The organism is Dokdonella immobilis, from assembly GCF_900115085.1.
In the GTDB taxonomy this organism is placed as follows: Bacteria; Pseudomonadota; Gammaproteobacteria; order Xanthomonadales; family Rhodanobacteraceae; genus Dokdonella; species Dokdonella immobilis.
On record NZ_FOVF01000002.1, the window covers coordinates 57,672 to 173,014 of the forward strand.

General features: G+C 65.4%; 98 protein-coding genes and 1 pseudogene (2 of these 99 cut by a window edge). 39 read left to right on the forward strand and 60 right to left on the reverse strand.

Translation table 11 applies throughout. The features are described 5' to 3' along the window. The 5 genes from BM125_RS01550 to BM125_RS01565 form a co-directional block, all read left to right on the forward strand. Window positions 1-154, forward strand: the 3' portion of a protein-coding gene (locus tag BM125_RS01550; RefSeq protein ID WP_092404205.1) for a non-ribosomal peptide synthetase. It extends 6,020 nt beyond the left edge of the window; the window shows 154 of its 6,174 coding nt (coding positions 6,021-6,174); its start codon lies off the left edge, out of view; its stop codon occupies window positions 152-154. Beyond that, window positions 151-918: a serine aminopeptidase domain-containing protein gene (locus tag BM125_RS01555; protein WP_175497838.1), complete on the forward strand. Its 768-nt coding sequence runs from the start codon at window positions 151-153 to the stop codon at window positions 916-918. Before BM125_RS01550 ends, BM125_RS01555 begins: the two co-directional genes overlap by 4 nt. Continuing rightward, window positions 915-1,706, forward strand: coding sequence for an alpha/beta hydrolase family protein (locus BM125_RS20085; RefSeq protein ID WP_175497840.1), 792 nt, complete (start codon window positions 915-917; stop codon window positions 1,704-1,706). Before BM125_RS01555 ends, BM125_RS20085 begins: the two co-directional genes overlap by 4 nt. A gap of 149 nt (window positions 1,707-1,855) precedes the next feature. Further along, a complete protein-coding gene (locus BM125_RS20090) occupies window positions 1,856-3,130 on the forward strand; it encodes a PQQ-dependent sugar dehydrogenase (protein WP_175497842.1) in 1,275 nt (424 codons plus the stop codon). A gap of 232 nt (window positions 3,131-3,362) precedes the next feature. Then, window positions 3,363-3,890: a hypothetical protein gene (locus tag BM125_RS01565; protein WP_139224812.1), complete on the forward strand. Its 528-nt coding sequence runs from the start codon at window positions 3,363-3,365 to the stop codon at window positions 3,888-3,890. On the opposite strand, the gene BM125_RS01570 is transcribed toward BM125_RS01565, so the two are convergent. The 4 genes from BM125_RS01570 to BM125_RS01585 all read right to left on the reverse strand — a co-directional run bounded on the left by BM125_RS01570 (window position 3,868) and on the right by BM125_RS01585 (window position 6,498). Beyond that, window positions 3,868-4,206: a YciI family protein gene (locus BM125_RS01570; protein WP_092404209.1), complete on the reverse strand. Its 339-nt coding sequence runs from the start codon at window positions 4,204-4,206 to the stop codon at window positions 3,868-3,870. The two genes, BM125_RS01565 and BM125_RS01570, sit on opposite strands and share 23 nt — an antisense overlap. Before the next feature lie 236 nt (window positions 4,207-4,442). Then, the gene (locus tag BM125_RS01575; protein WP_092404210.1) at window positions 4,443-4,931 is read right to left on the reverse strand and encodes an SRPBCC domain-containing protein; all 489 of its coding nucleotides are present in this window, start codon (window positions 4,929-4,931) and stop codon (window positions 4,443-4,445) included. Next, window positions 4,928-5,269 (reverse strand): ArsR/SmtB family transcription factor, encoded by a 342-nt coding sequence (locus BM125_RS01580; protein WP_092404211.1) that lies wholly within the window; start codon window positions 5,267-5,269, stop codon window positions 4,928-4,930. The genes BM125_RS01575 and BM125_RS01580 overlap by 4 nt, the downstream gene beginning before the upstream one ends. Window positions 5,270-5,577: 308 nt before the next feature. Continuing rightward, window positions 5,578-6,498, reverse strand: a complete 921-nt coding sequence (locus BM125_RS01585; protein ID WP_092404613.1) for a glycosyltransferase family 2 protein — start codon at window positions 6,496-6,498, stop codon at window positions 5,578-5,580. Between BM125_RS01585 and BM125_RS01590 the strand changes: the two genes are divergently transcribed. Next, entirely contained in the window at window positions 6,497-7,507 is a 1,011-nt protein-coding gene (locus BM125_RS01590) for a polysaccharide deacetylase family protein (protein ID WP_175497851.1), read from the forward strand. The genes BM125_RS01585 and BM125_RS01590 overlap by 2 nt on opposite strands. A gap of 206 nt (window positions 7,508-7,713) precedes the next feature. Here BM125_RS01590 and BM125_RS01595 read toward each other — a convergent pair whose 3' ends face one another. From BM125_RS01595 to BM125_RS01610, 4 genes are read right to left on the reverse strand one after another with little or no spacing between them, the layout of a single operon-like run. After that, window positions 7,714-8,760, reverse strand: coding sequence for a hypothetical protein (locus tag BM125_RS01595; RefSeq protein ID WP_092404220.1), 1,047 nt, complete (start codon window positions 8,758-8,760; stop codon window positions 7,714-7,716). Next, on the reverse strand, window positions 8,757-9,746 hold the full coding sequence (nadE, locus tag BM125_RS01600; RefSeq protein WP_092404222.1) for an NAD(+) synthase: 990 nt from the start codon (window positions 9,744-9,746) through the stop codon (window positions 8,757-8,759). The genes BM125_RS01595 and nadE overlap by 4 nt, the downstream gene beginning before the upstream one ends. Beyond that, complete coding sequence (locus BM125_RS01605; protein WP_092404224.1) at window positions 9,743-11,275, reverse strand: class I adenylate-forming enzyme family protein; 1,533 nt, start codon at window positions 11,273-11,275, stop codon at window positions 9,743-9,745. The genes nadE and BM125_RS01605 overlap by 4 nt, the downstream gene beginning before the upstream one ends. An 8-nt stretch (window positions 11,276-11,283) precedes the next feature. Further along, entirely contained in the window at window positions 11,284-11,532 is a 249-nt protein-coding gene (locus BM125_RS01610) for an acyl carrier protein (protein WP_092404615.1), read from the reverse strand. A gap of 308 nt (window positions 11,533-11,840) precedes the next feature. Here BM125_RS01610 and BM125_RS01615 point away from each other — a divergent pair, with 308 nt between their 5' ends. After that, window positions 11,841-13,019, forward strand: a complete 1,179-nt coding sequence (locus tag BM125_RS01615) for a PQQ-dependent sugar dehydrogenase (protein WP_175497853.1) — start codon at window positions 11,841-11,843, stop codon at window positions 13,017-13,019. A gap of 17 nt (window positions 13,020-13,036) precedes the next feature. On the opposite strand, the gene asnB is transcribed toward BM125_RS01615, so the two are convergent. Both asnB and BM125_RS01625 read right to left on the reverse strand, forming a co-directional pair. Then, a complete protein-coding gene (gene asnB / locus BM125_RS01620; RefSeq protein WP_245778758.1) occupies window positions 13,037-14,977 on the reverse strand; it encodes an asparagine synthase (glutamine-hydrolyzing) in 1,941 nt (646 codons plus the stop codon). Window positions 14,978-14,985: 8 nt separating this feature from the next. Next, the gene (locus tag BM125_RS01625; protein WP_092404226.1) at window positions 14,986-16,152 is read right to left on the reverse strand and encodes a glycosyltransferase; all 1,167 of its coding nucleotides are present in this window, start codon (window positions 16,150-16,152) and stop codon (window positions 14,986-14,988) included. 120 nt (window positions 16,153-16,272) lie between these two features. Here BM125_RS01625 and BM125_RS01630 point away from each other — a divergent pair, with 120 nt between their 5' ends. Beyond that, window positions 16,273-17,361 (forward strand): acyltransferase family protein, encoded by a 1,089-nt coding sequence (locus BM125_RS01630; RefSeq protein WP_175497854.1) that lies wholly within the window; start codon window positions 16,273-16,275, stop codon window positions 17,359-17,361. 5 nt (window positions 17,362-17,366) lie between these two features. On the opposite strand, the gene BM125_RS01635 is transcribed toward BM125_RS01630, so the two are convergent. Genes BM125_RS01635 through BM125_RS01650 form a run of 4 tightly spaced genes read right to left on the reverse strand, consistent with a single transcriptional unit; the run spans window position 17,367 to window position 21,947 of the window. Then, complete coding sequence (locus BM125_RS01635) at window positions 17,367-19,436, reverse strand: NAD-dependent epimerase/dehydratase family protein (RefSeq protein ID WP_092404230.1); 2,070 nt, start codon at window positions 19,434-19,436, stop codon at window positions 17,367-17,369. 21 nt (window positions 19,437-19,457) lie between these two features. After that, window positions 19,458-20,648 (reverse strand): glycosyltransferase, encoded by a 1,191-nt coding sequence (locus BM125_RS01640; protein ID WP_175497855.1) that lies wholly within the window; start codon window positions 20,646-20,648, stop codon window positions 19,458-19,460. After that, window positions 20,641-21,264 carry a class I SAM-dependent methyltransferase gene (locus tag BM125_RS01645; protein WP_175497856.1) on the reverse strand — a complete coding sequence of 208 codons (624 nt, stop codon included), beginning with the start codon at window positions 21,262-21,264 and terminating at the stop codon, window positions 20,641-20,643. Before BM125_RS01645 ends, BM125_RS01640 begins: the two co-directional genes overlap by 8 nt. Beyond that, window positions 21,261-21,947, reverse strand: a complete 687-nt coding sequence (locus BM125_RS01650; protein WP_092404236.1) for a J domain-containing protein — start codon at window positions 21,945-21,947, stop codon at window positions 21,261-21,263. Before BM125_RS01650 ends, BM125_RS01645 begins: the two co-directional genes overlap by 4 nt. A 297-nt stretch (window positions 21,948-22,244) precedes the next feature. Here BM125_RS01650 and BM125_RS01655 point away from each other — a divergent pair, with 297 nt between their 5' ends. The 10 genes from BM125_RS01655 to BM125_RS01700 all read left to right on the forward strand — a co-directional run bounded on the left by BM125_RS01655 (window position 22,245) and on the right by BM125_RS01700 (window position 35,140). Next, on the forward strand, window positions 22,245-23,330 hold the full coding sequence (locus BM125_RS01655; RefSeq protein ID WP_245778759.1) for a polysaccharide deacetylase family protein: 1,086 nt from the start codon (window positions 22,245-22,247) through the stop codon (window positions 23,328-23,330). Between the two features lie 15 nt (window positions 23,331-23,345). After that, window positions 23,346-24,617 carry an O-antigen ligase family protein gene (locus BM125_RS01660; protein ID WP_092404237.1) on the forward strand — a complete coding sequence of 424 codons (1,272 nt, stop codon included), beginning with the start codon at window positions 23,346-23,348 and terminating at the stop codon, window positions 24,615-24,617. Next, window positions 24,614-26,167 (forward strand): oligosaccharide flippase family protein, encoded by a 1,554-nt coding sequence (locus BM125_RS01665; RefSeq protein WP_092404239.1) that lies wholly within the window; start codon window positions 24,614-24,616, stop codon window positions 26,165-26,167. Before BM125_RS01660 ends, BM125_RS01665 begins: the two co-directional genes overlap by 4 nt. Then, on the forward strand, window positions 26,164-27,519 hold the full coding sequence (locus BM125_RS01670) for a phenylacetate--CoA ligase family protein (protein ID WP_092404244.1): 1,356 nt from the start codon (window positions 26,164-26,166) through the stop codon (window positions 27,517-27,519). The genes BM125_RS01665 and BM125_RS01670 overlap by 4 nt, the downstream gene beginning before the upstream one ends. 15 nt (window positions 27,520-27,534) lie before the next feature. After that, window positions 27,535-28,890: a phenylacetate--CoA ligase family protein gene (locus BM125_RS01675; RefSeq protein ID WP_245778760.1), complete on the forward strand. Its 1,356-nt coding sequence runs from the start codon at window positions 27,535-27,537 to the stop codon at window positions 28,888-28,890. Beyond that, on the forward strand, window positions 28,887-30,008 hold the full coding sequence (locus BM125_RS01680; RefSeq protein ID WP_092404246.1) for a glycosyltransferase: 1,122 nt from the start codon (window positions 28,887-28,889) through the stop codon (window positions 30,006-30,008). The genes BM125_RS01675 and BM125_RS01680 overlap by 4 nt, the downstream gene beginning before the upstream one ends. Window positions 30,009-30,215: 207 nt before the next feature. Continuing rightward, complete coding sequence (locus BM125_RS01685; RefSeq protein ID WP_245778761.1) at window positions 30,216-30,860, forward strand: polysaccharide deacetylase family protein; 645 nt, start codon at window positions 30,216-30,218, stop codon at window positions 30,858-30,860. A 30-nt stretch (window positions 30,861-30,890) separates the two neighbouring features. Further along, the gene (locus tag BM125_RS01690; RefSeq protein ID WP_245778762.1) at window positions 30,891-32,075 is read left to right on the forward strand and encodes a hypothetical protein; all 1,185 of its coding nucleotides are present in this window, start codon (window positions 30,891-30,893) and stop codon (window positions 32,073-32,075) included. Beyond that, a complete protein-coding gene (locus BM125_RS01695; protein WP_139224814.1) occupies window positions 32,072-32,848 on the forward strand; it encodes a glycosyltransferase family 2 protein in 777 nt (258 codons plus the stop codon). Before BM125_RS01690 ends, BM125_RS01695 begins: the two co-directional genes overlap by 4 nt. 561 nt (window positions 32,849-33,409) lie before the next feature. Beyond that, window positions 33,410-35,140 (forward strand): heparinase II/III family protein, encoded by a 1,731-nt coding sequence (locus BM125_RS01700; RefSeq protein ID WP_092404250.1) that lies wholly within the window; start codon window positions 33,410-33,412, stop codon window positions 35,138-35,140. A gap of 47 nt (window positions 35,141-35,187) precedes the next feature. Here BM125_RS01700 and BM125_RS01705 read toward each other — a convergent pair whose 3' ends face one another. The 10 genes from BM125_RS01705 to BM125_RS01750 all read right to left on the reverse strand — a co-directional run bounded on the left by BM125_RS01705 (window position 35,188) and on the right by BM125_RS01750 (window position 47,484). Next, on the reverse strand, window positions 35,188-36,849 hold the full coding sequence (locus tag BM125_RS01705) for a hypothetical protein (protein ID WP_092404251.1): 1,662 nt from the start codon (window positions 36,847-36,849) through the stop codon (window positions 35,188-35,190). Window positions 36,850-36,899: 50 nt separating this feature from the next. Next, entirely contained in the window at window positions 36,900-37,883 is a 984-nt protein-coding gene (locus BM125_RS01710) for a class I SAM-dependent methyltransferase (RefSeq protein ID WP_092404252.1), read from the reverse strand. Between the two features lie 114 nt (window positions 37,884-37,997). Continuing rightward, complete coding sequence (locus tag BM125_RS01715) at window positions 37,998-39,698, reverse strand: hypothetical protein (RefSeq protein ID WP_092404254.1); 1,701 nt, start codon at window positions 39,696-39,698, stop codon at window positions 37,998-38,000. Between the two features lie 61 nt (window positions 39,699-39,759). Further along, window positions 39,760-40,788, reverse strand: a complete 1,029-nt coding sequence (gene galE, locus BM125_RS01720; protein WP_092404256.1) for a UDP-glucose 4-epimerase GalE — start codon at window positions 40,786-40,788, stop codon at window positions 39,760-39,762. Between the two features lie 13 nt (window positions 40,789-40,801). Then, window positions 40,802-42,100 (reverse strand): porin family protein, encoded by a 1,299-nt coding sequence (locus tag BM125_RS01725; protein WP_092404258.1) that lies wholly within the window; start codon window positions 42,098-42,100, stop codon window positions 40,802-40,804. Window positions 42,101-42,128: 28 nt separating this feature from the next. Beyond that, window positions 42,129-42,914 carry a P-loop NTPase family protein gene (locus BM125_RS01730; RefSeq protein WP_092404260.1) on the reverse strand — a complete coding sequence of 262 codons (786 nt, stop codon included), beginning with the start codon at window positions 42,912-42,914 and terminating at the stop codon, window positions 42,129-42,131. Further along, window positions 42,911-44,452, reverse strand: a complete 1,542-nt coding sequence (locus BM125_RS01735; RefSeq protein ID WP_245778763.1) for an XrtA system polysaccharide chain length determinant — start codon at window positions 44,450-44,452, stop codon at window positions 42,911-42,913. Before BM125_RS01735 ends, BM125_RS01730 begins: the two co-directional genes overlap by 4 nt. Before the next feature lie 35 nt (window positions 44,453-44,487). Then, window positions 44,488-45,108 carry an XrtA/PEP-CTERM system exopolysaccharide export protein gene (locus BM125_RS01740; RefSeq protein WP_092404262.1) on the reverse strand — a complete coding sequence of 207 codons (621 nt, stop codon included), beginning with the start codon at window positions 45,106-45,108 and terminating at the stop codon, window positions 44,488-44,490. 59 nt (window positions 45,109-45,167) lie between these two features. Further along, window positions 45,168-46,175 (reverse strand): NAD-dependent epimerase, encoded by a 1,008-nt coding sequence (locus tag BM125_RS01745; RefSeq protein WP_092404264.1) that lies wholly within the window; start codon window positions 46,173-46,175, stop codon window positions 45,168-45,170. A 16-nt stretch (window positions 46,176-46,191) separates the two neighbouring features. Beyond that, the gene (locus BM125_RS01750) at window positions 46,192-47,484 is read right to left on the reverse strand and encodes a nucleotide sugar dehydrogenase (protein ID WP_281243916.1); all 1,293 of its coding nucleotides are present in this window, start codon (window positions 47,482-47,484) and stop codon (window positions 46,192-46,194) included. Between the two features lie 285 nt (window positions 47,485-47,769). Between BM125_RS01750 and BM125_RS01755 the strand changes: the two genes are divergently transcribed. Then, complete coding sequence (locus tag BM125_RS01755) at window positions 47,770-49,524, forward strand: hypothetical protein (protein ID WP_139224816.1); 1,755 nt, start codon at window positions 47,770-47,772, stop codon at window positions 49,522-49,524. Between the two features lie 38 nt (window positions 49,525-49,562). On the opposite strand, the gene glmU is transcribed toward BM125_RS01755, so the two are convergent. The 10 genes from glmU to BM125_RS01805 form a co-directional block, all read right to left on the reverse strand. Next, window positions 49,563-50,927, reverse strand: a complete 1,365-nt coding sequence (glmU, locus tag BM125_RS01760) for a bifunctional UDP-N-acetylglucosamine diphosphorylase/glucosamine-1-phosphate N-acetyltransferase GlmU (RefSeq protein WP_092404268.1) — start codon at window positions 50,925-50,927, stop codon at window positions 49,563-49,565. Window positions 50,928-51,090: 163 nt separating this feature from the next. Next, a complete protein-coding gene (locus BM125_RS01765; RefSeq protein ID WP_092404270.1) occupies window positions 51,091-51,513 on the reverse strand; it encodes a F0F1 ATP synthase subunit epsilon in 423 nt (140 codons plus the stop codon). Window positions 51,514-51,634: 121 nt separating this feature from the next. Further along, a complete protein-coding gene (gene atpD, locus BM125_RS01770) occupies window positions 51,635-53,068 on the reverse strand; it encodes a F0F1 ATP synthase subunit beta (protein WP_092404633.1) in 1,434 nt (477 codons plus the stop codon). 130 nt (window positions 53,069-53,198) lie between these two features. Continuing rightward, complete coding sequence (gene atpG / locus BM125_RS01775; protein ID WP_092404272.1) at window positions 53,199-54,062, reverse strand: F0F1 ATP synthase subunit gamma; 864 nt, start codon at window positions 54,060-54,062, stop codon at window positions 53,199-53,201. A 125-nt stretch (window positions 54,063-54,187) separates the two neighbouring features. Next, complete coding sequence (atpA, locus tag BM125_RS01780; protein ID WP_092404274.1) at window positions 54,188-55,735, reverse strand: F0F1 ATP synthase subunit alpha; 1,548 nt, start codon at window positions 55,733-55,735, stop codon at window positions 54,188-54,190. Window positions 55,736-55,810: 75 nt separating this feature from the next. Beyond that, a complete protein-coding gene (locus tag BM125_RS01785) occupies window positions 55,811-56,344 on the reverse strand; it encodes a F0F1 ATP synthase subunit delta (RefSeq protein WP_092404276.1) in 534 nt (177 codons plus the stop codon). Between the two features lie 4 nt (window positions 56,345-56,348). Next, entirely contained in the window at window positions 56,349-56,819 is a 471-nt protein-coding gene (locus BM125_RS01790) for a F0F1 ATP synthase subunit B (RefSeq protein ID WP_092404278.1), read from the reverse strand. A gap of 64 nt (window positions 56,820-56,883) precedes the next feature. Further along, window positions 56,884-57,171 carry a F0F1 ATP synthase subunit C gene (gene atpE, locus BM125_RS01795; RefSeq protein WP_092404280.1) on the reverse strand — a complete coding sequence of 96 codons (288 nt, stop codon included), beginning with the start codon at window positions 57,169-57,171 and terminating at the stop codon, window positions 56,884-56,886. Window positions 57,172-57,329: 158 nt separating this feature from the next. Next, entirely contained in the window at window positions 57,330-58,181 is an 852-nt protein-coding gene (gene atpB, locus BM125_RS01800) for a F0F1 ATP synthase subunit A (protein WP_092404282.1), read from the reverse strand. Between the two features lie 4 nt (window positions 58,182-58,185). Continuing rightward, window positions 58,186-58,554: an ATP synthase subunit I gene (locus BM125_RS01805; RefSeq protein WP_175497857.1), complete on the reverse strand. Its 369-nt coding sequence runs from the start codon at window positions 58,552-58,554 to the stop codon at window positions 58,186-58,188. Window positions 58,555-58,964: 410 nt separating this feature from the next. On the opposite strand from BM125_RS01805, the gene BM125_RS01810 reads away from it, so the two are divergent. From BM125_RS01810 to BM125_RS01820, 3 genes are read left to right on the forward strand one after another with little or no spacing between them, the layout of a single operon-like run. Continuing rightward, window positions 58,965-59,828: a cyclic nucleotide-binding domain-containing protein gene (locus tag BM125_RS01810; protein WP_092404286.1), complete on the forward strand. Its 864-nt coding sequence runs from the start codon at window positions 58,965-58,967 to the stop codon at window positions 59,826-59,828. A gap of 20 nt (window positions 59,829-59,848) precedes the next feature. Beyond that, entirely contained in the window at window positions 59,849-60,862 is a 1,014-nt protein-coding gene (locus tag BM125_RS01815) for an FHA domain-containing protein (RefSeq protein ID WP_092404288.1), read from the forward strand. Continuing rightward, window positions 60,863-61,363: an STAS domain-containing protein gene (locus BM125_RS01820; protein ID WP_092404290.1), complete on the forward strand. Its 501-nt coding sequence runs from the start codon at window positions 60,863-60,865 to the stop codon at window positions 61,361-61,363. Between the two features lie 10 nt (window positions 61,364-61,373). On the opposite strand, the gene BM125_RS01825 is transcribed toward BM125_RS01820, so the two are convergent. The 12 genes from BM125_RS01825 to BM125_RS01885 all read right to left on the reverse strand — a co-directional run bounded on the left by BM125_RS01825 (window position 61,374) and on the right by BM125_RS01885 (window position 72,478). After that, entirely contained in the window at window positions 61,374-62,960 is a 1,587-nt protein-coding gene (locus BM125_RS01825; RefSeq protein ID WP_139224817.1) for a SpoIIE family protein phosphatase, read from the reverse strand. Between the two features lie 120 nt (window positions 62,961-63,080). Continuing rightward, complete coding sequence (locus BM125_RS01830) at window positions 63,081-63,473, reverse strand: phasin family protein (RefSeq protein WP_175497858.1); 393 nt, start codon at window positions 63,471-63,473, stop codon at window positions 63,081-63,083. A 173-nt stretch (window positions 63,474-63,646) separates the two neighbouring features. Beyond that, window positions 63,647-64,009, reverse strand: coding sequence for a 6-carboxytetrahydropterin synthase QueD (queD, locus tag BM125_RS01835; protein ID WP_092404296.1), 363 nt, complete (start codon window positions 64,007-64,009; stop codon window positions 63,647-63,649). Window positions 64,010-64,814: 805 nt separating this feature from the next. Continuing rightward, window positions 64,815-65,813 (reverse strand): alpha/beta fold hydrolase, encoded by a 999-nt coding sequence (locus tag BM125_RS01845; RefSeq protein ID WP_425429586.1) that lies wholly within the window; start codon window positions 65,811-65,813, stop codon window positions 64,815-64,817. Between the two features lie 47 nt (window positions 65,814-65,860). Next, on the reverse strand, window positions 65,861-66,208 hold the full coding sequence (locus BM125_RS01850; RefSeq protein ID WP_092404300.1) for a tautomerase family protein: 348 nt from the start codon (window positions 66,206-66,208) through the stop codon (window positions 65,861-65,863). Between the two features lie 28 nt (window positions 66,209-66,236). Further along, window positions 66,237-67,232, reverse strand: coding sequence for a zinc-dependent alcohol dehydrogenase family protein (locus BM125_RS01855; RefSeq protein WP_245778764.1), 996 nt, complete (start codon window positions 67,230-67,232; stop codon window positions 66,237-66,239). Between the two features lie 158 nt (window positions 67,233-67,390). Then, on the reverse strand, window positions 67,391-70,237 hold the full coding sequence (locus BM125_RS01860; protein WP_175497859.1) for an ATP-binding protein: 2,847 nt from the start codon (window positions 70,235-70,237) through the stop codon (window positions 67,391-67,393). A gap of 602 nt (window positions 70,238-70,839) precedes the next feature. Then, on the reverse strand, window positions 70,840-71,193 hold the full coding sequence (locus tag BM125_RS01865) for a nuclear transport factor 2 family protein (protein WP_092404304.1): 354 nt from the start codon (window positions 71,191-71,193) through the stop codon (window positions 70,840-70,842). Then, a complete protein-coding gene (locus tag BM125_RS01870) occupies window positions 71,190-71,387 on the reverse strand; it encodes a hypothetical protein (RefSeq protein WP_139224818.1) in 198 nt (65 codons plus the stop codon). The genes BM125_RS01865 and BM125_RS01870 overlap by 4 nt, the downstream gene beginning before the upstream one ends. Before the next feature lie 19 nt (window positions 71,388-71,406). Then, window positions 71,407-71,610, reverse strand: coding sequence for an SDR family oxidoreductase (locus BM125_RS20550; RefSeq protein ID WP_245778765.1), 204 nt, complete (start codon window positions 71,608-71,610; stop codon window positions 71,407-71,409). 296 nt (window positions 71,611-71,906) lie between these two features. Continuing rightward, window positions 71,907-72,116, reverse strand: coding sequence for a twin transmembrane helix small protein (locus BM125_RS01880; RefSeq protein WP_092404308.1), 210 nt, complete (start codon window positions 72,114-72,116; stop codon window positions 71,907-71,909). Beyond that, complete coding sequence (locus BM125_RS01885; protein ID WP_092404310.1) at window positions 72,113-72,478, reverse strand: hypothetical protein; 366 nt, start codon at window positions 72,476-72,478, stop codon at window positions 72,113-72,115. The genes BM125_RS01880 and BM125_RS01885 overlap by 4 nt, the downstream gene beginning before the upstream one ends. A 110-nt stretch (window positions 72,479-72,588) precedes the next feature. On the opposite strand from BM125_RS01885, the gene BM125_RS01890 reads away from it, so the two are divergent. Further along, window positions 72,589-74,007: an aminotransferase-like domain-containing protein gene (locus BM125_RS01890; RefSeq protein WP_092404312.1), complete on the forward strand. Its 1,419-nt coding sequence runs from the start codon at window positions 72,589-72,591 to the stop codon at window positions 74,005-74,007. 941 nt (window positions 74,008-74,948) lie between these two features. Here BM125_RS01890 and rpoD read toward each other — a convergent pair. Both rpoD and dtd read right to left on the reverse strand, forming a co-directional pair. Further along, on the reverse strand, window positions 74,949-76,820 hold the full coding sequence (gene rpoD / locus BM125_RS01895) for an RNA polymerase sigma factor RpoD (protein WP_092404314.1): 1,872 nt from the start codon (window positions 76,818-76,820) through the stop codon (window positions 74,949-74,951). 112 nt (window positions 76,821-76,932) lie between these two features. Next, a complete protein-coding gene (gene dtd, locus BM125_RS01900; protein ID WP_092404316.1) occupies window positions 76,933-77,379 on the reverse strand; it encodes a D-aminoacyl-tRNA deacylase in 447 nt (148 codons plus the stop codon). 107 nt (window positions 77,380-77,486) lie between these two features. Here dtd and BM125_RS01905 point away from each other — a divergent pair, with 107 nt between their 5' ends. After that, on the forward strand, window positions 77,487-78,383 hold the full coding sequence (locus BM125_RS01905) for an LpxL/LpxP family acyltransferase (protein WP_092404318.1): 897 nt from the start codon (window positions 77,487-77,489) through the stop codon (window positions 78,381-78,383). A gap of 98 nt (window positions 78,384-78,481) precedes the next feature. Here BM125_RS01905 and rho read toward each other — a convergent pair whose 3' ends face one another. Both rho and trxA read right to left on the reverse strand, forming a co-directional pair. Then, the gene (rho, locus tag BM125_RS01910) at window positions 78,482-80,275 is read right to left on the reverse strand and encodes a transcription termination factor Rho (protein ID WP_139224819.1); all 1,794 of its coding nucleotides are present in this window, start codon (window positions 80,273-80,275) and stop codon (window positions 78,482-78,484) included. Window positions 80,276-80,601: 326 nt separating this feature from the next. Then, window positions 80,602-80,931 (reverse strand): thioredoxin TrxA, encoded by a 330-nt coding sequence (gene trxA, locus BM125_RS01915; RefSeq protein WP_092404320.1) that lies wholly within the window; start codon window positions 80,929-80,931, stop codon window positions 80,602-80,604. 385 nt (window positions 80,932-81,316) lie between these two features. Between trxA and rhlB the strand changes: the two genes are divergently transcribed. The 4 genes from rhlB to gspE all read left to right on the forward strand — a co-directional run bounded on the left by rhlB (window position 81,317) and on the right by gspE (window position 87,844). Further along, window positions 81,317-83,038, forward strand: a complete 1,722-nt coding sequence (gene rhlB, locus BM125_RS01920; protein WP_092404322.1) for an ATP-dependent RNA helicase RhlB — start codon at window positions 81,317-81,319, stop codon at window positions 83,036-83,038. A gap of 117 nt (window positions 83,039-83,155) precedes the next feature. After that, entirely contained in the window at window positions 83,156-84,079 is a 924-nt protein-coding gene (locus BM125_RS01925; protein ID WP_175497860.1) for a type II secretion system protein N, read from the forward strand. Window positions 84,080-84,299: 220 nt separating this feature from the next. After that, a complete protein-coding gene (gene gspD / locus BM125_RS01930; protein ID WP_092404326.1) occupies window positions 84,300-86,354 on the forward strand; it encodes a type II secretion system secretin GspD in 2,055 nt (684 codons plus the stop codon). Further along, window positions 86,351-87,844 carry a type II secretion system ATPase GspE gene (gspE, locus tag BM125_RS01935; protein WP_092404328.1) on the forward strand — a complete coding sequence of 498 codons (1,494 nt, stop codon included), beginning with the start codon at window positions 86,351-86,353 and terminating at the stop codon, window positions 87,842-87,844. Before gspD ends, gspE begins: the two co-directional genes overlap by 4 nt. A 146-nt stretch (window positions 87,845-87,990) precedes the next feature. Here gspE and BM125_RS01940 read toward each other — a convergent pair whose 3' ends face one another. Next, the gene (locus BM125_RS01940) at window positions 87,991-88,644 is read right to left on the reverse strand and encodes a DUF937 domain-containing protein (RefSeq protein WP_092404330.1); all 654 of its coding nucleotides are present in this window, start codon (window positions 88,642-88,644) and stop codon (window positions 87,991-87,993) included. A gap of 170 nt (window positions 88,645-88,814) precedes the next feature. Here BM125_RS01940 and BM125_RS01945 point away from each other — a divergent pair, with 170 nt between their 5' ends. The 3 genes from BM125_RS01945 (at window position 88,815) to BM125_RS01955 (ending at window position 92,240) form a co-directional block, all read left to right on the forward strand. Beyond that, window positions 88,815-89,189 (forward strand): Hpt domain-containing protein, encoded by a 375-nt coding sequence (locus BM125_RS01945; RefSeq protein ID WP_092404332.1) that lies wholly within the window; start codon window positions 88,815-88,817, stop codon window positions 89,187-89,189. Window positions 89,190-89,317: 128 nt separating this feature from the next. Further along, complete coding sequence (gene rocF, locus BM125_RS01950) at window positions 89,318-90,238, forward strand: arginase (RefSeq protein WP_092404639.1); 921 nt, start codon at window positions 89,318-89,320, stop codon at window positions 90,236-90,238. A 436-nt stretch (window positions 90,239-90,674) separates the two neighbouring features. Continuing rightward, entirely contained in the window at window positions 90,675-92,240 is a 1,566-nt protein-coding gene (locus tag BM125_RS01955) for a sensor domain-containing diguanylate cyclase (RefSeq protein ID WP_175497861.1), read from the forward strand. A 21-nt stretch (window positions 92,241-92,261) separates the two neighbouring features. Here the strand turns inward: BM125_RS01955 and BM125_RS01960 are convergent, their stop codons facing one another. Beyond that, the gene (locus tag BM125_RS01960) at window positions 92,262-93,497 is read right to left on the reverse strand and encodes a M12 family metallo-peptidase (RefSeq protein ID WP_175497862.1); all 1,236 of its coding nucleotides are present in this window, start codon (window positions 93,495-93,497) and stop codon (window positions 92,262-92,264) included. Window positions 93,498-94,574: 1,077 nt separating this feature from the next. Then, window positions 94,575-95,414 carry a hypothetical protein gene (locus tag BM125_RS01965; RefSeq protein WP_092404338.1) on the reverse strand — a complete coding sequence of 280 codons (840 nt, stop codon included), beginning with the start codon at window positions 95,412-95,414 and terminating at the stop codon, window positions 94,575-94,577. A gap of 185 nt (window positions 95,415-95,599) precedes the next feature. Between BM125_RS01965 and BM125_RS01970 the strand changes: the two genes are divergently transcribed. Further along, window positions 95,600-96,964: a tryptophan--tRNA ligase gene (locus BM125_RS01970; protein ID WP_092404340.1), complete on the forward strand. Its 1,365-nt coding sequence runs from the start codon at window positions 95,600-95,602 to the stop codon at window positions 96,962-96,964. Between the two features lie 249 nt (window positions 96,965-97,213). Further along, window positions 97,214-98,110, forward strand: coding sequence for an alpha/beta hydrolase family protein (locus tag BM125_RS01975; RefSeq protein ID WP_092404342.1), 897 nt, complete (start codon window positions 97,214-97,216; stop codon window positions 98,108-98,110). Window positions 98,111-98,141: 31 nt separating this feature from the next. On the opposite strand, the gene dusB is transcribed toward BM125_RS01975, so the two are convergent. Beyond that, window positions 98,142-99,128 carry a tRNA dihydrouridine synthase DusB gene (dusB, locus tag BM125_RS01980; RefSeq protein WP_092404344.1) on the reverse strand — a complete coding sequence of 329 codons (987 nt, stop codon included), beginning with the start codon at window positions 99,126-99,128 and terminating at the stop codon, window positions 98,142-98,144. Between the two features lie 164 nt (window positions 99,129-99,292). Between dusB and BM125_RS01985 the strand changes: the two genes are divergently transcribed. Further along, the gene (locus tag BM125_RS01985) at window positions 99,293-99,985 is read left to right on the forward strand and encodes a DedA family protein (RefSeq protein WP_342741284.1); all 693 of its coding nucleotides are present in this window, start codon (window positions 99,293-99,295) and stop codon (window positions 99,983-99,985) included. 18 nt (window positions 99,986-100,003) lie between these two features. Here the strand turns inward: BM125_RS01985 and BM125_RS01990 are convergent, their stop codons facing one another. Next, complete coding sequence (locus BM125_RS01990; RefSeq protein ID WP_092404348.1) at window positions 100,004-101,002, reverse strand: ribokinase; 999 nt, start codon at window positions 101,000-101,002, stop codon at window positions 100,004-100,006. Between the two features lie 120 nt (window positions 101,003-101,122). Then, window positions 101,123-101,557, reverse strand: a complete 435-nt coding sequence (locus tag BM125_RS01995) for a group I truncated hemoglobin (protein ID WP_092404350.1) — start codon at window positions 101,555-101,557, stop codon at window positions 101,123-101,125. Between the two features lie 157 nt (window positions 101,558-101,714). Between BM125_RS01995 and BM125_RS02000 the strand changes: the two genes are divergently transcribed. Further along, window positions 101,715-102,626, forward strand: a complete 912-nt coding sequence (locus BM125_RS02000) for an AEC family transporter (protein ID WP_092404352.1) — start codon at window positions 101,715-101,717, stop codon at window positions 102,624-102,626. Between the two features lie 266 nt (window positions 102,627-102,892). Next, a complete protein-coding gene (locus BM125_RS02005) occupies window positions 102,893-103,348 on the forward strand; it encodes a TspO/MBR family protein (protein ID WP_092404354.1) in 456 nt (151 codons plus the stop codon). Here the strand turns inward: BM125_RS02005 and BM125_RS02010 are convergent. Continuing rightward, window positions 103,335-104,036: a class I SAM-dependent methyltransferase gene (locus BM125_RS02010; protein WP_092404356.1), complete on the reverse strand. Its 702-nt coding sequence runs from the start codon at window positions 104,034-104,036 to the stop codon at window positions 103,335-103,337. The genes BM125_RS02005 and BM125_RS02010 overlap by 14 nt on opposite strands. A 70-nt stretch (window positions 104,037-104,106) precedes the next feature. Beyond that, on the reverse strand, window positions 104,107-106,830 hold the full coding sequence (gene aceE / locus BM125_RS02015; RefSeq protein ID WP_092404357.1) for a pyruvate dehydrogenase (acetyl-transferring), homodimeric type: 2,724 nt from the start codon (window positions 106,828-106,830) through the stop codon (window positions 104,107-104,109). Window positions 106,831-107,375: 545 nt separating this feature from the next. Here aceE and BM125_RS02020 point away from each other — a divergent pair. After that, window positions 107,376-107,609 (forward strand): hypothetical protein, encoded by a 234-nt coding sequence (locus BM125_RS02020; protein WP_092404359.1) that lies wholly within the window; start codon window positions 107,376-107,378, stop codon window positions 107,607-107,609. A gap of 45 nt (window positions 107,610-107,654) precedes the next feature. On the opposite strand, the gene BM125_RS20935 is transcribed toward BM125_RS02020, so the two are convergent. Together BM125_RS20935 and BM125_RS20940 are read right to left on the reverse strand one after the other, a co-directional pair. Then, window positions 107,655-107,816, reverse strand: coding sequence for a hypothetical protein (locus BM125_RS20935; RefSeq protein WP_425429587.1), 162 nt, complete (start codon window positions 107,814-107,816; stop codon window positions 107,655-107,657). A 28-nt stretch (window positions 107,817-107,844) separates the two neighbouring features. Beyond that, a pseudogene (locus tag BM125_RS20940) lies at window positions 107,845-108,086 on the reverse strand (L-serine ammonia-lyase, iron-sulfur-dependent, subunit alpha); the annotation flags it as partial. A gap of 234 nt (window positions 108,087-108,320) precedes the next feature. Here BM125_RS20940 and BM125_RS02030 point away from each other — a divergent pair. Together BM125_RS02030 and BM125_RS20400 are read left to right on the forward strand one after the other, a co-directional pair. Continuing rightward, the gene (locus BM125_RS02030) at window positions 108,321-108,755 is read left to right on the forward strand and encodes a helix-turn-helix domain-containing protein (protein WP_245778766.1); all 435 of its coding nucleotides are present in this window, start codon (window positions 108,321-108,323) and stop codon (window positions 108,753-108,755) included. Window positions 108,756-108,827: 72 nt separating this feature from the next. After that, a protein-coding gene (locus BM125_RS20400; RefSeq protein ID WP_217647787.1) for a SpvB/TcaC N-terminal domain-containing protein crosses the window boundary here: on the forward strand, window positions 108,828-115,343 show its 5' portion. It continues 2,556 nt past the right edge of the window; the window shows 6,516 of its 9,072 coding nt (coding positions 1-6,516); the start codon lies at window positions 108,828-108,830; the stop codon falls past the right edge of the window.

Consider the following 115,343-nt stretch of genomic DNA (forward strand, 5'->3'; position numbering starts at 1 on the left):
GCGCCTCGCCATCCTCAAGGTCGCCAACAGCAGCCTGCGCGCACTCGCCGCCGATCTCCCGCAGGAGGCGATCGAGGCTGCCGCACGACGCGCGCCGAGCCTCAAGGAGCGCGCCCTCAGGCTGTTCGGAATGAGGCGCGAAACGGAATCGTGAGAATTGAGCCGTTGTGGATACCCGCAAGTTCGCCGCGCCTGTTCGGCGTGCTGCACGTCGCCACCGCACCGGCACGCGCCGCCATCCTGCTGTGCGCACCGATCCTGCACGAGTACGTGCGCAGCCACCGCCTGTTCGCCCTGCTCGCGCATGAACTGTGCGAGCGCGGCTTCGACGTGCTGCGATTCGACTACCGCGGCTGCGGCGATTCCGAAGGCGACGCCGAGGAATTCCTGATGTCGCAGGCAGACGCCGAAGCCGCGTTCTGCGCGGATTTCCTGCGCCGCAGGAACCCCGCCGTGCCGCTGGTCGCGCTCGGCGTTCGCGCCGGCGCGCATGTCGCCGCCCGGCTCGTGCGCGAACGCATCGCCGACGCGCTCTGGCTGTGGCAGCCGGTCGTCGACGGCGCGTCCTACCTGGCCGGCCTGCGCCAGCGCGATGCCGACGAGCGCAGTTCGCCGATGCGCTATCCGATGGCGCGCACGATCCCGCCCGGCGCCACGGACTCCCTGATGGGCTATCCGTTCACGACCCGGTTGTTCGACGAGCTCGAACAACTGGCCTGGTCCGATGCCGGCATCGATGCGGCGCGCGTGACCCTGCTCGACGCCGGCGTCGGCGCGGCATCGCCGGCCCATGCGCGCTTCGTCGAACTGCCCGTGCCGCTGTCGGCCTGGGCCGAGGAGATTGACATGTCGCGCGTCGCCGTCGCGCCGATTCGCACGATCGCCGATGCGCTTGCCGCAGGAACCATCGCACGATGAGCAGCGAGGAGATCGTCATTCTCGAAGAAGGCCGCTTCGGGGTGCTGGCCGGGCCGCCGCCGGAGCAGGGCAGCGGCGTCTGCGTGCTGCTGCTCAATGCCGGCTTCATCCACCGCAGCGGGCCGTTCCGCCTGCACACGCGGCTGGCCCGGCGCCTCGCCGCGAGCGGCCATGCCTCGCTGCGTTTCGATGCGCCCGGCGTCGGCGATTCGATCGCGCGCAGCGACGTGCCGCTGGTACAGACGATCCGTGCGGCCATGGACGTGCTGCAGTTCCGCCACGGTTATTCGAGGTTCGTCGTCGGGGGCCTGTGCAGCGCGGCCGATCTCGGCTGGCAGGTGGCCCTGGCCGATGCGCGCGTCTGCGGCCTGCTCTCGATCGACGGCCTGGCGCGCAAGGGCTGGTGGTATCGTTTCGCCAGGCTGCGCCGCGGCCTGGCCAAGAACCCCGTGGCCTGGGTACGCGCGCTGCACCGGCGCGTGCGGCCACGCCCGGGACCGGGCATGACCGACGCCGACCTGCGCGACTGGCCGGCGGACGGTCTCGAGCGCGCGCAGTTCGCCCAATTGATCGAGCGCGGCGTGTCGATGTTCTTTCTGTTCACCGGCGGCGCGAGCTACTTCCTGCACCGTCGCCAATTCGGCGAGACCTACGGCGCCGCGAGCCGATCGGCCGCGGTCGCATTCGAACACTGGCCGCTGTGCGACCACACCTTCTTTGCCGCCGCCGATCGCCTGCGCCTGATCGATTCGATCGACGATTGGATGGGGCGCCACCTGCGGCGTTAAGATGCGTGCCTGCATCCGGTCATTCGCCGGATTTTCGATTCGCCGGATGCCGGCAGCCCATTCAGGACGATCGCGTGCCGAGTGTCCGTACAACGGCCTCCAGAGGCCGGCGGCCCGGACTCCGTGGCAGCAACGAGAAGGAAACCACCATGCATCCATTCGATCCGACCCGGGCCCTGCGCGGATTTCTCCTGGCCCTCGCCCTGGCCTTGCCCGGCCTCGCCGGCGCCACGATTCCGGGCGACCTGCACCTGACCTCGGTCGCCACCGGCCTCAACAACCCGGTCGCCATCCGCAGTCCGAACGATGGCAGCGGGCGCCTGTTCGTGGTCGAGCGCGGCGGCGCGATCCGCATCATCAACGCGGCCGGCACCCTGCTGACCACGCCGTACTACACGCGTTCGGTCGATACCTCGGATGTCGAGCGCGGCCTGCTTGGCCTCGCCTTCGATCCCGCCTTCGCCAGCAACGGCACGCTCTACATCGTCTACTCGGGCAGCGGCGCCAACGGCGAGATCCTGCGCCGGCTGGTGGCGAGCAACCCGGCCGCCAACACGTTCTCGGGCAGCGACACCGAGGTGATGCGCATCCCGCTGTTCTACAACCACAACGGCGGCGACATCCATTTCGGGCCGGACAACTACCTCTACTGGAGCACCGGTTCGGGCACCGGTTCGTTCGATCCCGAGGATCTCGCCCAGAACCTCTGGAAGAAGACCGTCAGCAACGTCACCTACTACCTGATGGGCAAGATCCTGCGCCTCGACGTGCGCAACCCGACGGCCTCGGCGGCGGCCAACCAATGCGGCGCCACGGCGGGCCAAGCGGCGCAGTATTCGATTCCGGCCGGCAATCCCTATGCCGGCACGGCCAATACCTGCGCCGAGATCTGGCTGTACGGATTCCGCAACCCCTGGCGCTTCAGCATCGATCGTCTCAATGGCGAGATCTGGATCGGCGATGTCGGCGAAGGCAACTGGGAAGAGATCGACCGCTACGCGAGCGGCAACCGCAACTTCGGTTACCCGCAATGCGAGGGCAACCACCCCGGCCGACCGGGCGGCACCGGATCCACCTGTCCGGCCACCTACGGCACGGTCGGGCCGGTCATGGAGTATTCGCACGCCAACAGCCGTTGCTCGGTCGCCGGCGGGGTGCGCTACCGCGGCCCGATCAGTCCGCTCAACGGGCACTTCATCTTCGGCGATTCGTGCACGAGCGAAGTCTTCATCGGCACCGAAGGCGGTGGCGGCAACTGGACGTTCTCGGTCTTCCCTTCGGGCATCGCCCCCGGCTACGGCACGGTCAGCGCCTTCGGCGAAGGCCCGAACGGTGACCTCTACCTGGTCGACCACCAGAACGGGCGCATCTGGCGCTTCGATTCGGCGGCGTCGGACCTGATCTTTGCGAACGGGTTCGAGTAGCTCTCGGGACTTGCCGGTCGAAATTGGACGCTTCTTTCGCCAACGCGAGAGGGAGAAAAAGCCGCACCAAGCATCGACTTTCCCTTTGGGGGGAGACAAAACGGCAGGATTGCCGTTTTGAGCAGCGAATGCTGCCCGGAGGTTGAGCCCCATGGATGGGGCGAATTCACCTGCCGACAGGCCGGTGAGGGTGGGCGCGCGAAGCGCTTGGCCACTGGCTCAAGTCAGGCTTGTGGACAAGACATTTTGGGGCTCTGTCTTATGCAGAAGACTTCGACCGCACCCACCTGGGTTCAAGGCTCGAGATCCGGCCCAGCAAACCGCGCCCGGCGATGATGGAGGTACCCGCGTGGGAATCGTCATCCGCGGCGGAGTCGACGACGTCGTGAACCGCGGCGGCGTGGACCCATTGCGATTCTCGGTCTGGGACGACGGCCAGGAACTGGACTTCAAGGTGCTGGACATACCCATCGGCCGCGGCGGCACCGTCACCGTGCGCCTCGGCTTCGATGGGCGCTACGCCATCGAAGCCGACGGCATAGGCATTGCCATCATGGCCGGTTCGGAAGCACACGGCGAACGCGTATTCGATCTGGATCCGCCTTTACGGATGCGTCGTCGTCGACATGAGTCAGCGCATGATCGGGACAAATGTGACCCGGGATTCGATCGGCCACGGCAATCGATCGAAGTGCGCGGCGGATCGCGACGTGCCGAGAAAAGCGATCAATCGGGACTCAGGACTCCGGGTCGAACATGATCTCGCGCACTTCCTGGGCGCAACGGCAGGCCGCGGCGAACTTGGCGGCCCACGTCAGGGCCTCATCCCGGGTCGGCACTTCGATGATCGAGAAGCCGCCAAGGACGGCCTTGGTTTCGGGGTAGGGGCCGGCGGTGACCGTTCCGTCAATGGCGACGATGCTGGCTTGCTGGGTCAGCAGGCCGCCGCCGAAGATCCAGGCGCCTGCGGCCTTGGCTTCGCGCACGACGGCGCGGGCGGCCGCATCCACGGCGGGGAGGTCGGCTTCGGCAATCCGCATGGTTCCGTCATCGAATGAGATCAGGAATCGCTTCATTTCTGTCTCCCGCTCCAGGGTCCGTTGTCGGGTACCGGGGAGCATACGGCGAATGGCATCTTTGCTAGAAGGTTGTCGCCGTCATCCTTCGACTTCGCTGCGCTACGCTCAGGACGAACGGAGTGATTCCTTCTTTGCAGCGGAGGCCAAGGGTCGATCTGCGGGTTGGTTGGCGCTTGCGGAGGCGGTGTCGGCGTGAAAGCCGTGAAGCGACGACCGACCCGGATGGTACCGGACTACTTCATCGCTATGACGTGCGCCACGAATTGGTCGATGGCGATTTCGGTGCCCTGGTAGAAGCCGGATTCCCTGTTGGTCTGGAAGTCGGTTTCGTTGCGGTGCAGGGCCGTGAACACGTAGCGCGTTCCGCTGCCGTCGGATGCCATCTGCATGATCGCGGTGATCGGGATGTCGTCGAAGACTGCCGGCCGGTATCCGGGGAACAGCATCGAAGTCCAGACCAGGCGTTGCAGCGGAACGACCTCGAGGACGCAGCCGAGGTTCGGTGAATCGGGGCCGTCGCCGACGGCGATGTCGATGCGGATGATGCCGCCTGGGCGCAGGTCCAGTTCGGCATGCGAGACGCGTCCCCAGGCCCTGGGCATGTACCAGGCCGCGAGGTGCTCGGGCTTCGTCAACGCTTCCCAGACCAGGCGCGTCGGTGCATCGATGAAGCGTTCGATGGCGAAGTCGGTTTTCGGATCGAACGGGAAGGGTGGGTTCATGTCTGCGGTTCCTTTTCCTTGAGTTCAGTGACGTACCGGTCGAAGCGGTCGAGGCGCGCCTCCCATGCCTGTCGGCGCGCGCTGAGCCAGTTCTCGGCGACCTTGAAGCGCTCGGGCGCGATCGCATACGTGCGCACGCGCCCGCGCTTGCTCGATTTCACGAGCCGGCTGCGTTCGAGCACCGACAGGTGCTGCACGAACGAGGGCAGTTGCATGTCGAACGGGGCGGCCAGTTCGCCGACCGTGGCCGGTGCGCGCGAAAGGCGCTCGAGGACCTTGCGCCGGGTCGGGTTGGACAGGGCGAGAAACACGGCGTCGGCGACGGCGGACTGGGCCACTTCGTTTTCCTTTGCCGGGATGGGCGAGGCTGTTGCGTTGCCCGAGTCTACGCTGCGCCAATGCTAAGGTAAATACCTAAGTATTGATCGCATGATCGAGCGACGGGCCAGGTTTGTCGCCGCCCGGATGGATCGGGCGCCTCGCCGGAAGGAGACGATGCGGCGGTGATGGGATCGAGGCATCGCTCGCGCCTCGATGCGCGCCGGATGCCGTTCCATCGAGATCGTATGCATGACGCCGCGGGTGTCCTTCGACGCCGCTTCGCTGTGTTCAGGACGAACGGAATTTCCGCAACGGGTTGGCCGGCTCAGGGGTGGCGCCGGAACAGGTTCAGGACCCGGCGCTTGAGGGCGAGGACGCGCATGGCGCGTGCCTCGCGGCGGATGTCCGGGTTGGCGGAGGTCTTCTGCGCAGTGCGGATCCAGCGCCGGGCATCGCCGAAGCGGTTTTCGAACACGGCGCCGCGTGCATTGCGCAGGTAGGCGGCGGCCAGTGCGCGCTGGCCGACGTCGGCCGGCACCTTGTCACCGGCGGCGGCCACCGCACGCTCGATCACCCGGGTGTAGTCGTCATAGGTACGCGACAGCGAAGACAGGCCGTCATGGCCGCGGATGGCGCGGGCGAGCACTTCGTCGATCACGCCGATCGGCCAGTGCGCGGCCACGCGCAGGTGGAAGTCGAGGTCCTCGGCCGTGGCCAGTGATTCGTCGAACCCGCCGACGTCGGCGAACACTTCGCGGCGGAACATGGCCGAGACCGGTGCCAGGGCCGGGTTCTGCAGGACGCTGCCGAGCACCCAGCCGTCCTCTTGGATCACCTCGCGGCGACGGAAGCGGTCGATCGGCTTGCGTTCGATATCGATGCGCTCGACATCGCAGAGGACCATGCCGAACCCGGGATGGGCCTCGAGCCAGGCGACCTGGCGTTCGGTTTTCTCCGGCAGCCATTCGTCGTCGCTGTCGAGCAGGGCGAGGTAGCGGCCGCGAGCCATGGCCATGCCGCGGTTGCGCGCCGCCGAGACGCCGGCATTGGCCTGACGCACCTGGATGATGCGGTCGCCGAATTCGGCGGCGAGGCGCTCGCCGGTGCCGTCGGTCGAGCCGTCGTCGATGATGATGATTTCCTCGACCGGACGGGTCTGGTCCAGGGCCGAGCGGATCGCGCGCACGACGAGCTCGCGCCGGTTGTATGTCGGTATGATGGCGGAAACCTCCGGAATCGCGGTCATGCTGTCCGATCTCGTCAAGAAGTTTCTCTATGGTAGCGGCCTGCTCGGCCTCTACCACCGTTTTCGCAACCGACGCTCCCTGACCGTGATCATGTTCCACCGCGTGCTCGATCCGGACGATCCGCGCTGGACGTCGTGCGATCCGGACTACACGCTCGACACACGCCTGTTCGAGCGCTGCCTCGCGTTCTTTCGCCGGCACTACACCATCGTCTCCGTGGATGACGTGCTCGCTGCGCGCAGGCAGGGCCGCGCGCTGCCGCCGCGCGCGCTGCTGATCACGTTCGACGACGGCTGGTCGGACAATGTCGATTTTGCCTTGCCGCGCCTGCGCGCCGCATCGCTGCCGGCCCTGCTGTTCGTGGTCGCCGACGTGGTCGGCCGGCGCCTGCCGTTCTTCCAGGAACGTATCGTCGGGGCCTGGCGCCTCGGCCGCGTCACTGCGCCGCAATTGCTGGCCGCGACGGGCGACGAGGACCGATCGGCCGGCAACGGGATCGGCGAGCTGCGCACGGCCATTGCCAGGCTCGAGGATCTCGACGATGAAGCGCGCCAGGCGGCGCTGGCCCCGTTCGAGGCCGCCCTCGATGACGGCCACCGGCACATGGTGGTCGCCGAGGAACTCGGCCAGCTCGAACGCGGCGGCGTCGCCATCGGCCTGCATGGCAAGACCCACACGCCGATGACGCGCGCGCAGGATCTCGATGCCGAACTCGGCGGCGCGCGTGCCCAGGTCGCCACGCAGCTGCCCTCGGCCGCGGCCCCGCTGACGATGTCGTTCCCGCACGGCCGCTACACGCCGGCGATCGCGGAGCGCGCCCGCGCGGCCGGGTATGAACTCGTGTTCACGAGCGATCCGACGATCAATCCGGTGGACGCGCAGCCGGACTGGTTGCTCGGTCGGGTCGGCTTCGAGCAGTCCGGCATCGTCGACAGCGCCGGCCGTTTTCGCGCGGACAAGCTCGCGTTGTTGCTGTTCCGCAAGCCGCAGCGGAGGCTTGCAGCTTGAGAGAGTGCTGGGTTGCGGGGATGTGCCGTAGTGGCTTCAGCCGTGATGTTCCTCGGAGAGCATGGCTGAGAGGAATCTAGCCTGGAGTCTCTTACTGCGAAGGGCTCGCGTCCTGCGGCGCGGGTTTCGATGGCGGGGCTCGCGTTGCCGCTTCGCTGTTGTCGCCGGGCCCCGGCCTGCGCCAGGGTGACGTTGAAGGCTGCGGACTATTCGTCTTCGTCGGCCGAGGTCAGGAACAGCGGCGGCATGGCGCCGTCGCGCGTCCATTTGCCGTATACCGGGCGGCGGCTGCGTGCGCTGAAGCCGGCGCCGAGCCAGCCATCGAGGTGCCCGGCCTCGGCCGCGATCTCGACCGAGACGGCGGCGTGGCCGGCCTTGCGGGCGGCGCGCAGCAGCGCATCGATGCAGGCGCGGTCGAGACCGCGGCTGGCGTCGACGGCCCAGAAGTCGCGTACGTGCAGCAGGTCGCCGCGCGGCTGGCAGGCGAACCAGGCGTGCAGGGTGCCGTCGGTTTCGTTTTCAAGCAGGAGGTAGCGCGTCTTCTCGAGCGGGCAGGCATCGAAGCGCCAGCGCGCGAACGCCGTATTGCGGATCGCAAGGGCGCCGTCGATCGGCAGCGAGGCGGCCCAGACCGTATCGAAGCGCGCATCCGCGGCATCGCTCCAGCGTGCGCTCCAGCGCCGGTCGGCGCGCGCGCGCCAGGCATCGCGCAGGCGTACGGCGAAATCGAGCGGCAGGCTGGCGAGGCGGGCGAGCGGACGTGGCAGGCGACGGGCCAGGTAGCCGGCATAGCGCAGCACACGCGCATAGCGGATCATCTCGCCGAGCTTCGAATAGCCGATGCGCTTGAACACCGGCGCCGCCTTCGGATTCGGGAAGCCGTACAGCAGGCCGAAGCGCTGGCCGGCGACTTCAGCCAGGGCGGTCTGCAGCATCATCGCCGGGCCGAGCGAGCGATGCGCCGCGGCGACGGCGAGATCGACCAGCACGCCGGCCTCGATCGCTCCCGCAGCGGCCATGAGGCGCCGCGGACCTGCCGCGGCGACGCCGATGGGCGCGGCTTGCGGTGCCGCACGCAGCAGGCACACGCTCGGTTCGCCGAACGGGCATTGCGCATAGAACCAGTCGAACTTCGCGCCCATGCGCGCGTCTTCGCCGAGGTTGCCGTGCCAGACCGCGAGAATCGCCTCGCGGTCGCGCCGGACCTGTCCCGGATCGACCTGGTAAGCGGCGGGCGTGCTGCCCTGGCTCAAGCGTGCGCGTCCAGTTCGTTCACTTCACCGACCAGGATCGGCGCGCGATGCAGGTAGCGCGTCGTACGCCGCTTGGTCCGGATGTCCTCGTAGACGGCCTCGGCCTGCGCGTCGGAAATGTCCAGCACGCGCGCCAGTTCGGACGCGGCCACCTCGTGGTTGAGCGCCCACAGGGCGAGATCCATCGAGCGATAGGGCAGGGCGAAATAGAATTCGTCCTGGCCCTGTTCGAGGCTGTAGGTGTCGGTGGTCGGCACCGCCGCGCAGACGCGTTCGGGCAGGCCGAGATGGCGCGCCATTCCGTACACCTGGGTCTTGTAGAGGTGCGCGATCGGCTTGACGTCGGCGGAGCCGTCGCCGTTCTTGACGAAGAAGCCCTGGTCGTATTCGAGCCGGTTCGGCGTGCCGACCACGGCATAGTTGAGGCGGTCGGCATGGAAGTATTCGAGGTTCTTGCGGATGCGCTGCTTGAAGTTGGTGGCGGCGACGATCTGCAGGTATTCGGCGAGGCCGAGCGGACGCTCGACCTGATCGCCATCGGGCGACACGGCGACCAGGCGGAAGCGGTTGATGCGACCCTCGATGCCGCCTTCGATGACGATCTTGAAGCGCCAGCCGTCGCCGTATTCGGGCAGCGCGCGGCGCACCGCTTCGTCGCGCGCCGCGTAGCAGCCGATGGCGGCCAGGGCCGGGGCGATGTCGACGGTCTCGACGCGGATGCCGAGGTGCCCGGCCAGCAGGTTCGCGCGCACGGCGCTGTCGTCGCTGGAGTCGCGTTCGGGCAGGATCAGGGCGAAAACGCGTTCGGGGCCGAGCGCGCGCACGGCCAGGGCGACGCTCGAGGAGCTGTCGATGCCGCCCGAGATCGCGACGACGAGGCCGCGCTTGTGCAGCTCGCGCGCGGTGACTTCGCGCAGGCGCCTGGCGATGCGATCGGCCTCCTGCTCGTAGTCGATGTCCAGTACGCTCCAATCCAGCTTTGTCACGAGACCTCCCGCGGTTCGGTGGTGGCGGTCAGTTGGGTCCGCCGGATCTTGCCCGAGGCAGTCTTCGGCAGCGCATCAACGAACTCGATGAATTTCGGAATCTTGTAGGCGGCCAGGCGTTCCCGGCAATGCGCCTTGATCGCGTTGGCGTTCGAGCGATGCTCGGCATCGGTGACGACGAAGGCCTTGATGACCTGGCCAAGGGTGTCGTCGTCGACGCCAACGACGGCGACCTCGGCGATCCACGGCAATTCCGCGATCGCCTCTTCGACATCCTTCGGATGCACGCGGTGGGCACCGGTCTTGATCATGTCGCTGCGGCGCCCGGCCAGGTAGAGAAAGCCGTCGGCGTCGAAGTGGCCCATGTCGCCGGTGCGCAGCCAGCCGTCCTGCAGCACGGCGGCGGTTGCCTCCGGATTGCGCCAATAGCCGAGCATCACGTTCGGGCCGCGTGCATGGACCTCGCCGACTTCCATCACGTCGGCCGGCTGTCCGTTCTCGCGGCGCACGACGAGTTCGACGCCGTCGATCGGCATGCCGACCGCGCCGGGCTTTTCGTCCAGGCGCTCGGGCGGCATCCAGGCCAGCCGCGCGGTCGCCTCGGTCTGGCCGTACATGATGTAGAGGCGTGCCTGGGGCAGGGCCTCGCGCAGGCGCTGCGCGGTCGCCGGGGCCATGGCCCCGCCGGCCTGGGTCAGGTAGCGCAGCGAGGACAGGTCGTAGTTGGCCAGTGGCACGCGGTTGAGCAGGAGCAGGAAGGTCGAGGGCACGCCGGAAAATCCGCTGACCCGCTCGCGCGCCATCGTTTCCACCATGAGGTGCGGAAACACCAGGTTGGCCTCGATGACGAGGAAGGCACCGACCGACAGGTGCGTGTGCAGTACCGAGGCGCCATAGGAGTAGTAGAACGGCAGCACCGAGACGATGCTGTCGTCCTTGCCGAGTTCGAGATAGCGGACGATCGAATCGACGTTGGCGGCGAGATTGGCGTGGCTGAGCATGACGCCCTTGGGCGCGCCGGTCGTTCCCGAGGTGTAGAGGATCATGGCCAGGTCGCTCGCCTGGTATTCCACCGGCGCCGAAGGTGCCGCGGCCGCCAGCGCGTCGGCCCAGGCGATGCTGGCGCCGTCGACGCCGGATGTGCCGGTGGCCACGCGCAGGATCGGTTCGGCGATCGCCTCGAGGGCCAGTTCGCTGTCGCGATGGCCGGCCTGGTAAACCACGCAGCGCGCTGCGCAGTGACGCAGCCACGGTGCGATGTCGCGTGCGCGTGCCTGCGCGTTGAGCGGAACGATCGCGGCTCCGGCCAGCCAGCAGCCGTGGCAGGCGACCACCGCTTCGATGCAATTTGGCAGGATCACGGCGACACGATCGCCGGCATCGATGCCGGATGCCCGCAGGAACGCGGCGAATGCGCGTGCCTGTGCCCACAGCGTGCCGTAGTCGATCCGTCGCTCGCCTTCGGCGATGGCCCGACGCCCCGGTTCGACGCGGGCGATCCGTTCGATGCGTGAACTGAGCGGGATCATGCGCCTCCCTAGGCGGGCGACTTTCTTGCGACGAAGGCGGCGATCGAATCGATCGAATCGAAGTTGGCGGGAATCATTTCGGCATTCTCGACCTTGATCGCGTAGGTCTCTTCGAGATGCCCGATCAGTTCGAGCATGCCGGTCGAGTCGACGATGCCGTCGCGGATCAGCGAGTCACCATCGGCCAGCGCGCTCTCATCGTCGGTGAATAGATAGTTCTCGAGCACGAATGCCTTGATCTGCTTCTTCTGGTCCATCGACTTGGTTTCACCCCTGTGGATTGATGCGGCCGCATGGACGGAGCACACCGCCGGCAGGCCCATGCATGGCGTGTTCGGCCTGCGCCCGGCGCCTTCGCGTGCGCGCCGGCCGATTCCCCCGCGCCACGCCTGCTGACGTGCATGCGCCCCGACCGCGAGCGCGAATTGTGCCCGAAAGCGGCGGCGCCTGCCTTGCAGGTCGCCGATGCCGCCGGCCACGCCCCCGTGACCCGACGGGATGCGCGACGGGGGCGAATTGGCTAAGGTTGCGGGCCGAGATCGCCGAACCCGGAGAGGATGCACGCATGCGCGCGATGGCACTCGTTGTGATGGTCCTGCTGGCGACGGCGGGTTGCCGTCTCGATGGCGGTGCGCCGGCGCGCCCGCAGCCGGTCGTCAGCGGCACCGGCCAGGCCGCGCTCGCGGCGAGCGAGCGCGGCGAGGTGCGCATCGTCGAACTGGCCAGCGGGTTCAACAATCCCTGGGGCCTGGCCTTCCTGCCCGACCGCCGCATGCTCGTCACGGAACGCCCGGGACGATTGCTGCTGCTCGATGCGGATGCCCGCCTGGTCGCCGAGATCGGCGGTTTGCCGTCGATCTTCGTCGACGGCCAGGCCGGCCTGCTCGATGTCGCCGTGGCCCCGGACTTCGAGCGCAGCCAGGCGATCTATCTGTCGTACGCCAAGTCCAACCTGCGCGGCAACCTGGCCGGCACCGCCGTCTACCGTGCCCGCCTGGTCGATCATGCGCTCGCCGATGGCGAGGTCATCTACGAGCAGGAACCGAAGCTCTCGAGTGGCACCCACGTCGGATCGCGCCTGGTGTTCGACGGCGACGGCCACTTGTTCGTGACACAGGGCGAAAACAACAAGCGGCCGACTGCGCAGGACCTCGACAAGCTGCAGGGCAAGCTGGTCAGGCTCAACCTCGATGGCAGCGTGCCGGCCGACAACCCCTTCGTCGGCCGCGCCGGCGTGCGCCCGGAGATCTGGTCCTATGGCCACCGCAACATGCAGGGTGCGGCGCTGAATCCATGGACGCGCCAGCTTTGGACCAGCGAGCACGGACCCTTCGGCGGCGACGAGATCAACATTCCGCTGCCGGGCAGGAACTACGGCTGGCCGATCATTACCTACGGCATCAACTACGACGGCAAGCCGATTCCCGAGGCGATCGGCACGGCAGCCGCAGGCATGGAGCAGCCGCACCACTACTGGAAGGTCTCGCCCGCGCTCAGCGGCATGGCCTTCTATGCATCCGACCGCATGCCCGGCTGGAACGGTAACCTGTTCCTCGGCGCGCTGGCCGGCAGCAGCCTGATCCGGCTCGAGCTCGATGGCGACCGCATCGTCCACGAGGAGCGCCTGCTCGGCGATCGCGGCGAACGCATCCGCGATGTCAGGCAGGGCCCCGACGGCCTGCTCTACCTGCTGACCGATGGGGTCAGCGCAAAGCTGCTGCGGCTCGAACTGGTCGGCGATTGAGCGCCCGGGCCGGCGGCTCAGGGCGCCGGGGTCCCGCGCAGGAAGGTCTCGTCGAGCAGCATCGTCGAAAGAATGCCGACGAAGGCCTGGTTGTCGGCGAATCCGGTCGCCTTGCCGGCGCGGCACTTGTCAAGCAGGCGGCCGACCCGGTCGGCGTCGAAATAGCCGGCCTTGCGGATGCGTTCGGCGGAGAGCAGGTCGGTGACGTAATCCAGGGCCCGGCCATCGACGAAAAAGCTGCGGCTGTCGGGCGCGCGGTAGGGTTGCTTGGTGCGCTGGACGATGTCGGCAGGCAACAGGTCGGCGAGGGCGCGCCGCAGCAGGTACTTCTCGGTCAGGCCACGAATCTTGAAGTTGGCCGGCAGGCGATTGCCGAATTCGATCACGCGATGATCGAGATAGGGCACGCGGCCCTCGACCGAATTCGCCGCGGCGACGCGGTCGCCTTGCGCGGCGAGCAGGTAGGCCGCCAGCAGCGATTTGGCCTCGACGTACTGGTCGCGCGCCAGCGGCGCCCAGGCATGGATCGCGGCCGGCAGGCGCTGCTCGTACCAGGCCAGGGCGTCGCGTTGGCCGATGCCCGCGCGCAGTTCCGGCGAGAGGAAGTTGAGCGCGCGTTGCGAGGTGATCCAGCGCGGCACGTGGGCGAAGATCGGCCGATCGATGTGCTCGAGGCCCTGGCCGAAGAACGACTGGGCGAACCCCGGGTTGCGCACCGGTGAATTCTCCAGGTAGCCGTAGAGGCGACCGAGCAGCTTCGGACGCAGGGTCGAGTCGGGCTGGCGGGCCCAGAAGCGGCGCACCTTGGCCTCCTTGAACAGGTCATAGCCGCCGAACACTTCGTCGGCGCCCTCGCCGGTCAGCACGACCTTGTAGCCTTCCTCGCGCACGCGCTGCGAGAGCAGCATCAGCGGCACCGGCGCGGTGCGCAGGACCGGTGTTTCGGCGTGCCGGATCAGGCGCGGGAAGGCCGCGCCGATCTGCGCGCTCGTGCAGGTGAGGGTGGTGTGCTCGGTGCCGAGATGGCGGACCATGGCCTGCTGGTGTTCGCTCTCGTCGAACTCGGCGTCCTCGAAGGCGACCGAGAACGTGCGCACCGGGGTCTGCGTGAAGCCGCGGACCATGGCGACGATGCCGGACGAATCGAGCCCGCCGCTCAGGTAGGCGCCGACCGGAACGTCGGCGCGCAGTTGCAGGCGCACCGCATCGACGAGCAGCTCGCGCAGTTCGGCGGTGGCCTGTTCGACCGATGCGAAGGCCGGCGCGGCATCGCGGTCGGGAAAGGTCCAGTCCCAGTATTGCGTCAGCGTCTCGCGACCGTCTTCCTCGATCGCGAGCAGATGGCCGGGCGGCAGGCTGCGCACGCCTTCGAACAGCGTATCCGGATCGGCCGGCGCCCAGTAGGTCAGCGCTTCGACGAGGCCATTGGCATCGAGGCGGGCGCGCTCGGGCACCGCCGCGAGCAGGGCCTTGATCTCGGAGGCGAACCAGACGCGCCCGCGCGCCCGCGTATGGAACAGCGGCCGGATGCCGGCGCGGTCGCGGGCCAGCACGAGTCGCCGGCGCCTGGCATCCCACAGCGCGATCGCGAACTGGCCATTGAGGTGATCGACGAAGCGGTCGCCATAGCGGTCGTACAGATGGACGATGACCTCGGTATCGGACTGCGTGTAAAAACGATGGCCGCGGGCGATCAGGTCGGCACGCAGTTCGAGGTAGTTGAAGATCTCTCCGTTGAAGACCGTCCAGACATCGCCACGCTCATTGTGGATCGGCTGGTCGCCGGTCACCAGGTCGATGATCGAAAGACGCGCGTGGGCAAGGCCGACACCCGCGCCGACGTAATAGCCGTAGCCGTCCGGGCCACGATGTTCGAGCGTATGGATCATCGCCTCGAGTTCGCCGCGCGCCTGCTCGGCCGGCACCGTTGCGCCACTGAATCCCGCTATTCCGCACACGTGCTCGTCTACTCCCGTTTTCCGGCCCGATGGGCGTCGCGCGCTTCGATGCAGGCGGCCAGGGTTTCCATGGCGACCTCGCCCCAGCGCCGCGAGAAGCGCCGCGACAGGGCCTGCTCGTCCCAGTCGCGCGCGAGCACCGCCGCCAGCGCACTGGCCAGTGCTTCGACCTCGCGCGGCGGTACCAGCACCGCGCACGAGGCGTCGACGACTTCGGGCACGCCGCCGACCGGACAGGAGACGACCGGCCGGCCGCAGGCCAGGGCCTCGACCAGCACGTTCGGGTGGCCCTCCGAATAGCTCGGCAGGGCGAGCAGGTTGGACGCGGCCATCCATTGCGCGACCTTGTCCGCGGGCTGCGCCCCGGCCAGGCGCAGGCGTTGGGCCGGATCGCGGGCGAGCTGGGCGAGCTCCTCGCGCAGCGGACCGTCGCCGACCAGCACCAGTTCGGCGCGCGGATGCGCGTCGCGCAGCGCGCGTGTCGCCGCGACGAGTTCGCGCAGGCCCTTTTCGGCGACCAGGCGGCCGACGTAGAGCACGAGCTGCGAATCGGGCTCCACGGCCAGCGCCGCGCGCGCCTCGGCGCGGTCGCGCAGCTTGAAGGTATCGGCATCGCAGCCGTTGGCGATGACGCGCACGCGCGCCGGGTCGGCGCCGTAGTCGCGGGTGGCCAGACGGCCGAGGTCGGCGCTGACCACGAGCAGTCGCCCGGCTTTCTGCACGACCGGCGCGGTCAGGCGCCGGCTGATGGCATCACGCACGCGGATATCCGATCCGCGGGCGCCGGCGACCAGCGCAACGCCGAGTTCGCCGGCCACCCGCAGTGCGCCTGCGGCATCGGGGTAGAGCCAGTACGAAAGGATGACATCGGGCCGGAATGCGCGTGCCTCGGCGCGCAGGGCGCGCCCGCAGAGCCAGCCATTGATCGGTCGCGACAGCATCGGCAGGGCCGGGTAGCTGACATGGACCACCTCGCACCCGGGGATCGCCGCGGCCGGTTCGGGCGCCTGGTACAAGTAGCTGCGCGGCCTTGCCCAGCGCGGATAACGGGCGACCGGGCTCAGCACGCGGACTTCGGCAAGGCGGGCCAGTTCGACGACCGTCTGCAGGATCGGCCGGCCGCGCGTCGGCTCGCCGGCGACGGGAAACTGCGAGGTCACGACGAGTAGGCGCATGCGGACCGGCTGTACGGGGAAGCCGGCATTGTATCGGCTGCCGACCCGCGCAGGGACCCGCCCCGGACGGCCGTTCGACCGCGCTCCTCTCGCGACCGGCGCCGCGGGCCGAGGTATATGATGCGCGCCAGCCGTCTTGCGCCGGGAACCGCATTGAGCCCGCTAGAGAACCCGCCCTCGACCGGTTTGCGCGTCGTCGAACTCGATGCCTTGCGAGGCCTGGCGGCGCTGGCCGTCGTGGCTTTCCATTACACGACCCACTATGGCAACGAGGTCGGGCATATCGGTCCTGCGCCGATGTCGTTCGCGTTCGGCAACTATGGCGTGCACCTGTTCTTCCTGATCAGCGGCTTCGTCATCTTCATGACCCTCGAGCGCACGCGCACAGCGATGGATTTCATCGTCTCGCGCTTCTCGCGGCTGTTTCCGGCCTACTGGGCAGCGATCCTGCTCAGCGCGGCGGTGGTCTATTCGATCGGCATGCCATCGCAGCGCCTGCCGTGGAGCGACGTCGCCCTCGATTTCACCATGATCCAGCAGATTCTTGGCGCCGAGCACCTGGACGGGTCCTACTGGACGCTGCAGGTCGAACTGTTCTTCTACGCGCAGATGCTGCTCTGGTTCGTGCTCGGCCAGTTGCAGCGGATCCGCTGGATCATCTTTGCCTGGCTCGTCGTCGCGGCACTCAGCGGACTTGCCGAGAAGAACGGGATCAGCGTGTCCTATACGGCACGCGAACTGCTGATCCTGCACCACATTCCGTACTTCGCGATCGGCATCCTGTTCTACCGGATGCGCACGCGACCGACCGAACGCGTCGTCGACGGCCTGCTGGTGGGGCTCTGCCTGGTCGCAATCGCGATCGCCTACACACCGATCTACCTCGAGGTCGCGGTGATCTGCACGGCGATCTTCGCGGCCTTTGCGCTGGGCTGGTTGCGCGGCCTGCGCTGGGCTCCGTTCGCGTTTCTCGGCACGATTTCCTATTCGCTCTACCTGCTGCACCAGGCGATCGGCTTCAGCCTGATCTGGCAGCTCGAGAACAACGGGCTGTCGGCCAGCCTGGCGGCCGTCTGCGCGGCCGTGGGGGTCACCGGCCTGGCCACGCTGCTGACCTTCCTCGTCGAGCGTCCGGCGATGCGCTGGATCCGGCGCGCCTGGAAGCGCCATCGCGAAGCCAAACCCACAGCCCGCCCTGAGGCGAGCTGAGCGGCTCAGTCGGCCGTGCCGAAGGTCCGTTCGAGGCCGCGCGCGCTGCCGACGCGCGGCGTCCAGCCGAGTTCCTCGCGCGCCGCCCGCGTGTCGAAATTCGCCAGTGGCCGCAGCGAGCGCACGCGGTAGCGCGTCAACGGCACGTCGCGGCGCAACACCTTGCCGAGCAGCTCGACGCCGAAACCGAGCGCCATGAACAGGCCGGTTGGCACGCGCACCACGCGCAGTTCATCGCCGAGCTTGCGCTGGGCGCGCTGCAGGTACTGCTGCTGGCTGACTACAGTGGTGTCGACGATGTTGAAGACCTTGCCCAGCGCTGCCGGCGCTTCCGCGGCCAGCAGCAGGGCGTCGACGACATCGTCGACGAAGACCAGCGGCAGGCTCATGGCGCCGTCGCCGACCGCGACCCAGCGTCCGGCCAGGCCGATCACCGCGTTCGGCGTGACTTTCTCTGCACCGGGGCCGAAGATCTGGCCCGGACGCAGGATCACGGCTGGCAGGGCGCGGTCGCGGATCGCCTCGAGGACGAGGCGCTCGGCGGTGAGCTTGGTCTGCGTGTAGGCGCCGCGCCATTCGGGATGGGGCTCATAGGCGGAGGTTTCGGTCATGGTCGCGGCCGGGTCGCGACCGGCGTGATCGAACACGCTCATCGAGCTGACGTAGACCAGCCGTCTGGTCGCGTGCCTGGTGCAGGCCTCGACGACGTTGCGCGTGCCCCAGACCGTGCCGGCCTCGAAATCGCGCGGACTGCCGCGCATCGCAGCGCCGACGTGATAGACCACGCCGCAGCCGGCGACCGCATGGTCGACGCTGCGCGGATCGCCGAGATTGCCGATCACGGTCTGCACGCCGGCATCGTTCGCATGGTCGGCGTTCGGCTTGCGCAGCAGCACGCGCACGGTCTGGCCGCGTGCGCGCAAGGCCTTGACCAGGGCACGACCGAGGAAACCGGCCGCGCCGGTGACCAGGACATCGGCCGGGGGCAGCGGTGCATAGCGCGATTCGATCGCGTCGCGGCGCAGGCGATCGGGTTCGGCGCAGGCTGGCTCGAGCAGGGCGATCACGCGCAACGCGGCGGCGCCGTCGAACGGCGGCTTCGAATTGTCGCGTGCGGCGATGGCGAAATCGGCCGCTCCCTTTTGGATGCCGGGCGAAGGCTTGAGCAGGCCGGTGGCGAAGCGCAGCACGTTCCACGGCACGCGGAAGCAGTCCGCCATCGCGCTGAGCACGGTATTGAGCACGATGCCGATGAACTTGGGTCCGGGCAGGACGCGATGGATGCGCACGATCTGCAGGAAGCGATCGACCTCGATGATGCCGGCGCTGCCGCGCACGACGAGGCGGCTCTCCATCGGCCGTGCATTCCAGGACAGCAGCATGCGGCCGTAGCCGCGTTCGCCGCTGACGCGCGCCTGCCATTCGTCGAACTGCAGATCGGGGTCGCGCCCGCTGGCCTGGAAATCGACACGCAGGTCCGAGAGCGGGCCGAGGAAGGCTTCCAGCGTGTACAGGCCATGCACGCCGAGATCGCGGAACGGGTAGGAGCCCTGGGCGACCTGGGCCGGCAGGCGGCCGCCGGCGTAGGCCGGATACTCGGAACTGCGCAGGATGTCGACCGAGATGACCTCGCCGATGCGCCCGGCGCGCACCGCCTCGAGTGCCCTCATGACCACTGGATCGAGCAGGTCGGAATGATTGACGCCGAGGATCAGGCCCCTCTCGCGGGCCTTTTCGATCATCGCCTCGCATTCGGCGACGCTGTCGGCCATCGGCTTTTCGACGAGCACGCCGCAGCCCATGTCGAGCGCCTGCATGGCCAGCGTGGCGTGCGAGGCCGGCGGGGTCAGCACATGCACGACCTGCGGACGCGCAGCGGCCAGGCCGGCGAGGTCGCTGGCGACCTGGCCGATGCCGAAGCGCCGGGCCAGCGCCTCGGCGGCTTCGAGGTTGGTGTCGCAGATGCCGACCAGTTCGACGAAGTCGAGTCGTTTCAGGGCGGCCAGGTGATGGCTGGCGACGTAGCCGGCGCCGACCACGGCGACACGCAGCTTCGCAGGATGTACTGCATTCATTCGGACGGGCCTCGGGAGACTTCAGGATTCTTGGCTGGAACGGCGCGCGAGTTCGCGCGCAACGCGCTCCACGACGTCGTCGACACGGCGGTCCCAGGACTGGTCGGCCACCGCCGCGATGCGGCTCGCGCAGGCTTGCGGCGATTGATCGAGCACGGCTGCGTCGAGTGCCGTCAGGAACGCGGCGCGATTGTCGGCGATCCGCACCCATTTCGCGAACTTCTCGATTTCCGCGTTGCGCACGCTGACCACCGGCTTGCCGGTCGCCAGGTATTCGCGCAGCTTGAGCGGATTGGCATTGGCGACCTGGCGATTGAGCCGGTACGGAATGATCGCGGCATCGAAGGCGCGTGCCCAGTCCGGCAGTTCGGGGTAGGGCTGGGCGCCGGGCAGATGCACGTTCGGCAGGGCGCGCAGGGCGCTGCAATCGACCGCCTCATGGCCGATCAGCAGGAACGAGAACTGCGGACGCTGGCGCGCCAGCCATTCGATCAGCTCAAGATCGATCCACTCGTGCAGCGAGCCGAAATAGCCGACGATCGGCCGGGGCAGGCCCGCGGCGCCGGCCGCGACCGGCGCGTTCGCATCGGCGGCACGCGCGAACAGCGCGAGGTCGACGCCGTGCGGTGAGAACTCGGTGTTGGCATTGAGCGCGCGCTTGGACTCGAGCAGCGCCGGTGGCGCCACGAACAGGAGGTCCGCACGGCGGCTCAGGGCCTCGTCGCGTGCGCCGATCAGGTCGGCATCGACGCCCGGATGGGCGGCGTAGTCGTCGATGCAGTAGTAGACGCAGAGATCCTCGCCGAGGCGCCCGGCCAGGAAGCCCGGATGCGGGACCACGAACCACGAGATGCATTGGCGGATCCCGGCCTTGCGTGCTGCCCGGCGCACCGCCCAGCGTCCGAACCAGCGGTTCAGGCGATCGACGCCGGGGATGCGGCGAAACGGCAGCTGCGGCACCGTGCAGTGCCAGAGATCGCCCTCGATGCGCGTCGGCGGGCGCAGCGTGGCGGCGAGCTTGCGCAGCATGCGGCGCAGGTCGCGGCCGCTCGCGCTCGGCGCACGCATGCCGGGCGAACTCACGTACAGCAGCGGGGCGCGTCGGGCAAGGCGGATCGCGACATGATGGCTGCTGGTGCGATTCTCCGCGTGCCAGTCGTTGCCGAAATAGACGATGCCGCGTCCCTGGAACGGGTCGCGTGCTTCACTCATTGCGCCACCAGCAGACCAGCCAGACCGTACCGCCATGCCAGATCCAGTCCTTCCGCAGGTTGGCGATGCGGTCGAGGTGCGGGCCGACCCGGCGCGCGGCCGGGGCGAAGATCGTGACCAGGCAGTTGCGCCCGAGCTCGGACATGCGCGCCAGCGTGCGCTCGACATCGCTCATGTAGTAGAGCACTTCGCAGGCGGTGACGAGGTCGAAGCGCGGTGTCGACTCGGGCCAGGTGTGGGTGAACAGGTCGGCGGCATCGAATTGCCCGTCCGGAACGCGCTGGCGCGCGCGCTCGACGGCCTTTTCGCTGACGTCGAGGCCGTGCACGCGGTTCGCCACGCGCGCGAGCCAGGCCGACTGGTGCCCTTCGCCGCAACCGATCTCAAGCAGCGAGTCGAGGCGACCGAACTCGCGCGCGATGATCCTGTTGGTGGCCTCGAACCGGGCGATCTCGCCGGGCGAGTCCATGTTCCAGGGATCCTCGATCGTGTAGGCCAGATCGAGGCGTTCGAAATTGTCGTTCGGGCCGACCCCGCGCAGCGCGTACTTCATCCACGTGCGGCGCTTGATCTTCTGCAGCAGGGCCCTGGCTTTGCTCGGCATCGGTTCGCTCATTCCCTGCAGTTTCTGGGCGGCGACCATTCGGTCGACGCGGACGGATGTTCACTGGCCACTTTCAGCGGGCGCAGCGGCGAACTGTACCAATCGACGACGACGCCACAGCGAAAGGCGATCCAGGATGGGCCGTATTCCCAGCGCTGTTCCCAGCCGGAGACCGGATCGCCGTGGATCTCGCGGACCTGCTGCGCGGTGGCGCCGAGCGCGATGATGCGGGTCGCGTGCAGGCTCGCGGGCTCGTTCGGGGAATGCGCAGCAGACGGTTCGGCGGCGACCATGGGCGACGGCGCGGCAGGCTCGCCCGGCGCGAACGTGGCGAACAGCCAGAGGCCGGCCAGGATCAGGCCGAGCAGGGCGATCGGCAATCCCTGCTTGGGGCGTGGCTCGACCTCGACGGCGGCACTCGGCCGGGACGATGGCGACGGGCCGGACGATGGCGGCACGGCGGGGGCTTGCGAGGCGCCGGGCAGGCGGCCGTGGCGGCGCTGGAACTCGATCGCCGCCGTGTACAGCGCATTCAGCCGTTGCAGTTCGCGGGTCGAGCGCGCCGACTCGCCCGGGCGGTCCGGATGGAGCAGGCCGACGCGCTTGCGATAGGCCTGCCGGAACGCTTCGGGCGAGCAGTCGGGGTCGAGCCCCAACGCCTGGTAGAGCGCTATGAAGTCGGTGTCGCCGGCCATGGATCCCCCAGATGCGAAGCCAATCTTACCGCGCGCGGCACACGGGCGCTGTCGCGCGAGCCGTCGTAACCGGGATCTTGCGCGGGCGCGACGGCAGCCATGGCGTCCGCATTCCTCTCGCCGCGCGGGCGCTGCGTGCGCGAGCCGATCGTCTATAGTGGCGGGCATGAGCCGGCCTTGGGTATCGGTTCGCCATGGCGGGAGGACCCGGGACCGTGCCCGGGCATGGCGTCGCGGCCGGGACGGTGGGGTCAGTGGGACGCCGGGCCGGGTCGCCGGGAGGGAGGAACGACAGGCATGCCTGCCCTGATGGATAGCAATACCGACAATGTCGCGAGGACCAGCCGCCGGCAGATCCTGGCTTCCCTGTTGTGCCGGACCGGCCTGATCGGTGCGGCATCCTGGCTGCGTTCGACCCTGATCCGCGATCTGCGCATCCTCGCCTACCACCGGGTGCTGGCGGTCGACGAAGAGCGCTTCGATTTCGATCTCGAACTGGTCAGTGCCGATCCCGGGCAGTTCCGTGAGCAGATGCGCCTGCTCAAGCGGCGCTTCAATCCGGTCCGCTTCGGCGACGTGGTCACGGCCATGGAGACCGGCAAGCGCCTGCCGCCGCGCCCGGTCGTGGTCAGCTTCGATGACGGCTACGACGACAATTACCGGATCGCCTTTCCGATCCTCAGGGAACTCGGCGTGCCGGCGATGTTCTTTGTCTCGACCGGGCACATCGAAAGCGGTCTGCCGTTCTCCTACGACTGGTTCGTGTACATGCTGTGTTGCACGCCAGCCACGCATCTGCGCATCGTCGAGCTCGAGATCGACCAGGACCTGCCCGCCACCCGCTCGCAGCGGCGCAGCCTGGCGGTCGACCTGCTCGACCGCATGAAAGGGCTCGACGCCCGCACCCAGGACGGCATCGTCACGAAGCTCGAGACGGAATGGTCGATGCCGCGCGCGGCCGGCCATGCCGACTGCCGCCCGATGAACTGGGCGCAGCTGCGCGAAATGCACGCGGCCGGCATGGAAATCGGCTCGCACGGGGTCTGGCACAATATGCTGGCCAAGCTCCCCGACGGGACCATGCGCGAAGAGGTCGAGGGCTCGAGGCGGACGCTCGAGCGCGAACTCGAGGCACCCGTCGATGTCATTTCCTATCCGGTCGGTGGCCGGGATGCCTTCGACGACCAGGTTGTCACGACGGCGAAAGCCGCCGGCTACAAACTCGGCTGCAGCTATGTGTCGGGAACCAGTCCGGTTCCGCGCCAGCCGCAGTTCGACCTGCACCGCCTGCCGGTGGAGCGCCACATGAACATCGACTGGTTTGCCTCGTTGATCGGACTGCCCGAGGCCTTCAGCTATCCGTCCCGACATCGACTTGGCTGAGCATCCCGACCGGCAATGTTCTTCTTCATGCTGCTCTACCTCGCATTCGTGCTGGTCCGCCCGCAGGACTATCCGGATTGGGAGAACCTCGGAATCCCGATCCTGCCGATCCTGCTGGTCGCCGCGTTCCTGTTCTGGCTGCCCTCGCGCAACAAGGACCTGAGCGCGCCGCAGTACCTGTTGCTGCCGGCCTTCCTGCTGGTCCTGATGGTTTCGCAGATTTTCAATGGCTGGATGGGCGGGGCGATCGCGCAACTGTCCTCGTTCGGCCCGGCCGTGCTCGCGTTTCTGGTACTCAGCCACGCGACCGTCGACAGGAAGCGCGTGGTCACGACCATGGCCATGATCGTCGCCTGCTCGGCCGTGCTCTCGGTGCACGGCATCGAGCAGGTGCGTGACGGCATCGGCTGGACCGGGATCGGCCTGTCGCAGGAAACGCGCATCCAGTATGTCGGCATCTTCAACGATCCGAACGACCTCGGCCTGCTCTTCATCATGGCCTTGCCGATGGCCATGTACCTGGCCTCCCGGGGCGGCCTGCTCGGCCTGCGCAGGCTGTTCTGGTGGACCGGCGGCGGGTTGCTGCTCTATGGCATCTACCTGACCAGCTCGCGCGGCGCCTTGCTCGCCCTGATCAGCGTGCTCGGGGTCTGGGTCTGGCGCCGCCGTGGCGTGATGATGGCGGCGATACTCGGTGCGGGCGCGCTCGGCGGGGTCATGATGCTGCCCTCGCGCATGGGCGAGATCGACGCCGGCGAGGCCTCGGCGGCCGGTCGCGTCGATGCCTGGTACAGCGGCATGGAAATGTTCGTTGCGCATCCGCTGTTCGGTATCGGCCCCGGCAATTTCGCCGACAACAACTTCAACCTGACCGCGCACAATTCCTTCGTGCTGGTCATCGCCGAAACCGGGTTCTTCGGCTACGTCTTCTGGCTCGCCTTCGTCTGCTACGGATTCATGATGATGCTCGCCGTCCTTCGCCACGAGCCGGAACTGACCGAGCCGGCGGCGATCGCCGAGTGGAAGACCGAGCGCTCCATCGCGATGACCTTGCTGCTCTCCCAGGTCGGCTTCTACACGGCGACGTTCTTTCTCAGCCGCAGCTATGTGATCCTGTTGTACCTGCTGGCCGCGCTCGTGCTCGGCTATTACGTCGGGGCGCGCCAACGCTATCCCGGCTTGCCCCGATTCGAACTTTCCCGCGACCTGGTGCGTTGGCCGCTTGCCGCCGTCGGCAGCATCATTGGACTCTATCTGCTCGTGAAAATCCTCCTGGTGACGTCATGACCGTTCGCGCGCAGGCCCTGCGCAATACGATGTTCTCGTCGGTCGGCATCTATACCGAATACTTCCTCGGCATGCTGACCTCGATATTCATCGCGCGCCACCTCGGTCCGACCGACTACGGCGGTTACAGCGCGGTGATCTGGCTGGTGGCGATGGGCGTGGCCATCACGAATGCCGGCACGGCCAGCGCCGTGATCAAGTTCGTCGCCGAATTGCGCGGCTCCGGGCGCGAGGCGCTGATCGCGCCGACGATCGCCTATCTGCGCCGCGCACAGCGCTGGTTCCTGTTCGTCGTGCTGGCTGCGGTGGCCCTGCTGCTGCTGCTCTCGGGCCAGCACGTTGCGCCCGGATTCGACCATCGCGCGATCTTCGGCTTTCTCGCCGTCGGCATCGCACTGCGTTCCCAATACATGTTCAACGTCGGCATCGCCAAGGGTTTCGAGAATTTCCGGGCGACCGCCATCGTCGCCAGCGTGGCCACGCCGCTCAATCTGCTCATGGTCGTGGCCGCCTGGCTGCTCGACGCCGAGGTCTGGGCCCTGCTCGGCGTGTTCCTGGTCTCGAGCGCGATCTTCTACGGCATGTCGCAGCGGCAGACCGCGCCCCTGATTCCGCCGACGCCGCCCGGTACGCAGTTGCCGGACGACCTCATGCGACGCGTGCGCCGCCACATGCGCCTGGTCGCGGTGACCGTGACGATCGGCTTTTTCGCGGCCAGCGAAGTCGAGGTGTTCTTCCTCAACATGTTCGGTACCGCCGATTCGGCGGGCCATTTCAAGGTTGCCTACCTGCTCGCCTCGGGCGCCGCCATGCTCGTGCCCGGAGTGATCGGCGCCATGCTGCTGCCGATGATGGCCAATGCCCTGAGCCAGGGGCGCGACGTGGCCGGACGCCGCTTCGTCGCGTCGACCACCTATCTGGTCCTGCTCGCGGCGCCGCTGGTCGCCTTCGGTGCAGTCTTCTGCCATCCGATCATTGCCTTCATGTATGGCGCGCAGTACGCGCCGGCGGCACCGGTCTTCGCGGTCTGCCTGTTCGCCTGCGCGCTATCCACGGTCTCGCAGAGCGGGTCGAGCCTGCTGATCAGCGCCGATCGGCAGATCACGATCCTGATCCTCGTGGTCGCCATTGGCGTGATCAAGATCGTGCTGGATGTCTGGCTGATCCGCGCCTATGGCCTCGGCGGCGCCACCATCGCCTACGTCTCGGCCGCGCTGTTCGGCGCCATGGCCAATCTGCTCCTTGCCTTGCGCATGATCGGGATGCAGCCGAACTGGGTGCGCCTGCTGCGCATCATCCTCGCCGCGGCCATCACCGCGGTGGCGATCTCGCCGCTGCGTGGTCATTGGCCGGCGCTGCCGACCTTGCTCGCGGCCGGCCTGCTGACGGTTCCGCTGTACGCCGGACTGACCCTGCTGCTGCGCTGCTGGAGCAGTGAGGACATCGAGCACCTGAAGCAGTTGCACCAGCGCTTCACCGGCGGGCGGCCGCGCGCGTTCGGCCGTCTGCTCGACTGGTCGGGCCGTTCGGTGACCCGGGAGCTGCCATGACGGTCGGCTACGAGTCGCTGTTTCGACGTGTGCTCTTTCCGCTCTACGAGAGCGGCTTGCGCGGTCGCCGCACGCTCGCCTATCTGAAGGAGTACGAGGCCAGCCAGTGGCTCGACCCCGAACAGGTCGCGGCCCTGCAATGGCGCAAGCTCAAGCGCCTGCTCGAGCACTGCGGGCGCGAGGTTCCCTACTACCGGGACCAATGGAAGGCGCTCGGCGTCACGCCGCAGGACATCCGCTCGCCGGCCGACTATGCGCGCCTGCCGGTCCTGACCAAGGCGGAGATCCGCGCCCATTTCGAGGACCTGCATGCGCCTTCGCTGCGCGGCGAGCTGCTCTACAAGACCACCGGCGGATCGACCGGCGAACCGCTCAGGTTCGGTTACACGCGGGAGAGCTACGAGCGCCGGATTGCGGCCATGTGGCGCGGCTATGCCTGGGCCGGTGCGCGCATGGGCCGGCGCACGCTGTATCTGTGGGGCATGTCGCTGGCCGGCCCGCTGAAGCCGCAGCAGGTCAAGGATCGCCTCTATCACGCCGCCTTCAACCGGCACATGCTGAATGCGTTCCTGATGAGCGAGCAGCGCATGCCGGACTACGCGGCCGAAATCGATGCGTACCGGCCGCAGGTGATCGTCGGCTATGCCGGGCCGCTGCTGCGCATGGCCGAATGGATCCTCGCCAACGGCCACCCGATCCATCGGCCGCAGACGGTCCTGAGCGCCGCGGAAGCCCTGCACGACGTGCAGCGCAAGGTCATCGAGAAGGCGTTCGGCTGCCCGGTCTACAACACCTACGGGTGCCGCGAATTCATGCTGATCGCCTGCGAATGCGAGCAGCGCAGCGGGCTGCACCTCAGCGCCGACCATCTCTGCGTGGAGCTCGAGTCGCCGCAGTCGACGCCGGGCGGCGAGACGATCGGCGAAATCGTCGTGACCGACCTGCACAACTACGGCATGCCCCTGTTGCGCTACGCGAACGGTGACCTGGCCAGTGCGGGCGAAGGCGCCTGCGCCTGCGGTCGCGGCCTGCCCATGCTCAAGCGCGTTGAAGGACGCAAGCTCGATACCCTGCTCACCGCCGAGGGCCATCTGCTGCCGGGCGAGTACATCGTGTACGCCTTCCTCGGCGTGCCTTCGATGAAGCGCTACCAGGTCGTGCAACGCGAACTCGGCGTGCTCGACATCACGATCGTGCCGGACGAGGGCTTCGGCGAGGCGATCATGGAGCAGATCCGCTGCGCGATCGCCAAGGCGGTCGGTCCGAGCATGGCGATCCGCTTCCACACCGCCGATGACATCGCGCCGAGCAAGAGCGGCAAGTTCCGTGTCGCCATCCGTGAAATCGCCTGACCGGTCGGCCGCGCCTTGAACCTGCACGAGATCCTGTTCCGGCACGTCATGTATCCGCTCTACGAGAGCGTGCTGCGCCGTCGCGCGACCTTGAGGCATCTGGCCGAATACGAGCGCAGCCAGTGGCTCTCCGCGGACGAGATCGAAGCCCTGCAGTGGGCCAGACTCAAGCGCCTGATCGATCATTGCTGGCGCGAGGTGCCCTACTACCAGCGCCAGTGGAAGGCGCTCGGCATCGCACCCTCCGACATCGCTTGCGCGACCGACTATGCGCGCCTGCCGACCCTCGACAAGTCCGCGATCCGGGAGAATTTCGACGACCTGCACGCGCGGTCCCTGCGCGGTCGGCTGCTGTACAAGGCGACCGGCGGATCGACCGGAGAGCCGCTGCGTTTCGGTTATACGCGCGAGAGTTACGAGCGCAGGCTGGCGGTCATGTTTCGCGGCTATGCCTGGGCCGGCGCGCGGATCGGGCGCAGGTCCGTGTTCCTCTGGGGCGGGGCCGTGGGCCGACCGACCTGGAAGGAATCGCTCAAGGAGAGGCTCTATCATTGGGCCTTCAACCGCCGCATGCTCGATGTCTTCAAGCTCAGCGAAGCCGCGTTGCCGGAGTTCGTCGAGGCGATCCGCCGCTTCAGGCCCGAGATCGTGGTCGGCTATGCCGGGCCGCTGCACCGGATCGCCGCGTGGATGCAGCAGACCGGCCAGCAGGTCGCGCCGCCGCAGGCCGTTCTCAGCGCGGCTGAAGCGCTCGAGGATTTCCAGCGCGAGACGATCGCCGGCGCATTCGGCTGCCCCGTCTTCAATACCTACGGTTGCCGCGAATTCATGCTGATCGCGTCGGAGTGCGGCCAATGCGAAGGTCTGCATGTCAATGTCGATCACCTCGTCGTCGAGCTTGACCCCGCCTCGATCGATGCAGGCGGCGCGCAGACCGGCGAGGTCGTCATCACCGACCTGCACAATTGGGGCATGCCCCTGCTTCGCTACCGCAATGGCGACGTCGCCACGCGCGCGCCGGCACCGCAACCCCGGTGCGGGCGCGGCCTGCCGCTGCTGCAACGCATCGACGGTCGCAAGCTCGACATGCTGCGCACCGCCGACGGTCGCCTGCTGCCGGGCGAATTCTTTCCGCACATGCTCAAGGACATTGCCGGTGTGCGCCAGTTCCAGGTCGTGCAGGAACACCTCGAGTCGCTGAGCCTGAACATCGTGGCCGATGCGGCGTTCGGCAGCGATCAGGAGGCCGAGATCCGCCGCGAATTCGGCAAGGTGGTCGGCGACTCGACCCGGCTGGAAATCCATCGCGTCGGGGACATTCCGCTGACGGCAAGCGGCAAGCGGCGCGTGACGATCTCGCGGTTGCCATGAACATTTCGCATTTCGTCGAGAACCTCAATCGCGGTGGCCTCGAGCGGGCCGTCATCGATCTGGTCCGTGCCCAGGTCGCGCTCGGCCATCGCTGCCAGGTGATCTGCCTGTTCGAGCGCGGCAGCCTGGCCGACGAACTGGCCGAACTCGATGTCCCGGTGCACGCCTGCGGCAAGCGCCGCGGCTTCGATCTGTCCGCGCTGAAACGGGCACGCCGGCGGCTGCGCGAGCACGCCACCGGGATCCTGCACACGCACAACGCCACCGCCCATTACCACGCCGTTCTGGCCGCCCTCGGCCTGCCGATCCAGCGCACGATCAACACGCGCCACGGCATGGGCGCGCTCGAGATCGGCAGCCGGCGCGAATGGCTCTATCGCCGTTCGCTGGCGCGCACGGATGCCGTCGTCACGGTCTGCGAAACCGCCCGGCGCGAGCTGCTGCGTCTGGGCGCTGTTCCCGAATCGAAGCTGGTCGCCATACCCAATGGCATCCGGATCGAGCGCTATGCGGCCGCCGATGCAAGCATGCGAGGCCGCCTTCGCGACAGCCTCGGGCTTCCGGCGCAAACCCGGGTGATCGGCACGGTGGGTCGCCTGGCGCCGGCCAAGGATCACCTCGGCCTGATCACGGCATTCGCCGAATTGAGCGGCCGGGTGCCGGATTGCGCCCTCGTCATCGTCGGAGACGGCGAACTGCGCGGCGAACTCGAGGCGCGGATTCGCGCCGCTGCGCTGCAGGATCGGGTCTTCCTGCTCGGCGACCGCAACGATGTCGGCGACCTGCTGCGCGGATTCGACCTGTTCGCGATGTCCTCGCGCACTGAAGGCTATTCGATCGCCTTGCTCGAGGCGTCTGCAGCCGCCTTGCCGATCGTGGCCACGGACGTCGGCGGCAATGCCGAAATCGTGCGCGACGGCGTCAACGGCCGGCTCGTGCCGGCGGGCGACAGCCTGCGGATGATGACGGCCCTGCAGGAGCTGGTCGAGGATCCGGCGCTGCGCGCTGTACTCGGCCAGGCCGGTCGCGAATGGGCCCTGCGCGAAGGCTCCTTCACGACCATGGCGAAGCGCTACGACGCCCTGTATGCCGCGCGCGGCGTCGGTGACTCCGACTAGCTCCGCCGCCCCACGCGAAACGATGGCGCCGCGCGGTCGCGCGGATGACCGCGCGGGCGTTCGGGTCCTGCGCTATGCGTCGCCGTCTGCTCCGCGTAAAATCGGGACCTCGTCCGCGATTCGCGCGGGTGCCGGGCCCGACACGGGCCGCAATCCCGCTTCGCGCCGGCGCTGCCGGATTCATCGCCCAACTTCCGGAACCCGTCAGTGAATCCAAGGCCGAACAAGCTCAAGGTGCTCAGATGGCTGCCAAACTCGTGGATGATGACCACGGGGCCGGCGGCCGATGCGGCGCTCTACTTGACCTTCGACGACGGGCCACAGGAACGCCATACCTCACGCCTGCTCGATGTGCTCGCGCGCAACGAGGCCAAGGCGAGCTTCTTCCTGCTCGGTGAGCAGATCGAGAAATTTCCCGAAATAGCCCGGCGTGCTGCGGCGGAAGGCCATCTGCTCGGCAATCATTCCTACGACCACCCGCGTTTCACGCGCATTCCGCGTATCACGCAGTACAGCCAGATCGAGCGCACCGAGCAGCTGCTGAGTGCCATCGACGGCAAGCGCGAACACTATTTCCGGCCGCCATCGGGCCGCTTTCCGCTTTCCCTGCTTGCCCATTTCGCGGTTCGCCGCAGCCGCATGGCCTACTGGTCCTACGACAGCCTCGACTACCAGCGCAAGCCGGCCAGCGTGCTGATCGAGACGATGCGCCGCGATCCCCCGCGCGCCGGCGACATCGTGCTGATGCACGACGACAGCGAGGCGACCCTCGAGGCGCTCGAAGTGCTGCTGCCGGAATGGCGCCAGGCCGGATTCGCCTTGCGCTGCCTGCCTGAACCCTCCGGTGCATGAGCGGACGTCCAACCTGAAGGAGTGAGCCCGGTGAGCCTGATCGTACTCGTTGCCCTGGGCTTGCCGGCCCTGCTGATTCTCGCCGCCGCCGGTTTCTGGCTGCTGCTGCGATCGCGCAACATGCAGATCTGGCTGCGTAGCTACCTGGCGCGGCCGGCGCGGCCGCAGGTGCCGGGCCCGGTCCACATCCTGTTCTGCTTCGTCGACCACTTCGAGCCGATGTGGGGGCGCGCCGACCTCGAGACCCAGCGTCGCCGCGTCGATCGCTGGTGCCAGGACTACCGCGCCCTGGCCGGCCGCCATCGCGATGCCGATGGCCGTCACCCGCAGCACGGGTTCTTCTATCCCGAGGAGGAGTACGTCGCGGAGCATCTCGACAAGATCGCCTCGCTCTGCGCAGACGGCTTCGGCGAGATCGAGATCCACCTGCATCATGACAACGACAACGCCGAGAATTTCTGCGCCACGATGCGCCGCTTCTGCAACACCCTGCACGAACGCCACGGCGCGCTCGCGCGGGATCCGCGCACCGGCGAGCTCGCTTTCGCCTTCATCCACGGCAACTGGTCGCTCGACAACTCGCGTGCGGATGGACGCTGGTGCGGCATCAACAACGAGTTGATCCTGTTGCGTGAGCTCGGCTGCTACGCCGACTTCACGCTGCCCTCGGCGCCCAGCGATACGCAGACCCGCACGGTCAACGCGATCTATTACGCGACCGACGATCCGTGCAAGCCGAAATCGCACGACCGCGGCGAGCCCGTGCGGGTCGGCGGCCGCGCGGTCGGTGACCTGATGATCGTGCAGGGGCCACTGGCCCTGAACTGGCGCCAGCGTCGATTTGGCCTGGTTCCGCGCATCGAGAATGCCGACATCCGCCGCTCGTGCCCGCCGACGCCGGAGCGCGTCGATGCCTGGGTGCAGACCGGCATCCATGTCGAGGGGCGTCCCGAGTGGGTGTTCGTCAAGATCCACACGCACGGTACGCAGGAGGGTGACATGGACACCCTGCTCGGCCCGCAGATGGACGCGATGCACGACTATCTCGAGAAGGCCTACAACGATGGCGAGCGTTACGTCCTGCACTACGTGACCGCGCGCGAGGTCTACAACATCGTCAAGGCCGCCGAAGCCGGCAAGCAGGGCGATCCGGCACAGTGGCGCGACTTCATCCTGCCGCCGCCGGGCCACCGGCGCGGCAGTACCTCGACGTGACCGCAGCGGCAGCATCGATGGCTGCGGCAGGCGCCACGGTAAGCGTGATCATGCCGGCCTACAACGCGGCGGCGACGATCGCGCGTTCGATCGATTCGGTGCTGGCGCAGACCCTCGGCGATCTCGAACTGATCGTCATCGACGATGCCTCGACCGACGCGACCGTTGCGCTGGTCGAGCGCTACGCGAGCGGCGATGCGCGCGTCCGCCTGGTCCGACAGCCGCAGAATGCTGGCGTGGCGGCGGCGCGCAACGCCGGTATGGCGGTCGCGCGCGGCGACTACGTCGCCTTCCTCGACAGCGACGACCGCTGGCATCCGCGCAAGCTCGAATGGCAGATCGGCCAGATGCAGCAAGGCGGCGAGCGCGTCAGCTACTGCGCCTACCAGCGGGTCGGCGAAGACGATCGCGTGCTCTCGACCGTGCTGCCGCCCACGCGCCTGAGCCATGCCGACATGCTGCGCAGCAACTTCATCGGCAACCTGACCGGCGCCTTCGCCCGCAGCCTCGGTGCCGCCGAATTCCTCGCCATCGGCCATGAGGATTACGTGTTCTGGTTGCAGATGGTGCGTCGTGCCGGCGGTGCGGTGCGCATCGAGTCGGCCGAACCCCTGGCCTATTACCTGGTGCGCGAGGGTTCGGTATCGGCGAACAAGTTCCGGGCGGCCGGCTGGCAATGGCGGATCTACCGCGAGGTCGAGCGGCTGTCGCTGGCGCGGTCACTCGTCTACATGCTGCACTACCTCTGGAATGCGCTGGCCAAGCGCCGCTGATCCGCTTCGGGCCACACCTGGGGAGGGTCTGATCAAGCAGCAAAGTCGTCATGGCGTTCAGAAGGTTCTCCACATGTGCCGCGTGGCGAAGTGAAGGCTGGTTGCCTTGACGAGGCGCGCGGTGCATGTGGGGAGCCTTCTGGACGCCACCTTTTCAGCATCCAATCAATCAGTCAGGCGACGCCTGCCTGCGCGCAGATCCTTGTTGCGTCGACTTGAAAGACGGCCAGTCTGTCTGCGTCGACGCGTCGCGATCTGCACACAGGCAGGCGTCGTGACGACTTTGCTACTTGATCAGACCCTCCCTAGCCTGCAAGACCGTCGACCTGCTTGCCCGGGGGCTGGGCCAGCCCTCGCGAACGCACGCGGAACCCCAAAAGAATCGGGGACTTGCGTGCCAGTTCACACTATTTGGCGGTCGCTTCGGCATTCCTGAACGCGGTGCTCAATTTTTGCCCAAGGGTCTCGGTAACTTGACGCTCCCTGATGCGCAGTCGGGTGTGCCCGAAACGGGTCTGCCTCCTGCGCTTGTCGTACCCGAGCTCGCGAGACCCGACGCCCATGTTCATCCGTACCCGTGCCGCCATCCGCTCGATCTTCCTATCCGCCCTGGCCCTGGGCGCCTGCGGCCTCGCGAATGCGGCCATCACGACCGATCTCTCGTACGTGAACATGCAGTCGCAGGCGTTCTCGCGATTCAGGAACTGGGTCGACCAGGCAGTCGGCGGCAACCCCGGCTACGAGTTTTCGGCCAACGACGCGGTGGTCATGTTCCGCCTGACCAACCAGTCGCAGTACTGCATCCTGGCCCGCAACATGGTCGAGGCCCAGGTCGCCACCGCGGAAGCGGCGATCGCAGCCAACCAGAATCCCGAGGTGGCGCACGATTCCTACCTCTACGCCGGTGCGATGATCGGCGACCTCGCGCTGACCTACGACTGGTGCTCGACCTATGTCAGCGCGTCCCAGCGCACGCGCTGGTCGGCCTATGCCGAGCGCACGATCAGCAACATCTGGTATCCGAATGCGGCCCAGTGGGGCACGCGTCCGGCCAGCTGGAGCGGCTGGGGCACGAACGATCCGGCCAACAACTACTATTACAGCTTCCTGCGCGCGACCATGTACTGGGCGCTGGCCAGCGGCAGCTCGACCTGGACGACCTACCTGCAGACGCAGAAGCTGCCGCCGCTGGAGGACTATTTCGCGACGCTGATCGGTGGCGGCAGCGAGGAAGGCACCGGCTATGGCACCTCGCACCACAAGCTGTTCGAGCTCTATCGGGTCTGGCGCGATTCGACCGGCACCGACCTGGCCAACGCCAATTCGCACCTGACCGACACGATTTCCTACTGGCTGCATGCGACCGTGCCGACGCGCAACCGCTTCGCGCCGTACGGCGACCAGTCGCGCAGTTCGAACCCGGAGTTCTACGACTACCATCGCCATCTGCTGCTCGAGGCACGCTACCTGACCAGCAGCCCGGCAGCCCGCGATCTCGCTTCGTGGTGGATCAACCACAACTCGGTGCAGCAGATGGCAAGCGGTTTCAACTACCGCGACGACCTGCTGCCGCCCGGCACGTCGTCAACGCTGCCGGCGGCGCCGCTGACCTACCGCGCCGCCGGTGTCGGCCACCTGTTCACGCGCACCAGCTGGGAAACCGGGGCCACCTGGCTCAGCTTCTCGGCCGGCTCGTACTCGCAGAGCCACGCGCACCAGGACCAGGGATCGTTCACGCTGTTCTCGGGTGACTGGCTGGCCGTCACCGAGAACATCTGGAGCCACAGCGGCATCCAGCAGGGCACCGAGGTGCACAACGTCGTGCGCTTCGTGCGCAACGGCGCGAACGTCCGCCAGCGCGAGCCTTCGGTGTCCTCGATGAACATCACCCAGCAGGGCCCCGGTCCGGGCGAAGTCCACGTCACCGGCAACCTCTCGGCGGCCTACATCGCGGGCCAGGGCGTCAATTCCTGGCAGCGCAGCCTCGATTTCACCGGCACGCGCCTGCTCGTCACCGATCAGTTTTCGGTGCTCTCGGGCACCACGGCGATCTTCCAGGTGAACACGCCGACCCAGCCGATCATCACGGGCAATACGGCCAAGGCCGGCGGCTTGACCATCCGCGTGCTCCAGCCGGCCAATGCCACGCTTAGCGCGGTCAACTGGCGCAATGTCGACAGCGATTTCCTGGCCGGCTGGAAGCTCGAAGTGCAGGGCGGATCGACGAACACCGGTTTCGTCGTCGAGATGACGATGGGCGAGGCGATCTTCACCAGCAGTTTCGATCCGTAGCAGCGGCCTGCACGGCAGTTGCTGCGCCCGGATCAGCTGGCCGCCACTCAGCGCGGCCTGCGCGGAATCCCGGCCGGATCGGGCTTGTCGAAGTTTGCCCTGAACCAGTTGACGACGCCCGCGCCGCGATTGTTCCAGTTGAAGCGCCGCGCCGTCGCGCGATTGGTGGCACAGGCCGTGGCGTAGGAATGCGCGATCAGGCCGAGCCGACGATCGAGCGCACGCTTGCGTTCGGCGTCGTGCTCGAAATAGCGCGCGGCGGCGACCGCCAGGCCAAGCTCGACGGTGTGGGCATCGCTGTATTCGCCGCCGGCATCCTGCATGCGGATCAAGGTCGACAGCGGCGCCTGAGACGAGGACCAGTACCAGGCGATCTGGCCTTCCGGTCCGCTGCAGTCGTCACGCCAGCTGTGTCCGGCGGCGGCAAAGACCGACGGATCGATCCAGCCGAATTTTTCCAGGTACTGGGCGAAGTCCCGGATCATTCCCGGAATGCGCGGATCGGCACTGACCAGCCAGGCATGCCAGAGGCCGTCGATGATATTTTCGCTCATCCATGGCGAGGCACCGCGGACATCGGTGGCCGGTGAATAGTCCTCGCCATCGTGGCGTTGCCAGCTGTGGCGCCAGGAGCCGTCGTCGCCGAGCCCGTCCGGATTGTCCTGCTGGTGCGCGAGCAGCCAGCCGATGCGGTCGTCGATGCGCTTGCGGTAGGCCGGATCGGGGATCAGTTCGAAGGCGCTGACCGTGGCCAGCAAGCCGAGACCGGCGTGGCGCTCGGTGAAATTCTGGTCAATCCGCGCATAGGCACCGCCGATGTCGCTCCAGCCACCGCGGTCCCAGAGCCCGACCATGGCCTCGACCAGACTCGCGTCGTGCAGGCTATCGTCGCCGCTGAGACCGAGGGCGAGCACGATCGGTTCGATGTAGACGTACTTGGCGTCGCAGACCCGGGCCCGATCGAACTGCCAGCCGCCGGGGCAGCGCCTGTCGTCGCGCTGCAGATGGCTCATGTAGAAGCGGTAGCTCTCGACCGCGCGGCGCAGGTGCTCGATGCGCCCGCTGCGCACATAGAGCTTGAACAGCGTGCTCGTGCGGTCGAACAGCCAGGCCGTCGAGTCCGTGCCCGGCAAGGCGCCGGCCCACTCGAACTGGGCCTCGACATAGCGATCGTAGGCATCGGCCGGATCGACCGGCCGCTGCGGACCGGCCAGCAGGGACGCCGTCATCCAGCGCGCATCGAGCGTGGCCAGGACGCGCGGCATGCGCAGCCCGTGCCCGGCATCGAACAGACCCTCGGCATAGTCCCAGCCCGGCGCATCCGTCTCGCGCTGCGTGCCGACCTCGAAGCGCAGCTTGCGGACCGTGGCGCCAACCTTGGCAAGGAACTGCACCTGCAACGCGCGAATGCTGCCGTCCCTGAAGTGCCAGCGCAGGGTCGGCACGACGTGTACCGCCATCTCGTTGCCGCCCTCGTCGAGGATGCGCAGACGCGCCGGGTCGGTCAGCAGGCCCGGGGCAAACGGAATGCCAAGCGTGACGCGGACCATGCCATCGCCGTTGTCGAGCCTGTGCAGTTCGATAGGGCTCGTCACGACCGGCCGAGCGTCTTCGCGACCTGCGCAATGACCCTCGATACCGGGTAGCAGCGCCAGCGCGACGATCAGTCCGAGTCGGACCAGGCAGGACGGCGAGGCTGATCGGGGCATGATCGATACTCGGGCAGGATGGCGAGGTCGGGCGAATCGAAGTCGCGGGTTCAGGCTCCAGGATTGAGATTCTGGTCCTCGATGATGCCAGCCGCTGCCTCGGAATTCACCGACTTGCGGGCGATGAAATCGATGCTGGTGATGCACAGCCGCTCGGCCGGAATGGCGGAAAACTGCGGATGGACCGGCATCGAAGCCAGCTGGGAGAGACGCAGGTCGGAGGCTTTCGCGGTATTCAGGAGGATCTCGAATCCCGCTGCTTCGGCCTGCTCGATGAAGACGTGGGCGCGCAGGCGGTTCTGGTAGAGGAAGGCATTGTTCCAGCGATTCCACTGCTCATCGGAGAAGCGAAGGTAGTTGAGCTGGTTGATGGAGCGGTCCACGTAGGCATAGTGGTCGCCGCAATTGACCGAATGGAACATCACGCCATCGGTGTCGAGGATGCGCCGGGCTTCGGCGAACATCGCCCCGATCACTGCCAGCGGCACGTGCTCGAGCACGCTGTTGGAAAAGATGCAATCGATCTGCCCGTCTTCCAGGCCGGTGCGCGTGGCGTCGGCCGGCGCGCGGTAGTCGATGACGCCGCTGGTGGCGCTCGCGAGGTCGCCGCCGTGGCCGAGGACCTCGATCAACTTCGAATGGCGAGCCCTCACCGAGGCCTCATCGGCGCCGGTGGCGGCGCAGAGGGTCGAGAGATTTTCGCCGAGCCGCTCGGCGCATGCGCGCAGCAGGCCCGGGCGCATGTGCCGATTGAGGTCGACCGTGGTGACGCGCGCCGCACCGCCGAGGTAGCAGGCCAGGGGAAAGGTCGGATACCAACCGGAACCGATCTCGAACAGGCGCTTGCCGGAAATGTCGAAGCCGGCCTCGCCGAGCCGCCGCAGCATGATCGTCCAGTCCGACAGCTTGACGTCGAATTCGCGGTTGAAATCACGCAGGCCACCGAACCGGCGCTGCAGGTGAAAGTGCATCCAGGAGCCATACGGCAGGTGCGACAGCGCGCGCTGCAACATGCCCTTCAGTTTCCAGTTCATGCGTGGAGTCCGGGAAAGCCAGGCCCAGTTTCCGTCATTCGGCAGCGAGCGCAAAGCATTCCCGCTGCCGGGCCCGGTCCGCTGCGGCCGCCATCACCGGCAAACAGCTTGCGCTCAGGGGGCCTGTTCCGACAGCTCGACAACGAAGGCATCCCCACCTCCGCGCACGTCGATCCGCCAGCCCTTGCCGAACTCGTCGCGATCGAGCGAGGACCAGTCGAGAACCTCGAGCGTCGCATCCTCGGGCTCGATCACCTTGACCCGCAGGCGTCCGGCAACCGCCTCGCGGCCCTCGATTCGCGGCTCGACCGGCACATTGACCTGGAATACGGCATCGACCCCCGCCTTGCGCGTGAATGCATCGCTGACGCGCAGGCGCCGTTCGCGGAAGTCGATCGTGCGCTGCCACGCATCGACGCCGGCGCCGGGGGCATAGGCCGGAGTAAGGTCGGCGCGCGCCTCGACAGCGCCGCTGGCGGGGTCCGAACGGAGGATCTGCATGGTCGAGGTCGAGGGTTCGCGCTGGCGAATGATCTCGCCCTTGCGCTCGAAACGCAGGACGTTCTGCACTTCGGTGCCCTGCTGGATGCCGCTGTGCGTCCAGATGTTCTCGCTGACGGCGAGCCAGTCGCTTCCGAACAGGGTGAAACCGCCCTGGTCCTGGTGCGCATGGCTCTCCAGGTAGGGACCCGCATTGAAGCCGAGCCAGAGCGCCTTTCTGTCCCAGCCGGTGCGCGCGAACAGGTGGCCGGTGCCGGTTGCGTGATAGACCCGCTCGGCAGGCGGTTCGCCCGCGTCGCCTGCCGGCAGCAGGTCGTGGCGAAAATTGAAGCCCTGGCTCATGTGTCCGACCGAAATCGAATGCAGCCACCACGACGCCTGCGAACGCGCCGAAGCGTCATGGCTGAGCGCACGGGCTTCGAGCATCAATCGGCGGTGGTAGTCGAACAGCTCGGGCACCGATACGCGTGACTGGTCGCCGATCGGGGCGAAGCGATCCAGCGTCGGCATCGTTGCGTGGATCCAGAACCGGATGCTGTCGTCGACGTGCGCATTGGCGTTGGCCAGATCGGTGCCGGTCGAATCCCGCCAGACACGATACAGAGCGAACAGGCGCATGTGGGCCGCGCCGTAGCCGGTACCTTCGAGGCTGCCGCCGCCCTTGAGTTTGCCGAAGTAGGCCGACAGCGCCGGCAACTTCTGCTCGCGCAGCAGGGTCAGCCAGGTCTCGTTGTTGCTGGCCAGGCCCCAGTACATGGTCGCTTCGACGAAGCTGTAGTAGTAGTTGTTGCCGGGGTTGTCGATCGACCAGCCGGTCCACGGAAACGGACGCTCCTTCCATTTCGCGGCCTGCGGGTGCCAGATGTTCCAGACCGTCTGCTCGGCGTAGGCCGACCACTGGGCGCGCTGCGCATCGGAAATGAGCGCGCTGCAGACCTGCCAGGTCAGCGACAGGGCAGCAATCATCGGTCCGGCTTCGAGATAGGAATCGCCGGAAACCGGGGGCCGGCCGCCGCGGTCGATCCATGTCGTGGCTTCATCGACCTGGGCCTGGACATCCCGCACGGCAAGCTCGCAGTAGGGGGTTTTCGGCGTGATGCTGTAGAGGGTCGCCGCATCGAGTGCCGAGAAGCCGTACCCGGGGCGACCATCGACGGCCGCATCGACGTAGGCCTTGAAGCGCTGGAATTCCTCGCTGTTGCGATCGACCTTGCCGGTGTCGATGCGCAGCTCGGCAAGGGCCGGGCGCGGCGCGGCGAGCACGGCAAGTGCAGCAACGAGCAGCAGGATCTGGGTGCCGGGCGGGGCCTTCATCGGATCGTCCTCCTGCGGTAATCCGGGCCTGCGGCAGGCCCGGCCTGTCGACGGTTTTGGGTCAGACGGCGCTGACGGAGCGTTGTGGACCGGTGGCGCCCGATCGGCGCTCCCACTCCAGCGCGGTGCGCACGATGAAATCGAGATCATCGTGTTCGGGCCGCCAGCCGAGGACCGACTTCAGGCGCTCGCTGCGTGCGACCAGCACGGGCGGATCGCCGGCACGGCGCGGCTCGAAGACGACATTCAGCTTCTCGCCGCTGACCCGCTCGACGGCATCGATCACTTCGCGCACGCTGTAGCCGTGGCCGTAACCGCAATTGAGCGTGATCGAACCGCCATCGGCGCGCAGGTAATCGAGCGCACGCAAGTGCGCGGCGGCCAGGTCCTCGACATGGATGTAGTCGCGAATACAGGTGCCGTCGGCGGTGTCGTAGTCGGTGCCGAACACTGACAGTTGCGCACGCTTGCCGGCGGCATGCTCGCAGGCGACCTTGATCAGCAGGGTCGCATTGCGCGTCGACTGGCCGATGCGTCCGCCCGGGTCGCTGCCGGCGACGTTGAAGTAGCGCAGGATGACGTGCCGCAGCGAACCGGCCGCGGAAAGGTCGCGCAGCATCGTCTCGCTCATCAGCTTGGACATGCCGTACGGGTTGATCGGTGCGGTCGCCGTCTGCTCGTCGGCCTCGCCGGATGCCGGCATGCCGTACACGGCCGCGGTCGAGGAGAACACGAACTCGCGCACACCGGCGGAGGCGCAAGACGCGAGCAGGGCGCGCGTGGCACAGGTGTTGTTGCCGTAATACTTGAGCGGATCGCTGACCGATTCGGGCACGATCGTGTGCGCGGCGAAATGCATGACCGTCTCGATGCCGCGCTCGACGAGCAGGGCGTCGACGAGCGGGCTGTCGCCGACGTTGCCTTCGACCAGCTCAACGCCGAGCAGGGCCTCGCGGAAGCCGGTGCTGAGATTGTCGAGGACGACCACCTTCTCGCCGCGGGCGACCAGCTGGCGGACGACATGGCTGCCGATGTAGCCGGCGCCGCCGGTGACCAGGATGGGTTTCGTCGGGTCTCGCGTCTCGGGCATGGTCCAGTCGATCCTAGTTCGTGTAGACGAGGCGCAGATAGATCGAATTCTCGTCGTAGGATTCGGCGCCATCGTCGGCGTGCCGCTCGTTGCGTGCGAGGTCGACGCGCCAGCGCAGGTGGCGCGTAATCTGCTGCGAGAGGTAGGCGCCGTAGCGGTAGTTGCGGTCGACCAGTCCGGTTTCGCTGAAGCGGCGCCGCGTGGCTTCGGCGGTGACGCCGAGGGTCAGCGTCGGCCGCAAAAGGTATCCGAGGTTCAGGCCGGAGCCGATCTCGTCGCGATCGTTCGCCAGCGCGGCCAGGTCCTGCTCATAGCGGAACGTGCCATAGCGCAGCAGGGTGGCCAGGTTCAGGCGAGTGGACTGGAGCAGGTAGGTGCCATCGATGCGACGCTCCTGATAGACCTCCGGCGTGATCGCCGCACCGCCGATGCCGACGCCGCCGAAGCCCGCATCGAATGCGGTTGCGCCCTCGCTGATGCTGGTCGCCGCGTCGGTGTACTGCCAGGCCATGCCGAGACCGAAGGTGCTGCGCTCGCTCGCGCGCCAGTCGACGGATGCACGGGCCAGCGGCCCGGAGGCGTTCGCGCTGTGATCGAAATCGAGGCGCGAATAGCCCAGCGAGGCATTCAGGTCGAGCTGCGACAGGGCCTGGGTGTAGCCGACAAAGGCAGATGTCCTGCGGTAGTCCTCGGCGAGCAGGTTGTCGTCGAAATCGATGCGCTGGTGCTCGAGGTTCACGCTGAGGTTGCGCGTGGCGCTGATCTCGTAGAGCGAGCGCAAGGCCGCCGTGTAGCGGCGGGAATCGAAGGCGCCGGTTTCCTCGGCGTAGCTGTCGATATAGCGCAGTTCGGCCTGGCCCTGCAGGGTGGGCGTGAAGCGGAAGCGCAGGGTCGGCCCGGTCGTGAACACATTGGTCTGCTGCAGATTTCCGGGGACGTCGGGATTGCGCAGGCTGACCGGATACAGGCCGAGGTTGTCGGCGAAGGTCCAGTTCAGCCGTTCAGGCACCATCGACCAGTTGACCAGGCCGTTGAGGGAACCGCGGAATTCGCTGCCGAAGGCATCGCCGAGGTAGTCCCGGTATTCGAGCACGCCGTTGACCTCGGCCTGCACGGCCGAGCCGCTCTCGCTGATGCTGTAGGCGAGGTGCGGTATCAGCACGCTCTGGCTGACCGGATCGCTCGCGCTGAGATTGATGTTGTCGCTGTGCACCAGGCCCAGTTCGAGGGCGTAGTCCACGCGCAAGGCCAGGGCCGGCTGGCATCCGGTCGCCAGCGCTGTCGTGGCGACGATTCTCGCAATGGCTCGCATGTCCCGCTTCCTCCCCCGTTGGCATCGCTCAAGGCATTTCGTTGAGGACGATTCCCGCAAGCTTGTTGGAGTCGAAGTTCGCCACGACTTTCTGGATCGATCCGGGCGTGTCGCGACCGCTGCCGGTGACGAGAACGACGAAATCGACCAGGTCGGCGAGGATGCGCGCGTCCGGCGAGCCCTTGACCGCCGGGCCATCGAGGAACAGGTAGCGATCCGGATAGCGGCTGCGCAGCGAATCGAGCATCGCGCGCATGCGGAACGACGAGAAATACTCGTTGCTCATTTCACGCTGCCGGCCGCAGGGAATCAGGCGCAGCCGCGGAATGCCGGTGTGGTAGAGGATATTCTCGATGCCGCGCGCCGGATGGTCGAGATAGTCGATCAGGCCGCCGTTGACCGGGTCGACACGCAGTTCCGTGTGTTGCGAGGGATGGCGCAGGTCGCAGTCGATCAGCAGCGCGGTTCGCGCCTCGTCGAAGGCGAAGGCCGCAGCGAGATTGCGCGCGACGAAGCTGCCGCCCGAACGCGGGCTGATCGGGGCGACCATGGTGACGAAGTTCTGGTCGCCGCCGAGCGCGAGCAGGCGCGTGCGGATCTCGCGGAAGGCGTCGGCCTGGCGACGCACCGACTCTTCGCGATGGATCAGTCGACGCTCCTCGAGCGCGACCGGGGCCAGTACGTTCGGCTCGACGATGCGCGCGATCGAACGCGAGGCGCCGGCACGGCGGGCGATGTCGCCGGCCGCGGCACCGAGCGCGGCACCGACGTGGTCGGGCAGGGACATCTCGTTGGAGGGCGGATCGCCGGTCATCCCGTTACCTGCCTTATCCAGTAGGTGAAGCCGAAGGCGGCGATGACGCCGACCACGACGAACATTGCCAGTGCGGTACGCGCGCGGTTGCGCAGGCGCTCGCGACTGGTCGCGTAGACCGGAACCGTGGCGAGCACGTTGAGTCCGGTCGCACGTTCGAGCTGGCGCGCCGAACGAACACGCGGATCGAAGCGGATCAGGACGAACAGCAGGCCCAGCGGCACCAGCACGGAAAGGGCCAGGCCGGCGCCGGCGAAATGCATCAGGCGCAATCCGGACGGTCGCAGCGGCAGGATCGCCGGATCCTGGATGCGGAAGGTCAGGCCGCGCTGTTCCTCGTCCATGACCATTGAAACGCGCGCATTCTCGCGCCGGCGCAGCAGGTCCTGGTAGATGTCGCGGTTGACCTCGTAATCGCGGGTCAATTCGGCCAGGGCGCCCTCGGAGGCGGCGATGCGGCGGCTGCGGTCGAGTTCGGCATTCAGCATCGCCTCGCTGGTGCTCATGCGCGAACGGTTGGCGGCGATTTCGCGGCGCAACTCGGCCAGGCGCTGCTTGAGCTCCTGGTAGAGCGGGTTGAACTGGGCGTTGTCGAACGGGGTCTGGCTCGCGCCCGTATTCGTGCTCCGGCGCTTTTCCTCGTCCTCGAGCTGGCGCTGGATGTCCTGCATCTGCAGGCGCGTGCGCACGACATCGGGGTATTGCTCGGTATAAGTCAGCAGGAGGCGATCGAGCTGGGCCTGCAGTTCGATCAGTTGCGCGCGATAGAGGCTGGCCCGCGTCTGCACGGCGGTGACCTCGGATTCTCCCGACAATTGCGCGACCAGCGCCGACTCGCGCGATTGCTGCTCCATCAGGTTCATGCGCGCCTGCTCGACCTGGGTACGCAGGGCACTGATGCGGGCGTTCGCGTCGGTGGCGCTGCCGGGTTGCGCGTCGGCGTGTTCGGATCGGTACTTGAGCAAGCCTTCTTCGGCGTTGGTCAGCTTCTTGTGGTAATCCTGGACCTGGCTGTCGATGAACTCGAAGGCGTCGCGACTCTCTCGCTCCTTGGTCGCGATGCTTTCCTCGATGAACTTCTCGGCGAAACGCTGCGTGATCGCGAAGGTCCGGTGCGGGTCCGAATCGCGGTAGGTGATCTGGATCAGCTCGGGGCGCGGGCTCGTGATCGTCGTGCGTCCCTTGATCTGCTCCATCAGGCGGTCCTGCATGAGCACCGATGGCCGCTCCTTCATCCATCCGCCGACCTCCAGCGCATCCTGCAGGATCTTGCGGTTGTAGATGACCTGGCGGGCGATGCCGGCGCGGTCGGTAACGCCGGTGGCGACCGCACGACCTTCCAGCAGCGGCTGGATGATGTCGCTGCTCTGGGCAAGGATGGTCGTCGACGAGACATAGGTGCGCGGCCAGAGGATGCCCACGACGAGTCCGCTCAGCGCGATCGCGGCGAATATCAGCGAGAGGGCGATGCGGTATCGCCGCGCTTCACGCGCGAATTCCGGCAGCATCTCCGCGATCGGAGCCATTTCCGTATTCATGCCGCGACGTCCATGGTTGGCCGGCGATGGATCATTCAGAAGGATCGTTCGGGCACGGTGATCACGTCACCCGGTTGGACCGGATAATTCGTGCCGAGTTCGCCCTTTTGCAGGATTCGATCGAGGCGCACGGCGTAGGCGCGGGTCGACGAGCCTTCCTTGCGATACAGCTCGGTGCGGTCGGCCGCCGCGAATTCGTTGGTTCCGCCGGCAGCGAGCACGGCGTCGAGCACGGTCATGCCCTGCCGGTAGGGTACCGAGATCGGAGTGCGCACGGCGCCGGTGACACGGACCCGGGCAAGGTATTCGTGGCTGCGCAACTGGTCGACGATCACCGTCACCTGCGGATTGCGCACGAAATTCCCGAGCTTGGTCGTGATCTCGCCCGACACTTCTTCCGGGGTCTTGCCGCCGGCTTCGACGTCACCGACCAGGGGCACCGAGATCTTGCCGTCCGGGCGCACCGGCACGGTCACGTTGAGGTCGGGGTTCTGCCAGACCGCCACGCGGATCACGTCGTCGACCCCGATCCGATAGGCTTCGACGGCCTGGGCCTCGGGATCGATACGTGGCGCGTCGCCCGGTCTCGGGCCGCTGGCGCACGCGGCGAGCTGGGTCGCCATCATGAACACGAACAGCCTGGCCAATCTGATCATCGGAGTCCCCTTGTACACTCGATCGCGGAATGTGAAACCTATCACACTTTGAAGAGGGTTCAGACGCCGTAGTAGCCCCGATACCACTCGACGAAGCGGCCCACGCCTTCCTCGACGGTCGTGGCCGGCGCGTAGCCCGTATCGCGGGTCAATTCCTCGATGTCGGCGAATGTGTCGGGGACATCGCCCGGCTGCAGCGGCAGCAGGTTCCGGGTCGCCTTGCGGCCGATACAGGCCTCGATCACCTCGATGTAGCGGGCCAGCTCGACCGGTCGGTGGTTGCCGATATTGTAGACCCGGTAGGGTGCACTCGAGCTGGCCGGCGTCGGCCGCATCGGATCGAAAGTATGGTCGCCGGCGGGGATGCGGTCGAGCGTGCGCAGGACACCCTCGACGATGTCGTCGATGTAGGTGAAGTCGCGCGTGTGCTGGCCGTGGTTGAAGACGTCGATCGGTTCACCGGCGAGGATCTTGCGCGTGAACAGGAACAGGGCCATGTCGGGCCGGCCCCAGGGACCGTACACGGTGAAGAAGCGCAGGCCGGTCGTCGGCAGGGCGTACAGATGGCTATAGGTATGCGCCATCAGCTCGTTGGCCTTCTTGGTCGCCGCGTACAGGCTGACCGGATGGTCGACCGGATCGTTCACCGAAAACGGCAGCTTGCGGTTGGCGCCGTAGACCGAACTCGAGGAGGCGTAGACGAGATGCTCGACCCCGCCGTGTCGGCAGGCTTCGAGGATGTTGGTGAAGCCGACGATGTTGCTTTCGATGTAGGCGTGCGGATTCTCGAGCGAGTAGCGAACGCCGGCCTGGGCGGCAAGGTTGACCACGCGCTGCGGGCTGAATTGCGCGAATGCGCTCTCGACCGCGGGCCGGTCCTCGAGTGAGGCGCGGATCAGGCGGAATCCCGGCTGCGGGGCGAGGCGCTCGAGGCGGGCTTCCTTGAGGCTCGGGTCGTAGTACGCGTTGACGTTGTCGAATCCAAGGACTTCGTCGCCGCGCGCGAGCAGGCGCGCACTGAGCGCGGCGCCGATGAAGCCAGCGGCCCCGGTTACCAGTACACGCATGAATCCATCCTCAGCTTCATAGGCGATCGTCGACCGCGTCGCGCGGCAACACCTGCTTGACGTCGAACAGCACGCAGCCGGGCTTTCCGAGCGCGCGGATGCGCTCGCCACCCATGGCCACGAACTGTTCGTGGGCAACCGCGAGCACGATCGCGTCGTAGCTGCCCGGCTTCAATTCGGTCGTCAGTTCCAGGCCATATTCGTGCCGGGCTTCGGCGGCGTCGACCCAGGGATCGTGGACTTCGACTTCGGCATGGAAGTCCCTGAACTCGGCGACCACGTCAACCACCCGCGTATTGCGCAGGTCGGGGCAGTTCTCCTTGAAGGCGAGACCGAGGATCAGCACCCTGGCACCGGCGGCATGCATGCGGCGCTGGATCATCAGCTTGATAACGCGCTGGGCCACGTGGCTGCCCATGCCGTCGTTGATCCGCCGCCCGGACAGGATGACCTCGGGGTGGTAGCCGATCTGCTGGGCCTTGTGGGTCAGGTAGTACGGATCGACGCCGATGCAGTGGCCGCCGACCAGGCCCGGCCGGAACGGCAGGAAGTTCCACTTGGTGCCGGCCGCCGCAAGCACTTCGCTGGTGTCGATGCCGAGCCGGTTGAAGATCAGGGCGAGTTCGTTGATCAGGGCGATGTTGAGATCGCGCTGGGTGTTTTCGATGACCTTGGCCGCCTCGGCCACGCGGATGCTGGACGCCTTGTGCGTACCGGCCTTGATGACCAGGCGATAGAGCGCATCGACGAAATCGGCCGCCTCGGGCGTCGAGCCGGAGGTGACCTTCATGATCGACTCGAGGCGGTGCTGCTTGTCGCCCGGATTGATCCGCTCGGGACTGTAGCCGGCATGGAAATCGACGTTGAAGCGCAACCCGGATTCGCGCTCGATGATCGGCACGCAGACTTCCTCGGTCGCGCCGGGATAGACCGTCGACTCGAAAATCACCACGCCGCCGGGGCGAATGGCCCGGCCAACGGTGCGGCTGGCGGACTCGAGCGGGCGCAGATCCGGACGCTTGGCATCGTCGATCGGGGTCGGCACGGTGACGATGAAGACGTTGCAGGCCGCGAGTTCCGCCGGGTCGGCGCTGAACCTCAGGTTCGGAACGGCCTTGAGCTCGTCCGCGGACACTTCCAGGGTGTGGTCCCGGTGCGCCGAGAGTTCCTCGATGCGTCGCGTGTTGATGTCGAAGCCGAGGGTTTCGAGCTGGCGACCGAATCCGACTGCCAGCGGCAGGCCGACATAGCCCAACCCGATGACGGCGAGTTTCGCTTCTTCGGGGCGTGGCAGGACGGCAGCAACCATGGACGGTATCCGGCGAAAACAAACCGCAAGTCTAGCAAGAGGCGCCTCGCTTTAGCGAAGTTCCGTCGCGTGTCGAGGCGCTTGCAGAGGAGCCGATGGCGCGACCTGGGCTGGCTGGTCCGGTGGCCGCCCGCCTGGTCGCAGCGACCGGCAGGCGGCGCTCGCGTGACCCAGCCGTCAGATTCGGACGTCGATCGTGTGGCCAAGCGTAACTATGTGATCCGATTCATGAAATCCGGGGTCTTGCGGACTCATCATGCGCGCCCCTGAAGTTGGAGTGCGACCGTGTTGTCCATCCGCCTGATCTGCGGCGTCCTGCTCGCATTCGCCAGCTGCGTGTTCGCGGCAGAGCCCTTCCTCGCTCCGGCCGTCAGCAGCGGGAGCATCAGCGTGCAGCTGGTGCCGACTGAAGTGGTTGCTCCCGGCAACAGCACCCTGGTCACCTTCGGCGTGCCGTTTCCACGCGGATCGATCAACCAGGCCGGCTTGGCAACCGTGCGTGTGTTCAAGGGAGGCAACGAGGTTCCGGCCTTTGTCGACCAGCTGACGCCGTGGCGGCATCGGCTCGATCCCGCCCTTGACGGCACCTCGGTGCGGGTTGCCCGCATCCAGATCCACAATGCGTTTTCGGGCAGCGCCGCCGAAACCGTCACGGTGAGCTGGGGCGGCGCGGCGCGTCAGCTCAACGTGACGACCCTGACCCCGGTGCGCAGCGCCTGGCACACCGTCACCAGCGGCAGCTTCATCGCTTCCGACAACGTCCAGGAGCCCGATGTCTACGCGGTGCTGCCGAAGGACTGGCTGAGCCTGGGCGCGTTGAAGGGCAACCGCAGCGTGCCGTTCGATGCCAGCAACAACGAGGCACGCGACAACCCGTTCACCAATTCGGCGATCGACCACTGGCCTGCCTACTACGAGGCCGACCGCGCGGCCAAGAACAATTTCTACAGCCTGATCAACGAAGATGATGCAGCGGTCACCGCCGCCAACCAGTGCAAGTACAAGACCGACTACGAACCCTGGCTTTACGATCGCGCGTCCTCGATGTTCACCCTGTATTTTCGCAGCGGCTTCTACAAGTCGTTGCGCGAAGCGGTGCGCGCTTCGGACTTCTACACCGACCACGTCAACGCCAGCGGTTTCTTCGACCTCAAGAACGGCGACACCAAGTACGTCTATGCCGAGAACCTGGCCTATCGCTACTGGCTGACCGGCGATGACGCGGCCCTGACGCGGCTTTCCGCGATCGTCAGCGCGCAGGCCGGCTTCGGCGACAACTGGACGCCTGCAACGGGTTTCTGGACCGAGCGCCATGCCGCCTTCAAGTTGTTGGCCAACCAGATCAGTTACGAAATCAACGGCGGCAGCCAGGCGACCGTCGTGGCGACCCTCGTTGGACGTCTGGTGACCCACCAGAACGGCGCCAATGGACAGATCCCGCAGCCGACAGGCTTCGTCGACGGGGGGCTCTATCACTACGGTTCGCAGCACGATGGCGACTGGGCCGATGGTGCATTGGGTGCCTCGAGCTGGATGAGCGTGCTCGTCGTCGATGCGATGCTGCGTGCCTACTCCACGTCCGAGGACCCTGCCATCGCCAACTTCGTCCGGCGCATGGGAAATTTCCTGCGGGTCGCGACGATCACGACGACCGACCACGGCTACGACAACTACGGCGGCGCGCTCGCCTTGCCGCGCTACGCGGTGCTTTCAAACGGCGTCGACGGTCAGGTCGATGCCTCGGACGTCGAGCATGGGCTCGACGTCGCGGCCGCTACCGCCTGGGCCAATTACTTCGCCGAGCTGACCCAGCAGCCCGACCCGCGCCTGGCCGAGGTCACCGAGGATCTGTATTTCACCTACGACACGGGCGTCAATTTCTGGATCCGGCCGAACGGGCCGGGCAGCGGCCTGCCGGCCTATCGCGTTTCGCCATGGCGCAAGTACGGTTGGGAACATCGCGTTTCCGGCGGCCTGGGATGGGCCGTGCTGGCCTCGACTTCGAGCCCGGATCCCGTCTTCGCAAACGGCTTCGACTGAGCTTGGCGGGCGAACGGCTGTCCGCGCCGCGCGCAGATTCAGGATTTACGCGGTCGCCGCCAGCCGGGCACGGTGCCCTGCCGGGCCCTGGCCACGGTCAGCTGCTCCTCCGGTGCCGAGCGCGTGATCACCGAACCAGCGCCAATCGTGGCGTTGCGGCCGACCGAGACCGGCGCGACCAGCGACGAGTTCGAGCCGATGAAGGCGCCGTCGCCGATGTGGGTGCGGTGCTTGTTGACGCCGTCATAGTTGCAGGTGATGGTGCCGGCGCCGATGTTGGCCTGGTTGCCGACGTCGGCATCGCCGACGTAGCTGAGGTGGTTGGCCTTGGCCCCGGCACCGAGGCGGGTGTTCTTGATCTCGACGAAATTGCCGACGCGCGAACCGGCTCCAAGCTCGGTGCCTGCGCGCAGGCGTGCAAACGGACCGATCACGCACGGACCATGGGTGACGATGCCCTCGATGTCGCAGTGCGCGTTGACCACGGTGCCGGCCGCCAGGCGCGAATTGCCGATCCGCGTGAACGGGCCGATCGAGACCTCGTCGCCGAGTACGACATCGCCTTCGAGGATCACGTCGACGTCGATCTCGACGTCACGGCCGACGCTGACCCTGCCGCGCACGTCGAATCGGATCGGATCGGAAAAGCGCACGCCCTGGGCGGCGAGTTCGGTGGCCTGCATGCGCTGGTAGAGCCGTTCCAGCGCCGCCAGCTGCCAGGGATCGTTGGCGCCGAAAACCTCCTGCGGATTCGAGCACAGGCTGGCCTCGGCCGGTTCGCCCTCCTCGTTGGCCTGGGCGAAGATGTCGGTCAGGTAGTACTCGTGCTGGGCATTGTCGTCGGACAGGTTGTTGATCCAGACGCGCAGGCGGCGGGCCTCGGCGGCGAGGATGCCGCTGTTGACCCAGTTGATGGCGCGCTGCTCGGCGGTGCAGTCCTTCTCCTCGACGATGGCCCGGACCCGGCCGATGCCATCGCGAATGATGCGGCCGTAGCCGAACGGAACCTCGAGCTGGGTCACCAGCGCGGTCAACGGGCCGGCGGTCATCAGCAGGCCCTCAAGCGTGTTGCGACCGATCAGCGGGACATCGCCATACAGGACCAGCACGCGCGCATCGTCGGGAATGCCGGTCATGGCCAGCTTCACGGCATGGCCAGTGCCGCGTTGCTCGGCTTGCCTGACCCAGGACAGGTCGGGATCGGCGAATGCGGCTCGAACCTGGTCCCCACCGTGGCCATAGACGATATGGATCGCTGCCGGTTCGAGGGCGCGGGCGGTGTCGAGGACGTGGCCGAGCATCGAACGGCCGGCCAGTGGCATCAGTACCTTGGGCCGCGCCGACTTCATGCGCTTGCCTTCGCCGGCAGCGAGAATCACAACATGCAGCGAAGCGGCAGGCATCGGTTCCAACTCCCCAGAACAGAACGGAACGATAGCTCAAAAGCCGGGAATCGGGAATGGATGGAGGGGAATGGGGAATAGGGAATGGGGAATAGCCAGGAGCAGAACCTCGCGGAAGCTGCTTCTACGATTCCCTATTCCCTATTCCCCATTCCCGGCGCTCTCAGTGCTTCAAATTGCGCCGCAGATGCTCGAGCGCCTGCAGCTGGGCAATGGCCTGGGCCAGCTGGTTCTGCGCCTCGGCGATCTCCATGGCGTCACTGCGATTGGCGATGGCCCGTTCCGCCTCGTCCTTGGCCTTGCGCGCGGCGGCCTCGTCGAGATCGGCAGCGCGCACGGCGGTGTCGGCGAGCACGGTGACGACCTGCGGCTGCACTTCGAGAATGCCGCCGGAAACATAGAAGAACTGTTCGTCGCCGTTCTCGAGCTTGAGCCGGACCTGGCCCGGCTTCAGCCGCGTGATCAGCGGCGCGTGCCGCGGCGCGATACCGAGTTCGCCCATCTCGCCGGTAGCGATGACCATGCTGACATGGCCATGGAAGATTTCCTGCTCGGCACTGACGATGTCGCAGCGGATGGTGCTCATGGGGTCTCTCTCACTTCGTTCGTTCGACGGGAATAGGGAATGGGGAGTGGGGAATGGTCAGAAGCGGCAGGCTGTTGCCTTGCCCATTCCCGATTCTCCATTCCCCATTCCCGAAAGCGGCTTACGCCGCTTTCTTCGCCATGTCCTCGGCCTTCTTGAAGGCCTCGTCGATGCCGCCGACCATGTAGAAGGCCTGCTCGGGCAGGTGGTCGCACTCGCCGTCGCAGATCATCTTGAAGCCGCGGATGGTTTCCTTCAGGGTCACGTACTTGCCCGGGGCGCCGGTGAAGACCTGGGCCACGGTGAACGGCTGCGAGAAGAATTTCTCGATCTTGCGCGCGCGGTAGACCGTGTTGCGATCGTCCTCGCTGAGCTCGTCCATGCCGAGGATGGCGATGATGTCCTTCAGCTCCTTGTAGCGCTGCAGGGTGCCCTGGACGCGGCGCGCGGTGTCGTAGTGCTCGTTGCCGATGACCAGCGGATCGAGCTGGCGGCTGGTCGAGGCCAGCGGATCGACGGCTGGGTAGATGCCGAGGCTGGCGATGTCGCGTGACAGCGCCACGGTCGAATCGAGGTGGGCGAAGGTCGTAGCCGGGGACGGGTCGGTGTAGTCGTCAGCCGGAACGTAGACGGCCTGGATCGAGGTGATCGAGCCGGTCTTGGTCGAGGTGATGCGCTCCTGCAGGCGGCCCATTTCGTCGGCCAGGGTCGGCTGGTAACCGACCGCGGACGGCATGCGGCCGAGCAGCGCCGAGACTTCGGTACCGGCCAGCGTGTAGCGGTAGATGTTGTCGACGAAGAACAGGATGTCGCGACCCTTGCCGGTAGCCGGATCGATGTCGTCGCGGAAGTACTCGGCCATGGTCAGGCCGGTCAGGGCGACGCGCAGGCGGTTGCCCGGCGGCTCGTTCATCTGGCCGTAGACCATGGCCACCTTGGACTGCTGGATGTCGTCGAGCTTGACGACGCCGGCTTCGATCATCTCGTGGTAGAAGTCGTTGCCTTCGCGGGTACGCTCGCCGACGCCGGCGAACACCGACAAGCCGGAGTGCTGGGTCGCGATGTTGTTGATCAGTTCGAGCATGTTGACGGTCTTGCCGACGCCGGCGCCGCCGAACAGGCCGACCTTGCCGCCCTTGGCGAACGGGCAGACCAGGTCGATGACCTTGATGCCGGTTTCGAGCAGTTCGTTGCTCGAGGACTGGTCGTCATAGGCGGGCGCATTGCGGTGGATGACCCAGCGCTCCTTCTCGCCGATCGGACCGGCTTCGTCGATCGGATTGCCGAGCACGTCCATGATGCGGCCGAGGGTTTCCTTGCCGACCGGCACCTTGATGCCATCGCCCGTATTGCTGGCGATGAGGCCGCGCTTGATGCCGTCGGTCGAACCGAGCGCGATCGTGCGCACGACACCGTCGCCAAGCTGCTGCTGCACCTCGAGCGTGATCGCCATGCCGTCGATGGTCAGCGCGTCATAGACCTTCGGCACGGAATCGCGCGGGAATTCGACGTCGACGACGGCGCCGATGATTTGTACGACTTTGCCTTGGCTCATGGTGTGAAACTCCACTGTGATGCTTGGTTATTTGGTAGCGGGATTCGAGATTGGGGATTCGGGATTCGCAGGAGCGCTCAGAATCCGCGCTTTGACGAATCCCGAATCCCGAATGCCGAATCCCGGCAACTCATACCGCCGCCGCGCCGCCGACGATCTCCGAGATTTCCTGGGTGATCGCGGCCTGTCGCGCCTTGTTGTAGATCAGGGTGAGTTCGCCGATGGCCTTGGTCGCGTTGTCCGACGCGCTCTTCATGGCCACCATGCGCGCGGCATGTTCGCTGGCGAGGTTCTCGAGCGTGGCCTGGTAGACCAGCGACTCGACATAGCGCGTCAGCACGTGGTCGAGGACCGTGCGCGCGTCGGGCTCGTAGAGATAGTCCCAGGCATGCGTCGACGGCGACTCGTCGCCGGGCGGCAGCGGCAGCAGCTGGTCGATCGTGGCCTTCTGCGTCATCGTGTTGACGAAGTCGTTGTAGACCAGCGACAGGCGATCGATGCGGCCTTCGGTATAGGCGTCGAGCATGACCTTGATCACGCCGACCAGTTCGGCCACCTGCGGCTTCTCGCCGAGGTGGGTGACGCTGCCGAGCATGTTGATCTTGAGGCGGCGGAAATACGATGTCGCCTTCTGGCCGATACAGACCAGGTCGACCTCGACGCCCTTGTCCTGCCACGCCCGGATCTGCGGCAGCAAGGTGCGGAACAGGTTGGTGTTTAGGCCGCCGCATAGGCCGCGGTCGGTCGACACGATCACGTAGCCGACGCGCCGGACGTCTTCGCGCTCGACCATGAACGGGTGCCGGTATTCGCTGTTGGCCAGGGCGATGTGGCCGATGGCCTGGCGCATCAGGCGCGCATACGGACGCGAAGCCTTCATCAGGTCCTGCGCCCTGCGGATCTTCGACGCCGAGACCATTTCCAGCGCGCGCGTCACCTTGCGGGTGTTCTGCACGCTCTTGATCTTGGTTTTGATTTCTCTGCCGCCGGCCATTGCTTCGCTCGCTTTGCTCGCTTCGGGGGAATAGGGAATGGAGAATCGGGAATCGGCTAGAGCGGAATTGTGGCGAAGCGTGCTTTCACGATTCCCAATTCCCTATTCCCGATTCCCAAGGGCTCCTACCAGGAGCCCGTCGTCTTGAACTCGTCCAGCCCCGCCTTGAACTGGCCTTCGATCTCGTTGTTCCAGTCGCCGGTGTCGACGATCTTCTTCATCAGGTCGCCGTAGTTGCTGTGGAAGTGCTGGTGCAGGGCGGCTTCGAACGGCAGGATCTTGGCGATCGGCAGGTCGTCGAGGTAGCCCTTTTCGGCCGCGTAGATCGACAGCGCGAGTTCGGCGATCGACAGCGGTGCGTACTGCTTCTGCTTCATCAGCTCGGTAACGCGCTGACCGCGCTCGAGCTGGGCGCGGGTGGCCGCGTCGAGATCCGAGGCGAACTGGGCGAAGGCCGCGAGTTCACGGAACTGGGCCAGGGCGAGCTTGACGCCACCGGACAGCTTCTTGACGATCTTGGTCTGCGCCGCGCCACCGACGCGCGAGACCGAGACACCGGCGTTCACGGCCGGGCGGATGCCGGCGTTGAACAGGTCGGTCTCGAGGAAGATCTGGCCATCGGTGATCGAGATCACGTTGGTCGGCACGAAGGCCGAGACGTCGCCGGCCTGGGTCTCGATGATCGGAAGTGCGGTCAGCGAGCCGGTCTTGCCGGTGACGGCGCCGTTGGTCTGCTTCTCGACATATTCCTCGCTGACGCGTGCGGCGCGTTCGAGCAGGCGCGAGTGCAGGTAGAAGACGTCGCCCGGATAGGCTTCGCGGCCCGGCGGACGCTTCAGCAGCAGCGAGATCTGGCGGTAGGCCCAGGCCTGCTTGGTCAGGTCGTCATAGATGATCAGGGCGTCTTCGCCGATGTCGCGGAAGAATTCGCCCATCGAGCAGCCCGAGTAGGGCGCGATGTACTGCATGGCGGCCGACTCGGAGGCCGAGGCGGCGACGATGATGGTGTGGGCGAGGGCGTCGTTTTCCTCAAGCTTGCGCACGACGTTGGCGATCGAGCTCTGCTTCTGGCCGATGGCGACGTAGACGCACTTAATGCCGGAGCCCTTCTGGTTGATGATCGTGTCGATGGCCAGGGCGGTCTTGCCGGTCTGGCGGTCGCCGATGATCAGCTCGCGCTGGCCGCGGCCGATCGGGATCATCGAGTCGACCGACTTGTAGCCGGTCTGCACGGGCTGGTCGACCGACTTGCGCCAGATCACGCCCGGCGCGACCTTTTCGATCGCCGAGGTGTGCTTGGCGTTGATCGGGCCCTTGCCATCGATCGGATTGCCGAGGGCGTCGACGACGCGGCCGAGCAGCTCGCGGCCGACCGGCACCTCGAGGATGCGGCCGGTGGTCTTGGCCGTATCGCCTTCGCGCAGGTGTTCGTAGCTGCCGAGGACCACGGCGCCGACCGAGTCGCGCTCGAGGTTCAGGGCGAGGGCGACCGTGTCGCCCGGCAATTCGATCATTTCGCCCGACATCACATCATTGAGGCCGTTCACGCGCACGATGCCGTCGGACACGCTGGTGATCGTGCCCTGGTTGCGCGCATCGGCGGTGAGCTTGAACTCCTCGATGCGGTGCTTGATGAGTTCGCTGATTTCTGACGGATTGATCGTGGTTGCCATTGTCGTTTCCCGATGTAGGGTGGTCTTTGCCACCACCGCAAACGGTGGGCGCGAGCCCACCCTACGAAGTTCGAATTAGTTGGTTAGAGCGTGTTCGAGCCGAGCCAGGCGGCCGCGCACCGAGCCATCGATGACGACGTCGCCGGCATCGATGATGGCGCCGCCGATCATCTTCGGGTCGATCGACTGGGTCAGCTCGATGTCCCGGTTGAAGCGTCGCTTGAGCGCAGCGGTGATCTTCTCGAGTTCGGCCGCCTCGATCCGCGTCGCCGTGCGCAGGCGCACCTTGAGCAGGCGTTCGGATTCGAGCTTGAGCTCCTCGAAAAGCGTCCTGATCTCGGGCAGCACCTGCAGCCGGCCGTTTTCCACCAGCAGGCCGACGAAGCGCCCGAACCCGGAATCGGTCTTCTCGCCATGCGGCAGGAACAGCGAAGCCAGTTCGCTCGGTGAAATCCGCGGATTGCCGAACAGCGCGGCCGCGCGCGGGTCGCTGGCGACCTCCGCGGCGAAGGCCAGGTTGTCGGCCCACATCGGCAACGCATTGTGCGAATGCGCGAGCTCGAACGCTGCGCGCGCATACGGTCGTGCCAGGGTCAGTGCGCTCGACATGGGCCTAGAGCTCGCTCACGAGCTGGTCGATCAGGTCCTTGTGCGCGTTGGCGTCGATTTCGCGCTTGAGGATCTTTTCGGCACCGGCGATGGCCAGCGTGGCGACCTTGGTGCGAAGTTCCTCGCGGGCCCGGTGGGCCATGCTCTCGATTTCCGCCGCGGCGATGGCCTTCTGCTTGGTGCCCTCGACGATCGCGTCGGTGCGTGCCTTGTCGATGATCTGGTTGGCCTGCTGGTTGGCCTTGTCGACGATCGCGGCGGCATCGACGCGGGCCTTGCGGATCTCGTCGGCCACGCGGGCGTCGGCGTCGGCCAGTTCCTGACGGGCACGGTCGGCCGCGGCCAGGCCTTCGGCGATCTTGGCCTGGCGTTCCTCGATGGCTGCGATGATCGGCGGCCACATGAACTTCATCACGAGCAGGGCGACGGCGAAGAACGCCAGGCCCTGAATCACCAGTGTGATATTGGGAATCATTGATCTTGCTCCTGCGAGACGGCGGCCGGGTGGCCGCCGCGCGGATGCCGGGTTTCGTGGACGATTACTTCACGCCGAGCGTGGCGAGCAGCGGGTTCGCGAACAGCAGCAGCAGGGCGATGGCGACGCCGATGATCGGCACCGCGTCGAGCAGGCCGGCGACGATGAACATCTTGGTCTGCAGCATCGGGGTGAGTTCCGGCTGGCGCGAGGCGCCTTCGAGGAACTTGCCGCCGAGCAGGGCGAAGCCGATCGCCGTTCCGAGCGCGCCGAGTCCGATCAGGAGGGCGGCGGCGATGACCGTCATGCTGAGCAGGTCGCCGACCTGGGCAACGTTTGCGATGGTTTCCATGGTTCTCTCCGGGTTTCTCTGAGTTGAATGAAAGAAAAAACAGCTTTTAGATGAACGGTGCAGGCTTGGATGCCTGCTATTTGATTCTCGCGATCATGGGTGGTCGCAGAGGCTCTGTCTGAAGCGGGCAGGCCAGCATGCCTGCAGGTCAAGTTCGATCAGTGGTGTTCTGCGGCCATGCTCAGGTAGACGATGGTCAGGGTCATGAAGATGAAGGCCTGCAGGGTGATGATCAGGATATGGAAGGCAGTCCAGACGAAGCCCGCAATGACCTGGCCCGCGCCGAGCAGGTAGGTCGAGACGTGCTCGAGCGATGCGCCCAGCGTCATCACCGCGATCAGGATGAAGATCAGCTCGCCGGCGTACATGTTGCCGAACAGTCGCAGCGACAGCGAGAGCGGGCGCACGGCCTCCTCGATCACGCGCAGGAGCAGGTTGAACGGGGCGAACCACGGCCCGAACGGAGCCGTGAACCATTCCTTGAAGAAGCCGAACACGCCCTTGTGCTTGATGCCGATGTACTGGATCAGCAGGAATACGGTCAGGGCCATGCCGACCGTGGTGTTGATGTCGGCGGTCGGCACTACGCGCAGGTAGGCATGCTCCGGATCGTGGCCGGCAAGCGCATGACCGCTGGCCCACATCCAGGGCAGCAGGTCGACCGGCAGCATGTCCATGAAATTCATCAGGAAAACGAGGACGAAGATGGTCAGCGACAGCGGCGCGATCAGCTTGCTGCGGCCGTGGAAGGTCTCGCGGACCATGCCGTCGACGAAGGACAGGATCATCTCGATCGCGCACTGCAGCTTGCCCGGCACGCCCGCGGTCGCGCGCCGCGATACGCGCATGAACAGCCAGAAGAACACCAGCACGGCGAGCAGCATGAAGAAGATGCTGTCGATGTTGATCAGCCAGAACTGCCCTTCGGTACCCGGCGCCTGCACCTGCAGGTGATGCAGGTGGTGCTTGATGTACCCGGTCATGTTCGGCGATTCGTGTTCGCTGGCCATCGTGCTACCTGATTGCGATTAAGGCGATCCAGAATGAAAACTGTGCAGCCAGCACGCCGGCGATCAGCCCGGCGAACGGCAATCTGAAGACTGCGATGGCCAGATACAGGGCCAGGCACAGCCAGATCCACTTCAGCACCTCCGCCATGTAGGCGGAGCGCAACGCGCTGCGTGCCGGGGCGACTCCCCGCCCGAACAGGCGCATTGCAAAAACCCAATTTCCGATGGCGATGATGGCGCCGCCGGTGACGGTGGCCAGGCCGATTCGCACATCGAACATTGAAATGACCAGGGCCACCGTAACGGCCGCGCCGATCTGCAATAGCGTGGTGCGAACTGCCACCCGCCAGCCGTAGGCGATGGAATTGCGCACCAGTTTTTCCCGAATGTCTTGTGGAGCTGCAGGCAGGCAGCCCAAACACCGCCCGCAGAGCCGACGAATGATATCAGTAGCGTTTTGTGAGCCGCAACCAACCCTCGCCGGTGCCGCCGGAAGTCGCGGCCATCAATCGCCTGCCTGGACCAGGCCGCGAGGTCCCTGCGCGCAGATCCCGCCCCAGTCGCACCAAGGCTCTTCGGCGGGCGCCATGGCCGAATCGCGGAAATGCCGCCCCGACGCACCGGAACCATTGCAGTAAAAGCGCGTCGATATGTCGCATCGAGCCCATTTTGGCGCCGACAAGGCGAGCCCCAGGCAATGTCTCACGCCGGTTGCCGCTGGCGCCACGCGCTCGGCATAATCGGAAGTCCAGGCCAGTTCCGTCGTGACAGGATGCGTTTTCGATGAGCAATGCTGCCGATTCCTACCTCGACCTGCCGGCCGGCAAGACGGTTTTCGCCGAGGGCGACGCGGGGCAGACGATGTACCTCATCGAATCCGGCGCCGTCGACATCGTGCTGGCTGCGCGCGGCAAGCAGCCGATTGCGCAGCTTGGCCCGGGTGAATTCTTCGGCGAGATGTCGATGCTGGACGACCAGCCGCGATTTGCCAGCGCCGTCACCAGCGAGTCCTGTCGCCTGCTCCGGATCGAGCGCACCGAGCTTGCCGACCTGCTCGGACAGAACGTCGGCATCGCCATCGCCCTCATGCGCAAGCTGGCGCAACGGCATCAGCGCTGCGAGATGCTGCTGACCGACGCGCTCGGCGAGGCGGCGCGCCTGCGTAAGAAGCCGGTGCTGGCGCCTTCGGCCAAACCCGAGCCCGAAGCGCAGCCGGAACCAGAACGCGCGGCGCCGCCCGTGCCGCGTGAAAAGGCGTCGCCCAAGCCTGCACCGCCGCGTCGCGCGGAGCCTCCCGCGCCTCCCGCCGTCGCGCCATCGCGCCCGAGCTGCGTGCTTCGGCACGCCCAGGGCGAATCCTTTCCGCTCGATCCCTCGATCAGCGAATTCCTGATCGGCCGGCCCGACCCGGCGGCCGGAATCAATCCCGAGATCAACCTGAGCGGCGTCGATCCGACCCGCAGCCTGAGCCGCCGGCATGCCAAACTGGTGCGCCAGGGCCAGCTCTACTTCGTTCGCGAAGAAGCCGGCACGGTCAATGGCACCTTCGTCAACAACGTTCGCGTGACCACCGGAGTCGACGTGCCGATCAAGCCCGGCGACAAGTTGCGCTTTGGTGCCGTGGAAGTCGATTTTGCTACCGCCTGAGGCGGCTGGGAGAGCGAGAAATGGTGAACACCCGCGATTTACCCGAGTCACTCGCTGAAGTGGATCTCGGCGTCATCGACGCGCTCAAGGCGCTGAAGGAGGAGGCCGATGTCCTGCGCGAGCGCCTGACGGGGCTCGAGGCGGTCAAGGCCGATTTCGATCCTGCCGTGTTCAGCCGCGTGAATGCCGACTATGCCAGGCAGTTGGCCATGGTCGAGAACAAGGCCGAACCCCTGCGCCAGCAGGCCCGAGAGTCGTATGCGCGCCTGCGTGGCGCCCTTGCTGACATCGCCGACGCGCACGAGGCGGTCAAGCTCGATCGCCAGGAAATCGAGCTGCGCCGCAAGCTTGGCGAGTTCGACGAGGCCGAATACAAGGATCGACTGAAGGCGATCGAGGCGGCGCTGGCCGAGCGTGCAGTGGCGCACAAACAGGGCGAAGCCCTGCGCGGACGCTTCCTCGAGGTCTTCGAGAGCGAAGACGAACTGCTGCAAATGGACACTCCGGGGCCGTCCAGCACCCAGGAAATGCCCGCTGCCGAGGATCCCGGGGTTTCGGCCCCGCCGCCGCCACCGCCGCGTCCTCCAAGCCCTCCGAGCTCCGGTCCGCCGGCCGGGGAACCGGCTGCTGCCCAGACGCAGATCCTGCAGGTCCTGAAAATGCCCGAGCCGCCCCGGGTTCCGCCCCCTCCCGGTGCGGACGCCAAGGGCCCATCGTTCGGGCCGAACGCAACGATGTCGTTGCGCACGGCGCGCCTTGTTCCGCAGAACCCGGAAGCGGGCCGGTCGGCCATTCCCTTGCCGCCCAAGCCGATTTCCCTCGGCGCCGACGCCGCCAACGAGATCCGCATCGGCGGCCCCGGCGTGGAAGCCCGGCATGCACAGATCACGGTCGACTCGAAGGGCTACACCCTGGTTGACCTCGACAGCAAGTCCGGCACCCGCGTCAATGCCGAAGCGATCCGCCAGCGCCTGCTGCGGCACGAGGACGTGGTCCAGATCGGCATGGCCCGGTTCGTTTTCCGGGAGGGGTAAGTGGCGCTCGCGATCCATGAAGAGAAGGTCGGCGAGGTGACCGTGCTCGGCCTCGAAGGGCGCCTCGACACCGACACCTCGGCGGATCTCGAACTCACCGTGCAGGACCTGATGCAGGCCGGCGTGCGCCAGTTTGTGGTTGACCTTGCCGGCGTCGGCTATGTCAGCAGCGCCGGCCTGCGCGTCCTGCTCTCGCTCGGCAAGACGGTCGAGAACAGCGGCGGCTTGCGCCTGGCCGGACTCAATCCGACCGTCCGCCAGGTCTTCGACGTGGCCGGCTTCACCCAGCTATTCGCGATTTTCGCCAGCCGTGACGCGGCATTGGCCGGCAAGACCCGTCCTGCGCCAACGAAAGAGCGCGCTCCGGACGCAACCACCATGGCCTCGACGGTTGCGCGTTTACTCGGCATCAAGGGCGCCGCGAAGCCCGGTGGCAAATCCGATGCGGCGCTGGCTTCGCGGGTCGCCGGCATTCTGGGAGTTGGCCAGGGCAGGGCCTGACCCCGGATCCTCAGGCTGTGTGGTCGCGACTGATCAGCAGCAGGGTCAGATCGTCGACCGCCGCGGCGCTGCCCACGTAGCTGGCCAGTGCGTTGTTGATTCCGGCAAGGGCGGTGGTGGCATCGCTGGCCGAGGCCATGACCGCGACGACGCGCTCCATGCCGAACTGCTCGCCAGCCTCGTTTTCCGCTTCGTTGAGACCGTCGCTGTAGAGCAGCAGGCAGGCGCCGGGCTCGAGTCGGGTCTTCAGGGTGCCAAACCGCGTCTGCGCATTGGCGCCCAGGGCGGCCCCGGAGTCGATGACCAGCTCGGTGACATGGCCGTCGGCCGAGCGCACCCACGGTGCCGGGTGGCCGGCATTGGCGATCTCGACGTCGCCCGATTCGGCATGCACGGCGAGGACCTGGGCGGTCACGAACATGCCCGGTTCGAGCTCGTCGAGCAGCAGGATGTTGAGGGTGACCAGCAGGTCGACCGGATTGCAGGCCTGGCTCGCCAGCAGACGCACGGCCATGCCGAACCGCGCCATCACCAGGGCCGCCGAAACCGCCTTGCCGGAGACATCCGCGATGATCATGCCGACGCGGTCGTCGGCGAAGCTGAAATAGTCGTAGTGATCGCCACCGACCACGCGGGCCGGCACATAGGCTTCGGCCAGCTGGTAGCCGGGCAGGCGGATCTGCGATTGCGGCAGGAAGTGCTGCTGCACGCGCCGCGCCAGCAGCAGGTCGCGCTCGGCCACGCGACGCTCGGGCTGGCTGCTGCGCTCTGCTTCGAGCAATCCTGCGATGACGCTGGCGATCGCCTTGGCGACGGAGCGGTCCAGGGGGTTCCAGGTGTCGGCCCGCTCCGACTCCGCGACGAACACCCCGAGCGTTTCTCCGGCCAGAATGACCGGTGCGGCGAGGATGCCGGCCGGCGCCGCAGCGACGCCGAGCGGTTCGATCGCGGCATGGCCGCCGGCGAGCCCGTCGAAATGGCGCAGGCAGGCCTGGGCCAGCCCGGCTTCGGGCCGGGTCTCGTTGTCGCCGCTCTTGTCGCGCCAGGCATACGGTATCAGCGTGGCGCTGCCTGGCCGGTTCACGAACAGCCCGACCCGGGTGCAGCCATCGAATCCACCCAGCACGGTGTCGAGGACCTGGCCGATCAGCAGGGCGGGGTCTTCGCGCCGGGTCGGCAGGGCGGCAACCCAGGCCATCAGCTCGAGGCGGTCGAGCATCTGGTGGAACGGACGCTGTCCGTCTGGAACGGCCTCCTCGAGCTCCGCGGTGCTGAGTTCGACTTCGACTTCGCCGATGACCAGCTCGACCCGACCATCGATCATCAGTTCGCCACGAACCGCGTGGCCTCCATGCATGATGCCGTTGGCGCTGCCGAGGTCATGGATGCGCCAGATGCCGTCGACGCCGCAGTGGACCTCGGCATGGCGCCGGGAAACGGTCGGATCGTCGATGCGGATGTCGGCATAGGCGCCGCGGCCGATGACCACGGAATCGGTGAAACTGAACTGCTGGCCCGCCAGCGGGCCGCCGGTGATGGTCAGGCGCGGCATGATGTCGTGCAGTTTCGCATGGCGCATACCGATGCGGTCAATCACGGGCTTCCGTGCCGCCAAGGCGGCGCATGAAAAAAACCGGACGGCGAGCCGTCCGGTTTCGGGTGTTGCGTGAAAGGCCGCGTGGGTCTTGCCCCGCGCGGCCTTTCGAACGCCGCTGGATTACTTGCCCGAAGCAGCCTTCTTGACCGCATTGACCTGCCTGGTCACGGTCTCGTTGGTGGCCTCGAACGAACCCTTGATCAGGTTGCCCAGGGCTTCGTTGGTCTTCAGGGTCAGGCCGAAGACTTCCTGGTTGGTGCTGTAAAGCTTCTCGGCGGATTCCTTGGCCAGCTGGATGCCCTTCGGCCAGATCGCCTTGGCGCCGTCGAAGTCACGCACTTCGGCAGCTTCGGACAGGAACGCGCTGGAAGCGTTGACGTGGTTCTCGACGGCCTTCAGCTGCAGGTCGGCGATCTTCTCGAAGCTGGCGAGGGCGACGCTCTGGGCCTTGACGGCGGCATCGGCGAAGTTCTTGCCAAGGGAAAGGAACTGCGAATTCATCTGCTCGTACATGGGAAACTCCCTCTCTAGGATGGTTGATGGACGCACTCTAGCAGGACATTTGTTGCGTTGCAACATAATCGTCGAGGGGAAGCCCGGCCCCGTTCAGGACAGGTATGGCTACAGCCACAAAAGCGAGAATACGGGGCGCAAAGGTTCGTGACGCACTGCGGTAATCCCAGCGCTCAGGCGGTGGGCCCCAGATAATGGCATCCGGATGTGCAGGTTTCGTGTACGGTGACCCGCGCCAGCAATGGCAAGCGGGGCTGCAGGGCATTCCAGATCCAGATGGCCAGGTTCTCGCTGGTCGGGTTTTCGAGGCCCGGCACATCATTCAGATAGTGGTGGTCGAGCTGTTCGAACAGCGGCGCAAAGGCCGCCCCGACATCGGCGAAATCGCAGACCCAGCCCGGTTCTGCCGCGACCGGGCCGCGCAGGACAACCTCGATCTCGAAGGAATGGCCATGCAGGCGCGCGCACTTGTGTCCGTCCGGTACATTCGGCAGGCGATGCGCCGCCTCGATGCGGAACTTCTTGTAGATCTCCATCGCTTGTCTCTGATTGCTCCGGTTGCGTGTCGCCTGCACGGAAGTGCCGGCATGAAGATATCCCGCAGGTTGAAGATTGGCCAACCAGCAATCAAATCGGTACCTGTACGCCTTTGATTTCCGGGGGATTGGATGCGCGCGGACAATTCCGCCTTGCGTGCATCCTTGCGCGTATCCATCAACTTGCGGGAATGGCTTGTGTTCCGAGTCCCGTGAATTACCTATTCATTTCCAGGACACCGGCAGTTGCCGAGTCGGCAATTGCATCGCAATTATGCAGGGACGACGAGTCCAGCGCCTGCCCGACTTGCGCCAAGGCCCAGCCTGATCCCGGGTCATTGGATATCTTGCCCTGGAGAAGCCATTGTCCCCGCCAGTGGGATGCCCCGACCCGGGCCCAGGGAAAGCCAATGGCGAACGCCATCTGAGTCTGGAGGGCAGAGCCCCGATGGCGGGATCGGATTTGTCGCCGCTGCGGGCGGCGGGGTGTGCCTTCGCGGGAGGTGGGAGCCAAGCGATCGACGGAAGGATCGCCCGCCACGTACGTTGGGCCGCCCGCGTCTTCTTTGGATCGCGAGCGGCCCCCGGGTAAACACAGCAGGCTGATGGCCTCTCATACAGGGAGTTCGGCCGAGCTGCCAGGCGCAGGCATGGCCACGCGCCGTGGACCAGGCGCAAGATCGTCGATCGACCCCGCTCAAACCTCGCCAGATGCGTCAGCGTGGACATTGTGAAGAAGAGGCCGGTAACGACAGGAGCCTGCCTCGAGCCCGCTCCAATACCTGCGTATGACCTGGCCGGCCCTTCAGGATCGAATGAACGCGAGCAGGTCCTGGTTGAGTCTGTCACGGTGCGTGTCCACGAGGCCGTGCGGTGCTCCTTCGTAGACAAGCAGCGTGTTGTCCTTGATCAGTTTCGTGCCCTCGTGGGCGGACGCAATGATGGGAACGACCTGGTCGGCCTCGCCGTGCACGATCAGCGTGGGGATGTCGAATTTCTTGAGGTCTTCGGTGAGGTCGGTTTCGGAGAACACCTTGATGCACTCGTAGGTGGCCTTGTAGCCGCATTGCATGCCCTGCAACCACCAGAAGTCGATGAGACCCCGGTCGGGCTTCGCGCCCGGTTTGTTGAAGCCGTAAAAGGGTCCGCTTGGGATGTCCCGGAAAAAGTTTGAACGGCTCTCCAGGAAAGCCTTGCGCAGCCCGTCGAATACTTCGATCGGTGTGCCAAGCGGGTTGCTCGCGGTCTTCAGCATCAGCGGCGGAATCGCCGAAATCAACGCAGCCTTCTTCAATCGCCTGCTTCCGTGGCGGCCGATGTAACGCGCCACCTCGCCTCCGCCGGTGGAAAAACCGACCATCGTGGCGTCCTTGACGTCGAGGTGGTCGAGCAACTGCGCCAGGTCGTCGGCGTAGGTGTCCATGTCGTTACCCTCGGAAGGCTGCGCCGAACGTCCATGGCCGCGGCGATCGTGTGCGATCGTGCGATAGCCGTTGGATGCAAGGAAGAACATATGCGCTTCCCAACTGTCAGAAGTCAGCGGCCAGCCGTGGCTGAACGTGACGATGGGGCCCTTGCCCCAGTCCTTGTAGTAGATGTCCGTACCGTCTTTTGTGGTGAACGTGCCCATGGTCTTGCTCCAGTTGGTGGGGGAGGGAGATGGCTTCGTCGCGACGCCCGCAGGCTGCGGTCCGTGACACCCGCCGAGCGGAAGCAGGAGGCCAGTGACGGCAAGCCCGCTGCCGATCAAAAGGGCGCGACGCAGTTCATCGATGTTGCGATTGGCCGGTGGTATCGATTTCATGGTGGTCTCCATCTGGTACAACGACGCGCCGCTGGTGCCCGATCCGGTCACTCGGTGCGGGAACCTCGACAATTGGGCCCGGCAAGCCGATGACCCCGCTCGTGCAAAGGCAATGCAATGGCCCAATACTTCCGCGTGGTCGGCGCGTCCTTGATGGCCTCGCAGATCGCCCTGGAATTGCTGGGCGTCTGGAGCAGCGACTTGCGCCCCTCGAAGGGGCGGCCACCGACATGCCATCCGTCCGTGTGGAGTCCTTCGATCAGGACCCAGACGCCTTCATGGAAAGCCTCTGACCCCTCGAACCTGACCATGGCGTCCGGGAGCGTCTTTGCCATGGCATGCTTCTCTTCCGAAGAGGACACGCCTTCGACCAATTTGACATTTGCCAATGGCATCGCTCGAATCCTCCGGCATGAGTCAGGGTCAGCGGGCAACGTCGATCACGACCTTTCCAGCCGCAGTGCGTGACTCGACAGCTTCGTGCGCGGCGCCGACCGAACCCAAGTCGAAGCGACGACTGTCCATGCGCGGCAGCAGGTTTCCAGCTTCCGCCAGCCGGGTTGCTTCGCGCAGGATCGCGCCGTGATGCGCACGGCCCTCGCCGGTAAGCATGGGCAGCAACGAGAAGACACCCGAATAAGTCGCGGCACGAAACGAGAGCGGCGCCAGTGCATGCGTGCCCCAACCAAGGCAGCTGACCACGTGTCCAAATCGCCGTACGGCATGGAACGCGGCATCCAAGGTTGCGCCGCCGACCGTGTCGTAGACGATGTCGAAACCCAGGCCGCCGGTGTGATCGGCAACATATTCCTCAACGGTCGATTGACCGTAGTCGATCGCGGTCGCACCCTGTTGCTCGATCGCTTGCTGCGATCGGCCTGAGCCTGTCGCAAAAACTTCCGCGCCGAACGCCAGGGCAATCTGTATGGCCATCTGCCCGACGCCCCCCGCGCCTTGGACCAGCACCCTCTCGCGCGCCTTGATATCCGCACGATCGACAAGCCCCTCCCATGCGGTGATGAATGCGAGGGGCAGCGCTGCGGCCTCCCGCATGCCCAGGTTCGCCGGCATGGGGGCCAGAAGCTCGGCGTCCACTGACGCGTATTCCGCGAGTGATCCCTGTAGTCCAGCCACGCCCCCGGTGAGTCCATAGACCTTGTCGCCACGCTCGAACGTGGTGACACCGGCACCGACGGATTCGACGACCCCGGCCAGATCCATGCCCAGGACAGCGGGCAGCGGATGCCTTGCGTGCGCTGCGTTGCCGCGGCGGATCTTGATATCGAGGGGATTCACGCCGCTGGCCATGATCCGGACCAATACCTGGCCGACACCCGGAACGGGTCGATCGAGCGAGACGTGGCGCAATGGCGCATTCGCCCCGTCGACAAGAACAGCACGCATCTGCGTCTTGGTCATGATCTCCTACCGGCGCGTGGCGCCAGCCGTCCGAATTGAGCCGTGAGCCCGCACGCTACGCCCTGGTTTCACCTGGCGGCCAGAGAATTGCGGTGAATTCTCGTGAAACGGAAGGAAAAGCCAGGACCTGCGATCGAGGCGGTGAGGATGTCGATGGTCTAAGACAGTTCGTCCATGAGTGTCTTTGCCGCTCTCAGGTCGCCTGTCGCGAAGCCCTCGCGGAAGCGGACGTAGGTAGCCGCCAGACCAGCCCTGGCCTCGGTGGGACGGCCTTGCCGGCACCGGAGCCGGGCGATGCTCGTGACCGCGCGCAGTTCCCATGAAAGCGCGCGCTGCCGACGGGCATGCGTGAGCGATCGATTGAACAGCGATTCGGCGTCCGCAAGCCGCGGGTCAGCACCTTGCAATACGATCTCGCCCTTGACGCGCAACAGCTCCGCGACGCACCACAAGTCTTCTCGTCGAGCGCAAAGCTGCAGGGCTTCGTCAATCGCGCGCAACCCCTGAGCGAACCTTCCAGCCATGGCCAAACCCTCTGCCAACGTGGCCAGGAAGCCGGCGTGGAAGAGAGCGAACCGGACCTGGCGGAGATTGTTCAGACCATCGGCCAGCCTAGTCAGCCCTGGGTCGAACTCCCCACGCTTGACCTGAACCGCCGCGCTCCAGCATTGCCCAAGAATTTCCCAGGGTACGAGTGCGGCGCGGTCGGCTTCATCCAATAATTCCACGATCGCTTGTTCGGCGAGCGACCATTCCCCGGTGAACATTGCCAGCGGACACTGAGCCTGGGCGAGCGCATCGCATACCGATATTGCGTGTCCGCCGAGACGAGCCTCCCGGACGCAAAGATGGGCTTCTTCCATGGCCTGCTCCGGCGACCCTTCGAGCCACAACATCTGGGCCAGCATGGCGCGTGCCGCGAGCGGCTGGTTGAATCGGAACCGGATGCTCGTGGAAGACTCGACCGAAGCTGCGTTTCGCCTCAAGGAACTGGCGATATGGCGACGTGCTTCTGCCCCATGCCCAAGGCAGTGCAGCGGCACACCGATCAGGCGGTCGCCGAGAGCGCGATCGTAGGGCGACTCAGAGTTTTTGCGGAACTCGCGCGCCGCGTCCAGCGCCAAACGGTATTCGCCCAGCCCGATGTGGCAGAGCCAGAGGCCCCAAAGCGCTTCCAGTCGAAATTCCTGGTCGGCCAGGCTGTGGGCAATGTCGAGCGCCTTGGCCCAGGCCGCCGAGGCCTGCGGCGCCAGTCCGATCGTGAAGGTCTGGGACAAACCCAGCGCCGCATAGAGCTGCATGACGTTCCGGGCATGGAGCGTACCGCTTGCCGTCGCCCCCGCCTTGGCAAGTGCGTGCCCGACCCGACTCCTGCACTCCTCGGTGGAGGAAAGCCGAAACCACAATGGAATGGCAGCGACGGTCATCGAGATGCCGATGGCTATGTCCCCCGCCGGCGAAAAGGCCCAGTCCAGGGCCAACCGGACATTGTCGATCTCCGGCCGGTAGCGCCCCAGCCATTCCTCGGGAAGGTGCGATTCCCACTCGGCAAGCGAGCGGGCGAGGAGGTCGCGAAAACATTCTGCGTGCCGCCGCTGGACGTCCGAGAACTCACTGGTCTCCGCCAGCTTGGCCGACGCGTAGGCGCGTGTCGTATCGAGCAAGCGATAGCGCGCCAGACGCCCACCTGCTTCCAGGGCTACCAGCGATTTTTCAACCAGATTGCCGAGAAGGTCCGGAATGGTGCTGGCGGAGAGCTGTTTGTCCGCTGCCACGCGGCACGCGGATTCCAGCGTGAAGCCGCCGGCGAAAACGCCGAGGCGACGAAGCAGGGCCCGCTGTTCTTCCGCCAGCAATGCGTGGCTCCAATCGAGCGTGGCGAGAAGGGTCTGGTGCCGGGGCAGTGCGGTCCGGCGAGCGCCCACCAATATCCGGAAACGATCACCCAGTCGCTCGGCGACACCGCGCATTCCAAATGCCCCCACGCGTGCCGCCGCGAGTTCGATTGCCAGTGCAATGCCATCGAGCTGACGACAGATATCGGCCGCGACGGGCGCGTCGCCATCGCTCAACCGGAATCCGTCCATGCTGGAGGCCACGCGCTCGACGAAAAGCGCCACCGAGGAGTAGTGCAGCGCCGAGGCGGCCGTCAGCCCGGGCGTCGCGGGCGGTATCTGCAACGGCGATAGGCGATGGACGCTCTCACCCTCGGCACGAAGTGGTTCCCGGCTTGTAGCCAGGATGGTCGCGCTCGGCGCGCCCTTGATGATGGCCTCGACCAGTATGGTCGCCGCCTCGATTACCCTCTCGCAATTGTCGAAAACTAGAAGGATGTGCTTGTCCCGCAATACACTGAGCAGCTCAGCCATCGGATCGTGGGAGGTGAGCGGCAGCCCAATCGTTGTCGCCAGCACGCAAGGGAGGAGCGTCGCGTCGGCAATCGGCGCCAGATCCATGAGCCACACACCGTCGCGGTAGGAGGCCAGCAGCGCGGTCGCGGCTGCCACTGCAACCGTAGTCTTGCCGACCCCTCCGGTCCCGACCACCGTGACCAGACGTTGACGGCGCAGTCGGGCCGCAAGAATGTCCACGACATCGTCGCGCCCAATAACCGGATTCAGACGCAGTGGAAGATTGTTGGTGCGCACGTCGGTGCCGAATCCCGCATGTCGCGCCTCGGTGCAGGTCGTCGCTGGGGCGAAACGGTAACCGTGCCCTGGCACGGCAACCACGTATTCGTTGCCATCCCGGCGATCATCCAGCGCCTTGCGCAGCAGCGCCACCTGCACCCGGAGATTGGAATCCTCGACTACCCGGTTTGGCCACGCCCTCGCGATCAGCCTGTCCTTTGGCACTGGCTCGCCCGCATGCTCCAGCAAGGCGATGAGAAGGCCGAATGCCCGGCTGCCAATCGGGACCCGCCGGCCTTCCTTGAGCAGCAGCTGACGCGCAGGGTACACGCTGAAAGGTCCAAAGGTGATCGCTCGGTCGTCTGGCTTGGCCATTGCAGATGTCGGCATCTCAGGCTCCGGTTTTTTGGAACAGTGGCTCGTACCCAGGTTGGTGAGGGCGGCTATTGCAGCGGGCACCGCTGGACAGGGGTCTAATCCGATCTCGAGCTTGCTTGAGTGGCTTCCGTGCGCGAGCACCGCTCTGGAAAGCGCAAATGCCCCACAGCGTCGTTGAACTTTCCGGAACCCATCCTGGGTCCTGCAACGGGACGGTCATGGGTTGGGCGCGGTCCGACCTGCAAATCGATATGACGCAGCAGGCTCCTGCGGCCGTGTGCCCTCCCGGCGGTGATATTCCGATAGTGCGCAGCTGTGCACGGGCAGGCCGAGCCCGCGGTGTGCACGAGGGAACCTGCGAGGTTCAGCTGCATTGAGATGGCCTCCAGTGCGCACCCCACGGCGGCCGGGTCCTGCGGCGCGGACCGGCGATGCTGCACCTCCAGGCTTGCGGTCGGCGCCTTAGGCCATGCGTTGTCCCGTTCGGCCACCACCGAAAGTTCCAGCCCGGTCCCCTTGGCGCCGCGGCGGCCATGCATCCGGTGAGTCCGGGTGCCCTGCAGAACATCATTTTCGCCATGGTGCACGCCTCATCGCGCTCATTCGAGCTGGGCGTCAATGCGGGAAATGCGACCTTGCGAATCCACTGCCACGTCAAGCAGCCCGATCTCGTGGCCGAAATCGCCGGTGAAATCGATGCGCGCGCGCACCCGTGCATCGCCAAGGTCTTCCACCGACAGCAGACGGGAAACCGTGTGGTAACCCACGAAATAGCGCTCCAGGTAGTCGCGTACGCCAGCATGGGCTTTGAACGTGTGCCCCGTGGTGGGGTCGTCAATCACGGCCGCAGGTGCGAACAATGCCAGTGCCGCTTGGATATCGAAAGCGTTCGCGGCCGCGACGAAGGCTGCCACCGTTGCCTGGAGCGGGCGCGGCTGGGTCGTGTCATTCATGGCCGTGTCGCCGGCGCTTGCAAGCGAATGCCACACATGCCGCCATGTGGGTCGCGAACCTGCACGGCGCAGCGACCCGGGTCGTAGTCCGGGCCGGGGCGATGGAACGCATCGGCCGCGTCGGCGATCGCGGCGGTATGGAAGGCAACCGCGCGCATGGGGTCCGATACGGCGGGGAAGTCGTGATCCAGCATGTCGTACTCCAATTGCGAATCAGATGTTGTAGCCGCCGGCCACTGCAATGGTCTGCGCATTCACCCAGGCCAGCTCACCGGAGAGCAGCGCGGCCATCACCCGACCCACATCCTCCGGCTCGCCGACCCGGCCCAGTGCCGTCTGCGAGGCCAGATGGGCTTCGAACTCAACGTTGAGCCCGCCGCCCAGCTCGGTGCAGATCGCACCCGGTGCCACCGCCATTGACCCGGATGCGGCGTCCACCGAACGCCTTGGCCCTGTAGCGCGTCGGCACCTCGAGTCCGTCCTTGAAGGCCGCATAGGGGGCCGCCTGCCGTTGCCACACGGCAGACCTGGGTTGGCTGACCGCTTGTGGCGGGCCTACTGAACGCCACCTTTTTCCAATGAAGTCCGACTGTTGGGCGGCGCCTGCCTGCGCGGAGCGCCTTGTTGTGCCGACGTGAAAGACGGCCAGTCCGTCTGCGTCGACGCGCCGCGATCCGCACGCAGGCAGGGATCGTGACGGTTGCGCCACCTGTTCAGGGGCTCCCCAGGCCGTGCGGCTGGATGTAACCGGTCTTGATGCCGGCAGCGATCAAGAGGATGAACAGCACGGACAGGGCGATTCGTCTGGTCAGCGCATTGACGGTGCGATTGCTTGCTCCCTTGTCGGTCAGCATGTAGTAGAGCCCCGCGCCGAGGTTGTAGACGATGAGAGCGAGGAAGCTCAGGATCAGCACTGTTTTCATGAGGTTGCTCCAGGAAAAGATTCAGTGAGGCTGTCGGTCGGCACTCGAGCCTGATGGCGCGCAACGATGAGTCGACGCCGGATGAAGTAGGCGGCGGTCATGATGCCGAGGAAGACGCCGTACGAAACCGAGGTGGCAAGCACCTGCGGCCATATGGCATCGATCGCCTTGTCCGCGGAGCGATAGCTCCACTGCATGCTCGCCACGGTCGCCAACGCGGCCGCGGTGAGGCTGCCCATGTCGAACCACCAGCGCAGCAAGGTGCGGGGCTGCCGGGGATACACCCAGTAGAGAACCGCAAGGATCGCGTACCAGGGCAAGAAGAGGATGAAAGCGAGATTGAGCTGGATTGTTTCGTTCACCGGGAATTCCAAACGTAATCAGGCCAGGTGCTAGCCTAGGCTCTGCACTTCAGTTTTTCCCGGATCAGTTCTTGTGGGAAAAACCAGATCAGTTAACCCAGCGCCCGCCCATGAAACGCTACGAAGCCCTCGCGGCCGACATTGCTGCCTCGATCCAGAACGGGACACTCAAGCCTGGCGACAAATTGCCGTCCGTCCGGCAGGCCAGCATCAGCCGGCACGTAAGTCCGGCCACCATCTTCGAGGCGTACTACCTGCTCGAGGCCAAGGGCCTGGTCCGCTCGAAAGACCGCTCCGGCCACTATGTTGCCGCTGGAGTGGCAAGGCTGCCGCCCGAACCGGAATCGGTTTCCAGGCCCGATGGAGAGGCGCGGCCGGTCGTCATCAGCGAGCTGGTCCTTGGGATCCTGGAGTCGACGATGTCACGCGACGTCGTGCCCTTGGGATCCGCCTTTCCCAGCCCACTTCTATTCCCGTTCGACCGCCTCGGTCGCGCCACCTCGGTCGCCATTTCCAGACTGGACCCATGGACAACGGTGGACAATCTGACTCTTGGCAGTCAGGCGCTTCGCCAGCAGATCGCGCTGCGCTACCTCATCGACGGCGTACAGGTCGGACCGGATCAAATCGTCATTACCAACGGTGCGATGGAGGCACTCAACCTGTGCCTGAGTGCGGTCTGCAAGGCCGGCGATGCTGTGCTGGTCGAGTCACCCTGCTTCTACGCCTGCCTGCAGGCACTGGAACGGCTCGGCCTGCATGCCGTCGAAGTCGCGACCGATCCGCGCACAGGAATCGACGTGGACGCGCTCGAAGCCGCAATTCTTCGCCATCGTCCAAAGGCATGCTGGGTGATGACGAACTTCCAGAACCCGCTCGGAAGTTCGATGCCCGAGGCGAAAAAGCAAGCGCTGGTCGAGTTGATCACGCGCCATCGACTGCCGATGGTGGAGGACGACGTATACGGCGAGCTGTATTGCGGGAGTCACAGGCCGGCCCCTACCAAGCGATTCGATGGCGAAGGCTGGGTCATGCATTGCAGCTCGTTTTCCAAGACGCTGGCGCCCGGGTATCGCGTCGGGTGGGTAAGCCCCGGCCGCTTCCTGCGAGAGGTGACCTACCAGAAGCTCACGACGTCGCTGGCCACCTCCATCCCGGCGCAACTGGGCATCGCGCGCTACCTCGAACGGGGCAGTCTTGAACGGCACTTGCGGGCTCTGCGACTCGATCTGCAAAGGAATCGCGATCAATACATCGAGGCAATCAGCCAGCACTTTCCTTCCGGCACGAAAGTAAGCCGTCCTGCAGGCGGCTACTTCCTGTGGATCGTGCTGCCCGGCGCCATCGATGCGCTTCTCCTTCACCGAAAGGCAATGCAGGCAGGCATCAGCATTGCGCCAGGCCCGATGTTCTCCACTTCACCCGGGTTCGGTTCCTGCGTGCGCATCAACTTTGGCCATCCCTTGACGACTCGGGTTGAAGCGGCGCTTCAGGCGCTCGGACGAACCGCGCTGAGGATGGGCAAGTAGAAAATCCTGATGTCCGTTCTGGGCAGGAAGCGATCGCGCAACCAACCACGCGCCCAACCCGTCTCGATGGTCGGCCCAGGCCTGCAACATCCTGCTCCTCTCTTCGGTGAGAGGAGTTCCATTGCAAACGCGCCCAAGGGGATCTCGGTGCATGGGCCAACCTGGGCTTGATGAGGACGGGCCTGAGTCCGGGCACCTCATCCCGAAGGATGCGTGCGCGCCATGGCGTAGAGCCCGCCGGACGCAAATCGATATGCATGTGCTTGGTATCGGCGACGCCGGAGACGGGCGATCTGGACTTTGCCCGGCGGATCCTGGTTTCGCTGTGCATGCGTGCGAGCGAGCCGAATGTCATCAGCCGGATACCGCCGAGATGCTTGTACGCCGTATGCGTACATTTTCAGCCGGCTTGCGCGCTTCGTCGGACTGGCCAGAACTTCAAAGTGGTGGGCCCACCAGGACTCGAACCTGGAACCAAGGGATTCGCTTGTTCCGATCGTTTCCGATCGGCGCGGACTATCTCTTCACCCTTCGCCGAGACGAGTGGGGTGCGGGACGCTCGAGCCTGTGATCAAGGGCGCTGCAGCCCTCAGGTAGTCTCTGCACCTTCCGACGGTGTACCGCCAGCTTGGCTCAGGGTTGCCACCGGCCACGCAATACGCGCCGCTGAGGTTTCCCTGAATTCATCCCGATCCCGTCCACGCATTACGGCGCGGCGGCACCTGTTCGATGAGTCCCCTGCTCTAACCAATTGAGCTATAGGCCCGTGCGTGGATTCTATAACGAAGGTTGCGCGCAACGCGACGATCATTTCGCCTTCCTGCGTCGGCGTAAACGGGGGCATCTGCCTGGCGTGTGGCCGATTCGCGCCGCGCCGCACTGCGCGCAAGAACGAAAAAGGCCGCAAGCGCGGCCGTTTTCGCCGTATCCGTCCCCCGCGCCTATTCCAGGTCGAGGAATGAGCGCAGCTGTTCCGAACGACTGGGGTGGCGCAGCTTGCGCAGGGCCTTGGCTTCGATCTGGCGAATGCGTTCGCGCGTGACGTCGAACTGCTTGCCGACTTCCTCGAGGGTGTGGTCGGTGTTCATGTCGATGCCGAAGCGCATGCGCAGGACCTTGGCTTCGCGCGGGGTCAGTCCGCCGAGCACGTCGTGTACGGTCTCCATCAGGCCGATGTTGGTCGAGGACTCGATCGGCGAGACGATCGAGAGATCCTCGATGAAGTCGCCGAGATGCGAATCCTCGTCGTCGCCGATCGGCGTTTCCATCGAGATCGGTTCCTTGGCGATCTTCAGCACCTTGCGGATCTTGTCCTCGGGCATCTCCATCTTGACAGCCAGCTCTTCGGGGGTCGGTTCGCGGCCCATTTCCTGGAGCATCTGGCGGCTGATGCGATTGAGCTTGTTGATCGTCTCGATCATGTGCACCGGGATGCGGATCGTTCGCGCCTGGTCGGCGATCGAGCGCGTGATCGCCTGGCGAATCCACCAGGTCGCGTAGGTCGAGAACTTGTAGCCGCGGCGGTATTCGAACTTGTCGACCGCCTTCATCAGGCCGATGTTGCCTTCCTGGATCAGGTCGAGGAACTGCAGGCCGCGGTTGGTGTACTTCTTGGCGATCGAGATGACCAGGCGCAGGTTGGCCTCGACCATTTCCTTCTTGGCCCGGCGTGCCTTGGCCTCGCCGATCGACATCGCGCGGTTGATTTCCTTGATGTCGGCGACGCTAAGGAACAACGTATTCTCGATCGAGACCAGCTTGTGCTGCTCGCCGATCAGGGCGTCCTTGTGCGTCTTCACGGCCGGCGACCATTTCTGGCGCTTCTTCATCAGTTCGTCGGCCCACTCGAGATTGGTCTCGTTGGACGGGAAGACCTTGAGGAATTCCTTGCGCGGCATCTTCGCCTGCTTGATGCAGACGTCCATGATCAGGCGCTCGTGGTGACGGATGTTGCTGACCACCTCGCGCAGCTTGCGTACCAGCGCATCGATCAGCACGGCCGGCAGCTTGAGCTTGAGGAATTCCTCTGCGATCTGGTCGCGCAGCTTGAGCGCGCGCTTGTCGCCGAGGCCGTGCTTTTCCGACAGCTTCTGGAACTTGGCGTAGCCGCTGCGCAGTTCTTCCATGCGCCGGGCCACTTCAACCGGGTCCGGCCCGGTATCGACCGGTGTCGACTCCTCGTCGCCGCCCTCGGCATCGTCATCGTCGTCGCCGTCGCTGTCGCTGTCCGAATCCTCGGCTTCCTTGGCCGCGGCCGCCGCGATCTCCTCGGCGGTCGGCACTTCGATGTCGAGGAAGCCGGTGACGACCTCGGACATGCGCTTCTTGCCCTCGGTGAACTGGTCGTACTCCTCGACCAGCAACTGGATCGACCACGGGAAGCTGGCCAGCGCGGCCTGGACCTGGTTGAGGCCTTCCTCGATGCGCTTGGCGATGGCGATTTCGCCCTCGCGGGTGAGCAGTTCGACCGTGCCCATCTCACGCATGTACATGCGCACCGGGTCGGTCGTGCGTCCGACTTCGGCATCGACGGCCGAGAGCACGGCCACCGCTTCCTCGGTCGCGGTGTCGTCGTCGGCGGCCGAGCCGGTCGAGGTCGCGCGCAAGGTCTCGGTATCGGGCGCGATCTCGTGCACCTCGATGCCCATGTCGTTGATCATGCCGATGATGTCTTCGATCTGCTCGGGATCGACGATGTCATCGGGCAGATGGTCATTCACCTCGGCATAGGTCAGGTAGCCCTGCTCCTTGCCCTTGGTGATGAGCATCTTGATGTCGGTGGTCTTCTGCTCCTGGATGTGCTCGGTCGCCATGTAGGTTCTGCTGTGCCTTAAACAAAGACTCGGAAGTATAGGCGGCCCGTCAAGGGCGACCCAAGTTATTGAAAATATTGAGTTGATCGTCCGACTGCCCAACAACGAACGGTCAGTCCGGGGCCACCCGCAAATGAAAGGTGACCGGGCCGTCATTGACGAGCTGGACTTTCATATGGGTACGGAAGCGCCCCGTTTCCACCTTCCCATGCTCGGATCGTGCCAGATCGACGAGGCGAGAGAACAGCCGTTCACCCTCCGCGGGGCTGGCCGCGCCACTGAATCCAGCCCGCATGCCGCTGCGCGTGTCGGCAGCGAGGGTGAACTGCGAGACCAGCAGCAGTTCGCCGGCGACCTCCCGCAGCGAGCGGTTCATGCGCCCCTGGTCGTCGGCGAACACCCGGTAGCCGAGCAGGCGATCGAGCATTCGCCGCACCTGGGCCTCGCCATCGCCGCGCTCGACCGCGACGAAGGCCAGCAGGCCCGGACCAATTCGGCCGACGGTCTCGCCATCGACGCTGACGCTGGCTTCACTGACGCGCTGGATCAGGGCGATCATGTCGGGCTCCGTTGCAGGGCGGTCACATGCTCGCCTTTGCCGGCGCGGTCGGTCAAACACGGCGAAGCCGCTAGAATCGGGATATCCCCTTACCTGCATCTGGCGCAATGACCTGGCCGATCCGACTGCTCTATGCACTGCTCTGGCTGGCCGGGTTCCTGCCCCTGCGCGTCCTCCACGGGCTCGGCAGCCTGGTCGGTGATTTCGCCTGGTGGGCGCGCCTGCGCGAACGGCGCATCACCGAAATCAACGTGACCCTGCTCGAAGCACGGCCCGAGGCCGATCTCGGTCCCATCGATGCGCGCGCGGTGCTGCGCGAGGCCGGCAAGTCGGCCCTCGAAGTCGCCCGGATCTGGTGCGCCAGACCGCAACGTGCGCTCGAGCTGGTCCGCGAAGTGCGCGGCGGAGACCTTTTCGAACAGGCTCTGGCCAGCGGCAACGGCATCCTGATCGCCGCGCCGCACCTCGGTTGCTGGGAACTGTTGAGCTACTGGCTGGCGGCGCGCACGCCGCTGGCGATCGTCTATCGGCCACCGCGCAACGCGGACCTCGAGCCCTTGCTGATCAAGGCCCGCGGTTCCAGCCGTATCGAGCAGGTGCGGGCCGAAGGAGCCGGGGTGCGCACGCTCTACCGCCGGCTCGCCGCGGGCGGCGTGGTCGGCATCCTGCCCGACCAGCAGCCCAGGCAGGGCGATGGCGAGTTCGCGCCGTTCTTCGGCATCGAGGCATTGACCATGGTCCTGCTGCCGCGCCTGGCCGAACGCACCGGCGCCACGGTCCTGTTCGCCTTCGCCGAACGCCTGCCTCGCGGCGCCGGATTCCGCATCCACCTGCAAGCCGCGCCGCCGCGCATCGCCGACACCGACCTCAAGGCCGCATGCACGGCGCTGAACAAAGGTGTCGAACAGTGCGTGCGCATTGCGCCGAACCAGTATCAGTGGCACTACAAGCGTTACTCGATCCGGCCAACAAGTACCGATCGCAATCCGTACTCGCGCCGCTGAGCAAAGCCCTGAAGCGCCGGGCGCTGCTTCTCGTTGTCAGTCCCCGAAAGCAAAAGGCCGCCTCACGGCGGCCCCTCGCTTCGACCAAGGCGCAATGATCAGCCACGCTTCATCGAATTGAAGAACTCGTCGTTGGACTTGGTGTTCTTCATCTTGTCGAGCATGAATTCCATGGCCGCAAGCTCGTCCATTGGATGCAGCAGCTTTCTGAGAATCCAGATCTTCTGCAGCATGTCCGGCTCGATCAGCAGTTCCTCGCGACGCGTGCCGGAACGGTTGATGTCGATGGCCGGATAGACGCGCTTTTCGGAGATACGCCGGCTCAGGTGCACTTCCATGTTGCCGGTGCCCTTGAACTCCTCGTAGATGACCTCGTCCATCTTCGAACCGGTCTCGACGAGAGCGGTGGCGATGATGGTCAGCGAACCACCTTCCTCGAGGTTGCGCGCGGCGCCGAAGAAGCGCTTCGGCCGCTGCAGGGCATTGGCGTCGACACCACCGGTCAGGACCTTGCCCGAGGACGGAATCACCGTGTTGTAGGCGCGCGCGAGGCGGGTGATCGAGTCGAGCAGGATGACCACGTCCTTCTTGTGCTCGACCAGGCGCTTGGCCCGCTCGATGACCATCTCGGCCACCTGCACATGGCGCGTGGCCGGTTCGTCGAAGGTCGAGCTGATCACCTCGGCGCGCACGCTGCGCTGCATTTCGGTGACTTCCTCGGGGCGCTCGTCGATCAGCAGGATGATCAGGTGCACGTCCGGGTGGTTGTGCACGATTGCCTGGGCGACGTTCTGCAGCATCATCGTCTTGCCGGCCTTGGGCTGCGAGACGATCAGGCCACGCTGGCCACGACCGATCGGCGCGACCAGGTCGAGGATGCGACCGGTGATGTCCTCGGTCGAACCGTTGCCGCGTTCGAGACGGAACGACTTGCGCGGGAACAGCGCGGTCAGGTTCTCGAACAGGGCCTTGTTCTTGGAGGCCTCCGGTGGTTCGCCGTTGATGTGGTCGACCTTGAGCAGGGCGAAGTAGCGCTCGCCTTCCTTGGGAGGGCGGATGCGACCGGCGATGTAGTCGCCGGTGCGCAGGTTGAAGCGACGCGTCTGCGAAGGCGAAACGTAGATATCGTCGGGTCCGGCCAGGTAGGACTGGTCGGGGCCGCGCAGGAAGCCAAAGCCGTCCTGCAGGATCTCGAGCACGCCCTCGCCATAGATGCCGCCGCCGGCCTTGGCGTGCGCCTTGAGGATGTTGAAGATCACATCCTGCTTGCGTGCACGGGCCACGCCCTCCTGGATGCCGAGGGTCTCGGCCAGGGCGATCAGGTCGTTGGCGTTCTTGCGCTTGAGCTCGTTGAGGTCGATCAACGGGCCGTTGTCGCGGCTCGGATCGTATTCCTCGTCATCCCGGGGCAGGCCGCGATGGGCATGGTTCTGCTGGCGGTTGGCGCCGCCACCGCCGCCGCGGTTGCGGTCACGGTCGCGTCGTCCGCGCGGGCCCTGGCGCTGCTGGCCCTGCTGCTGGTTTCGCTGCGGCTGGTTGCCGCCCTGGCGCTGACCGGCGTTGCCGCCGTCCTGGTTGGAGCCTTCGGCGTTGGCGCCGGATGATTCGCCGCCACCCTGGTTGCCGTTCTCGGCGTTGCTGTCGGCACGGTCATTCGAGAATCGCTCGGAGATCGAGCGGTTGTCGGAAGCGCTGTCGTCCTGGCGATTGCCGTCGGCGACGGCGGCAGGCTTCTCCGAGCGCGGCGGCGAGGGCTCGGACGCCGAGTCGGCGTCGCCGGACTTGCTCTCGGCCTTGGCGGCACGCGGCGCCCGCGGCTGCCGCTGGCGCGGCTCCGGACGAGTTTGAGGCGTGGCGGATTCGCCACTTTCTGGATTATCGATATCGGACACGGACGGACCTCTTGGGTGCCGTAGGAGAAAAAAGGGATTCCGGGGGGTGCTGCGGAAGGCGGAGCGGCTGCGCTCCTGATCACCATGGTTAACTTAGCACCGCGAATTGCGGGCGTCTAGCTTTTAAGCAGGGATTGGGGATTGGGGATTCGGGATTGGAATGGAGCGGCGGGATTCGAGATTCGGGATTCGGGATTCGTAAACGCAAGCCTCGCAATTCTGGGGGCTCCGCATATTTCAGGTCACCAGCGCGGCAAACCCATACCTCTCGGCTGCCTCATTCAGCTGTTGCGAATCCCCAATCTCGAATCCCGAATCCCGGCCGTTCACGCAATCGCACTATCGATCAGCTGGGTCAGCTGGGTCTTGCTGACGGCGCCGATCTGGGTCGCCTCGACCTTGCCGTCCTTGAAGATCATCAGGGTCGGGATGCCGCGCACATTGTAGTTGCGCGGGGTCTTCTGGTTGTGGTCGATGTTGATCTTGGCGACCTTGAGGCGGCCGTCGTAGGTGGCGGCGAGCTCGTCGAGGATCGGGGCGATCATCTTGCACGGGCCGCACCACTCGGCCCAGAAGTCGACCAAGACCGGTTCGGTTGATTGCAGGACTTCAGCATCGAACTGTTCGTCGCTGACGTGGGCGATTTGCTGGCTCACGCGGAACCTCCAGGAAAAATATGGTTAAGGAACATGCCGCTTTCAAGCGTACGGAAGCGCGTTCCGCTACAATTGCCCGGCTTGACGGCGTGGACTGCATCATGAGCCTGCGCCCATTCCGGTCCATTTCAGCCCAATCGGCTGCCCTGCGCAAGTTGGGGGCGGATCGGTTCCGCACAAGGAGCCTTGGCGGCAGCAATTTCGATTCGCGAGACTCGCCGTTCGCACTTTCACCGGCCATTCGCGGGGTTCTGCAGGCATTCCTGCACTTCCGCGAGCGGTATTCCGGAGTGGGACGAAGGCTTCCCGATCGTCGCGAGATTGCTGCCGCCAGGGCGCCTGATCCGCAGTCCAAAGCACTGCGCCTTGACGAGATACCCACTGAATGTCACACCAACAACCGCTTACCGACACCGTTTTTGAGAGCTTCGACCTGCATCCGAGCCTGCTGGCCGGACTCAACGACACCGGCTTCGTGCGCTGCACGCCGATCCAGGCGCTGACCCTGCCGATTGCCCTCAAGGGCAGCGATATCGCCGGCCAGGCCCAGACCGGCACCGGCAAGACCGCCGCCTTCCTCGTCGCCGTGCTCAACCGCCTGCTGACCCGCCCGGCCCTGGTCGAGCGCAAGTCGGGCGATCCGCGCGCAGTGATCCTCGCGCCGACCCGCGAGCTGGCGATCCAGATCGAGAAGGATTTCCGCAATATCGGCCGGCATACCGGGTTGACCTCGGCCCTGGTCTACGGTGGCGTCGATTACGACAAGCAGCGTGAAATGCTCAAGGAGGGCGTCGACATCGTCATCGCCACGCCGGGACGGATCATCGACTACCTCAAGCAGCACGTGGTCTCGTTCCGCGCCGTCGACGTCTGCGTGCTCGACGAGGCCGACCGCATGTTCGACCTTGGCTTCATCAAGGACGTGCGCTTCCTGATGCGAAGGATGCCGCCCCGCGAGCAGCGCCAGGGCATGCTGTTTTCCGCGACGCTCAGCCATCGGGTCCTCGAACTCGCCTACGAGCACATGAACAGTCCCGAGAAGGTGACTGCGGAAACCGAGTCGGTCACGGCATCCCGGGTCCGCCAGGTCGTCTACTTCCCGGCCAACGAAGAGAAGATCCCGCTGTTGCTGAACCTGCTCGACAAGGTCCAGGAGCACCGCAGCATCGTCTTCATCAACACCAAGGTCATGGCCGAGCGTGTCACCCGCGCCCTCGAGCGCCACGGCCATCGCGTGGCCACGCTCTCGGGCGACGTGCCGCAGGCCAAGCGTGAACGCCTGCTGGCGCGATTCCAGAAGGGCGACATCGAAATTCTCGTGGCCACCGACGTGGCCGCGCGCGGCTTGCATATCCCGGCGGTTTCGCACGTGTTCAATTTCGACCTGCCGCAGGACGCCGAGGACTACGTGCATCGCATCGGCCGCACCGCACGCCTCGGCGCCGAGGGCGATGCGATCAGCTTCGCCTGTGACCGTTATGCCATGGGTTTGCCCGACATCGAAGCCTATATCGAGCAGAAGATCCCGACCGCCACGGTGGATCCCGAAATGCTCGTGGTGCCGCCGCCGCGCGTGCGCGAGCGGCCGGCGTATTCGGAGGAAGACGCCGCGGCCAATGCCGCGGATGATCTGCGCAATACGGCCGGCGCACCGCCGAAGGAACAGAAGCCACGACAGGGCGGGCCGCGCACTTCGGGCCGGCCGGTCCGCGGTCGCGACGGCGAACGTCGTCCCGGTCGCGAATCGCCACGCGGCGAACCTCGGGTTGCCAGCGCACCGGCCCGCGAAGCCGCGGCACAGGAAGCACCAGCGCCAGCACCAGCCCAGGCTGCGGACACGCCCAAGAAGCGTCGTCGTCGCGGTGGTCGGGGTCGCAATCGCAACGGCAGCGGCAATGGCACCGTCGAAGCGGCAACCCCGTCAATTCCGGAATCGCAATCGGGCCAGGCTCGCGCCGAGGGCAAGAAGGCCGAGCGCAAGCCGCGCCGCGAACGCGGCCCGCACGCCGAGAATCCGGCCAGCACGTCCGCGCCGGAGCCGAGTGCCGGCCTGCACAAGAAGCAGGGTTTCTTCAATCGCATTGCCAGCTTTTTCGGCCGCCACTGAGCAGGGTCCGGACCGGCCCCTGAGCGGGCCGGGCTTACCGCGCGATGACGTCCTGGGCCTGTTGCATGGGTCGATTTGCTAGAGTCCGCCTCGTTGCCTGTCATGGAAATCGTGCCGATGCTGAGTCGCCTGAAAGGGACCGGATTGACCGGGGCCGATCGTGACCGCTGGTCCGAGCGGTCGGCGCTGATCTGCACCTTCGTGCTGGCCTTGCTGCTGGTCTGGTTGCTGGCGAGGACGTTCTGGATGCTGGTCCCGCGCGACGAGGGGCTGGCCGGCGTGCCGGGCCAGGCCGTGGTCACGGTCGGCGACCGGCCGGCCATTTCGATTTCCAAATGGCATCTGTTCGGCAATGCGCCGCAGCGCCCGCGTGCGCAGGGCAATGCACCGGCGACGACCCTGGACCTGAGCCTGCGCGGAACCCTGGCCGACGCCGATCCGCATCAGGGCATTGCCGTGATCGCCGACGCCCAGGGCGTCGAACGGGCCTGGCGCGCCGGCGAACAGATCTCGATCGGCGTCAGCGTCGACGAGGTCTACGCCGATCGCGTAGTCCTGCTCCACGACGGCGTCCAGGAGGTGCTGACCCTGAGCCGGGACGAGCAGTCGGGCCGGGTCGCGCCAATTCCGCCGGACCAGCGCGGCGGCGCGCCGCTGCGCAACACTGCACCTGCTCCGAAGCCCGGTACGATCACGAACTTTGCACCGATCAACGTACCGCAGGGCTCGCTCAACTGGCAGCAGGCCATGGACAAGGTCGGCGGCAGTCCGGCCGAACTGGCCAAGAACGTCCGCGTCGACCCGGTCATCGACGATGGCCGCATCGCCGGCGTGCGTGTCTCCGCCATGAATGGCGATGCCGCCCTGCTGGGTCGGCTGGGCCTGCGTCCCAGCGACATCGTGACCGCCGTCAACGGCGTGCCGGTCGATTCGGTCGCGCGCGGCCAGCAGATCCTCGAAAGCCTGCGCGACGCCAACAGCGTGCGCGTCACGGTCACCCGCGATGGGCTGCCGACCGAAATCAATGTGCAGTTGCGTTAGAGCCGGGATTGGGGATTGGGGATTCGGGATTCGGAAGGAGGGTGGCGGTGGATGGTGGACTGCCGCCATATGGGATTGAAACAACCCACTCACTGGCGCGCTTTGCTACGCTTGGACGGCCGTCATCACGGGGCTGCCGGGGATGGCGGGGAATCAACGCATTGGCGTGTGTCGCGATGATGGCGCACGTCCGCAAAAACCTTAGCGAGAGTCCAGATCGATGAAGCATGCATGCCTGTTCCGAATGGTCTTCACGGCAGCGTGCCTGCTGGCAATGAGTACGCATGCGCAGAGCCCGCAGTCCGCGGTGTCGGCGAATGCCGACGGCCGGCATACGCTGAACCTCAAGGATGCCGACATCCAGGCGCTGATCGCCACGGTCTCCGAGATCACCGGCAAGAACTTCATTCTGGGTCCGAACGTGCAGGGCAAGGTCACGGTCATTTCGGCCAAGCCGATGAAGCCGGACGAGATCTACGACGTGTTCCTCTCGGTGCTGCGCGTGCACGGTTATGCCGCGATCGAGCAGGGCAGCATGATCAAGATCGTGCCCGAGGCGATGGCCCAGCAGGATGGCTCGGCGGCGCTCAATGGCGACCGCGAGCATTCCGCCGACGAACTGATCACCCAGATCGTTCCGGTCAAGCACGTCTCGGCCAACGAGCTGATCCAGATCCTGCGCCCGCTGATGCCGCAGGGCGGCCAGTTGATCGCGCATGCCTCGTCGAACTCGCTGGTCATTTCCGATCGGGCCGGCAACGTCACCCGCCTGGTCAACATCATCCACCGCATCGATACCGTCTCCGACGCCGAAGTCGAAGTGATTCCGCTGGCCCATGCGAATGCCGCCGAGATGGCGCGCACGCTGACCTCGCTGGCCGAGGACAAGGCGGCCCAGGCGAATGCCGAGGCGCCCCGCGTGTTCGCCGATACGCGAACCAACTCGATCCTGCTGGCCGGGGCCAAGAACGCCCGCCTCAAGTTGCGTGCGCTGATCGCGCACCTCGACACACCGCTCGAAAACGGCGGCGACACCCAGGTCATCTACCTGCGCAACGCCAATGCCAAGGATCTCGTGCCGATCCTGCAGGGCGTGGCCGCGACCCTGACCGGGATCGCTCCACCGACGGCGGCCAAGCCCGGTGAAGCGGCCGGACCTGCCAGTGCCTCGACGGCGACCATCCAGGCCCATGAGCAGACCAACTCGCTGATCATCAGTGCACCGCCGGCCGTGTTCCGCTCGCTGGCCTCGGTCGTGCGCCAGCTCGATGTGCGCCGCGCCCAGGTGCTGATCGAGGCGATCATCGCCGAAGTCGCCGACTCGACCGCGAGCGAAATCGGCGTGCAATGGTTCACGGCGCCGCAGACCGATGGCGACAACATCGGCCAGGGCATCATCGGCGGCACCAACTTCCCCGGACCGAACGGCAACTCGAGCCTGACCGGACTGGCGACCAATCCGCTCGGCCTGTCCGGTCTCGGCGGCCTCTCGCTCGGCTATGTCGACGGCACGATCAAGATCCCGGGCACGGACAAGGAGATCCTCAACCTCGGTGCCCTCGTGCGCGCCCTGCGTGGCGACGGCAAGACCAACATCCTGTCGACACCGTCGATCCTCACCCTCGACAACCAGGAAGCCGAGATCAAGGTCGCCCAGGAGGTTCCTTTCCTGACCGGCTCGTACACGAATACGGCCAGCAGCGGCCAGAACGGCCAGGTGACCAATCCGTTCCAGACCATCGAGCGCAAGGACGTCGGCATCGTTCTCAAGGTCACGCCGCACGTCAACGAAGGCGACGCCGTGCGCCTGGAACTGCATCAGGAGATCTCGTCGCTGGCCCCACCGGTCACGGGTGCGGTCGATCTCGTCACCAACAAACGCGAGTTGACGACGAGTGCGCTGGTGTCGGATCGCGCCCTGCTCGTGCTCGGCGGTCTCCTCGACAGCAACGTCAGCGACACGAACAGCAAGGTGCCGGGCCTCGGCAGCATTCCGCTGATCGGCAACCTGTTCCGCTATCGCTCGAACAAGAACGAGAAGCGCGACCTCATGATCTTCATGCGCCCGCAGATCCTGCGCGATGCGGCCACCGAGCAGGCCGTCTCGACCGAGAAGTACAACTACATGCGCACCGAACAGCTGCGCCTGCGCGAGGATGCCGCGCCGTTGACGCCGCGCAGCGAACGCCCGCTGCTGCCCGAAACGCACGATTTCCTGCGGGATCCCGCGCTCGGCGCGAGCACCGACAAGCCGGCAGGCCAGGGTCAGCGATGAGCGAGACGGTACGCGCCGAGACGCGCCCGGCGCGGCCCGGCTTCGGCTTCGCGCGGCGCCATGGCGCCACCCTGACCGCCTGGCATGCCGATTCGGCCGAGATCGCCTGTCGCCAGGGCGTGCGTCCCGAAGTGCTGGCCGAACTACGCCGCCATCTCGGCGTCGAACTGCACCTGACGCCTTACGAGCCGGTCGCCTTCGAGCGGCTCCTGCGTGACCTCTACGAACAGGGCGACGATGCGCGCGCGATGGTCTCCGATCTCGACGAGCGGCTCGACCTGAAGACCCTGGCCGATGAGCTGCCCGAGCCCGAGGACCTGCTCGAAAGCGAGGACGATGCGCCGATCATCCGCCTGATCAACGCGCTGCTGACCGAGGCGGTCAAGGAAGGCGCCTCGGACATCCACGTCGAACCGTTCGAGAGCCGCCTCGTCGTGCGCTTCCGCATCGACGGCGTGCTGCGAGAAGTACTGGCGCCGCAGAAGGGCATCGCCAATGCCGTGGTCAGTCGCATCAAGGTCATGGCCAAGCTCGACATCGCCGAGAAGCGCCTGCCGCAGGACGGTCGCATCGGCCTGCGCATCGCCGGCCGTCCGGTCGACGTACGTGTGTCGACGATTCCGGCCGGTCATGGCGAACGTGTCGTGCTGCGTCTTCTCGACAAGCAGGCCGGACGCCTCGATCTCGCCCAGCTCGGCATGGACACCGATTCGCGCACCCGCCTCGAGTCGATGATCGCGCGCCCGCACGGGATCCTGCTCGTGACCGGCCCGACCGGATCGGGCAAGACCACCACGCTGTACGGCGCGCTGCTCAAGCTCAATGATTCCTCGCGCAACATCATGACCGTCGAGGATCCGATCGAGTACTACATCGACGGCATCGGCCAGACCCAGGTCAACACGCGCGTCGACATGACATTCGCGCGCGGTCTGCGCGCGATCCTGCGCCAGGATCCGGACGTGGTCATGGTCGGCGAGATCCGCGATCTCGACACCGCCGAGACGGCCGTGCAGGCCTCGCTGACCGGCCATCTCGTGCTGTCGACCCTGCATACCAATTCCGCGGTCGGCGCGGTCGCGCGCCTGCGCGACATGGGGGTCGAACCATTCCTGCTTTCCTCGAGCCTGGTCGGCGTGCTCGCCCAGCGTCTCGTGCGCGCGCTCGACCCGGCCCTGCGCGAGGCCTACCAGGCCACGCCGGCCGAACTGGCCGCATTCGGCCAGCCTGCCGATGCGGTCGTCACCCTGTACCGGCCGCGCGCCGACGCCGGCAATCGTCATGCCGGCTACAAGGGCCGCACCGGCATCTACGAACTCGTCCCGGTCGACGAGACGATGCGCCGACTGATCCACGAAGGCGCCTCCGAGGCCGAACTCGAACGCCATGCCCGCAGTCGCGCGCCGAGCATCCTCGAAGACGGTTGGCGCAAGTGCATGGCCGGCCTGACCACGACCGAGGAAGTATTGCGGGTTACCCGCGAGGACTGAAGGGACACCGCGGCACGTCGGTCGCGCGTGCTGCGCGATTTTCCCGAAATCGACGCCCGCCCCCGCGTGGCCAGGAAGGTCCCGACCCGTCCGTGTTGCTCCGGAGCAGCGCCTGGCATCGCAGCCAGGCGCAGCCCTGGGTGAACTCAGCGCTTGTTGAATGCCCCGAGCAACCCGGCGCCGGCCTGCAGCATTTCACCCATGCTGACTTCGCCGTCGCCATCGGCGTCGAGCACGCCACTGAGCAGGCCGCCGACGCTGCCTTGCTGCAGGCGGTTGTGCTCCTGGCCGAGCATGCCGCTGAGTCCGTTTGCATCGAGACCCTGCTTGCGGGTCATGTTGCCGAGCGCCGCCATGACCAGGGGTGCGAGCATTGCCAGCAGTTGCGAGGCGCCCTGGTTGCCGAGGCCGCTGGTCTGGCCAAGTCCCTGCGCGGCCTGTTCGCGCCGGCCGCCGAAGATATGGCCGAGGATCGCGCCCCCCATGCCACTGCCGCCATTGCCGCCGCCAAGCACCGAGCCGAGCACGTCCCCGATGCCACCACCGCTGCCGCCACCACCCAGCACCGAGCCCAGCAGGCCGCCGATGTCGACGCCCGCATGGTCCCGCTCGAGCGCGGTGTGCAGGGCGCTGGCGCCCTGCGGCGAACTCGCGTTGCGCGCCAGCCCGCCCATCAGCAGGGGCAGGGCCTGCTGTACGGCATTGCTGGCCTGGGCCGGATCAATCCCGAGCTGGTGGGCAATCGATTCAATATGCGATTGATCCAGTTGTTCAAAAACCTTCGAAGTCAGGTCGCTCATGTGGTGTTCCCTCCGGTTCGGAGCGCCAACTTAGCACGCTGCAGGGGTCGCGCCAGCGCCACCGCGCATGGATTCGTCAAACTTCGTTACGCCGGCCTGGGTCCGTCCTTTCTGCGCTAGGCTGGGTCCGAAGTTCCGAGCCGTGGAGGCGACGTGGAGGAGAAGCTGCCATGAACGGAGTCGATAGCCGACTGGCCGAACTCGGCGCACGCTACCAGGCCTCACTGCCGATCAAGCGCGCCAGCGTGGAGCTGGCTTGGCAGTCACTGCGCGCGGAGGCTTCCGATCCGGTCAGGCTCGAGAGCCTGCAGCGCGTCGTGCATCGCATCGCGGGCTCCGCGGCCTCCTATGGCTACGAGGAAATCGGCGCGCTGGCGAGCCAGGTCGATGAGGGCCTCGAAGCGCTGCGCCATCTCGATGTGGCCCGGCGGAACGTCGCTTCCATCGACGCAACCCTGTCCGCGCTGGCGCCACTTTTCGAACGCCTGATCGACGCGCTCGCTCGCGGCTGCGGCCCCTCGCCGCCCATCAAGCGGACACACTGAAACCGCAGTCGGGCACCGCGCTTTCGCCCCATCCTGTATTTCCGTGCGCGTTGTTTGCGCGCAGCCTCATTTGGCCTGCGCGGGCGCGGAGCGTTATCCTGCGCACCCCGAGCGAGGACATTCAGACCATGCAGCGCACTACCCAGGTTTCCCTTATCGGCGCACCCACCGACATCGGTGCCGGGCATCGTGGTGCCTCGATGGGACCCGAGGCGCTGCGCGTGGCAGGAATCGGCCAGGCGCTGACCCAGCGCGGAATCAGGGTCGTCGATCGTGGCAACCTGGGCGGTCCGATGAATCCGTGGACCGGCCCGGTCGATGGCTATCGACATCTGGCCGAAGTGGTGGCGTGGAATCGTTCGGTGATGGAGGCCGTCGCCGCCGAACTCGGCCAGGGCCATCTGCCTGTGCTGCTCGGTGGCGACCATTGCCTGGCGATCGGTTCGATCACGGCCGTTGCCCGGCATTGCCAGGCGACCAAGAAGCGGCTGCTGGTTCTCTGGCTCGACGCGCATGCCGACTACAACACCAGTTCAGTGACGCCCTCCGGCAACATCCACGGCATGCCCGTAGCCTGTCTTTGCGGCTTGGGGCCGCCTGAGCTGACCGAGCTTGGCGGAACGGCGCCGGCCATCTCTCCGGACTGCGTCCGGCAGATCGGCATCCGTTCGGTCGATACCGGCGAGAAGAAGCTGGTCCGCGACGCCGGGCTCGATATCTACGACATGCGCTACATCGACGAAATCGGCATGAAACGCGTCATGGAGGAGGCACTGTCCGACATCGACGAAAATACCCATGTGCACGTGAGCTTCGACGTCGATTTTCTCGACCCTGAAATTGCGCCGGGCGTCGGCACTACCATTCCCGGCGGACCGAACTATCGTGAAGCACAGCTGTGCATGGAAATGATCGCCGACCGGGGCGGGCTCGGCTCGCTCGACATCATGGAACTCAATCCGGCGTTCGACGAACACAACAAGACCGCCGTGCTGGCGGTCGATCTGGTCGAGAGCCTGTTCGGCAAGAGCACCCTGATGCGGGACTGATGCGCCGCAGGCGCGCGCCGGCTGGCACGTCGGACAGCGCGGAGCCCGCGCGGCGTCGATCCTGTCGGCGTACTGCCGCCGCTGGCTGCTTGAATGTGACAACCATCGTTCATTGCGCTTGACCGCTCCCTCCGGGCCGGCTCGCCGAAGCCCAGGCGCTGCCGGCCCCATCGCAGAACAACGGATGGACCGCCCGGCCCGGGTCGCTGTCCCAGGACCGCCACGTGGCATGTTGCTTGCTTGCTGAATGGGGACAAGTGCAGCGCCCTTGACCATCGCCGGTGCCAGCGTCGGCGACCACCGCAGTGCAGGTTTAATTGCTGCGAGGGGTATCCGCAAGCCGCTCCCGGCCGGCGGGTATGGACGAAAGCCGGAACTCCCCGAATCCCGGGTCCGTTCTGGAGCACGCACGACGAAACACGCACAGGCAACCCGCATGTTCGCTCGCAAGCAAAACGATCAGCCTCGACTGGTGACTCTGCTGGAGCCACCCGAGCGCAGCTCGTTGCTCGGTCGTTCAATGGCGATCTCCATCCTGGCGTTGATCGCGGTCGTCACCCTCGGCACCAACACCCATCTCTTCGCTCCGCCGTTGCTGGCCCTGTTGCTGACCGCTGCGGTCGCCGCCGTGCTCGTGTCGATGCGAAGGGCTTCCGTCGGCGGCCGCGGGCAAAGCGTCGCCCAGGGGTTTGCCGATCGCGAATGCGCTGAAGCCGGCGTCGTCGGAGAATCGCTGTTCGTCGCGACACCGATACCCACCCTGCTCGTCGATTGCGAATTTCACGAGATCGTCGCGGCCAATTCCGCGGTCGCCAACCTGTATGGATTCACCCTTCGCGACTTGCGCGGGTTGCGCATCTCGAACCTGCAGCAATCGACGTCAGGAAGTTCCCATGGCGAAGACGTCGTACCGGTCAGCGGACTGGTTCGTCATCGCCGCGCCGATGGCAGTCTGCTTTGGGTCGAGCTGAATGTGCAGAAGATCAGTCACGCCGGGCGTGAAGTCTGGCTCATCGTCGTCGTCGATGTCACTGCGCGCCTGCAGCTCGTGCGCGGCCTCGAGGAGAGCGAGCGCCACTATCGGGAATTGATCGACCTGAGTCTCGGCATCGTCTTTACCCATGATCTCAACGGATCGCTGACCTTGGTCAATCCGGCGTTCGCCCGCGCCCTCGATCTTCCCGTCGAGGCCATCGTCGGCAGGAACCTCTCCGAATTCGTTGTGCCACGCCAGCACGACGCGTTCTCGCAGTACCTGCTCAATGTCGGTCGCAACGGCACCGATTCTGGAGCGGTCCATATGCTCAGGCGCGACGGTGGCGAGCTGGTCTGGGAATTCCGCAACCAGATACGCACCCTGGCCGACGGCAGCCGCGAAGTGCTGTGTTGCGCCATCGACATCAGCGAACGCAGTCGCAACGAGCACCGGTTGCTTGAGAAAAGTCGCAAGGACCCGCTTACCGGCTGCTACAACCGGCGCCACCTCGCCGCCTTCCAGGCCGATGCCAGCCCCGGTGCCTGCTGGGCCAGCGTGGTCATCGACATCGATCACCTCAAACGCTACAACGATACCTATGGGCATCGCGCGGGTGACCAGGCCATCGTCCGCGTGGCCCGTTTCCTCGAGCGGATCGTGCGCAAGGATGATTCGATCGTTCGCCTCGGTGGCGACGAATTCGTCATCCTGCTTCGGCAGTGCGACCAGGCTACGCTCGAATCGTTTGCCGCGCGCCTGCAGGGCGCACTGGCGACGCAGGAAACCGTACCGTTTTCATACGGCCTCGCGATGCGCAAGAACGACGAGGACCTCGAGCAGACCATTCACCGCGCCGATCGCCAGATGATCGAGCGCCGCGTCATCGAACGCAGCAGCATCCGCCTCGACGTACCGCGCGAGCCACGTCGCCGCGAGGCACGCCGTTCGGTCATCCGTATCCATCCCGCGGTCGGCGCAGTCGAACCGGCACCGGCGGTGCCGATCTCGCTGGAAGCCGAGGGCTGAGTCGGGCCTGCGACGGCGCGGCTACTGGAAACCGTTGGCGAAGATCAGATCCACGCTGGTCGTCAGGCAACTCGGGGTGTTCGCGGCGACGCGGTTGCGGATGACCGTGATGTGGGTCGGATGGAAGACCTGTACATTTTGCCCGCAGCTCGCGCTACTGACATGGCAGTAGCTCATCACGGTGCCTTTCGGCGCCTCAGGCGTGCCTGTCGGACAGCTGACCGGCCCTGAATAGCACCCGCTCTCGCCCGAATAGCACTGGTCGATGGTGTTCGAGCCCGTCGGCGCGCTTCCCGAGCTCGAATTCGTGCAGTGCGTATGCGACGCGCCGAAGTTGTGGCCCAGTTCGTGGCCGACGATGAATGCACTCAAGGCAACGCCAATCGCCGGATTGGTGAATATCTGGTTGGTGCTGTAGCTGCCGCCGCTGCTGTTGGTCCGGCAGTAGGCGTTGACCCAGGCGATCCCCGAGGCCGAATTGCCCGATGAGGAGTTGCCCGAGAGCAGCATCGCGAAGGCCCGGCCGACGGTGCCGCTGCCGCTGCTGTAGTTGTTCTGCCAGTAGGTGCCGAACTCGTTGAGCATGGCCGAAGTGGCGGAACTGTCGTTATTGGCGAACGGATCCGATGCCGTGCGCAGGAAGGTCGTTCCCTGCTGCAGGTGCACGTCGAGGTCGCGCTCGTACATCACGTTCATCTGCGCGAACAGGTCGGCGATCCAGGCCGTCGCCTGCGTAGTGTTGCCAGCAAAGCGCTTGCTCATGAAGGTCGTGTCGGTGTCTACGGCGACCACGGCATTGCGCAATGTTCCGCTCGGGCTCTGCAAGTCGATGAGATGATCGAGGGTTGCCGGTGCGGCGTCAGGATTCGGCAGGGAATCCTCGTTTGCGGTGAATTCGGGGGTCGTACCCGCCGGCAGGGCAGACTCGGCACTGACGGCATGGAAGCGCCAGCCGCCCGACACGTGTTCGCTGCGCAGGACAAATGCGCCACTCGGACCGGAGCCGGCGCCATAGGGCTCGCTCAGCAGATCAGGATCGTAGGAGAGGCCTACGCGTGATCTGCCGTCCTTGCTGTAGCCGAGCAAGTGAACGCGCTGGCTACGCGGGACCTCGTGTTGACCGTGGGCATCGACGACGATGATGCGGGTTCCCGGGGCGTAGACATCGATGCGCTTGAACTCGAAATCGGCCAGTACGCCAGGATCCGCAGGAAAGTCCCGGATGGTGGTCGTAGCGCCGGGTGACAAGCGCGCCAAGCGCGACAGCTCCGATCCATCCAGGGTCATTGCCCCGGTCGCTGCCATGGCCGCCGGCGCGACTGCCAGCCACGCACCGAAAAGAAGAAATACCCGCATCCTCACCGACCTCGATACACGCGATTCATAGAAGCGCAGCGTCGCGGAAACGGTCGTCGCTTATCGAGGTTTGGCTCACGAAACGACAGATCGGGGCCCCCGCTCGAGCGTTCGTCCGCGCCGATCGACGGACAGGCGAGGGCAAGTGGCGGAAGCCGTTCCGCGAGGTCCGCCCGCTTGATCCGGCCATCTGCGTGCACCCGGATCCGCTTGCTCCACCGGTATACGCGGAGCCGACCGGTCGCTCCTGCACGCAGCCTAGCCAACCCGGATACTCACTCTGGCGGGGGGAGGGTCGCACCAACGTGTGAACTGTCCTGGCCTGGTTTCGCGTGCCGGACCCGCCTTGGAGAATACAAACTGCGGATGACTCGCAGCGGCGGCGCGAATCCCGCCGCCGACGGCGAAAAGCCTGGCGGCACGCCACGCGCCTTGTGTCTGCCGCGGCCGGTGCCGAAAGACGGTCCACGGAACTGGCCCCACGGCTGCTGGATGGTTCGGACCATCGGTGTCGGCGGAAACCGATCCGGGAAAATAGAAGGGCGCCTTTCGGCGCCCTTCAAAAAAACCGTCGCCGCACGAAGCGGACGACACAATCGCCGGATATTGCGGCGTACAAGTCGGCGGGGTGTTGGTATCGCCGAATGTCAGGTCATCGACCTCCATCGTGTTGCCGGCCGTCGTGGAGGTTGCAGCCGTCTGTTTTGCGACCACGTTGCCGATATACACCGAGGAAACCGCATTCGCTCCGTTGTAGATGGGTGCGAGCTCGACATCGAGGTGCCGTTGAGCAGGAGCCATGGCGGGCGAATACAGTGACCTCGTGACCGGCTCCGGATGCGCGGCCAGGACCCATGTTCCTGCGACTTCAGACCTTGCCGTATTCCGCCTGACTACGTTGCCGGGGTGGGCGGCACGGGCTTGATCACGAGCGACCGCCCCCGCAACGTGCGGGGGCGGTCAGGGTCCGTTGGCGACTTAGCGATAGCGGCCCGGCGGATCCGGGACGAAGCCGTTCGGAAACGGCTCCGGTTCGCGGCTGGCCAGTGGACGGCGCGGAATGATGCCGCGGGCGGCCAGGTTGCGGTAGCTGTCGTACCAGATCGCCACGGTTTCGGCCGGTCGAGCGCTGGCCCGTTCGAAGCGCGTCGTGCCGACCTGCGACCATTCGCGTTCGCCATGGCCGGTGCCAAGCCGCTCGCGCCGTGGCTGACTTTGCGCTATCGCGTCGGCCGAGCGCGACTTCGAGGCCATGCCGGCGGCCGGCGCCTCATTCGCGGCAGCAGCTTCCGCCGATTCGGAATCCTTGGCCCATGGACGGGTAGCCGGCGGAGCGGACGGCGGCGTGCGGTTGTCACGCTCCTCGGCGATCCAGCGCTGGCTGCGTTCGGTGAACACGGCCACGCCGATCACGCCGACGTTCATCGGGCGCCCGGTCTGGGCCGCATAGCTGTCCGGCAATGCGGTGAAATTGAACTGGGCGATCTCGTTGAGGTTCTTGCGCCAGCCGTTGATCTCGGTCGATTCCCAGGGGCCGAGCACGTAGCCGCTCTGGTTGGCGTTGGCAGTTTCACCGCTGACCGCGTTGACACCATCGACCGAAAGCACGGCCAGCACCCGGCCGCCGGTCCGGTTGACCAGGCGCACGGCGTAGCGATGACCTGGCTTGCCGGCGACGTACAGGCGACCGTCGCTCATGTAGGTGCGCAGGGTCGTTCCGGTGTCGCGGTCGACCACGTCGAGATCGAGCAGGTTGCCGGCAAAGGCCGGCGAGGCGGCGCTCAGGGCAAGCAAGGCAGAACAGAGCAGGGCACGCATGGGGCAACTCCTGTTGCGGGTGGGTGAAGGGTTCAACGTGGGCCTGGAGCCGCCGGGGTTGGTCCGCTCCGACCTGTTTGGCTGCGGTTTATGTCGGCGGCGGCCCCGCTCAGGGCTGCGCCAAGCGGATGCAGCGCCCGGATTCGCTAGACTGGGCGACCTGATTCACCGTCCCGACCTGGAAAATGACCGACAAGATACGCACCCTGACCGGCATCACCACGACCGGCACCCCGCACCTCGGCAACTACGTCGGGGCGATCCGGCCGGCCATCGAGGCCAGCCGCCGCGACGACGTCGAGTCGTTCTATTTCCTCGCCGACTACCACGCCCTGATCAAGTGCGAGGATCCGGCCCGCATCGCCCAATCGCGCCTCGAGATCGCCGCGACCTGGCTGGCCCTCGGCCTCGATACGGACCGGGCTTTCTTCTATCGTCAGTCCGATATCCCCGAGATACCCGAGCTGACCTGGCTGCTGACCTGCGTCACCGCGAAGGGGCTGTTGAACCGGGCGCACGCCTACAAGGCCGCGGTCGATCGCAATGTCGCAGACAATGAGGACGGCGATGCCGGCGTCACGGCCGGCCTGTTCATGTACCCGGTGCTGATGGCCGCCGACATCCTGATCTTCAATGCGCATCGCGTCCCGGTCGGCCGCGACCAGGTCCAGCACATCGAGATGGCCCGTGACATTGGCCAGCGTTTCAATCATCTCTACGGTGGCGCCTTTCGGGCGGTCACGGGATCAAAGGACGATCCGTTCGTCCTGCCGGAAGCGGTCACCGACGACAACGTGGCAACCTTGCCCGGCCTCGACGGGCGCAAGATGTCCAAGAGCTACAACAACACGATTCCGTTGTGGTTGCCGGCGAAGCAGATGAAGAAGGCCATCCTCGGCATCGTCACTGATTCGCGCGCGCCCGGTGAAGCCAAGGATCCCGAGGGATCGAATGTGTTCGCCCTCTATCAGGCATTCGCTACTGAGGACGAAACCTGGTCGATGCGTGAGGCATTCGCGGATGGTATCGGCTGGGGCGACGCCAAGCAGAAACTGTTCGAGCGCATTGACTGCGAGCTCGCAGAGTCCAGGGAGCGATACAACGATCTCATGGCTCGGCCGCACGACATCGAGACGATTCTCCGTGACGGGGCACGAAAGGCGCGCGAACGTAGCGTGCCCCTGCTTCGTGCTTTGCGGGAAGCCGTGGGCCTAGGCAGCGAGCAACCGTTCGGTGCGCGTGTCCCGAAAGGCGAAATCTCCAGTCCCAAGGCGTTGCCACAATGGAAGCGATACGTCGAAAGTGGATTGCACTTTGCGAAGCTGGTCGATTCCGAGGGAAACCTGCTTTTCCAGAGCAAGGGACTCGCTGATGCGCGGCAGGCCAGCGCCATCGTGGACGTTGTGATGAGCTATGCGTCGCGCCCGAATTTCGACGGCATCGCGCCTGAGCATGTTGAATTCAGTGGCGATACAGAGCGAATTGCCGAGGCTGTGCGCCTGATCGCAGCGGCGAAAGAAGAGAAGAAGCGAAGGAACACCCAGTCTTAGCGTCAATGGTTGGATCGATCGACGAAGTCCGGATACGCATCTCGAGAGTAATTACGCTTATGGAACAGGGGTCACGGATTTGATCAGGCTCACCTGCCGGAGTCGGTAGCGACCGAACAGCTCTGCCATTTGCGGCGCGTTCGAGCGCCGCTGCCGACGCTTGCCGATGTTGAGGGCAGAGGTGGGCGAAGAGGGCCGCGAGCGACTGACGGGGGGTGGTACATGTCTTCCATTGATACGGGATGCGCGATGCCAGAGAACGCTCGCCGCGTCATTGCGCTGATCGCGCTCGCGTTCGGCCAGTCAGCGTTTGCCATGAATGTCGGCGTGCTGCCATCCTGGGTCTGCGCCCATCCCGATGCGCTGTTCGTGAACGGCTTCCAGTCGGCAACGGCCATAACCCGGCTACCCTCGAACGGCAGTGGCGGGGCGACCGGCAGCATTGCGCGGGCGATCAATGTCCCCGGATACGGAACGCATACCGTGTACCTCTCCGTTCCCGCGTCCTATTCGCCGGCGCATCCGGTGCCGCTGGTCCTCGCTCTGCACGGTCAGGCCGGCCCGGGCCAGGGCGATGCCGCGGCGCAGACGGCACGCAACACCTGGGCTCCGATCGCCAGCGCAAACGGGTTCATCGTCATCGCGCCGATCGGTACAGAGGCGCTCGGCGGTTGGACACCGCCGCCACCGAATCCAAGCGACTACGACATCTTTGCCGCGGCCATTGCCGACGCCGAGGCGGCCTACAACATCGACCGGACCCGACGCGTCGGCTGGGGATTCTCGGCCGGCGGACATGTCATGTATGACATCGTCTTCAACGATTTCGGCGCGCCGGTCTCGATCGACACGTTTGCCGCTTTCGCGGTCAGCGCCGGTGCGCTGAGTTCGTTCGCCTGCGGCAGTCCTGCCGAGTGCGATGCGATCGTTGCCGCGGCGCCACGCCACATTCCGATCGACATCCATGTCGGCAACGGCGACCCATTGGCAAACTCCGCAATCAGCGACTACAACCGGTTCCGGGACCACGGCTGGGTCCGCTACAGCGATCTCTGGTTCACCCTGTTCGTCGGCACCCACAACTATACGACGCCGCAACTCGGGGAGATCTGGTCACATCTGTGCCCGTTTCAGGCCTTGCCCTGAGCACGCCGGTGGGCCGAGCGGAGTGATCGGTTCAGGCCGCCAGAGGCTGACCTTCGGCGAGACGGTCGAAATAGTCGCGGGTCAGGCGCATTTGGGTCGCGGCGCAATCGGTGCCATTGACGACCGTGCGGAATGCGGCGTTTTCGGCCCGATCCTTCGCGTACCAGCCGAGATGCTTGCGCGCGATGCGAACGCCGGCTTGTTCGCCGTATAAAGCGTACAGCGCTTCGAGATGGCCGATCAGGATGTCGCGCACCGCGGCGGGCGATGGCGCAGCGAGGTGTTCGCCGGTGCGCAGGAAATGCGCGATTTCGCCGAAAATCCATGGTCGTCCCTGCGCCGCACGTCCGATCATGACCGCGTCGGCGCCGGTCCGCGCGAGGACCTGCGCGGCCTTTTGCGGCGAGTCGATGTCGCCATTGGCCATCAGCGGAATCCGGATCGCATCACGGATCGCCGCGATCGTCTCGTATTCGGCCTCGCCCTGGTAAAGGTCGGCGCGGGTGCGCCCGTGCACGGCCAGGGCGGCGATACCGGCATCCTCGGCGATGCGCGCGATGGCGACGCCATTGCGGTTGTCGCGGTTCCAGCCGGTGCGGATCTTCAGCGTAACCGGCACCTCGACGGCCTTGACCACCGCGGCGACGATGCGGGCGACGAGCCCTTCGTCCTGCAACAGGGCCGAGCCTGAATAGACGTTGCAGACCTTTTTCGCCGGGCAGCCCATATTGATGTCGATGATCTGCGCACCGAGACCGACGTTGTAGCGAGCCGCCTCGGCCAGCATCTGTGGGTCGTAGCCGGCGATCTGCACGCTGATCGGATCGGGCTCGCCGGCATGGTCGGCACGCCGCTGCGACTTCGCCGTGTGCCACAGGCGTGGATCAGCCGTCGTCATTTCGGATACGGCCAGACCCGCGCCGAGTCGCTTGCACAACTGGCGGAACGGCTTGTCGGTGACCCCGGCCATCGGCGCGAGGACGACGGGTGGGTCGATCTGGAAGGATCCGATGCGCATGGCCCGCCATTTTAGCCGGAGATCGCCCCAGGCCGCAGCGCACCGGGTCGCGCGGCAATCGGCCACGGGGGTTGCGGGCCGGGGTCGCCTGCTAAACTTCGATGGCCCCCGCTGCCGTTCCAGAACCGCTTGAACCCGAATCCGCGCCGAAATCCAGGAACCTTTTGCCGGCGCCCGTTGCAGCGGGTGCGCTGATGGAGCTGCTCAACACCCTGATCGGCTTCTTCACCGAGAACGGCTATGTCGCCGTCCTCATCGTGCTGATGATCTGCGGATTCGGCTTGCCGATTCCGGAGGACATCACCCTGGTCGCGGGGGGCGTCATCGCCGGTCTCGGTTATGCGAACGTGCATGTCATGGTCGCGGTTGGCATTACCGGTGTCCTCGCCGGGGATGCGATCATGTTCGTCATCGGTCGCGTGTTCGGCGAACGTGCGCTGCGCGTACGCTGGGTGGCCTATCTGCTGACCCCGCGCCGCTATGCCCTGGTCCAGGCGAAATTCAGTCGTTATGGCAATCGCCTGATGTTCGTAGCGCGCTTCCTGCCTGGATTGCGCTCCCCGATCTTCCTGACCGCGGGGATGACCCGACGGGTATCGTTCCTGCGCTTTTTCCTGCTCGATGGTTTCGCCGCTCTTATCAGCGTGCCGGTCTGGGTCTATCTGGGCTACTACGGGGCGCAGAACCACGAATGGCTGCTGACCTGGCTAGGTCGCGGCAAGGTGATCCTGTCCATCGTGGCCTTCGTCGTCGTGATGCTTGTCGTGCGCTACTTCTGGCGACGCTCGGCGCGCATGCGTGCGCTGATGCACATTCGCGATCGCCGGCGCCGGCGATCGCGCCTCTCCGGGCCCTGAGCCGCGCTCTGCCGCCGTTCAATCCGCACCGAATCGATCGTGCACTTCGGAGAGGGTCGGCATGGCCAGCGAGGCGCCGATCTTCTCGGTGCTGAGGGCAGCGACGCGATTGGCGTGGACCACCGCATCGCGGAACGTCCCGGCCTCGGGATCTGCGAGTGCGGCGGCCAGTGCGCCGTTGAACGCATCGCCGGCGCCGACGGTGTCGATCGCGCGCACCCTTTCGGCAGGGATCCGGTAATGGCTGCCGGCTTCGAAGCGCGCCCCGGCGCCGTGCGAGACGAAACAGCCGGCCGCGCCGAGCGTGATCACGACGCTGCCAACATCGAGCCGGCGGCACAGTGCATGCAGCTGCTCGTCGGCCTGGGTGGCAAGGCCCGAGTGATCGACCTTCTCGCCGCTGATCCGCTCGAGCAAGAGGGCGAATTCGAGTTCATTGGGCGTGATCAGGTCGCACAGAGCAAGCAGGCCTGCGTCGATGTCGGCGTGCACCGGAGCCGGGTTGAGCAGGGTCACCAGACCGTGTCGCCGGCCGAGGGCCAGCGCCGCGCGCACCGTGTCAAGGGAGTTTTCCAGTTGTGCGAGAAGGACGCGGGCGCCTGAAAACGACGCTACATGGGCCTGCAGGAAGTCGACCTCGAGCAACTCGTTGGCAGCCAGGTTGACGAGGATGCGATTGGCGCCGTCGGCGTCGACGACGATGCTGGCGGCAGCCGTCGGGGTGCCTGTGCAGATCTGCCACCGGCAGTCCAGGCCCTCCTGCTCGGCGAACGCCCGCGCGGCTTGCGCCAGAGCGTCGTCACCGAGGGCGCCGATGAAGACGACCTCTCCCCCCTGACGCCGGCAGGCCACCGCCTGGTTGAATCCCTTGCCGCCAGGACCGGTGCTGAAGCCGAGGGCCCGGCGCGTTTCGCCGGTCTCCGGGAAGCGGTCGGTCAGCCAGACATGATCGTGCACGTAGCTGCCGACGACGACGGTCGAAAAATGTAGGTTGTTTGAGGAACCGGGGCTGTCCATCGTCTCGTGTTGTGTGGCAGGAATCGACTTCAAGTATACGGGCGTCGTATCGTCGCGGCGGCCCAGGCCAACGGGCCCGGACAAGGCCTCGCGGCAGGGCGGGCGCGGTTGCGCGAGCGACTACTGGCCGACGATCTCGGGCTTCATCGGACCGAACAGGCCGAGCACCTGCTCCTGCGTCGAAGCAGCGAGCGCGACTTCATTCATGGCTGCAACGAGGTCCTCGACGAAGGCATTGAAGTCCTCGTCGATGAGGTTCATGCCCGAGTGCGCTTCTTCCATGCTGCGGCCGGTGTAGACGCAGGGTCCGCCGCTCGCGGCACAGATCTGCTCGATCAGCAGGCGGCGCAGGTCGGCCAGGTCGGTATTCTCGAAAAACAGGTTGATGCGCAGGTCGGCGTGGACCCTGGCCAGGCTCGCATCGACCAGTCGCTCGATTCCCGGCGTGCCTCCGAGCGAGCGGTACAGGGCGTCGGATGGCGGCGCCGGCGATGGTGGTGCCGAGGCACATCCGCCGACTATTGCGGCGAGCATCACGGATAGAAGGCGTTTCATCGAAACCTCCCGCGCGGGACGCGACCCTCGGTCGGTCACTGACGTTCACTATCGTCCAAACATGGGCGGTTTGCCAACGGCTCCGGGCCCATCGAACTCGCGACCGGTATCGTCCTCTATAGTGGCGGGCGCGCCAGCGCCCTGACGAGGATGAGCGATGCCGGTCGTTTCGACCTTTGCCCTGATTCTGGCCCTGATCGCCATCGGGCGGGTCCTGCACTGGCGGGGCTGGGTGCCCGGCAACGCCGCCGATACGCTCAATCTCGTGGTGCTCTACGTCTGCCTACCGGCGGCCATCCTCCTGTACGCACCGCGCCTCGAATTCGAGCGCGAGCTGATTGGCCTGATTGCGATTCCGTGGATCATCCTGCTGGCGTCGATCGTGCTGGTCCTGCCGCTGGCCAGGCAGGTGTCGCTTCCGCGCGAGGTCACGGCCAATCTGTTGCTGCAGATCCCTCTCGGCAACACGTCCTTCATCGGCTATGCACTGATACCGGTTCTGGTCGGTGCGGATTCGCTGCGCTATGCCGTGGTCTATGACCAGCTCGGTTCATTCCTGATCCTGGCCAGTTGGGGATTGTTCGTCGTTGCCTTGTACGGTGGCGGCGCACGCCCGAGGTTGTCGACCATTGCCCGCCGGGTGCTGGTCTTTCCGCCGTTCATTGCCCTGGTCGTGGCCCTGACCGTGATGCCGGCCGATCCACCGGAGGTTCTCGGCCATGGCTTGCGCCTGCTCGCCGATGCGTTGCTGCCGATCGTCGTGCTCGCCCTCGGCATGCAACTGCGGCTGCGGCTTCCACGCCATCATGTTCTGCCCTTGGCGTTCGGATTGAGCGCAAAATTGCTGCTGATGCCGGCGCTCGCCTGGGCGCTGTGCCGTCTATTTGGACTCTCACCGGAACTGACCCTGGTCGCCGTCTACCTGACCGCAATGCCGCCGATGATGACCTCGGGCGCCTTGCTCGCGAGCGCCGGTCTTGCGCCGGAACTGGCTGCGGCCCTGATTGGCTACGGGACCTTGTTCTCGATGGCGACCTTGCCGGCCTGGCACGCCATTCTCGGTCATTGAGCCGTGCTCCATGTGCGGGAAACATTTGTCCCGGAGGCAGGCAGCCAGCGCGCAGACAGGCCGGAAGTCGGCTGTCGCCGGCAAGCTGGCCGGAGCGATCGGGACAGATCGCCTGCCGATCACGGGGGGCAAGGCCATCCCCGAAAGGTGCCGGCCACATCTTTCGCTGGCGCACCCGTCATGCGGACGCGCCGCCGCCGTCGTTCAAGCCGGGTTGCGATCATTCGTGTAGCGTTCGCTGCAATGACCCGATCGGAGCCACCCTCATGCGCGGATGGAAAAGCCTGGCTGTCTTCTTCCTGCTGGTCGCGGCCGCCGCGGGTGCCGGCGCAATGGCTGCTCCGGACACGTGGTATGCCGCGCTCACCAAACCCGCGTTCAATCCGCCGGCGTGGCTATTCGGGCCGGTCTGGACGCTGCTCTATGTCTTCATGGCGATCGCTGCGTGGCGGGTCTATCGGCGCCAAGGCGTCGACCTATCGATCGGCGCATGGCTCGTGCAGCTGGTCGTCAATGCAGCCTGGTCGCCGCTGTTTTTTGGTGCGCACCGCATCGACCTGGCGCTGATCGATATCCTCGTTCTTGATCTGGTCGTCATCGTCACGATCGCGCTGTTCTTCCGGCGTGACCGCATCTCCGGGTGGCTGATGCTCCCGTATCTCGCCTGGATCGGTTTTGCCACCGTGCTCAACGCGAGCCTGTGGACGCTCAATCCGGGGTGAGCGCGGGCGATGGCCGGGCGGACCTCGTCTGACCTGGGCCGAGGGCCGCGCAGATCAGCCAGTTCTCGAACGGCATTCGTCCGTGCAGGGGGCGGAACGTGGCGGTGAGGCCGCGCTCGGCGAATCTTCGTTCGAGCGCTGAGCGATCGGGGTAACGCTGCGGACCGATGTTCATCCAGCCGACCAGGCGCGCCAGCCGGTCGACGCCGCGTGTGAATGCGAGCCGCCAGCCGGGAAGGGCGAGTCCGCTGCGGATGACCAGGCGCGACCCCGGAACCAGGCAATCCATGGCGCGTTCGAGCACGGCATCCTGGGCGGTCGGTGCGAGAAACTGGAGGATGTCGAGCAGGGCGACACTGCCCTCGTGGTCGGGAAATCCGTTCTCGAGATCGAAGCACGTGAAGGCCACCGCAGCCAGTTCGGCGCGACCGCCCGCGGCGCGGGCGGCATCGATCTTTCGGGCATCGCTGTCCACCCCGAGATAGGGCCCGGAAAATCCCTGTGCGCGCAAGGCATGGGCGAGCAATCCGATGCCGCAGCCGAGATCGAGCAGCGGCGCCGAGGTGCCAGCGAGGACCTCGCCGACGCCGGCGTAGAGCGGGTCGGTGGCGAGCTTGATGCGCGCGTAGTAATAGTGGGGCCTGAGCGGAAGAAACTGCCTGGCGATGTCGTGGATTGCGCTGCCCATCGAAGCCGCCTAACCCGGCAGCCAGTGTGCGAAGATGAGCATGATCCCGCCTCCGCGCATCGGCGGAGCCTCAGACCGTGGTCGGATTGGGCTTCTCCGGATCGAGCTTCCATTGCTTGATCGCCCGCGCGACATCCTCGGGATTCATCTTGCCTTCCTCGGCCAGGGCGGCGATCGCCGCGTGCGCGACCCAGTAGCGGTCGACCTCGAAGAAGCCACGCAGGGCCTCGCGTGAATCGCTGCGGCCATATCCGTCGGTACCGAGGGCGATGAACTTGCGGCCATCCGGGATGAAGGCGCGGATCTGGTCGGCGTAGGCGCGTACGTAGTCGGTCGCCGCGACCACCGGCCCGGCGTGGCCCTCGAGGCATTCGGCCACCCAGGATTTGCGCGGCTTCTTGCTCATCGGGTGCAGGCGGTTCCAGCGTTCGACGTCGAAGCCGTCGCGGCGCAGTTCGTTGAAGCTCGGGCAAGACCAGATCGTGCTGGCGACGCCGAATTCTTCTTCAAGCAGTTCCGCGGCAGCGATGACTTCGCGCAGGATCGTGCCACTGCCCATCAACTGCACCTGCGGCACGTTCTTCGCCTTGCTCTTTGCTTTCCCGTTCTCCCCATTGCCCATTCCCGATTCCCGCAACAGGTACATGCCCTTGACGATGCCGGGCTCGGCACCCTTCGGCATGTCGGGATGGGCATAGTTCTCGTTCATCAGCGTGATGTAGTAGTAGGTGTCCTCCTGCTCGGTCAGCATGCGGCGTACGCCGTCCTGCAGGATCACCGCGACCTCGAACGAAAAGGTCGGATCGTAGCTGCGGCAGTTCGGGACCGCGCCGGCAAGCAGGTGCGAGTGGCCATCCTCGTGTTGCAGGCCTTCGCCGTTGAGGGTGGTGCGACCGGCCGTGCCGCCGAGCAGGAAGCCGCGCGCGCGCATGTCGCCGGCGGCCCAGGCGAGGTCGCCGATGCGCTGGAAGCCGAACATCGAGTAATAGATGTAGAACGGCAGCATCGGCACGTTGCTGATCGAGTAGCTCGTCGCCGCGGCCATCCACGAGGAGAACGCGCCCGGTTCGCTGATGCCCTGCTGCAGCACCTGGCCCGATTCGTCCTCGCGGTAGTACATGAGCTGGTCGGCGTCCATCGGCTTGTACTTCTGGCCGAACGGCGCGTAGATGCCGATCTGGCGGAACATACCCTCCATGCCGAAGGTGCGTGCTTCGTCGGCCACGATCGGCACGATGCGCGGGCCGATGACCTTGTCACGCAGGAGCAGGTTCATGCCGCGCACGAAGGCCATGGTGGTCGAGATCTCGCGTTCGCCGGTCCCCTTGGTCAGCTGTTCGAGCGCGGACAGTTCGGGCGTCGCCAGCGCTTCGGACTTCATGCGCCGCTGCGGCAGGAAGCCGCCGAGCGCCTTGCGCCGTTCGAGCATGTACTGCACCTCCGGCGAATCCTTGCCCGGGTGGTAGTACGGCACGCTCGGCAGGTCTTCGTCGGAGATCGGGATGTTGAAGCGGTCGCGGAAGGCGCGCACGGCGGCATCGTCCATCTTCTTCTGCTGATGGGTGATGTTCTGCGACTCGCCGGCGCTGCCCATGCCGTAGCCCTTGACGGTCTTGGCCAGGATCACGGTCGGCATGCCCTTGGTATTGACGGCCCTGTGGTAGGCCGCATAGACCTTGTGCGGATCGTGACCGCCGCGATTCAGGCGCCAGATGTCGTCGTCGGACAGGTTGGCGACGAGCTGGGCGGTTTCCGGGTACTTGCCGAAGAAATGCTCGCGCGTGTACTTGCCGCCGAAGGCCTTGCAGTTCTGGTATTCGCCGTCGACGGTTTCCATCATCAGCTTGCGCAGCATGCCCTTGGTGTCGCGGGCCAGGAGCGGATCCCAGTAGCTGCCCCAGCACAGCTTGATCGCGTTCCAGCCGGCACCGCGGAACACGCCCTCGAGTTCCTGGATGATCTTGCCATTGCCGCGGACCGGGCCGTCGAGGCGTTGCAGGTTGCAGTTGACGACGAAAATGAGATTGTCGAGGCCTTCGCGCCCGGCCAGCGAGATCGCGCCGAGGGTCTCAGGTTCGTCCGACTCACCGTCGCCGATGAAGCACCAGACCTTGCGGTCGCTCGGCGCGATCAGGCCGCGGTGCTCGAGGTATTTCATGAACTGGGCCTGGTAGATCGCCTGCAGCGGGCCGAGGCCCATCGAGACGGTCGGTACCTGCCAGTAGTCGGGCATCAGCCACGGGTGAGGGTACGAGGACAGGCCCTTGCCGTTGCCCTGCACCTCCATGCGGAAATGGTCGAGCTGTTCGGCGCTGATGCGACCTTCGAGGAACGAGCGCGCATAGACGCCCGGGCTCGAGTGGCCCTGGTGGAAGATCAGGTCGCCCGGGTGCTCGTCGCTCGGCGCCCGCCAGAAGTGGTTGAAGCCGACGTCGTAGAGGGTCGCGCTCGAGGCGAAGCTGGCGATATGGCCGCCGAGGTCACCGGGTTTGCGGTTGGCGCGGATGACCATGGCCATCGCGTTCCAGCGCACCAATGAACGGATCCGCCATTCCATGGCCGGGTCGCCCGGCGACTTCGCCTCCATGTGCGGCGGGATCGTGTTGATGTACTCGGTGGTCGGCTGGAACGGCAGGTGGCCGCCGGCGCGCCGGGTCTCCTCGACCATGCGCTCGAGCAGGTAATGCGCGCGCTCGGGGCCGTCGGACTGGATGATCGCCTGCAGCGATTCGGTCCATTCCTGCGTTTCGACCGGGTCGAGGTCCTGGTCGAGGATGTCGTTTAGCTGGTTCATTGCGAATTCTCCGGGCGCCGCGGCCACGCCGATGCGTAGCCACTCGATATCCGGCCAGTTTAAGGCAACGGGCCGTAGGTGGCACATCGGCGGGGCGAATTCGCGAGATGGGCTGATTGAACGACTCGTCGAGGCGGACGCGATCGGCCGCACTGCCGGCTCACGTCGAAGGCGATCGCTCCTGGGGTTGCCCATTCTCGGCGCCATCGTGAATCGGCCCCTGTTCATTCGCCATCTTTGTCTCTGCTGGCGAGCCAGAGTCAGCTTGGTCAGGGTGCTCCGCATCCGGACCGCGCGAAGGTCACAAGTCCCGTCGCAAACATGTCGACGGCGCCGTGCCCACGCCGCGCAAGACGCGGCGCGTGCCCGCTCAGGGACCGCCAGAGGTACGACGGAGACGAGGTCTTCGCTGATCCCCTCATTGCGAAGCTGGAGGAAGGTGCATTACTGGTCGGCAACCGCCCAAGTCCTTGCGGCCGCATGTCAAGGCCCGCCGCGATAGGGGGCAGGCTATCGCGGCTGTCTACGCAATCGGTGGATACAGCATGAAAGCGATCGCCGATCACTTCGGGCTGCGCTATTCGATGGTCAGAAGGAGTATCAAGAAGATTCGGGACCCAGGGCATGACTCCCTTCTTGTGATCGCGAAGAAAATCAAGGACAGTAGCGAGGTCATTCGCGCAGCGTGGGCTTCCGCCGAAAACAGCTACTCGCAGATTGCCGATCATTTCGGGCTTTTCTTCGCGACGGTAAGGCGCATCGTTCGCCAGCGGCGATGACCACGCCATCAGCGGGCGTGTCGAAGTAGCGCCTCGTCTCGCGAACTAGCGCTCGATGATATTGACGGCGAGACCGTCGTGCGAGGTCTCCTTGCGCTTGTCCTGCATGTCGCGGCCGGTGTCGCGCTTGGTCTTGATGACCTTGTCGAACGAGACGCGGTGCTTGTCGTGCCCACCCCATGGCCATGCGTGGGGCGTCGATCGCATTGACCGATCTCATTGCGTTGCGTTCAATGCAGGGGATCTGGGCGAGGCCGCCGATCGGATTGCAGGTCAGGTCGAGGTTGTGCTCCATGCCGATCTCGCGGCCTTCTCGATCTGGTAGATGCTGCCGCCGGGCGCAGCCGTGAGTTCGCCAGCGGCCATCGAGCAGGTCACGCCGACCCCGCCCTGGCAGCCGACTTCGGCGCCCGAGATCGAGGCGTACTCCTTGTACTGGACGCCGATCGCGCCCGAGGTCAGCAGGAAGTCGATGATGCCCTGCTCGTCGGCCTTCGGGCAGAGAAGTGGTCGTAGTAGTGCATGACCGTCAGCATGATCCCGGCGGCGCCGTTGGTCGGGGCGGTAATGGCGTGCCCGCCGGCTGGGTCGAGTTACTTAGGTCGGCTTTCCAGGTGCTCCTGGAGACTTTCTGCCCATGCTTGTATCCAGTCGGTTGCGTTCGTTAACATTCGCGGCTGGACTGAAGCGCTGCTTAAGGACAAGTGGGCCTTGAAAAAGAATCCAAGTTCAGCTAACGGAACTCTCCAGGAATCACTGGCAGATCGGGTACGCTCCGCTCGCAGGAAAGCCGCGATATCGCAGACCGAACTGGCAAGGCGTATTGGCGTAAGCGCAAGCGCAGTGGCCCAATGGGAACATCCGAGCGGCACCCAACCCTCGTTGCAGAGCCTAATCCGAATACTCGAAATTACCGGGGTTTCACCGGACTGGCTGGTCATGGGTAGAATCGCACATGGAGGCGGGGTGGGTGCACCTGCTTCCGAGGTGCCGGCGATTTCCCTTGAGATCTACGCGCACTCCGTGCAGGAAGAGAACCTGCTCACCGTTTTCCGGGAAATTCCGACTCGCAAACGGTCGCTCCTGATAAGCCTGGCCGAGGAGTTTGCCGCCCAGAACGTGTCCCCCGGACGTAAGCGTCGCTAAGATTCAGATCCGCAATTGCGTTGCCCGGGCTTTCGTATGCTCGGCGAATCTCTAACGCAATGGGAGCGGATCATGGAGCGGGAACGTCAGGGACGGCATGCGCCGTTCGCATTCGTCTGCGCAATGTTGATGACGCTGGGTGCGGGAGTCTCGTCCCTGTATCCGCAACGCGAGGCCCTTGCTTCGGGCGTGACGACCTTGCCGCCGAACGTCACTCTCGATGCCGCGCCGAACCACGATGCCTCAACAGGCACGATGGCCGATCAGGCTGGAACGGATGGTGGCGCGTCCACTTACCGCGTTCCGATCGTCGTGCCGCCCGGTCGTGCCGGCATGCAGCCCTCCCTGGCCCTGGTCTACAACAGTCGCAGTGGCGACGGCGTGGCTGGACTGGGTTGGTCGATTTCCGGTCTCAGTTCGATCCACCGTTGCCCACAGACGCCCGAACAGGACGGGCAAACACGCGGTGTCTCCTACACCCTGAATGACCGTCTATGCCTGGACGGCCAGCGCCTGGTCAAAGTCGGTGGCAGCTATGGTCAGCTCAATGCGACCTACAAGACCGAAATCGACAGTTACGCGCGCATCACGCAACTGGGCGGCAATATCGACGGTGCCTCTGCGTACTTCAAGGTTGAGCAGAAGGATGGCCGCATCCTGTATTACGGCACGACAACCAACTCCCGAGTAGCGCCGAGCGGAACGAACAACAAACCATTGAGCTGGCTGGTCGACAAGATCGAGGATCGGATTGGCAACTTCCAGAGCTACAGCTACGACGTCAGCAATGGCTATGGCGAGGTCCTGCTCGATACGGTGACCTATACGGGCCTCAATGGTGTTGCGGGCAATCGCACGGTCACGTTCCACTACAAGACGCGCACGGACGCCGCCAGTGGTGCCAAGGACGTCGCTTCGAGTGCATTAGCAGGCGGTATGTCGATGCAAACCCAAGCGCTCGATTGGATCAGGACAGCTGTCGGAGGCGTGACCGTTCTTCGATACGAACCGAACTACGCAGTGTCGAAATACAGCGGCCGACTCCTGCTGACATCCATGAAGGAGTGTGCGGGTGAGACCGCCACCTGTCATCCTCCATCGCGCTTTGTCTACAACGACGAATGGCTCGACCCAGCATCTGCTAGCGAACCGACATTTCAGCTGAAGTCTTTGTCGGCGTTAGGGCTGCCGTCGCCACCCACGCCGACTCCCGGTCTCGATGGCCAGGCCCACAGCGATGTCTATCGCGTCCGCGTTGGCGGCGACTACGACGGAGACGGTACACGAGAAACAGTGGTGAGCATTACCAATGGAGTGGCCGGTAGCGCGTATCTAGCGCAATTTACGGCCGACAGGCGCGTTCACAATCCGTTACTCATTCCATCGGACTACAATCTCCTGCAAGCCCTGGATGCCGACATAGACGGAAGCGGCCGTTCGACACTGGTCGGCACGATGCAGACGGGACTCAACGTCGCGTTCGGCATGTGGGACATCGAGCGGTTTCCGCGGGGGCTCCCTCCAGGTCAGAATCCGTTTGTTGCGATTCAATCGGATATTGCACTGTCTTCCGCTTTTCCCATTGGTCACATCCATAATGTGTATCCGGGCGACTTCGACGGCGATGGACATACCGACATTCTCGTCGTCCGTCCTGAACCGGCATGCGGTTCCATCGGCCCCGGCACGATAAACGGCCTCTCCTTCTACAAAAATCAAATCACTGGCGCGCTTAGCTCGACCGACACGGCGCATTTTGGTGGGAGGAATTTTCTCACCTGTTTACCTCGTATTGTTTCCGGCGGTGTCTACGTCGAGGCGGTCGTCGATCATATTGGGGATTTCAATGGCGACGGGCTTGCGGACGTTTTTCTGACTTATGCGGGGGGGGGTGAAGAGAAAGGGGACTTTGCGGGAATAGCGATTACTCAGCTAGGCGCCAATTCCGCGAATATTGGTTCGTGTGCACAGATCGGCCTTGCCAGCGATGATTGTACGTGGGGCAACGGCTATGTATCACGCTGGATGGATGTCAATGCCGATGGCCTTGAGGATCTGGTGCTCGCCAAGCCGGTCGCGGTCCAGGGGAAATGGCATATCCGTCTGAACAACGGCAATGGTCAACTCGGTGTCGATATCGACACCGGCAGCAGTGCCGGATTGCAGACCTACACCACTGGCGGGTTAGTGCCGGTAAATTTTCGATATGCCGATCGACTTCCGTCGATGGACGTCGACAGCGATGGAAGGGCGGACATTCTCATTCCATCGCAAAAGCCCGGCAAGGCGGCGTTTGCGCTGAGAATGTGCACGCTAAAAAAAGTTCGACAAATTGGCACTGAAGGTTGTCCGACGCCTGGGAGTGCGCCACCGTCGAGTGGAGGAGAAGATCCAGAAGTGGGGGAGGTCTGCGCGGCGTACGCGTGTCCGCCCTATCCGGAAAGCCTCGAAACCGATTCCGGCGATCCCGATGACGATCCGGATTTTCTCGACGACATGCCGCAAAACCCTCGTCAGCCCGGCTATAGATGGTCGTGGTTTGATCCACAAGGTCAACCCGTTCCCGCATTCAATTCCTACTCAAGCAGCAGCATTCACGGCGGCACATTCGACGACAACAGTGTCTACCACTTGGCGCAGGTCAAGTTCGTGCAGACAGGGCCTGCGTCATTTACCGCCAGTGTCACCGAAACGCCTCTGGTTTCCCGATTGTCCGACTACTACGGTGGCAACGACGATCTGTTCGGCGACGGGTTGCAGGATCTCACGACGTCTGTCGGTTGCTTGGATATACAGGTATTTCATGGGGATCCCAATAGTCCCGTTTGGATTCATCAGCTATGCTCTCCAGTCGATGATCCAGACTTTGGTCCCGCGACTATTCCGGACGGAACACCTGTCTCAGCGCTTGCAGCTCAGTTGGTGCTGTACGCCAATGTCAATCAGGGAATCCCCGCGCCCGGAGGATCACCCGACGCTACTACCATTCCCGGCTCGCCGCGACCCTCGGCGCCGACCCTGAACGCCACCGGCGGCATCAATCTCTCTTTGCCGATACCGCATCTACCGGGTCTGATGGATCGTGCCGTAGGTGGGGTCGGTGATTTTGCGGTTTGGGGCTACTACCCGCTGTCGGTTCCGGCCAAAGATCGATACAACAAGATATTCTATACGGTGCTTCCTGATCAGTCGCAGGATCCCAACGGATATGCGGATGAAAGGCACTACTACTTCCAGAGTTCAATGCCGACTGTTTACGGTATGGCGCAGAACAACGGACTGGGAAGCGCTAGCGGATATCGTAGCGCCACCTATACGTATCGAGAGGCGATGTATCACCACCTTGGCCGTGGCTTTCAGGGCTTTCGCTCGATCAGCTCCACAATCGATGACCCAAGCGATCGCGCGCTGCGCACGACAACGACCTTTCATCAGAAGTTTCCGTTGACGGGACGGATTGAGGAGGTAGATACAGAAGTCCCCTCAAGCGGCCGGCTGCTCAAACACGAAACCGACACCTGGATATGCGATCTCGCGAGAGGATCATGTCCGCAAGGCGGCGACATTCCGGGCTTGCCATCCTCCACGAACGGTGGAGTCGTATTTGCGCCGCTATTGGACAAGCAACTTGTTGAGAATTTCGATCTTGTTTCGGGGGCTCGCTACAACTATTCCGAGACAGTCAACGCTGAGGGCGATTCTTCATCTGGATGGGATCTCTATGGAAACCTCAAGAATCAAGTCATAACAAGCGTCGAAGAAGGAGCCAACGCTGTCTTCAGCCAGCACGGAGTTGTGAATGAAAATGTATACGCAAATGATCTTGGAAGCTGGTGGCTGGGCCAGCTTTCAAGCAGCACGGTAACGACATCACTGAGCTATTCGAGCAATCATCCGCTGCCTAACGGGGTGAATTTGCCCCCTGCCCGCAAGATAAGAACCGAGTACAGCTGGAACCCTGATCGTACCCCGCTTTCAACCAAGGTCCATGACGAACTGGAGTCGACGTGGGTTGAAACCACCTACGACTATAGTGAGACCAATGCGAAGGGCCTTCCCAATGCGGTCACTATCGATGCTTCCAATCTCGAAGCTTCTCGAAGAACCACGTTTGACTATACAAAGGATGGAACAACAAGTGCCGGAGCGGGCATGGCCGCCATGGATGGATACTTCGTCCTCAATACGAAGAACCCCGCGGGGCATTCAACAAGGACGACACACGAACTTGGATACGGCCAAGTCCTGGACACGGTGGATCCCAATCAACTGACGACGAGCAACGAATACGACGGATTTGGTCGGTTGAAGAGCATGAGCTTCATGGATGCCAACAACAACGTCATGCTGCCGCCCGTCAACATCGGATATTTCCCATGTAGCGGTGGATACGACAGTAGTTGTGGGAACGGTTTCGGTGACAGCAACACGGACAATCAACATTACGCCGCCTGGCGTGTGGTACGTGTGCAAAGCGGGCATCCGACAGCGGTGGATTGGTTCGATCCGTTGGGCCGCACCATCAAACATGTCGAACGTGGTTTCAGTGACGCAGATTTTGTCGAGACTTTTACCGAGTATGAAGCGATGGGAACGGTGTATCAGCAGAGCGCGCCGTTCTACCGCCTCGACGGAAACGGATCGCTTACCGCATGGACATATGATCCGTTGGGTCGACCGCTCACGAAGCGCGTCTATGTAGGGGACCTCGGTGCCTCATCTGGCGACGTATTGACGACCTACGCCTATGAGGGAAACAAGACCTCGATCAACGTCCGCGTGGTCGGGTTTACCGGCAGCTGCAATAACCTGAACAACCAGTGCATGAACATGAGCCGGACCTACGACATGCTGGGGCGGCTGGCCCAGACTGTCCAGGGAAATGGCACGAACCCCACCTATTCCGCGGCCGACTACTGGTATGACGGAACGGGAAATCCTATTGCTGCCAGAGATGCCGGGGGATCGGTCATCAAGGGTATGTACAATGATTTCGGTCAGCGTACCGACCTCTATGATCCCGATGCTGGGCATCGGCACTTCATCTATGACGGCTTGGGCGAGTTGGTAACGCAGACCGATGCCCGCGGTGTATCGACAACGCAGCGATATGATTCGCTGGGTCGAGTCTTTGAAAGGACGGCCACCGACAGTAGTGCGGCTTCTCCAGTTCCCAAGGTCATTTTCGATGAATGGTCATATGACCCGAAGGGATTCAGTGGGGGCAAGGGCCTGCTCGCCTATTCGCAACGTCGAACCGGTGCCAGCCTGGCGACTCTGGGATCGTCGCCAATCTGGAAAGAATCGTACCTGTACGAAACAAATACCAAGCGCCCCTCTACCGTCACCACGGAGTTTGAAGGCCAAAATCCACTATTGACCGGTTATGCATATGACGCCGCAGGGCATGTTGACAGGGTGGACTATCCAAGTGGCTTAACAGTAGAAAGGGCCTATACAGGCTACGGATTGCTCAATAGGCTCAGCAACTTCATCGATGGCACGGAATACTGGAGGGGGGAGTCACAAGACGCCTGGGGCAACACCACCAGAGAAACCTATCTCGACAGTATCAACGGCGTCCACTCAAGCTATCCATCTACCGGACAGGCCGCGCTCAAGACCTGGACTCAGGACTCTGCTCTGCTAAATCAGCTTGACTACAAGTACGACAGCTTTGGCAACCTGAAATTCCAGGGCGCCGTGCTCAGTGGCGTCGCTGCTAGTGAATCCTATGTTTACGACGGACTGCAGCGGCTGACCCAGACCACGCGAATCGGCGTGCCAGGCAATCCGGCTCCAATTAATTACAAGTACAAGCCCAATGGCAATCTGGAAGCCAAAAGCGACTTCAGTTCATTTAGCGACAACGCATATACCTACGATGCCGGTACCTGCGGCCCGCACGCTGTTACAGGCGTGGCGAATAGCGGCATAACGCGGACGTACACATGCGACGCGAACGGCAATGTGATCGGTGGATCTGAGATCACCTTTGCAAACTACGATTTCAACAATCAGCCCTGGAAGGTAAGCCGCTCAGGCGCAGGGACAGCGCTGTTTGCGTATACGCCAAACGGTGATCTGTTCAGGACCATTGCCGGTGATCAAAGCACCTGGATTGGGCCGGAAGGCTACGAGACAAGCGTAGTAGCGGGCGTTACGGTTTATCGTCATGAGTTGGGGCCCGTTCTCGTGCTGCGAGAAAACGGAGCTGATACCGCCAAGGCAGTCTTACGGGATCGCTTGGGCTCGCAAGTCATGCTGGTGAGCAGGAGCGGTGGCGGTGGAGGCGGACCACCAGCGTTGCCTGCTCCAACGAGTAATGCCAATCCCAGCCTGGATGGCCATTACACGATCAGCTGGCAGACGGTCACTGGCGCCACGCGCTATGAATTGTTCGAGCAAGTTGGTGATGGAAAAGAAATGCTCGTATATGCGGGGGCAGACACGCACTGGTCGCCAGCGGCACCGCGACCCGTGGGCACTTACAACTACCGCTGGCACGCATGTGATGTTGCCTGCGGCGAATTCAGTGGAATTCTCATTCAGAAGGTCGCTCCACTTCCCGCCAGCATAACGCTGAGC

Excerpts from the sequence above, each read along its gene's own strand:
- BM125_RS20085 (WP_175497840.1), top strand. The coding sequence starts at position 915 with ATGAGCAGCGAGGAGATCGTCATTCTCGAAGAAGGCCGCTTCGGGGTG.
- BM125_RS20090 (WP_175497842.1), top strand. The coding sequence starts at position 1,856 with ATGCATCCATTCGATCCGACCCGGGCCCTGCGCGGATTTCTCCTGGCC.
- BM125_RS01570 (WP_092404209.1), bottom strand. The coding sequence starts at position 4,206 with ATGAAGCGATTCCTGATCTCATTCGATGACGGAACCATGCGGATTGCC.
- BM125_RS01575 (WP_092404210.1), bottom strand. The coding sequence starts at position 4,931 with ATGAACCCACCCTTCCCGTTCGATCCGAAAACCGACTTCGCCATCGAA.
- BM125_RS01590 (WP_175497851.1), top strand. The coding sequence starts at position 6,497 with ATGCTGTCCGATCTCGTCAAGAAGTTTCTCTATGGTAGCGGCCTGCTC.
- BM125_RS01585 (WP_092404613.1), bottom strand. The coding sequence starts at position 6,498 with ATGACCGCGATTCCGGAGGTTTCCGCCATCATACCGACATACAACCGG.
- BM125_RS01605 (WP_092404224.1), bottom strand. The coding sequence starts at position 11,275 with ATGATCCCGCTCAGTTCACGCATCGAACGGATCGCCCGCGTCGAACCG.
- BM125_RS01610 (WP_092404615.1), bottom strand. The coding sequence starts at position 11,532 with ATGGACCAGAAGAAGCAGATCAAGGCATTCGTGCTCGAGAACTATCTA.
- BM125_RS01615 (WP_175497853.1), top strand. The coding sequence starts at position 11,841 with ATGCGCGCGATGGCACTCGTTGTGATGGTCCTGCTGGCGACGGCGGGT.
- BM125_RS01625 (WP_092404226.1), bottom strand. The coding sequence starts at position 16,152 with ATGCGCCTACTCGTCGTGACCTCGCAGTTTCCCGTCGCCGGCGAGCCG.
- BM125_RS01630 (WP_175497854.1), top strand. The coding sequence starts at position 16,273 with ATGCGCGCCAGCCGTCTTGCGCCGGGAACCGCATTGAGCCCGCTAGAG.
- BM125_RS01635 (WP_092404230.1), bottom strand. The coding sequence starts at position 19,436 with ATGAATGCAGTACATCCTGCGAAGCTGCGTGTCGCCGTGGTCGGCGCC.
- BM125_RS01640 (WP_175497855.1), bottom strand. The coding sequence starts at position 20,648 with ATGAGTGAAGCACGCGACCCGTTCCAGGGACGCGGCATCGTCTATTTC.
- BM125_RS01645 (WP_175497856.1), bottom strand. The coding sequence starts at position 21,264 with ATGAGCGAACCGATGCCGAGCAAAGCCAGGGCCCTGCTGCAGAAGATC.
- BM125_RS01650 (WP_092404236.1), bottom strand. The coding sequence starts at position 21,947 with ATGGCCGGCGACACCGACTTCATAGCGCTCTACCAGGCGTTGGGGCTC.
- BM125_RS01655 (WP_245778759.1), top strand. The coding sequence starts at position 22,245 with ATGCCTGCCCTGATGGATAGCAATACCGACAATGTCGCGAGGACCAGC.
- BM125_RS01660 (WP_092404237.1), top strand. The coding sequence starts at position 23,346 with ATGTTCTTCTTCATGCTGCTCTACCTCGCATTCGTGCTGGTCCGCCCG.
- BM125_RS01665 (WP_092404239.1), top strand. The coding sequence starts at position 24,614 with ATGACCGTTCGCGCGCAGGCCCTGCGCAATACGATGTTCTCGTCGGTC.
- BM125_RS01670 (WP_092404244.1), top strand. The coding sequence starts at position 26,164 with ATGACGGTCGGCTACGAGTCGCTGTTTCGACGTGTGCTCTTTCCGCTC.
- BM125_RS01680 (WP_092404246.1), top strand. The coding sequence starts at position 28,887 with ATGAACATTTCGCATTTCGTCGAGAACCTCAATCGCGGTGGCCTCGAG.
- BM125_RS01700 (WP_092404250.1), top strand. The coding sequence starts at position 33,410 with ATGTTCATCCGTACCCGTGCCGCCATCCGCTCGATCTTCCTATCCGCC.
- BM125_RS01705 (WP_092404251.1), bottom strand. The coding sequence starts at position 36,849 with ATGCCCCGATCAGCCTCGCCGTCCTGCCTGGTCCGACTCGGACTGATC.
- BM125_RS01710 (WP_092404252.1), bottom strand. The coding sequence starts at position 37,883 with ATGAACTGGAAACTGAAGGGCATGTTGCAGCGCGCGCTGTCGCACCTG.
- BM125_RS01715 (WP_092404254.1), bottom strand. The coding sequence starts at position 39,698 with ATGAAGGCCCCGCCCGGCACCCAGATCCTGCTGCTCGTTGCTGCACTT.
- galE (WP_092404256.1), bottom strand. The coding sequence starts at position 40,788 with ATGCCCGAGACGCGAGACCCGACGAAACCCATCCTGGTCACCGGCGGC.
- BM125_RS01725 (WP_092404258.1), bottom strand. The coding sequence starts at position 42,100 with ATGCGAGCCATTGCGAGAATCGTCGCCACGACAGCGCTGGCGACCGGA.
- BM125_RS01730 (WP_092404260.1), bottom strand. The coding sequence starts at position 42,914 with ATGACCGGCGATCCGCCCTCCAACGAGATGTCCCTGCCCGACCACGTC.
- BM125_RS01735 (WP_245778763.1), bottom strand. The coding sequence starts at position 44,452 with ATGAATACGGAAATGGCTCCGATCGCGGAGATGCTGCCGGAATTCGCG.
- BM125_RS01740 (WP_092404262.1), bottom strand. The coding sequence starts at position 45,108 with ATGATCAGATTGGCCAGGCTGTTCGTGTTCATGATGGCGACCCAGCTC.
- BM125_RS01745 (WP_092404264.1), bottom strand. The coding sequence starts at position 46,175 with ATGCGTGTACTGGTAACCGGGGCCGCTGGCTTCATCGGCGCCGCGCTC.
- BM125_RS01750 (WP_281243916.1), bottom strand. The coding sequence starts at position 47,484 with ATGGTTGCTGCCGTCCTGCCACGCCCCGAAGAAGCGAAACTCGCCGTC.
- glmU (WP_092404268.1), bottom strand. The coding sequence starts at position 50,927 with ATGCCTGCCGCTTCGCTGCATGTTGTGATTCTCGCTGCCGGCGAAGGC.
- BM125_RS01765 (WP_092404270.1), bottom strand. The coding sequence starts at position 51,513 with ATGAGCACCATCCGCTGCGACATCGTCAGTGCCGAGCAGGAAATCTTC.
- atpD (WP_092404633.1), bottom strand. The coding sequence starts at position 53,068 with ATGAGCCAAGGCAAAGTCGTACAAATCATCGGCGCCGTCGTCGACGTC.
- atpG (WP_092404272.1), bottom strand. The coding sequence starts at position 54,062 with ATGGCCGGCGGCAGAGAAATCAAAACCAAGATCAAGAGCGTGCAGAAC.
- atpA (WP_092404274.1), bottom strand. The coding sequence starts at position 55,735 with ATGGCAACCACGATCAATCCGTCAGAAATCAGCGAACTCATCAAGCAC.
- BM125_RS01785 (WP_092404276.1), bottom strand. The coding sequence starts at position 56,344 with ATGTCGAGCGCACTGACCCTGGCACGACCGTATGCGCGCGCAGCGTTC.
- BM125_RS01790 (WP_092404278.1), bottom strand. The coding sequence starts at position 56,819 with ATGATTCCCAATATCACACTGGTGATTCAGGGCCTGGCGTTCTTCGCC.
- atpE (WP_092404280.1), bottom strand. The coding sequence starts at position 57,171 with ATGGAAACCATCGCAAACGTTGCCCAGGTCGGCGACCTGCTCAGCATG.
- atpB (WP_092404282.1), bottom strand. The coding sequence starts at position 58,181 with ATGGCCAGCGAACACGAATCGCCGAACATGACCGGGTACATCAAGCAC.
- BM125_RS01810 (WP_092404286.1), top strand. The coding sequence starts at position 58,965 with ATGAGCAATGCTGCCGATTCCTACCTCGACCTGCCGGCCGGCAAGACG.
- BM125_RS01815 (WP_092404288.1), top strand. The coding sequence starts at position 59,849 with ATGGTGAACACCCGCGATTTACCCGAGTCACTCGCTGAAGTGGATCTC.
- BM125_RS01830 (WP_175497858.1), bottom strand. The coding sequence starts at position 63,473 with ATGTACGAGCAGATGAATTCGCAGTTCCTTTCCCTTGGCAAGAACTTC.
- queD (WP_092404296.1), bottom strand. The coding sequence starts at position 64,009 with ATGGAGATCTACAAGAAGTTCCGCATCGAGGCGGCGCATCGCCTGCCG.
- BM125_RS01845 (WP_425429586.1), bottom strand. The coding sequence starts at position 65,813 with ATGAAATCGATACCACCGGCCAATCGCAACATCGATGAACTGCGTCGC.
- BM125_RS01850 (WP_092404300.1), bottom strand. The coding sequence starts at position 66,208 with ATGCCATTGGCAAATGTCAAATTGGTCGAAGGCGTGTCCTCTTCGGAA.
- BM125_RS01855 (WP_245778764.1), bottom strand. The coding sequence starts at position 67,232 with ATGACCAAGACGCAGATGCGTGCTGTTCTTGTCGACGGGGCGAATGCG.
- BM125_RS01860 (WP_175497859.1), bottom strand. The coding sequence starts at position 70,237 with ATGGCCAAGCCAGACGACCGAGCGATCACCTTTGGACCTTTCAGCGTG.
- BM125_RS01865 (WP_092404304.1), bottom strand. The coding sequence starts at position 71,193 with ATGAATGACACGACCCAGCCGCGCCCGCTCCAGGCAACGGTGGCAGCC.
- BM125_RS01870 (WP_139224818.1), bottom strand. The coding sequence starts at position 71,387 with ATGCTGGATCACGACTTCCCCGCCGTATCGGACCCCATGCGCGCGGTT.
- BM125_RS20550 (WP_245778765.1), bottom strand. The coding sequence starts at position 71,610 with ATGGCGGTGGCACCGGGTGCGATCTGCACCGAGCTGGGCGGCGGGCTC.
- BM125_RS01880 (WP_092404308.1), bottom strand. The coding sequence starts at position 72,116 with ATGAAAACAGTGCTGATCCTGAGCTTCCTCGCTCTCATCGTCTACAAC.
- BM125_RS01890 (WP_092404312.1), top strand. The coding sequence starts at position 72,589 with ATGAAACGCTACGAAGCCCTCGCGGCCGACATTGCTGCCTCGATCCAG.
- rpoD (WP_092404314.1), bottom strand. The coding sequence starts at position 76,820 with ATGGCGACCGAGCACATCCAGGAGCAGAAGACCACCGACATCAAGATG.
- dtd (WP_092404316.1), bottom strand. The coding sequence starts at position 77,379 with ATGATCGCCCTGATCCAGCGCGTCAGTGAAGCCAGCGTCAGCGTCGAT.
- BM125_RS01905 (WP_092404318.1), top strand. The coding sequence starts at position 77,487 with ATGACCTGGCCGATCCGACTGCTCTATGCACTGCTCTGGCTGGCCGGG.
- rhlB (WP_092404322.1), top strand. The coding sequence starts at position 81,317 with ATGTCACACCAACAACCGCTTACCGACACCGTTTTTGAGAGCTTCGAC.
- BM125_RS01925 (WP_175497860.1), top strand. The coding sequence starts at position 83,156 with ATGCTGAGTCGCCTGAAAGGGACCGGATTGACCGGGGCCGATCGTGAC.
- gspD (WP_092404326.1), top strand. The coding sequence starts at position 84,300 with ATGAAGCATGCATGCCTGTTCCGAATGGTCTTCACGGCAGCGTGCCTG.
- gspE (WP_092404328.1), top strand. The coding sequence starts at position 86,351 with ATGAGCGAGACGGTACGCGCCGAGACGCGCCCGGCGCGGCCCGGCTTC.
- BM125_RS01940 (WP_092404330.1), bottom strand. The coding sequence starts at position 88,644 with ATGAGCGACCTGACTTCGAAGGTTTTTGAACAACTGGATCAATCGCAT.
- BM125_RS01945 (WP_092404332.1), top strand. The coding sequence starts at position 88,815 with ATGAACGGAGTCGATAGCCGACTGGCCGAACTCGGCGCACGCTACCAG.
- rocF (WP_092404639.1), top strand. The coding sequence starts at position 89,318 with ATGCAGCGCACTACCCAGGTTTCCCTTATCGGCGCACCCACCGACATC.
- BM125_RS01955 (WP_175497861.1), top strand. The coding sequence starts at position 90,675 with ATGTTCGCTCGCAAGCAAAACGATCAGCCTCGACTGGTGACTCTGCTG.
- BM125_RS01965 (WP_092404338.1), bottom strand. The coding sequence starts at position 95,414 with ATGCGTGCCCTGCTCTGTTCTGCCTTGCTTGCCCTGAGCGCCGCCTCG.
- BM125_RS01970 (WP_092404340.1), top strand. The coding sequence starts at position 95,600 with ATGACCGACAAGATACGCACCCTGACCGGCATCACCACGACCGGCACC.
- BM125_RS01975 (WP_092404342.1), top strand. The coding sequence starts at position 97,214 with ATGCCAGAGAACGCTCGCCGCGTCATTGCGCTGATCGCGCTCGCGTTC.
- dusB (WP_092404344.1), bottom strand. The coding sequence starts at position 99,128 with ATGCGCATCGGATCCTTCCAGATCGACCCACCCGTCGTCCTCGCGCCG.
- BM125_RS01990 (WP_092404348.1), bottom strand. The coding sequence starts at position 101,002 with ATGGACAGCCCCGGTTCCTCAAACAACCTACATTTTTCGACCGTCGTC.
- BM125_RS01995 (WP_092404350.1), bottom strand. The coding sequence starts at position 101,557 with ATGAAACGCCTTCTATCCGTGATGCTCGCCGCAATAGTCGGCGGATGT.
- BM125_RS02000 (WP_092404352.1), top strand. The coding sequence starts at position 101,715 with ATGCCGGTCGTTTCGACCTTTGCCCTGATTCTGGCCCTGATCGCCATC.
- BM125_RS02005 (WP_092404354.1), top strand. The coding sequence starts at position 102,893 with ATGCGCGGATGGAAAAGCCTGGCTGTCTTCTTCCTGCTGGTCGCGGCC.
- BM125_RS02010 (WP_092404356.1), bottom strand. The coding sequence starts at position 104,036 with ATGGGCAGCGCAATCCACGACATCGCCAGGCAGTTTCTTCCGCTCAGG.
- aceE (WP_092404357.1), bottom strand. The coding sequence starts at position 106,830 with ATGAACCAGCTAAACGACATCCTCGACCAGGACCTCGACCCGGTCGAA.
- BM125_RS02020 (WP_092404359.1), top strand. The coding sequence starts at position 107,376 with ATGAAAGCGATCGCCGATCACTTCGGGCTGCGCTATTCGATGGTCAGA.
- BM125_RS20935 (WP_425429587.1), bottom strand. The coding sequence starts at position 107,816 with ATGCGATCGACGCCCCACGCATGGCCATGGGGTGGGCACGACAAGCAC.